This window comes from Hydrogenophaga sp., from assembly GCF_036675665.1.
Classification (GTDB): Bacteria; Pseudomonadota; Gammaproteobacteria; order Burkholderiales; family Burkholderiaceae_C; genus Hydrogenophaga.
In genome coordinates this window covers 54,390-165,279 of record NZ_JAKFEO010000037.1, presented here as the reverse complement: position 1 = coordinate 165,279, position 110,890 = coordinate 54,390, and the positions used below count along the sequence as shown (strand labels likewise).

The window sequence follows — 110,890 nt, the reverse complement described above, 5'->3', positions numbered from 1 at the left end:
TGGATGCGGACGACTTGTTCGCCTTGATGTCGGCGCTCGGTTGGCTTGTCGGTCAACACTCGTTCGCCTCGCGGGCCGACCATCTCTGTCGCATCGTTGCGAGCGCCATCCTGACAAATCGGTCGAGCAGCGGGCCTATCAGATGAGCGACGCAGCGTTGGGGCCGCACTTGGCCGACCAGTGGGCGCTGTCGCTGGCCCTTGCCGTGTGGAAGCGTCAACGCGAGGCGGCCTTCACCTGCACCGAACTGACCGCTCATGCGAAGACCAACTTCGAAGTGGTCAGTCGCATCAACTCTGACAAGGGTAGGTCCAGCCCTGTGGCACGAGGTCGCCTCGGTCATTGAGTTTGCAGACGCACCAGAGCAACCAATCTGGCGCCCTGCGGTTGTTGTTTCGTAGGCAGGGCGCCACATCCAATGGACCTGGCGCCAAGGCGCTGCGACTGAACGTCGCTGGTTGTTGCGACTGCCCTATTTCGCATCGCAGTGTCGTCAACTTCGGTGAACGTGGACCCCCCGCATCCACGCCATGAGGTCGATTGGGCTGGAGGTGCGGACCCCGACCACTTCGGCCTTGGCCAGGGATTTTTTGAGCTGAGGCTTTTGTTGGGGCCGATGCTGAGAAAGGCTGCCGCGCGAGAGTTTGTCCAGGATGGCGCAGTGAGGCTGGTCATTGCCGTGGCAGGCTTTCACCAACACCGCGAGACCCTCCATCATCTGCTCGATTTCGCGCCGCTTTTCTTCCAGGTCCGCCAGATGGCGTTGCGCCACCACCTTCACTTCGCGGCTCGTGCGCTGCGAATCGCTCCACAGGCCAATGAGTTCGGCGATCTGTGCCACCGAGAACCCCAGGTGGCGCGACTGCCGGACGAACCGCAACACCGAGACCTCCCGATCACCATAGAGCCGGTAGCCCGCCTCGCTGCGTTCTGCCTCGGGCAGCAGGCCGATCTGTTCATAGTGGCGGATCATCTTCGCGGAGACGCCTGCGGCAGCGGCCGCTTCGCCGATGTTCATGAGTGGGGTCATGTGGAACTCCATGGAATGAATGAGGGCATGGGCCGAGGATGTAGCTTGACATGGTGGGAAGGTCAAGGCCCTCACCGAGAGAGCCTTGACCAGTGGGATCAGAGAGTTGGGTAGCCCGCTTCAGCCAGCGCTTCGACCAAAGCATCGCGGTCTTCACCGCTTTTCACGGTGACCAGACGCCGTGGCAGATCGACCTGGATCTCGCAGGATGGATCAACCCGCTTGAGGGTGACATTCACCTTGGAGGCGCAATGGCCGCAGGTCATGTCGGGGAGGTGGAATTCGTGCATGGATGACTCCAATGAAAGTTGAGGGAGCCCTCACTCTGGGCATTGCCGCGGTGGCAATGTCAAGTTGCATCTGCCGTTGCGCTTGCCACCGCAGGAAGGCCAATCATTCGCTCCACCCCCAACCTTTGGAGTCCCTCATGAACACCGCCACCTTGTCGCTCATCGAGCATCAGTTTCCCATCGAAGGCATGACCTGCGCCTCGTGCGTTGGCCGCGTCGAGAAGGCCTTGAAGGCCGTTGCCGGCGTGAAGGAAGTCAGCGTCAATCTCGCCACCGAACGGGCCACCGTGAACGCTGCTGCTTTCACACTGCCCGCCAGTCTGGTGGCCGCGGTGCACAAGGCAGGCTACAGCGTGGGCAAGGAACCGACTGAGGATCAGGGAGCACAGCCCACAAGAAGCAAAGGCGAGCCCTGGTGGCCGGTGGCCCTCGCCGCCGTGCTGTCGCTCCCTCTCGTGCTGCCCATGTTTGCCATGATCTTCGGCGTCGATTGGACAATCAACGGTTGGCTGCAGCTGGCACTGGCCACACCGGTGCAGTTCTGGCTGGGCGCGCGCTTCTACCACGCGGGCTGGAAGGCGGCTCGCGCCGGTGCAGGCAACATGGACCTGTTGGTGGCACTGGGTACCAGCGCCGGATACGGTCTGAGTGTGTATCTGCTGTTCAAGCACCTCGAACACGGCACGCCGCACCTGTACTTCGAAGCCTCGGCCGTGATCATCACGCTGGTGTTGCTGGGCAAATGGCTGGAGTCGCGCGCCAAACGCCAGACCACCGCCGCCATTGCAGCCCTCAACGCCCTCAAGCCCGAGGTGGCGCGCGTGCGCATGTCCTATGGCGATGTGGACGTCACCATTGCCCAGGTGAAGGTGGGTGACACCGTGGTGATTCGCCCGGGTGAGCGCATTCCGGTGGATGGCGTGGTCACCATCGGGTCTAGCCAGGTGGACGAATCGTTGATCACGGGTGAGAGCCTGCCCGTGGCCAAACACGCGGGCGACAAGGTCACAGGCGGCGCCGTCAATGCCGAGGGACTGCTGTTGGTGGAGACCACGGCGGTGGGCGCCGAGTCCACGCTCTCGCGCATCGTGCGCATGGTCGAATCGGCTCAGGCAAAGAAGGCCCCGATCCAGCGCATCGTGGACCGCGTGAGTGCCGTCTTTGTTCCGGTCGTTCTGCTCATCGCCGCACTCACCCTGCTGGGCTGGGGCCTGGCCACCGGCAATTGGGAGCAAGCCATCCTGAATGCGGTGGCGGTGCTGGTGATTGCCTGTCCGTGTGCACTGGGCCTGGCGACCCCCACGGCCATCATGGCCGGCACCGGGGTGGCCGCTCGCCAGGGCATCCTGATCAAGGACGCCGAAGCGCTGGAGATCGCGCACCGCATCAACACCGTCGCGTTTGACAAGACGGGCACGCTCACCGAAGGCAGGCCAACCCTTGTCGCGGCGGCGGCAACCCCCGGCCACGATGACCATCTTCTGTCCTGGAGTGCGGCCATGCAGGCCGGCAGCGAGCACCCCTTGGCACGCGCCGTGATGAACGCCGCCGAAGCGGCGGGCCTTGCCCTGCTCTCCGCCGCCAAGGTGAGCGCCGTTCCCGGGCGCGGGATGTCGGCCGAGGTGCAGGGCCGTGCATTGCGCCTCGGCAGTCCGCGCTACATGCAGGAGCTGGGCGTGGACACTTCGGCACTTGCCGAGCCCGCCCGCCAGCTCGAAGACGACGGACGCGCGGTCTCATGGCTCGCCGACGTGACGGAAGCACCCGCTCTGGTGGGCATGCTGGCCTTTGGCGATGCGCCCAAGGCCAGCGCCATCACCGCCATTCGGAGCCTGCAGGCTTTGGGCATTCGCACGGTGATGATCACTGGTGACAACCTGGGCAGCGCCTCGACCGTTGGGAACGTCCTGGGCATTGACCACATCGAAGCCGAAGTGTTGCCCGCAGACAAAGCAGCCATCGTGAACCGGCTCAAGGAAGGTGGCCGAACGGTGGCCATGGTGGGGGACGGCATCAACGACGCACCGGCGTTGGCCTTGGCCGACGTGGGCATTGCCATGTCCACCGGCACCGACGTCGCCATGCACGCCGCCGGTATCACACTCATGCGTGGTGACCCCGCGCTGGTGGCCGATGCGATCGACATCTCGCGCCGCACCTACCGCAAGATCCGGCAAAACCTGTTCTGGGCCTTTGCCTACAACGTGATCGGCATCCCGCTTGCGGCAGCTGGTCTGCTGAACCCGGTGGTGGCAGGTGCTGCGATGGCATTGAGCAGTGTGAGCGTGGTGAGCAATGCGCTGCTGCTGCGGGGTTGGAAGCGCGGAGGTTGAAGGCACTGGTGCGTGTGCGAACCAGGCGCCGTGACAAGTCGCTGCGCCCAAGGCACAACGGTGAGTTTGCGATGCGATGCCGGCCCACCGCCATCAATTTCGCGTGTGCACTCATGGTTTCTACAATCGCGTGGCGCGCTTTGCGCATTTACATCCATCGAAAGTAGATACATCCATGGCAACTGCAAAGAAGACCATCGCTGCGAAGAAGGCAGCACCCGCCGTCAAAAAACCAGTCGCGGCCCCCAAGGCCGCGGTGACCAAGAAGCCGGCGGCAAGCTTGGCGACACTGAAGCCGATCAAGACGGCCTTCAACAAGACCACGCTCCAGGTTCACCTGGCTGAGGTCGCCGGTGTCGAGCCGAAGGCCGCCAAAGCTGTGTTGGCTGCGCTGGAAGCCACGATCGTGGCCTCCATGAGCAAGAAGGGCCTGGGCGAGTTCACGCTGCCAGGTCTGCTCAAGATCACCGCGCAGGCGATCCCCGCCAAGAAGAAACGCCGCGGCATCGACCCCTTCACCAAGGTTGAGCGCGAATTCGCAGCCAAGCCCGCCACCGTGCGTGTGAAGGTTCGCCCCCTGAAGAAGATCAAGGACGCCTCGCTGTAAGGTCTCCCCGGCGCTCGGCCGCAAGCTGAGCGCCCGGATCGGGGTCGGGTGGCACCTCAGGCGCTCGCCCGAACGATGTTTCAAGCGCGTTCGCGATAGGTGTGTGGCGTGACGCCATGCGCTCGCCGGAACGCGCGCTGAAACGCATCGACCGAGCGGAAGCCGCTGCTGCTCGCAATCTTGTCCTGCGTCCAGTGCGTCTGTCGCAACAGGCGCGTTGCGGCCTTCACTCGCGCCTGCTCGACGAAGCGCGCGGGTGTGGTGCCGGCTTCGGCTGCAAACGCGCGGGCGAACTGCCGTTCGCTCATGTGCGCCCGCTCGGCCAGTGCGCCCACCGAAAGGTCCTCGCCCGGATGCAGGTCGATCCAGGCAATGAGGTCGCGCAGGCGATGCCGCACCGCCGACTGCGCCAGCAATGTGTCGCTCAGTTGCGTCTGATGGCCAGCGCGAAGCAGTGGCAATGCCAGCGTGCGTGCGATGTCCATCGCCACGTCGCGCCCGACGTCGTCTTCCACCAAGGCCAGTGCCAACTCGATGCCCGTCGTGACGCCCGCCGATGTCCACACCGGACCATCGTGCACATAGACGAGGCCGCGCTCCACGCACACTTGCGGCCGCATCGTCTGCAGCTGATCGCACGCGCGCCAGTGCGTGGTGGCCCGGCGGCCGTCGAGCAGCCCGGCTGCGGCGAGCGCAAAGGCGCCGCTGCACACGCTGGCCACGCGCCGCACGCCAGGGGCGACTTTCGACAGCCAGGCGCTCACCTCATGGTCGACGATGGCGGCACGCACGCCCGTTTCCTCGCCGCCCGCAACGATGATCGTATCGATCCGGACCGGCAGCTCGTCGAGGCGGCAGAAACCGCTGAGACTCAGTCCGGCGTTCGTCAGGACCGTGCCACCGGTGGGTGACGCGGTGTGAAGGCGATACGTTCCGGGTCGAAGGTGCTCGGCCTTGCTGAACACGCTGGCCGGCCCGGCGACATCGATCGCTTCGGCGCCATCGAAAGCGACAAGCACCACGTCGATGGCAGAAAGTGCGGACTTTTCGTCATTGCCCGCTGGCGTGAGACTTCGTAAGGTCACAACATGGTCCCGAAAAGCGGAGTGGCTATGTTCAGGTCGACAGGAATGGTGATTTTGATGGTTGCAGCCCTGGCCGGTTGCGGTGCGGGCACGAAGATGCCGCCGGCACCCGCGGACCCGGCCCTGCGCGAACAGCAAACGCAGGCCTTCGTGCACGCCATGAAGCCACGCCACGCAGGCCGGCCCGTGGTGGCGATTGTTGCGCTCAACGAAGGCACCGAAACCACCGACTTCCTGCTGACGCACGCGGTGCTGAAGCGCGCCGACGTGGCCGACGTGACGGCGGTGGGGTCGCGACGCGGACGGGTCGAGCTGTTCCCCGCGCTTCAAGTGGAAGTGCCGCAGGACTTCGAAGGTTTCGACCGTGTTCACCCCTCGGGGGCCGACTATGTGATCGTGCCGGCGTTGATCGATGATGCCGATCCCGTCGTCACAGCCTGGCTGCGGCGCCAGGCCGAACGCGGCGCGCGCATCGTCGGTGTATGCAACGGCACCTTGGTGGTCGGCAGCGCCGGCCTGCTCGACGGCCGCCGCTTCGCTGGCCACTGGTCCTCGCGCAGCAAGGTGCTGGATCGCCATCCAGGCTCGACCCATGTGCCGCACCAGCGCTACCTGGTGGATCGGGACGTGGCGACCACGACCGGTATCACGGCATCGATCCCGGTCGCCCTGGCTCTCGTGGAGGCGATGGGTGGACGTGAAAAGGCCGCGGCGGTCGCGGCCGAACTGGGCGCCAACTCGTGGACGCCGGAGCACGACAGCACACCCTTTGCGCTCACCGTGCGCAGGGGTGCGAACTACCTGCTCAACAAGGCGGCCTTCTGGTCGCGCGAGGATTGGGGCGTGGATGTGCAAGAGGGCATGGACGACATCACCCTGGCGCTGACCGCGGACGCCTGGTCGCGCACCGGGCGCGTGAGCGTGCGGGCCGAATCGGCGTCGTCCGGCACCGTCCGGCTGCGCAGCGGCATGCCGATTGCCGTGGGCGCTGCGGCACCGGACACACCGCGCCTGCCCCTGACACCGGCCTTGAAGCCGCTGCAGCAGCTTGACCGAAGCCTGTGCGAGATCGAACATCGCTTCGGCGCCGCGCGGCGCGAGTGGGTGGCGCTCGAGATGGAGTACCCGGGCGCGCCCGCCTGTGTTTGAACAGCATGGCAGCGAACCCCTGCAAGGAGCCCTGTGATGTCGATTGACCTCAACCACACCATCGTTCACGCCCGCGATCCGCTCGTATCGGCCACCTTCCTCAGCGAGATGCTGGGCCGTGCGGCCCCGGTCCGGTTCGGTCCGTTCTGGGACGTCGAGCTCGACAACCACGTCACGCTGGCCTATATCCGGGCCGATCAGCACCTGACGATCGAGCACTACGCCTTCCTCGTGAGCGAGGACGAGTTTGACCAGATCTTCGGGCGCATCCAGGCCCGTGGGCTGCCGTACTGGGCCGACCCGGCGCACCAGCAACCGGGCAGCATCAACCACCACGACGGCGGACGCGGCGTCTACTGGAACGATCCAGACGGCCACTACCTCGAGATCATCACCCGGCCCTATGGCGGTGACGGCTGAGGCAACCCGATGGCCAGGAGAAGGACATGATCACGCTCTATGGTTTCGGGCGCATCTTTCCCGAAGGACGCGGACACACGAAAGACCTCTGGGTGCAGTGGGCGCTCGAAGAATCGGGCCTGCCGTACCGGGTCCACGCGCTCGACCACACCGGCGGTGAACTCGACGGCGAGGCCTTCAGCCGGATCAGCCCCTTTCACCAGGCCCCGCTCATCGACGACGACGGGTTCGTGGTGGCCGAGTCCGCCGCGATCGTGCTCTACCTGGCCGAGAAGGCCGGCCGGCTGATTCCAGGCGACACCCAGGGGCGCACCCGCGTCGTTCAGTGGTGTTTCGCTGCCGTCAGCACCGTCGGGTCGACCCTGGCCTGCATCGACACCATCGACATCTTTGACAGCGGCGCTCGCCAGCTTCGCTCGGCGGTGAGCAAGCTCGCCAGCCGCTGGCTCGGCGACGTCGAGCGGCACCTTGCGGACCGCGAGTGGATCGCGGGCGCCGAATTCACGGTGGCCGACATCATGATGGCCTGCGAGCTGCGCGAAATCCGCAAGACCGACCTGATGGCGCCCTTGCCCAGGGTCAGGGCCTACTGCGAGCGCTGCCTGGCCCGCCCGGCCTTTCAACGCGCTCTGGCCCTGTACGCCGGGCGCGTCGGCGTGAGCCTCGCTGAAATCCGTTGATCCCACCGGGCGCGGCTCTGACGCCGCAGTCGCCCACCCTGACGACAGGAGCTTCAACCATGAGCCGATTTGAAGTACGCAGCTTTTCACTCTCGCTCGACGGCTACGGCGCCGGACCCGACCAGCGCCGCGATCAAGGGCTGGGGCGGGGCGGCGAAAGCCTGCACGAATGGATGTTCGCCACCCGCACCTGGGAGCGCATGCAGGGCCGCGACGGCGGCGAGACCGGCGTCGACGACGACTACGCCGCGCGCGGCTTTGAGAACGTCGGCGCGTGGATCATGGGCCGCAACATGTTCGGCCCGATCCGCGGCCCCTGGCCCGACGAGACCTGGAAGGGCTGGTGGGGCGACGAGCCGCCCTACCACTGCCCGGTGTTCGTGCTGACACACCATGCGCGGGCGCCGCTGGTGATGGCGGGCGGCACCACCTTCCACTTCGTGACCGGCGGCATCGAAGCCGCGCTTGCGCTCGCACGCGAAGCCGCCGCGGGTGGCGACATCCGGCTGGGCGGCGGCGTCGAGACGATCCGCGAGTACCTGCGCGCGCGGCTGGTGGACGCCTTGCATCTCGCGATCGCGCCGGTGTTGCTCGGCTCGGGCGAAGCCCTGTTCGTCGACCTCGATCTGCCGGCACTCGGCTACCGCTGCACCGAACACGCCACGACGCCAAAGGCAACGCATGTGGTGCTGACGCGGGAGAACTGACACCGAGAGTTCTTGGTCAACAGGGCAAACCAGGTGCTCATTGCCACCAGCGAGACGACCACAGGCAAGCCCACGGTCTGCTGCGCGAGCCCCGTTCCGTCGGCGATCGCCCTGGATGGCACATACCCCGTTCGTTCAACAGGGCCGGCACCCTGGCGTCACGGTTCGCGCGGGCATCCGCTCTCGGGTCCACCGTCGAGGTGGGCCATCAACACCGGGGCCATGGAGCGCAAGATCTGGACTGGAAGCCCGGACGTGAAGCGGTGCTCGGCTGCGTTCGATGCCACAACGTAGGCTGTCACGCTGCCGAAGTGTCGCGGCCCCAGGTAGAACACAAAAGTGGCCGTGCGGTTCAGCGCCAGGCCGTCGCGCCCCTTCACGACCACGCGGTTGTCCCCGGTGCCGGTTTTGCCGCCGGGTGACAGGTCAGCCCCTGAGGCGGACTGGAAGCTGCCGGCGAGCCGCCGCGCGGTGCCGGCCTCCACCACCTCCGACAGGGCCTGCTTCAACGCCCGGGCCACCTCTGGCACCATGACCTGCTCGCCCGCTGCAGCCGTGGGCCACAGCGCGGTTTCCCAGGGCGTGCCCTGCGCGAAGCGCATGTCTGAAATGCGGTGGGTGGTCCGACGCACCCCGTCGTTGACGATGATGCCCATCAACTCGGCGAGCGCGGCGGGACGGTCCCCGGAGCTGCCCAGGGCGGTGGCCAGCGAGGGCACGAGGTGGCCGAAGGGATAGCCCAGGCGGGTCCAGCGGCGGTGAATCTCAAGGAAGGCCTCCACTTCCAGCATGGTGTAGATGCGTGTGTCCTGGACATCCTTGGCGCGCGTGCGAAACAACCAGCGGTAGACCGCCTGGCGCTCGGCGGCACTGGCGGCGAGCGCCTCGCTCAGGGTGGCGTCGGGGTGTTGCAGGCGGTAGGCAATCAGCCAGAGTTCCAGCGGGTGCACCCGCGCCACATAGCCGCGGTCCGGCAGGTCCATGGACTCGGGCGCGAAGCGCTCGTACAGCACGGCCACGCGGGATGCGGCGGGTGCCTGGGCGCCCAGGTACGCCGACAGGAAGACGCCCAGGGCTTCGGGCGATGCGGAGGGTTCCAGGTAACGGAATACCGCAGCCAGTCGGTCGGCGCCGGGGCGCAACCCGTCGAGCGGCATGGCGCGCAGTTCCTCCGGGGTGCGCGCGTCGGTCTTGCGCCAGAAGCGGCGCAGGAAGGCCTGGCCCTCGCGGTCGGCGAACTGGGCCAGGTAGGTTTCCCGGCGCGGATCGAACCGGTCTTCCAGCAGGCGCGCGGTGCGGCCCGGCCCCTGGGCCAGGGTATGGCGCACGACCTCCTGCAGCAGTCGCACGAAGGGCAGATTGATCGAGGCCTGCATGGCCTCGCGCAGAGTGGGCTGGCGCGTGTCGTCCTTGCGGTTGAAGTTGTGAAAGCGGTGAACGCCACCACCGGTGAAGAACGGCTCGTTCGGGCTGGCGGAAAAACGGCGCTCCATCGCGGCTTCCAGCATGGCCTCCAGGCTGTGGTCGTGGGGGCCAGACAGGTATTGAACCGCCCAGCGGCCCAGACTGTCCCGCGGGCTGACTTCGGTGGCCTTCAGCGCTGCGGGCTCCAGCGGCGCCAGTCGGCCGTGCAGCTCGGCGACCAGCTCCAGGTAGGTCGCCAGCACGCGCAGTTTGGCGGTGGAGCCCAACTCGAGCTTGCTGCCTTCGTTGATGTCCAGCGGCTGCTGGGTGGTGTCGGTCTGCACCCGCACAAGGTTGCCCTGCGTGGTGCTCTCCAGCAGAGTGAAGCTGTAGCGCACGTCGCCCAGGGTCGCGGTCTGCAACAGGCGCTCGCCCATCAGCTCCTGCGAACGGGCGAAGGCCGGATCGGTCAGTCGCCCGAGGTAGTCGCTCACGGCGTCTTGCAGCTTTCCGTCAAGGGTGGTGCTGGCCTCGGCGTCGAGCCGGTCCAGGCGATAGAGCGAGGTTCCGAGCAGACTGGCCAGTCGGGTACGCACGGCGGTGTTGCCCTTGTTCGCGGTGGCGGGCTGCAGCGGTGGGTCCTTCGCCATGTCTCGGAACACCAGTGTCTGGCGCAACGCGTTGTCACGCCAGCCGGCGTCGATGATGCCCGCTGCAGCCAGCAGCCGCAGGTGGGCGTCGGTGGCGCGTTCGAGCTCCTGGCGGCCCTGCGCCAGGTACCACGAGGGCCGGCGGTGGGCGATCATGAGCGCCACCGCCTGGCGCAACGCAATGGCCCGCGCCGTCGGGTCGTGCGCCTCAGCGCCGGTGCTCGAGAGTGCGGCCATGGCGCCCTCGAAGTCGGTGCCGAACCATACCCACAGCCCATCGCCCAGGCCGTGCACCTCGCCGTGATGCGGTGCGGCCGACAGCGGCACCGTGTTCAGGTAGTCGAGCACCAGCTGGCGGCGCGCCGGCAGCGTGTGGGCACCTTGCTGGTAGGCCCGCACCGAGGCCGAGGCCATCTGCCGCAACTTCTCGCGCGCGTCGTGCGTGATGCCTCCCGGCGAATGACGGAATTTTTCGATCTGCGTGGCCAGGGTGCTGCCGCCATGTGTATCGATGTCGGCGTCGATGCGGCTGCCCAATTGCCCGAGCACTGCACGCGTGAAGCGCAACCAGTCCACCGCCGGGTTCATCGCAGGGCGATCGGGGTCGAGCAGATCGCGGTTTTCGATGAAAAGCAGGGCCTGCACTACCACCGGCGGCACGCTTTCGAATCGCTCGAAGTGACGGTAGGGGTAACGAAAGGCGTGCAGCGACTGGCGGTTGCAATCGAACACGGTGAGTCCGGCTTGCGTTTTTTCGGCGTAAGGGGCAAACCAGCCCCGTGCTACGTGGGCTCTCAGGGCATCGTTCTGGCGGGACTGTTCGGCGATTTCGAAACCGCGCGCCCGCATGCGCTCGGCGAAGGCGGGAATGTCGGCATAGCCCAGGCGCTGGTCGAACGGGCCGTGGGCCGGGAACACGATGGGGTCTGCCGGTCCGGGGACGACGTGGTGCCTCAGCGTGGCAGCGTAAGCGCTCAACTCCCGGGCCTGCCAATGCGAGGTCTGCGCTTCTCGCCGCAGCAGTATCGCAGCCACAACCAACACGATCAGCAGGGCCACCTGCCACGGCAGGCGAAATCCGATCGAGCTTTGCTCACCCGGCGACATACCCAAGCGCGCCATGCGCGGACCCTCCCCGATGCGTTGTTCGATCATGGTGTGCCCCACTGCGGAAAAGCATCCATCCAGATATTCTGTGCGCGTTCCGGCGAAGTATCTTGAGGGCTGCCGATGCCGGTCTATGCGGTGCCGCACATTGGACATCGGTGGCCATCATCTGGTTCCAGCGCTGTCGCTCGGCAGGCACCAAAGACGGGTGGCGCGCGGGATCCCCGAGTTGTCGATTGTGTTTGTGGCCATGGCCATCACACTGGGGCATGGGGCTGACGACCCTTGTGGGCCTGGTGACGATCACGGTTTCAACTTGCTCCTGTACGCTCAGCCGCTTTGATGAACGCATTTTCACCGTGGCTGCGGGTGATCGGCGTGGACTTCGATCCCGAGGGGGTGCGCGACGCCGCCCACGCGGCGGTGCGTCTCGCCCGAGACATTCATGAGCAGGAGAAAACAACATGACTTCCATGACCTCGCCGGGTCCCATCCTCGCCGCAACGGATTTCTCAGCGCCGGCCCGCCATGCGGCCGAAAGGGCAGCCCACCTCGCGCACGAGACCGGTGCTCCGCTGACGCTGATGCATGTCCTGCCCGGCGCTGCGCTGCAGGAGCTTCGCGAATGGTTGGGCGCCGGCCACCCCATGGCGCAGCAACTGCGCGATGAAGCAGATCGGCATCTGGGGGCATTGGTTGCCGAACTGCAGACCCATCGCCATGTGACCATTCGCCCGGTGCAATCCACCGGGTCCCCGCTGGTGGAGATCGGCCGCGAGTGTGAGGACCAGGACGCCAGCCTGCTGGTGGTGGGTGCACGCGGTGCAGGATTCCTGCGCCAACTGGTGCTGGGCACGACCTCCGAGCGGCTTCTTCGCCGCACAAGGCGGCCCATCCTGGTCGTGCGACACAAGCCGCACGAGGCCTACCGGCGTGTTCTTGTGGCGCTGGACTTTTCACCCTGGTCGGCGCACGCCATCGCGCTGGCTCGGCGGGTGGCGCCACAGGCGCGGCTGTTGCTGTTCAACGCTTACCAGGTGCCGTTCGAATCGAAGCTGCGCTACGCGGGCGTCGATGCAGCCACCATGGATCACTACCGCCAGCAAGCCCGCGCGGACGCACTTCAGCGGGTGCTCTCGCTGGCCGCTTCGAGTGGTCTGAAAGCCGGCGAGTGGGCGCCCTGCATCGTCGAAGGCGATGCGTCCCAGTCCATCCTTGAACAGGAGCAAGAAGGAGATTGCGATCTGGTCGTGCTGGGAAAGCACGGCCGATCGGCCGTCGACGACATGCTGTTGGGCAGCGTCAGCAAACATGTGCTTGCTGAAGGCAGCACGGATGTACTGGTCTCCACCGCTCGCGAAGCATGAGCTTGCCCTCGACCCTGCGCGCACTCGCCTGCCTGGCGCTGGCGGCACTCGTTTACGGCAGTGCACCCCAGCCCGAGGCGCTGCGCCTCGGGCTGGCGCTGTTCGCGCTGATCGGCGGACTGTGGATGACGCAGGCCCTGCACCTGAGCGTCACCGCTCTGCTGGTGCCTTTGCTGGCCACACTCACGGGCCTGATGGACCTTCGCGCGGCACTCGCGTCGTTCTCACATCCCATCATCTTCCTGTTCCTCGGCGGCTTTGCGCTCGCGGCAGCTCTGCAACAGCAAGGCCTGGACCGTGCGCTGGCGCTGGCCGTGATGCGCCTGGCCTCGGGCAGGCGCTCAACTGCTGTGGCGATGCTCTTTGGCCTCACGGCACTGCTCTCGATGTGGATCAGCAACACGGCAACCGCCGCGATGATGCTGCCGCTGGCCCTGGGCCTGATGCGCGAGGGCGACGACTGGCGCGAGCGCAGTTTCGTGTTGCTGGGTGTGGCGTACAGCGCCAGCATTGGCGGCATCGGCACCCTGGTGGGCAGCCCGCCCAACGCCATCGCGGCAGCGCAGGCCGGCATCGGATTTGCCGAGTGGATGCGCATCGGGGTGCCGATGGTGGTGGTGCTGTTGCCGCTGATGGTGGCAGTGCTCTTTCTCGTGCTTCGCCCACGGTTGGGCGCGCGGGACCCAGCGCCTCTGGCGCGCACGTCTTCAGAGCCGTGGACCCGACCGCAGCACATCACCATGCTGGTGTTCGCCCTGACGGCCGCGGGCTGGATCGGCGCCGCACCGCTGGGCCGGGCGCTGGGCATCACAGCCGATGTTGACAGCGTCGTCTCGGTGGCGGCCATCATTGCCCTGGTGGCCAGTGGAGCCATCACCTGGCCGCAGATCGAGCGGCGCACGCAGTGGGGCGTGCTGCTGCTGTTTGGCGGCGGACTGGCACTGAGTGAGGTGATGGCAACGAGCGGTGCGAGCCAGTTTCTGGCTGGAGCCGTCACAGCAGTCTTGCAGGGTGCACCGACGGTGCTGCTGCTCCTGGGCGTGGTGGCCTTCGTCGTGTTTCTCACCGAGCTGGTCAGCAACACCGCCTCCGCGGCCTTGTTGGTGCCGATCTTCGTGGGTGTATCGGCAACGCTTGGCTTACCCCCGTCACTGTTCGCTGCGGCCATTGCGGTGTCGGCTTCCTGCGCGTTCATGCTGCCGGTGGCAACGCCACCCAACGCGCTTGTGTACGCCACTGAGCAGGTGTCGCAGACCACCATGATGCGTTGTGGTCTCGTGCTCAACCTGGTGTGCATTGCGATGATCGCCGCGCTGGCCAGCTGGGTTCTGACATGACCGATGTCCAGACACTGAGCCTGGTGGCGGGCGGGCTGGGGTTGTTCCTGCTCGGCATGGGCATGATGACGGACGGGCTGAAGCAGGCGGCCGGCCCTGCGTTGCATCGCATCCTGGCGGGTGCCACACGCACGCGGTTGCACGCGCTGGGCTCGGGCTTGCTGGTCACGGCAATGGTTCAGTCGTCGAGCGCGGTCACCGTGGCAGCCATCGGCTTCGTCAACGCAGGTCTGCTGGCGCTCGGTCCCGCCCTGTGGGTGCTGTTCGGTGCCAACGTCGGCACGTCGATGACCGGCTGGATCGTCGCGTTGGTCGGTCTGAAGTTCAAGGTCGAAGCGCTCGCGATGGCACTGGTCGGCCTGGGCGCGTTGATGCGCTTGACCGGCGAGGGTCGCCGCAGCGGTGCCATCGGCACTGCGCTTGCGGGCTTTGGCCTGCTGTTCATGGGCATTGCCCTGCTTCAACAGGCCTTTGCTGTCCTGGCCAGCCAGATCAGTCTGCCGCAAGGAAGCGGGCCGCTGGTGGTGTTGGCGCAGCTCGGGATCGGGCTGCTGATGACGGTGCTGATGCAGTCGTCCAGCGCGGCCATGGCCATCACCCTCACCGCCGCACAGGGTGGACTGATCGGCCTGCAAGGTGCGGCGGCCGTCGTCATCGGCGCGAATATCGGCACCACCGTGACGGCGCTGCTGGCCGCCATCGGTGCGACGCCGAACGCTCGGCGAGCAGCCTCCGCCCATGTGGTGTTCAACCTCCTCACGGGCGTCGTCGCGTTGCTTCTCCTGCCCTGGCTCATCGGCGCGCTGGGCGCGGCCCGCGAGGTGCTCGGCCTGTCGCCGGATCCTGCTACCGAGCTGGCTCTCTTCCACACCACATTCAACCTGATCGGTGTGCTGTTGATGTGGCCGTTGGCAGAGCGGCTCACACACTGGCTTCAACGTCGTTTCCGAGCCCGCGAGGAAGATGAGGCGCGGCCGCAGTTCCTTGACGACAACGTGCTCGCTGTGCCCACACTGGCGCTGGACGCGCTGACGCGCGAGGTGACCCGTGCAGGACAGGTGGCGGTTCGCATGACTCGCCGTGCGCTGACTGGCGCGGACGTGACCACGCTGAAGGCCGACCACACGATCTTCTTGAGCCTTGACACCGCGATCGAACGCTTCGTCGAGCGTTTGCGCAGCGCCTCGATGTCGCAGGTCGCCAGCGCGCGGCTGGCCGACCTGCTGCGCATCCAGCGCTACCACGAAGCCGGTGCCGAGCAGGCGGAAGTGGCTGCCGCGTTGCCCCTGGCGGGTCTGGCAGATGCACGTCTGGCCGCGGCCGCCAAGGCCTTTGTTGCTGCAGCCGACGCGTCGCTGGTGGATCGGGACAGGACCCAGTCGACCGACCTGGTTCGCCTGGAAGCAGACCTGAACGCGATGGAGGCGGGCTACGAGGACCTCAAGGCCGCCCTGCTGGCCGCCGGGGCCGACTCGCGTCTGGCCTTGACCGACATGGAGCGGGCCCTGCGTCGAATCAGCGCGCTGCGGCGCGCTGTTCAACAACTCCACAAGTCACGGCGACGACTCTCCGAAGGGCGGGCGTCATGAAATCTTTGGGCGCACGGCGCCCGGCGGGAGCCGTGGTGCCGCGCCTTGAGCATGCCTTCGTCACGACATGCACCTGCCCACATGCCCACATGCCGGGCCTCTCTGCAACGGCGGCTCAGGGTTCGTTCAGTCGAGCCAGCTCGGTCTGCAACTCCGCGACCAGGTCCATCAATGGCCCTGACAGTTGCCGCACGGCGTGGGCAATGGGCTCTTCGGTCGACACGCTGACATTCAGCACGTAGATGCCCTCAAAGGTGGGCAATGGCGAGGCCACCGCAACCACCTCGGGTTGCCAGGAAGCGGCGCAGAAGCCGTGTGCGTTGACCTGTTTGATGGCGGCGTTGATGTCCCCATGCACCTTGCTCCAATGGGATCCGCAACGCAGCGCGAACGACGCGTAGAGCAACTTCCTGCGTGCGGCCGAGAGGGTCGACAAATAGGCTCGACCGAGTGAGGTCAGTTCCATGGGGACGCGCTGTCCGGAGACCACGTTGCGCAAGGCCACCCGGCGGTTGTAGCGAATGGATTCGAGATACACCATCTCGTCCCTGTCGGGGGCGGCCAGGCCCACGTTGATGCGCTGACTCTCCGCCAGCGCGCGCATCCTGGGCGCCGCCATCGCGAGCACGGTCGACCCGGTCCGCATGGCGTGGGCAAAGCTCAGCACGGGCGGTGCCAGTCGGTACGCTCTGCGATGGTGATCGTGCTGGAGCATGCCCGTCATCACCAAGGTCTGGGTCAGACGGCTCACCGTGGAGGGCGACAGGCCCGTGCGCTCGGCCAGTTCACTGTTGCCCAGCCAGTTGGATCCGGGACGAAAGGCCCTGAGGATGTCGATGCCCCGCACCAGGGATCGGTTGGTGGGCGAGCGGCCGAGTCGTGCTTCGGCATCGGGGGTTTCGATCATCTTCATGGTGCTTGTCTCCATCGGTTCCACGGAAAGCCAGGGATCGGGCCGGTGTTGCGGCTCACTGCGGTGCCAGCGCCATCATGCACCCGAACATTCCATTCAGTGGAATCTGCTTCATCCAAAAACACTGGATTCAACCTAAGCTGCGCTCCGGCCTGCGGGTGTTTCGATGGCGTCCCGTCTGCTGCCGACTTCAGTTCACTTTCGCAATTGCAGCAACACAACAGGAGACAAGACATGGCCTTCGTCACATCCCGCACCGGGCTCGTCAGCACCGGCCTCTGTCTGGGCTTCGCGCTCCTGAGCACGTCGGTCCAGGCGCAGCCCACAGGCTTTCCCTCCAGGCCCATGCGGATGGTCGTCCCCTTTCCTGCCGGGGGTGGCACAGACACGATTGGCCGTTCCCTCGGCGAGGCCCTGACCCGCGAGCTGGGTCAGCCCACCGTGGTCGAAAACAAGGCCGGCGCCGGCACGGTGATCGGCAACGACTTTGTTGCCAAGAGCGCCCCCGACGGGCACACCATGTTGCTCAACACCAGTGCCGTGGCCATCGTGCCCAGCCTGCACGCCAGACTGCCCTACGCGCCGGAGGCCCTGACAGCGGTCACCCTGCTCGGCCGTGCGCCCAACGTGGCCGTCGTGCGTGCCGACAGCCCCATCAAATCCGCAGCCCAGTTGCTGGCGCTGGCCCGGGCGCAGCCCGGCAAGCTGAGCTACGGCTCGGCAGGCAATGGGACGACGACCCATCTGGCGGCTGAGCTGCTGAAGTTCACGGCGAAGATCTTCGTGACGCACGTGCCCTACCGCGGCGCGGCGCCCATGGTGACCGATGTTCTGGGTGGTTCGGTCGACGTGGGTTTTGGCACCATGCCCAGCGTGGCGCCACACCTGGCCAGCGGAATACTCCGCGCCCTGGCCGTGACCAGCGCAACGCGTTCACACCTTCTGCCCGACGTGCCGACCTTTGCCGAGGCTGGCGTGCCCGGCTACCAGGCGGACGTCTGGTACAGCGTGTTCGTGCCCACCGGCACCCCTGTGCCCGTGATCAAGCAGCTGCATGGGGTGTTCAAACGCGCCTCCGAGACGGAGGAATTCCGCAGGCGGGCGAGTGGCGAAGGCCTGACGCTCACGCTGGACTCCCCGGAGCACACCCATGCATTCGTGCAGTCCGAAATGCTCAAGTGGCGCAAGGTCGTGAAAGAACAATCCATCAAGGCGGATTGACGGCCATGCGGGGGCTGGCGATGTCAGTCAGCCTTCAACCACGGCACCATCAGCGCGGACACCGCTGCAGGATCTTCAAACATGGCCCAGTGGCCGACACCGGGAAGGGTGTGGGCAGTGCGGTGCGCGTGGCCCTCACACAACGTGTGTTGCAAGTGCGCGGGCTCCAGGGTCACGTCGTGTTCCCCGCAGATCAACAGCACGGGGACGTCGGCCCGATCCAGCGCAGCCGCGAGCAGCGGTGAGCGGGAGAACCGTTTGCTGTGGAACCGCGTTTGCAGCGCACCGCGGGTGTGTATCTCCACGGCCAGCTCGGACACGGATGCCTCGTCGTGCAGCATGTGGGCCAGCAGGTTGTGGCGCATGCGCTCCCGCCATTGCACAGCGTTGAGGACGGGGTCCAGATCGCTCCAGGGCAACAAGGTCTGGCGTGGCCGCCGTGGCCCCCCATGGCCCGCCGGCCCCACCAGCACCAGCCGCTTTGTCCCGGCGCGTCGCGCGGCCAGGCTGGCAGCCACCAGACCGCCGAAAGAAAACCCCGCCAGTTGCACGTCGGTACCGGCGCCGAACAGCTGGTCCACGCCCTGGTGCAAGGTGTCCACCAGGTCGTCGATCCCCCCCTGTGGCGTCGCCGTGCTCTCGCCGTAGCCGGGCATGTCGGGCAGCCACAGCGTGAAGTGCTGCGACAGGGCCGGCAGTGTCCTGGCCCAGTGCAGCCAGTTGCCATGTCCACCGTGCAGCAGCACCAGCGGCGGCCCGCTGCCCAAGCGGCGCCAGACGAGGCGGCCTGCGGGCAGGTGCTGCTCGACGCGCTCGCATCGAGCCTCCAGAGCTGACAGGCTGATAATCGGACACCTCATCGAAGGTCGACGGGCTGTGGACTGGCCCGCGAGCGCAGCGTTCGTGTTGCTGCCCCGGACCGCATCAAACGCGTTCCAGCACCACCGCGATGCCCTGGCCCACGCCGATGCACATGGTGCACAGCGCGTATCGCCCACCCGTGCGGTGCAACTGGTTGGTGGCGGTGGTGGCCAGGCGTGCGCCCGACGCGCCCAGGGGGTGACCCAACGCGATGGCGCCGCCGTTGGGGTTCACGCGGGCGTCGTCATCGGTCAGTCCCAGGTCGCGCAGCACGGCCAGGCCCTGTGCGGCGAAGGCTTCGTTGAGTTCGATCACGTCCATCTGCACCAGCGTGAGACCGGTGAGCGCCAGTACCTTGCGCGTGGCCGGCGCCGGGCCCATGCCCATGATGCGGGGCGGCACGCCGGCGGTGGCCATGCCCACCACACGGGCGCGGGGCACCAGGCCGTGGCGGGCGGCAGCGGCCTCGCTGGCCAGCAACAGCGCGACCGCGCCGTCGTTCACGCCCGAGGCGTTGCCCGCGGTCACCGAGCCATCGGGCCGCACCACGCCCTTGAGCCTGGCCAGCGCCTCCAGCGTGGTCGCGCGGGGATGCTCGTCGCGATCCACGACGAGGTCGTCGCCCTTCTTCTGCACGATGCGCACCGGCACGATCTCGGTGTCGAACACGCCAGCCTGTTGCGCAGCCAGGGCCCTGGTTTGTGAGGCCAGGGCCATGCGGTCCTGGTCGGCACGCGAGATGCCGAATTCGGCGGCCACGTTCTCGGCCGTCTCCGGCATGGAGTCCACGCCGTGCTGCGCCTTCATCAGCGGGTTGACGAAACGCCAGCCGATGGTGGTGTCTTCCACGCTGTTGGCGCGCGAGAAGGCCGCCATCGCCTTGGGCATCACGAAGGGCGCGCGGCTCATGCTCTCCACGCCGCCGGCGATCATCAGCTCGGCGTCACCGCTCCTGATGGCGCGCGCGGCGGTGCCCAGGGCGTCCAGGCCCGAACCACAGAGCCGGTTCACGGTGGAGCCCGGCAGCGCGACCGGCAGCCCGGCGAGCAGGGCGCTCATGCGCGCCACGTTGCGGTTGTCTTCACCGGCCTGGTTGGCGCAGCCGTAGATCACGTCGGCCACGGCTTCCCAGTCGAGTCGCGCATGGCGTTGCAGCAGGGCCCTGAGCGGCACCGCGCCCAGGTCGTCGGCGCGCACGCTGGAGAGGGCGCCACCGTAGCGGCCGAAGGGCGTGCGAACGGCGTCGCAGATGAAGGCGTGAGTCATGGGGTCTCCGTTCAGGGAAGCTCGGCGCTGTGGTGCAGTTGCCAGATGCGGGCGAGCAGCGCGCGCGACTGGGCTTCGCCGATCACCGGCGTGGCCAGCTCCATCAACTTGCCTTCGAGATCGGCATCGGACAGCGGCAGCTCGGGGTCGCCTTTGCGGTCCGGCTGCAGATGGGTGAGGCCGCGGCCGTCGCGCAGCGTCACCACCACGCGTGCACCCCGGCGGCCAGGGAAGGCGGCCTCCACCTCGGGGTCCAGCGCCTTGGTGATGCGTCGCATCAGCGCACGCGTCGCCGGGTCGTTCAGGCGCTCGGGTTCGAATGCCGCGAGGCGCACGCTGCCGTGCACCAGTGCCGTGGCCACCATGTAGTGCAGGCTGAAGCGCGCCTGGTCGGCACTGTGTGGATCGACGTGGGGCGCGATGTCCAGCGTGGGCTGGTACACGCCCAGGTCCACGCGCTCGATGTCGGCGTGGGTGAATCCGTGCAGGCGCTGCAATGCCAGCGCGCCGTCGATGGCGGCGAAGGTGTGGCCGCAGCCGATGTGGTTCTTGAACGTGAGGCGGGTGATGTGGAAATCCGTCCCCAGCGTGGCGCCCACGGCGGACCAGTCCGGCCCGGTGCTCATCGCTTGGCCCAGACCCGCTTCCCCTTCGAGCACGTCGAGCGAACTGCGCATGCCGCCGGCGGCCAGCTGGGCCGCCAGCACCCCGGCCTCGGCCGCGCGGCCCGCGTGCAGCGGTTTGGCCATGCTCTCCAGGCGAAAGGCCTGTTGCAGCCCGGCCGTGAAGGTGGCGGCGATGGCCAGCGCGTGCGCGAATGCGGGCTCGTCCAGCTGGAGCAGGCTGGCTGCAGCCGCGGCGGCACCGAAGCTGCCCATGGTGCCGGTGTTGTGCCAGTACTTGTAGTGCGGCCGGCCCATCACCACGCCGATGCGGGTGGAGATCTCGTAGCCCATCACCACCGCGCGCAGGAAGTCGGGGCCGCTGGCGCCCACGGCCTGCGCCATGGCCAGGGCGGCCGCGATGGTGGCGGCACCCGGGTGGTACATGGCGTCGCGGAAGCTGTCGTCCACCTCGGCGGCGTGTGCTGCCGTGCCCTGGATCAGGGCGGCTGCGCGTGCCGTGGCGGCGCGGCCGCGCACCAGGCGTGCCGGGCCGCGGTCGAGGTCGTCGGCCAGTGCCTGGGTGAGCACCTGCACCGATGGTGTGTCCAGACCCGGGTAGAGGGAGGCGTACCAGTCGATCACCGCGCGCTGTGCGTGGTGGGCCACCTCGGGTGGCAGCGGTGTGTTGGCAAGGCGCACCGCAAAGCGTGCAAAGGTTTCGGTGGCGTGCATGGGTCAGTTCCCGGTGGCCAGCAGGCGGTGCAGATCGTCGGGGCTGGCAGCCACGAAGCCGGGGCCGCTCAGCCGGGCCAGCCTGGCGAAGTCTTGCTGCAGCGCGACGGCACCGCGCTCGCGTGCCCAGAACACCGGGCCGCCTTCCCAGCGCGGGAATCCATAGCCGTTCACCAGCACCACGTCCACATCGGTCGCGCGCTCGGCCACGCCCTCGGCCAGCAGCCGTGCGGCCTCGTTGACGATGGCCAGCAGGGCGCGGCGCACGATCTCGTCATCGCCGAGGTGTCGGGGCGTCACTGCTGCCTCAAGCCGGCACTGCCGGATGACCTGGTGCACGGCTTCGTCGACCTGCGGGCCTTGGGCACCTTCGGTGTATCGGTAGTAGCCGGCACCGGTCTTGCGGCCGAGGCGCCCGGCCTCGCAGAGACGATCGGGGATGTGCACGTAGCGTGCCTGCGGGTCGCGCGTGGCGGCCTGTGCCTGGCGCATGCGCCAGGCGATGTCCAGCCCGGAGAGGTCGGCCACCGCGAACGGCCCCATGGCCAACCCGAAGGCCTGCAGGGCGGCGTCCACCTGCTCGGGCCAGGCACCTTCCTCGACCATGAATTCGCACTGGCGGCGGTAGGCTGCGTACAGGCGGTTGCCGATGAAGCCGAAGGCATTGCCGGTGAGCACGGGCCGCTTTTTCAGGCGCTTGCCCACCGCCAGACCGGTGGCCAGCGCATCGGGCGCGCTGGCCTTGCCGCGCACCACTTCCATCAGCCGCATCACGTTGGCCGGGCTGAAGAAGTGCAGGCCGATCACGTCCTGCGGGCGCGAGGTGGCCGCGGCGATGGCGTCCAGATCGAGGTAGGAGGTGTTGGAGGCCAGCACCGCGCCCGGGCGCGCCACGGCGTCGATGCGCTGGAACACCTGCTGTTTCACGCCCAGTGCTTCGAACACCGCTTCGATGACCAGGTCGGCCCGGGCCAGATCGCCCCAGTCCAGGCTGGTCTGCAGACGGCCCTCGCAGGCAGCCGCCTCGGTGGCGCTGAGCTTGCCGCCTTGCACGCGCGAAGCCAGGTGCGCGTGAATGCGCGCCGCGCCGCGTTCGAGCGCTGCGGCATCCTGCTCCAGCAACAGCAACGGGTACCCCGCTTCCAGCGCTGCGATGGCGATGCCCGAGCCCATGGTGCCGGCGCCGATCACGGCCACGCGCTCCACCGCGTGCGGCACAGCGCCGTCCAGCGAAGGGTGTCTGGCGCTGTCGCGCTCGGCAAAGAACTGGTGGCGAAGGGCGGACGCTTCGCGTGAAACGCGCAGTTGCTGGAACAGCGCGCGTTCGTCGGCCAAACCGTCGTCGATGTTGACGCGGGCCGTGGCCGTGATGGCGTCGATGGCCGCCTGAACCGCGGGCCGGCGTTGGCCGGCCTTGAGCGCGGCCGCACTGGCTTGGGCCACCGACGCATCGTCGGCGGTGGGCACGGCGCGGTCGCGCAGGCGCTGCTTGCGCCCGGCGAGACGCTGTGCGTGGGCCACGGCAGTGGCGCGCAGATCGCCGCTGGCGATCTCGTCCACCAGCCCGGCTTCCAGCGCTGCCTGGGCGCGCATGCGCTCACCGGCGCAGATCATGCGGATGGCGCGCGCAATGCCCACCACGCGAGGCAGGCGCTGCGTGCCCCCAGCGCCAGGGATGATGCCCAGCGTCACCTCGGGCAGGCCCACCATGGTGTGGGGCGCGGCCACGCGGGCGTCGCAGCCCAGCGCCAGTTCGAAGCCGCCACCGAGCGCGGCGCCATGCAATGCCGCCACCACCGGTTTGGCGCAGGACTCGATGGCGGCGATCACGGCCGGCAGCTGCGGCTCGCTCAGGGGTTGATCGAACTCGCGCAGGTCGGAGCCGGCGATGAAGGTGTTGCCTGCTCCGATGAGCACCGCGCCCTGGAGCGTGTCGTCGGTGCGCAGTGTCTCGATGGCGGCCATCAGGCCTTGCCGGACCGCCGTCGAGCCGGCGTTGATGGGCGGGTTGTCGATCACGATGACGGCGATGGTGCCGTCACGCTCCAGATGCACGCGTGCGGTCATGAGCGTGCTCTCAGGCGAGCACGACCACGCCGTCGGCAGCGCTGACACCTTCTCCCTGCGCACGCACGAACACGGGGTTGATCTCCGCCTCGACCAGGCGATCACCCAGCTGGGCGGTCATGCGCGAGAACGCGACGATGGCATCCACCAGGGCGTCCACATCGGCCTTGGGCCGGCCACGGAAGCCGTCCAGCAGCGGCCAGGTCTTGAGCTCCTTCGCCATGGACAGCGCGTCGGCGCGGCTCAGACCGGTGAGGCCCTGCGCGTCCTGCGGCAGCAGGCGCAGCGTCGTGTCCTTGAACAGTTCGGCGGTCACGCCGCCCATGCCCAGCATCACGGCCGTGCCCAGCGCATCGCGGTGCATGCCCAGGATCAACTCCGTGCCACCACCCACCATTTCCTGCACCAGGAAACGCGCCGGGCGAACGCCGGCCCTGGCCTGCACGTCGTCGGTCATGGTCGTCAGGCGAGCGCCCACCGTCTCGGCCGTGAGACCGACGGCCACGCCGCCCACATCGCTCTTGTGCGTGATCTGTGACGACAGGATCTTGAGCACCACGCGGCCACCGAGCTCGCGCGCGGCGGCTTCGGCTTCGGTGGGTGTGGACACGATGCGCTCGGCCGCGCAAGGCACGTTGAAGCGCGCGAACAGCTGCTTGGCCTGCGCTTCATCCAGCGATCCCGAGGGCAGGTCTCCGACCACCACGGCCGCCGGCGCGGCGGGCTCATCGACGGGCGCCACGAAGGCGCCCACCCGGTGCATCGCGTCCAGCGCGGCGGTGCAGTTTTCCGCCCCGGTGAACGCGGGCACGCCGTGGCGCGTGAGCAGGGCGCCCACCTCGGGCGCGTGCGGACTCACGTAGGCCATGATGGGTTTGTCGGAATCGGGCAGGCAGTCGCGGATGGCGTTGACCATCAACTCGGGCATGGCCAGGCTGGACGAGCCCACGATGATCACGAGCGCGTCGTAGCTCGGGCTGGCCAGCAGGGCGCGGATCGCGCCACGCAGCAAGTCGGGTCGCAGGCCGGCCAGGGTCACGTCGATCGGGTTGCGGTCCAGCACGGCTTCGCTGCCGGTCTGCAGCGCGCGCAGTGCGGCGGCGGTGGCCTCGTCGGGGGCGGGCGTCTCGAATCCCGCCACACCGAGGTCGTCGGACACCAGCGTGCCCGCACCACCGGTGCTGGTGAGGATGGCCACGCGCTGGCCCCGCAGGTGGCGTCCGGTGGCCAGGGCCACGGGGATGTCCAGCAGGTCGTTGAAGGTCTGCGCGCGAATCACGCCCACTTGCCTGAAGAGCGCGTCGTACATGCGGTCCGCGCCGGCCATGGCACCGGTGTGCGACACGGCGGCCTGCGCGCCCGCTTCCGAGCGGCCGATCTTGAAGGCCACCACCGGCTTGCCCGCGCGTGCGGCCTTGAGGCAGGCCGCGCGGAATCTGGCGGGGTCGCGCACCGTCTCGACGTACAGCGCGATCACCTGGGTGGCCGGGTCATCGGCCAGGTGGTCGATGAAGTCGGCCAGCTCCAGGTCCACCTCGTTGCTGGTGGAGATGAGCTTGCTCAGGCCGATGCCGCGTGCCGCAGCGCGCGAGAGCAACGAGCCCAGGATGCCGCCGCTTTGCGAGACCACGCCGATGCCGCCCACCGGGAACTCGTCCATCTCCAGCGCGCCGGTGGCCGAGAGCACGATCCTGTCGGTCAGGTTCACCAGGCCGATGGTGTTGGGGCCGAGGATGCGCATCGGGCCAGCCGCTTCGATCAGCTGCTTCTGGCGCCGCGCGCCCTCTTCGCCGGTTTCCGTGTAGCCGCTGGCCAGCACGATGGCCGCCGCACAGCCGCGCGCCGAGAGCTCCTTGACCGCGAGGTGGGCACGCTCGGCGCCCAGCAGCACGATGGCGACATCGGGCGTTTCCGGCAGCGAGGCGATGTCCGCGTAGCACGGCAGCTTGCCGATGCGGTCGGCCTTCGGGTTCACCGGCATGATGCGGCCCGAGAAGCCGTGCTTCTGCAGGTAGGCCACCGGACGGCCGGCGGTTTTGCCGGGGTCGGCCGAGGCGCCGATGATGGCAACGCTGCGTGGCTGGAGCAAGCGGTCGATGGCATTCATGGTGCTCACCCCTTGCTCGCGGCCTGGGCCAGGAAGGCCTCCACCGAAGCGCGGTGCTCGCTGCTGGTGTAGCAGATGCCCTGGGCCTGGCTGCCCTGCGCGAACACGTCGTGCGAGCTCAGCTCGAAGCTCTGGTTGAGGATGGTCTTGGTCAGGGCCAGGGCGGTGCCGGACGATTGGCTCAGCTCGGATGCCCAGGCCTGTGCGTCGGCCACGAGCGTGTCGGCGCTGGTCTTGCGGTCCACGATGCCCAGCGACACGGCCTCGTCCACCAAGACCCGCCGGCCGGTGAAGATGAGTTCCTTGGCCCTGGCCAGACCCACGCGGCGTGGCAGGAAGTACATGCCGCCGCCGTCGGGGATGATGCCGCGCAGCACATACGACCACGCAAAGCTCGCCCACTCGCTGGCGATGATGAAGTCGCAGGCCAGTGCCGTGTCGGCGCCCAGGCCCGAGGCCGCGCCATTGACGGCGGCGATCACCGGCTTGGGGCAGGTGTGCAGCAGGGCCTGTGCGGTGTGCACACGCTGCTGGCGGTGCCAGCCGTTGAAACCCACTTCGCCGGCCGGTGCGTTCATCCGTTTTTGCATCCCCGAGATGTCGCCCCCCGCGCAGAATCCCTTGCCGGCGCCGGTCAGCACCAGTGCACGGATCGCCTTGTCGGCGGTCACCGATTCCAGCGCATCGATGAACTCCGAACGCATGTCATCGCTCATGGCATTGCGCTTGTCGGGGCGGTTGAGCGTGAGGGTCGCAATGCGCTCGCTCACCTGAAGCTCGATCAGTGTGTAGTCCATGGTGATGCAACAACGTTCAGTTGGTTTTCAGGTTGTTTTCCTTGACCACCTTGCGCCAGCGGGCCTCTTCGGCTTTCACGTAGCGGTCGAACTCGGCGGGGTCGGAGGCGGTGATGACCAGGCCTTCCTGCTCCACCTTCTGCACGAATTCAGGACTTTGCGCAGCCTTCTTGATCGAAGCATTGAGCTTGGCGATCACAGGAGCAGGCGTGCCGGCCGGCACAAAGAAGCCGTACCAGCTTTCCACGGCATAGCCGGGCACGGTGGCGGCCACGGTCGGAACACCTTTGAAGGCGGGCGACGGCTCGGGCGTGGTGACAGCGATGGCGCGCAGCGTGCCCTGGTCGATGAACGAGGACACGGCGGCCGCGGTGCCGAAGAACAGATCCACCTGACCGCCGCGCAGGTCGGTCATGGCCGGGCCGGCACCTCGGTAGGGAATGTGCAGCAACTCGATCTTGGTCAGGTTGGTGAACATCTCGCCGGCCAGGTGAGCCGAGGTGCCATTGCCCTGCGATGCGTACGTGAGCTTTTTGCCACTCTTGACCGCATCCACAATGTCCTTGACCGTTTTGTAGGGACTGTCGGGGCGCACCACCAGCACGTTGGGTCCGCGACCCACCAGGCTCACCGCGGCGAAGGCGGTCTCGTTGGCGTACGGCAGCTTGGCAATCAGGCTCGGGTTCACCGCGTGTGCCAGGGTCGCAAGCACCAGGGTGTACCCGTCTGGCGGGCTCTTGGCCGCGATATCGGTACCGATCACGGTGCCGGCGCCAGGCTTGTTCTCGATGACCACTGGCTGGCCCAGTTCCTTGGCCATGCCCAGTCCGAGCGTGCGTGCAATGAGGTCGGTGCCGCCGCCGGGTGCGAACGGCACGATGATGCGCACCGCGCGCTCGGGAAACTCGGCGCGCGCCGCGCCCGCCATGGCGGCCAGACTCAGACACAAGCCACCGGCAAGCAGGCGCAGGGAAATGGGGAACGCTTTCATGTGTTGTCTCCTGGAAGGAAATGGATGGGAGCTCGAGTCCAGCGAGCGCTCTTTGGCGCCTTGGTGGCCGAGTCGGTAGCTTAGGCCGCCGCATCCGGTTTGGGATCCCTTCAATTCCACTGGATGGAATCAGGAAAGTCCCGAGGTGCCTGCGGCGCCCGCGCGGGCGGAATGGCCGCAACGGTTCGTGAGGACCCGTTCGCCTCAGCTTCAAGGTCTTGCAAGACCTTGATTTCTCGATGCGGGGATGGACCGGGTCAGGTCTGATCCCGCAACGTCAGGCCATGGGCGTCGACAACGGTGACCCGCACGGGCACGGCCTGGCGCACACTTTGCGTGACCGTACAGAACTCTTCGAATTGCGCCAGTGCGCGGTCCAGGTGCTCGAGCGAACTCGCCGCCACCCCGAGGGTGATGGTGGCGTGGATGCCCAGGATCCGCAGCCGGCCTTCCGGGTTGCGGCCCGTCTCGGCCCGCACCTCACACCGCAGCGGCTCCGGCGCCTGCTTGAACTTGCGCAGCGCGAACAGCAGCGAGTCGCTCAGGCAGTTGCCCACCGCGGCGGCCAGCAACTGTGCAGGGGCAGGGCCTTCGCCTTTGCCCAGCGGTGCTGGCTCGTCGGCGATCAGCCTCGGGATGTTCTCGCCGAAGTTGATCTCGAAGCGGTAGTCGGCTTGCTGCTGGAGCGATACGGAAACGGTGGTCATGGTGCTGCCCTGGGCGAGTGAGGTTGGAGGATCAGAGCGCGTTGAGCGGGATCTTCAGGTAGGCCACACCGTTGTCTTCCTTGGGTGGCAGTTCGCCCGCGCGGATGTTGACCTGGACCGAGGGCAGGATCAGCGTCGGCATCTCCAGGGTGGCGTCGCGCTGCGTGCGCATGGCCACGAACTCGTCTTCGCTCACGCCATCGTGCACGTGGATGTTCTTCGCACGCTGCTCGGCCACCGTGGTCTCGAAGGCCACCGGGCGGTCGTTGGGCGGGTAGTCGTGGCACATGAAGAGGCGCGTTTCCGGCGGCAGGCTCAGCAGCTTGCGGGTGGAGGCGTAGAGCGCGTGGGCATCGCCGCCGGGGAAGTCGCAGCGCGCGGTGCCCACGTCGGGCATGAACAGTGTGTCGCCCACGAACACCGCGTCGCCGAAGCGGTAGGCCGCGCAGGCCGGCGTGTGGCCGGGCACGTACATCACCTCACCAGCGAGGGCGCCCAACGGGATGGCTTCACCTTCCTGGAACAGGTGGTCGAACTGCGAGCCGTCGAGCTTGAACTCGGGCTCCAGGTTGAACACGCCCTTGAACACCTTCTGCACGCGGGTGATGTTGCCGCCAATGCCGATCTTTCCGCCCAGTTGGGCCCGCAGATAGGGCGCGGCCGAGAGGTGGTCGGCATGGGCGTGGGTCTCCAGGATCCATTGCACGTGCAGGTCGTTGGCGCGCACGTACTCGATCACCTTGTCGGCCGATGCGTGCTGCGTGCGGCCCGATTTGGGGTCGTAGTCGAGCACCGAATCGATGATCGCGCAGTCGCTGCCCGGGCCGTTGTGGACCACATAGGTCACGGTCCAGGTGGCGGGATCGAACATGCCATGGACCTGGGGTTGGGCGGGGGTGGTCGAAAGAGATGTCATGGAGGACTCCTTTAAATAAGCTGACAACAATATATTGACAAATAGAATGTTTGTCAATATATTCTCACCATGCTTCGAGGCAGCGCTGAGCAGCCTCAATGAACTGGAAGGAAACATCGATGAAAAGCGTCCTGATGGACCTGGAAGAAATGCAGTCGGCCGCAGGCCGGGCCTGCCGCCTGATGAAGGTGCTGGCCAACCCGGATCGGCTGTTGATCCTGTGTCAGCTCTCTCAGGGTGAGCGCCGCGTGGGGGAGCTTGAAGAGCTGCTCGGCATCGTGCAACCCACCTTGTCTCAGCAGCTCACCGTGCTGCGCGACGAGGACCTGGTGAGCACGCGCCGCGAGGGCAAGAACATCCACTACGCGCTGACCAGCCCGAAGGCGCTGGCCGTGATGCAGGTGCTCTACGAACAATTTTGTGTCTGTGAAAAGGAGTGAGTCATGACGATTGATTGGGTCAATTTCACGCCGTGGGCTTCGTTGTCCGGCGGCATCTTGCTGGGCGTGGCCTCGGCATTTTTCATTCTGGTGAACGGCCGCGTGCTGGGCATCAGCGGCATTCTGGGTGGCCTGTTGCCCCCGAAGATGGGCGACGCCGGCTGGCGCATCGCGTTCCTGCTGGGCATGCTGGCCGCGCCATTGGTGTACGGCCTGCTGGCGCCCGAAGGCTTCGCGCAGGCACCGCGCATTGACGCGGGCTTCGCCACCATCGTGGTCGCCGGCTTGCTGGTGGGCCTGGGCACGCGCTACGGCTCCGGTTGCACCAGCGGCCACGGCGTGTGCGGGCTCTCGCGCCTGTCGCCCCGGTCACTCGTTGCCACGCTCGCCTTCATGGGCGCGGGTTTCGTCATGGTCTTCGTGGTTCGCCACGTTCTGTAAGGAGCACACACATGCACCGCATCACCGAATTCTTCGTGGGCCTGCTGTTTGGCCTGGGCCTGCTGCTCTCCGGCATGACCGACCCGGCCAAGGTGCTCGGTTTCCTGGACCTGTTCGGCACCTGGGACCCGTCGCTCGCCTTTGTCATGGGCGGCGCCATCGCCGTGGGCTTCTTTGCCTTCGCGCTGGCCAGGAAGCGCACCACCAACTTCCTGGGGGGAGCGCTGCACCTGCCCAAGTCGAGCCAGATCGACAAGCGCCTGGTGATCGGCGGCCTGACCTTTGGCGCGGGCTGGGGCCTGGCGGGTTTCTGCCCGGGCCCGGGCATCGTGTCCATGGCCTCCGGCGAGGTGAAGGCCGCGGTGTTCGTGGCGGCCATGGTCGTCGGCATGGTGATCTTCGAGATCGCCGAGCGCACCGGCTTGCGCCAGCGCGTGGGAGCCTGACATGGGGCCGTTGAACGTGATCCCCCTGTCGGACGAGCTGTCGGTCGCGGGGCAGGTTTCTCCCGCCGACCTCCCGGGGATTGCGCGCGCCGGCTTCAAGTCCGTCATCTGCAACCGGCCGGACGGCGAGAGCCCGGGCCAGTCCAGCCACCTCGATCTGGCGGCTGCGGCCAGCCAGGCGGGCCTGGCGCTGGCCTACCTGCCGGTGGTCTCGGGTCGGGTCACCCCTGCAGACGGTCAGGCGTTCGCCGCTTTGCTCAACCAGCTGCCCACGCCCGCGCTCGCGTACTGCCGCAGCGGCATGCGGTCGGCGACGCTGTGGGCGCTGTCGCAAGCGGGTTCGCAACCCTGGCCCGAGCTCGTGCAACGCGCGGCCCAGGCCGGTTTCAACCTGAGCGGCGTGGCCCCGCCCCCGCAAACTTCGTCCCTGTGACGCCCGCTGCCTGAACACCCCCCAAGCATGAATCCATCGTCCTACTGGCGTCAGCTGTTGCCTTCCCTGCCCGTGCTGCACTGGGGTCGCGCGTACAACCGCGAGACGCTCGTCAGCGATGGCGTGGCGGCGCTGATCGTCACCATCATGTTGATCCCCCAGAGCCTGGCCTACGCCATGCTCGCGGGTCTGCCCCCCGAGGTGGGCCTGTACGCGAGCGTGGCGCCGCTGCTGCTCTACGCGGTGTTCGGCACCAGCCGCGTGCTGGCCGTGGGGCCGGTGGCGGTGGTGTCTCTCATGACGGCCGCGGCCATTGGCCAGCACGCGGTGGCGGGCACGCCCGAGTACTGGGCGGTGGCCATCACGCTGGCCTTTCTCTCGGGCCTGCTGCTGCTGGCCATGGGGCTGCTGCGCCTGGGCTTCCTCGCCAACTTCCTGAGCCACCCGGTGATCTCGGGTTTCATCTCGGCCTCGGGTCTGCTGATCGCGGCCAGCCAGCTCAAGACCTTGATGGGGGTGAAAGCCGAAGGGCACAACTTCGTCGATCTGAGCCTGTCGCTGCTGTCGCAGCTCGGTCAGGTGCACGCACTCACCCTCGTCATCGGCGCGGCCACGGTCGCCTTCCTGTTCTGGGTGCGCAGCGGCCTCAAGCCGCTGTTGCAGCGGGTCGGCATGCAGCCGCGAGCGGCCGACATGCTGGCCAAGACCGGACCGGTGGCGGCGATCGCGGTGACCACGCTGCTCACCTGGGGCCTGGACTGGCAGGCGCAGGGCGTGAAGATCGTGGGTGCCGTGCCCCAGGGCCTGCCGCCGTTCACGCTGCCCTTGTGGGACCTGGGCCTGTGGCAGCAACTGCTGGTGCCGGCGCTGCTCATCAGCGTGGTCGGATTTGTCGAGTCGGTGTCGGTCGGGCAGACCCTGGCCGCCAAGCGGCGCCAGCGCATCGAACCCGACCAGGAACTCGTGGCGCTCGGGTCGAGCAACCTCTCGGCCGCGTTCACCGGCGGCTTCCCGGTGACCGGGGGCTTCGCGCGCTCGGTGGTCAATTTCGACGCCGGTGCCCAGACCCCGGCGGCCGGCGTGTTCACCGCCGCCGGCATCACGCTGGCCTCGCTGTTCCTCACGCCCGCGCTGTTCTACCTGCCGCAGGCCACGCTGGCCGCCACCATCGTGGTGGCGGTGCTGTCGCTGGTGGACTTCAGCATCCTGCGCAAAACCTGGAACTACGCCAAATCGGACTTCCTGGCGGTTCTGGCCACGCTGGTGGCCACGCTCACGGTCGGGGTGGAGACGGGCCTGGTCGTGGGCGTTGGCGTTTCGCTGGCGCTGTACCTCTACCGCACGAGCCGCCCGCACATGGCCGAGGTGGGCCTGGTCGCGGGCACCGAACATTTCCGCAACGTGCAGCGCCATGCCGTGCTGGTGAGTCCGCGGGTGCTGAGCCTGCGGGTCGACGAAAGCCTGTACTTCGCCAACTCGCGCGCGCTGGAAGACCGCATCAACAACGCCGTGGCCCACCGCCCCGGCCTGGAGCACGTGGTGCTGCAGTGTTCGGCCATCAACGACATCGATGCCAGCGCTCTGGAGAGTCTGGAAGCCATCGACCTGCGTTTGCGCGGCGCCGGCCTGCGTCTGCACCTGTCCGAGGTCAAGGGGCCGGTGATGGACCGTTTGAAGAACACGGAATTCCTGCACGGCCTGAGCGGTCGGGTGTTTCTCACCCACTACCAGGCCGTCCACGAACTCGCGCCCGACGTTGGCTGAGCGGGCGTTTCCGGGGGCGGCCGCTCACGCCCGCCTGTGCATGCGTTACGCTGCCGCATGGACTACCCCCACTGGTTTCCACCCGCGCTCGTGACCTGGCTGCCCATGCTGGGCAGCATGTTGGTGGGCGTGCTCGCCGCCAGTCTCATTTTCAGGTTGGGCGAGCGCGTCGTGCGCCGCGCCACACGGGGGGCGCCCATTGCCGCCAGCGTGGCATCCGGCATCCGCGCACCCGCGTCATGGTTGTTGCCGATGCTGTTCGTCAACCTGGTGTTGCAAGGTGCGCCACAAGACGCTCCGGGGCTTGCGGGTGTTCAGCGTCTGATGGCCTTGCTGTTGATCGCGAGCCTGACATGGATGGTGTCCAACGCCATCCGGGGCCTGGCACAAGGCGTGATTGCCGCCAATCCGACGGGTGTGGCGAACAACCTGGAGGCTCGCCGGATCCAGACGCAGACGCGCGTGCTGGCGCGCTCGCTTCAAGGCCTGGTGGTGCTGATCGGGCTGGCCTTGATGTTGATGACCATTCCCGCGGCGCGTCAGATCGGCGCGAGTCTGCTGGCCTCGGCCGGGGTGGTCGGTATCGTGGCCGGCTTTGCGGCACGCCCTGTGCTGGGCAATCTGATCGCCGGGCTGCAGATCGGACTGAGCCAACCCATTCGCCTGGACGATGTGGTCATTGTCGAAAACGAATGGGGGGTGATCGAAGAGATCACGGGCACCTATGTGGTGGTTCGAATCTGGGACCAGCGCCGCCTCATCGTGCCCCTGCAATACTGGATCGAGAAGCCGTTCCAGAACTGGACGCGAAGCAGCTCGGAGCTCATCGGAACGGTGTTCCTGTGGGTGGACTACCGCATGCCCTTGGCACCGCTGCGAACCGAGCTGCAACGGCTTTGCGAAGCGTCGGTGCATTGGGACAAGCGCCTGGCCATGATCCAGGTGACGGAAGCCGGCCCGCATGCGATGCAGCTGCGTTGCCTGGTGACATCGGCGTCGGCTTCAGCGAGCTGGGACCTGCGCTGCGAGGTGCGCGAAGGCCTTCTCGATTTCATGCAGCGCGAATACGTCCACTTTCTCCCGCGCCAGCGGGCAGAGATCACGATCGATCCACCCGCCGATCCAACCGCGGGCAACCCGCTTCAGGCCGATCGGGCTTGACGACCGTCACCGGATGTCTTTAAGATGCATTCAAAATGAATGTTTATCCCGCTCCTGGGATATCCATCGCCCAGGAGCCTTGTGCCTCCCATGACAACGCCACCCGCCATGCTCGCAGTCCATGCGGCCACTCCCGTGCCATCGCCCCAGGGGTGGCCACTGCTGCGGCTCGGTTTCCGTCCGTTTTACCTGGGCGCCGCCGCCTACGGCATGCTGGCCATCCCGCTGTGGATCGCGCTCCTGCTGGGGCAGGTTTCCTTGAACCTGACGGTCTCGCCCGTGCTCTGGCACGCCCACGAAATGTTGTTCGGCTTCACGGTGGCCGTGATCGTGGGTTTTCTGCTGACGGCGGGCAAGGCATGGACCGGCCTGGACACGCCGCGCGGTGCCGTGCTGGCCGCTCTCGCCGCGCTGTGGCTGGCCGCCCGGCTCGCGGCCGTTTTTGCACCGTATGTGGTCTACGCGTTGCTGGACTTGCTGCTGTTGCCGCTGGTGGCCGGCATCTTCATCGCGGTGCTCCTGCGTGCGGGCGGCGGGCGAAACTTGCCATTGGGCGCCATCCTGTTGCTGCTCGCTCTGGCCAATGCTGCGTTTCACGGAGCGGTGAGCGGGGTCCTCGACATCGAACCGGTCCGTGCCCTGCATGCGGGGCTGGCGCTGATCGTGATGATCGAGTGCGTGATCGCCGGGCGGGTGATCCCGGCGTTCACCCAGTCGGCGTTGCCCGGCGTGAGGTTGAAGGTGCCTCCTGGGCTGGAGCAGGCCACACTCGGCACCACGGCCATCGCGCTGGCCTTGTGGGTGCTGGCTCCGGCCAACATCTTCAGCGCCACGGCGCTCGGTGCAGCGGCTTTGCTGCATGTGCTTCGCCTGTGGTGTTGGAAACCGCTTCGCACGCGATCACGCCCTATCCTGTGGGTGTTGCACCTCGCCTATGCCTGGTTGCCCGTCGGCCTTGTGCTGCTCGCGCTGTCGCAGCTCGGCGTGGTGGGCATTTCGTCCGGCATTCACGCGCTGGCGGTGGGTGCCACCGGCGGGCTCATCATCGGCATGATCACCCGCACCGCGCGCGGTCACACCGGGCGGCCGCTGCAGGTTTCGCGTCTTGAGGTCGCCGCCTACCTGCTGGTGGCCGGCGCTGCCGTGGCCCGGGTGCTGCTGCCGTTGCTGGCGCCGCAGCACCTCGCCATCTGGCTGGTGGCTGCGGCCCTGGCCTGGGGCATCGCATTCGCCCTGTATCTGTTTGTCTTTGCGCCCTGGCTGGTCGCGACCCGCCTCGACGGCAAGGACGGCTGAGCCGCCATGACCTTTGTCGTCACCGAAGCGTGCATACGCTGCAAGTACACCGACTGCGTTGACGTGTGCCCGGTCGACGCCTTTCGCGAAGGCCCGAACTTCCTCGTCATCGACCCCGACGACTGCATCGACTGCGCCGTGTGCGTTCCGGAATGCCCCGTCAATGCCATCTATGCCGAAGAGGATGTGCCGGGCCATCAGCTGCACTTCACGGCCCTGAATGCCGAGCTGGCGCGCGAATGGAAACCCATCGTCCGCACCAAGCTGCCACTGCCGGACGCCGACGAGTGGAGCCACATCGAATCGAAGCTCGGCGAGCTGAAGCGATGAGACACACCCACCCCGCCTCCGCGGGCTCGCGCAAGAACATGCTCGAACTCCAGGCCGTCCTGCGCGACCCGCGCGTGCAAGCCTTGATCCCGGGCATGTCTTTGGCCACCGTCCGTGGCGGCGCTGTTGACACGGTGCATGCGTGGGGCATGCGCGGTGCCCACGACCCCAGGCCGGTCGATCCTCACACGGTGTTCGAGGCGGCTTCCCTCACCAAACCGCTCGTGGCGTTCATCGCGCTGCAGCTCGCCGACGAGGGTCGCCTGGCGCTGGACGCGCCGCTGCAAGCCCTGTGTGGCGAGTACGTGCCCGGCGATGAGCGAGCACACGAAATCACCGGAATCCATGTCCTCACGCACACCAGCGGCCTGCCCAACATCGTGAGTGCGCAGACACCACTGAAAACGCACTTTCCGCCCGGGGAGCGTTTCAGCTACGGCAGCAGTGCCTTCGGCTGGTTGCAGCGGGCCATGGAGAAAGTGACGGGCCAGCCGCTGGAAACCTTGGCCCGCGAACGGGTGTTTGTGCCCTTCGACATGGCCGACTCCAGTCTGCAGTGGAGCGAGCGCTTCGAATCCAACCACGCGACGGGCCATGAGATGGACGGTGAGCCGGTGCCGAAACGCCGCCCCGCCACGGCGGCCGCGTCCTGGTCCCTCCTCACAACCGCCACCGACTACGCGCGCTTCGTGAGCGCCGTGCTGTGTGGCCATGGCCTCACGCCGGCGATGCATGGCCGCTGGTTCGTGCCCGCCGTGCCGGCCCGGGAGGGCGTGGACGCTGTGCTGACGCCAGACGCCCCGCAGACGCAGGGTGTTGCGTGGGGGCTCGGGTGGGGCCTGGAGCCCGACCAGGGCTGCTGCTTCCACTGGGGACACAACCCGGGTTTCCGCGCATTCGTCATGGCCGATCTGCAGACCCGCCATGCCGTGGTGTGGTTCGCCAATTCGGCGCGTGGGCTGCGGCTGGCGCGGCGCATCCTGCCCGTGACCGTGCCCGGAGACCACCGATCGCTGGACTGGCTGCAGATCGCCAGCAGCCTCGACGGCTGAGCGGTTGCGTCGAACTCAGAAGCCCAGGGTGTAGCCGGTGAAGACCGTGAGCACGCTTTGGCCGATGGCTTGCTCCTGCCAGACCAGGTTCAGGCCCAGGCGCTCGTTCTTCTTGAACAGGTGGGCCAGGCCGGCCGAGGCCGTGAGCCGGGTCCGCTGCGCGTGCGGCATCGCAACGCTGAAACTGCCCAGGCCGGGAATCTCGCTGCTGCCCGAGCGGTTGCCCATCGATCGGCTCAGGTCGTGTTGAACACCGGCCGTGGCGCTGAGGGAGAGTTGTTCGGCCAGCTGTGCCCGCACGCCCACGCCGACCAGGGCGACGACGGCGCGCTGGCTCTGTGCGTCGAAGCTCAGCGGACTGGCGACATCGCTGCTCACGGCTTCGGTGTAGCCGCGGGTGCGGATGCGGGCATGGCGCACGCCGACATGGGGAGCCACCGCGACCTGACCGGTCAGCGCACGGTTGTAGCTCGCCATCAGCTGATAGGCCCGGGCGGCGACGCGCGTGCTGCCCTGTCCGGCTTCGCTGTAATCGCCGCCGCTGCGGCCGATGGTCAGCGCGTTGTCGGAGAAAGCGGCCGAGGCCCGCACCGCCCAGCCGCTGCCGTCGGCGTTGTGGTTCCACTGACCAAACACGCCGACCATGGGGTTGGTGCCGCGCAGGCGGATCTGGTCGGACAGGTTCGCGCTGGTGGACCAGTCGGCGAATGCGCCGACCTGCAGGCCGGGGGCCGCGCGGTAGGCGACGACGACCTGCGCCGCCTGCACATGGCGCCCCTGGCTGCCAAGGGTCTGGCTGCGGCGGCCACCGAGGCCCACGCACATGCCGCGTCGGTCGTAGCGGCCGCAGTCGTACGAGAGGCCGGCCTGCAGCGCCGCCCCTTGCAGGCTGTAGAGCGTGGCCATCTGCCGGGCGTTGTCCTCCACGTCGTGCAGCGTGTGGGCTGCGGAGGGCGCCAGGGTCAGGTACACGTCGTTGGCGCCGTAGCTCAGGTAGTAGCCCAGCGGTGTGACCGAGCCCAGGTTGGTCGACAGCGTGGCGAACCGGCCGCCCACGCCGCTGGCGGTGAGCAGGGTGTAGCGGCCCATGCGGTAGGTGCCGGCGGCGGCGTTGAGCGTCAGGGTACCGGCGAGCGTGGCCGTGTTGGCCACGTCGATCCGCTGGAAGCTGGTGGGCTCGGCGCGCACGACCAGGTTGCCGGTCGGGGATTGGGTCAGGCTGCCACCCAGGTTGACCGTCTGGCTGGCGGCGGAAACGTCGAAGCTTCCGTTGTTGCTCACGGCCGACGTGGAGGTGATCGATCCGGCGCCCGCCAGCGCCAGCGTCGATCCGAAGTCGATGAGGGTCGGGCCGGTGTAGGTGTTGGCCGCGGTCAGCAGCAGCGTGCCGCCGCCCTCGATCTCGATGTCGCCCGGCGTGGCACCGTCGGCAATGACGCTGCTCACGGTCAGCGTCGTGCCGGGGGCCACGTTGACGACCGGATCACCGGCCACGGTGATGGCGTTGGTGATGGTCATGGTCTGGGTGGTGCCCAGTGCGGCGGGCACCGTGGCCGAGCCGACCAGGGCCAACGTGCCGGTGCCCAATGCCGAGGGCGCGGAGATCACCAGCATCGCGCCGGCCTGCACCTCGATGCCGCCGGTGTGGGTGTTGATGCCGGACAGGGTGATCGAGCCCTGGCGTGCGGTGCCGCTGTTGCTGATGATCAGCTTGCCGGCCACGCCTGCGGTCGCATCGGAAAAATTCCCGGAGAAGGTCGAGGCCAGGGCCTGCTGGTCGATGGTGCCGTCGTTCGCGCTGATGGTGAAATCGCCCGCGACGGTGGAGGCGCTGGACATCTCCAGCGTGCCGCCGTCGAAGCTGCTGTTCACCGAGGTACCCAACCCGGAGGACGCGAAGGTCTGCCCCGCCAGGATGTCGCTCGACAGCGTGTAGGAACAGGCCCCGCCACCGAAACACAGGTTCCAGATGTTGTCACTGCCCGAGGCCAGGCTCAGGTTCCAGGCGGTGCTGCCGTAGGTGCCCGAGGTGTTGGCCAGGTAGCTGCCCGTGACGCCGCTGAGAACGGCGCCGTAGTAGTAGCCCGAGGTGACCGACGAGCCCGTGTGGATGCCGAAGTTCATCGCGCCGTTGGCGCTGCGCACCGACAACTTGCCGTAGGCCGTCGGCGACTGGATGACGATGGAATAGTTGGTGGGCTGGATGGTGATGCTCAGGGGTGCGCCACCCCCTTGCGCGTTCACCAGGTTGACCACGGTCTGGTCGATGGCCGCCGCCGAGCCGGCGCCAGAAATGCTGCCGTGGTTGATCAAGGTGGTGATGCTGCCGCCGCCACCGATGGCGGCGAGCGGCACCCAGTGCCGGGACCACATGGAGCCGTGGTTGGTCAAGGTGGTGATGACGCCGTTGTTCTCCACCGCGTACAGCCCGCTGATCAGGCCGCCCGCGCCATTGGTGACCGAGACCAGCGTGCTGCCCGCCTGGTTCGCAATCGCCGAGAAGCTCTGCGTGAAGGCATTGAGGTAGGCGTTGTTGGTGATGCTCGAACCGGTGGCGGTGGCGTGGACCGTGATGCCGCGGTCGGTGCCCAGGATGGACCCGTTGTTGACGATCACTGCCGCCGAACGCAGCTGGATGCCGCCCTTGCTGCTCAACTGTCCGTTGTTGACGATGTTCGCCAGGCTGGCGGTGCTGTTGAAATACAGCCCCGTACCGCCGCTCGTGCTGCTGAGCAGGTTGCCGTGGTTGGTCAGGTTGCCGACGTCGACGCCGTCCACCACGATGGGCGTGGTGACGCCCGAGCCGCTGCCCACGGTGACACCGGCGTTGACCACGATGTCCCCGCCGGTGGCGGTGACGGTCGAGGTCGTGCTGGAAGAGATGGTCTGCTGGGCCTGCGCCAGTCCCGAACCACACAGCATCACCGCGGCCGCAACGAGGCTCAGGCGGGGCGGGGCGGATGCCGCCGATCGCTCCACTGGCCTGAAGCGCCTGCCGCGTTTTTCGAGGGTGGTCATGGGGTTTGCGCCGGGGGTGAGAAGCGACCAGTGTGTGCTTCTGACATCGCACGGAAGACTCGAAGTGCCGCACCATCCCCGGCCTTCTCGGGCCCTTCGTTTCTGCGTGGCGTGCAAAGCGGAACGCGGGTGAACGCGCAGCGGCGATGATGCCGACCTGATCTCCTCTGCCATTTCCCTCCATGCACCTCCCCACCCGCCCCACGTCCACCGGTGAGCGTTTGCCCTTCATCGACGCGCTCAAGGCCGTCGGTTCACAGCTCATCGTGCTGCACCACCTGGCGTTCTACGGCCCCATGTCGGACTGGACGCACCAGCTCGCCCCGGGCCTGGTGGGCTGGTTCAGCCAGCACGCGCGCATGGCGGTGCAGATCTTCCTGGTGGTGGCGGGCTTCCTGGCCGCGCGCAGCCTGGCGCCCGGCGGGCGCCTGCGCAGCGAGCGCCCGCCGGCCTTGTTGTGGCAGCGCTTCGTGCGGGTGAGCCTGCCGCTGCTGGCGGCGCTGCTGCTGGCCATGGTGTGCACCGAGATCGCACGCCACTGGATGACGCACGACTCGCTGCCCGCGCCACCCACGCTGTGGCAGCTGGTGGCGCATGCCCTGTTGATCCACAGCCTGCTCGGCGTGGATTCGCTGTCGGCGGGGGTCTGGTATGTGGCCATCGACGTTCAGCTGTACGCGCTGCTGCTTGGTCTGCTGTGGCTGGGTCGGCGGTCAGGCGCCGCCGTGCCGCTGCTGGTGGTGGCCGTGGTGCTCGCCTCGCTCTTTCACTTCAACCGCGACAGCCACTGGGACAACTGGGCGATCTACTTTTTCGGCGCCTACGGCCTGGGGGCGCTGGCCTTCTGGGTGAGCCGCGCGGACGCAGGACGCAGCGCGCCGGCGTGGCTGGCGGGCATGGTGTTGCTCACCGCCCTGGCGCTCGCCCTGGACTGGCGCACCCGCATCGCGCTGGCGCTGGGCGTGGCGCTGGCGCTGGCCTGGGCGCACCGCAGCGGCTGGCTGTTCACCTGGCCACGCAGCCGCGCGCTGGGCTACCTGGGCCGCATCTCATACGGGGTGTTCCTGCTGAACTTTCCGGTGGCGCTGGTGGTGAACGCCTGGTTCACGCGCTACGCCAGCCCCGACGCCTGGGTGCAGACGCTCGGGGTGGGCGTGGCCTGGCTGGCGTGCAACCTGGCCGGCGCGGCCTTCCACCACGGGGTGGAGCTTCGCCTGGGCCGGCTGGGCCGGGCGCGACCGATCGCCGCGCCCACTTGACTCAGGCCGTGGCGGCGGGAGCAGACTCGCAGCGCTCGCGCAGGTAGCGCAGCGAAGCCTCCACCTGGTCGATCAGCACCAGGCACAGGTCGCCGGGTTGCAGACGATCCAGCGCGGCGTCGATGGCCACGAACTCGCCCTGGATGGTGTCGATGCGGCGGGTGCGCGTGGCGCCTTCGAGTCCCTGGCGCAGCAGCTCCGTGACTTCGCCTTCGGTGCGGCCGCGCTGGCAGGCGTCCTCGTACAGGATCACCTCGTCAAACGCCGCACCCAGGATGCGCGTCTGCTCGCGGATGTCCTCGTCGCGCCGGTCGCCCGCGCCACTGATCACCACCAGGCGGCGCTGCGCGGGCATGGCATCGGCGGCCGCGACCAGGGCGCGCATGGCATCCGGGTTGTGGCCGTAGTCGGCGATCACGGTGGCGCCGCGCAGGCTCATCAGGTTGAAGCGGCCGGGCACGCTGCCGGCGTCGCTCTGGAACGTGGCCAGGCCCTGGCGGATGCGGGCCCACGGGATGCCCAGGCCCCAGGCCGCGGCCAGCGCCGCCATGGCGTTGTCCACCTGGAAGCCGATGCGCCCGTTCATGGTCATGGGGATGTCGGCCAGCGCCACCTCGTGGCGGCGTTCGCCCTGGGTGGCGACGATGTGGTCACCCTCCACCCAGACCGCGCGGCGCCCCTGCGCCCGGTGCGTGGCCAGCACCGGGTTGTTGCTGTCGCTGCAGAAGAAGATCACCTTGCCCGTGCACACCTCGGCCATGCGCACGCAGTGCGGATCGGCCGCATTGAGCACACCGTAGCCGGTGGGCGCCACGTTCTGGATGACCACGCGCTTGAGCACCGCGATGTCTTCCACCGTGGTGATGTAGTTCAGGCCCAGGTGGTCGCCCGAGCCGATGTTGGTGACCACCGCCACCTGGCAGCGGTCGAAGCCCAGGCCTTCGCGCAGCACACCGCCGCGCGCGGTCTCGAACACCGCCGCGTCCACCTCGGGGTGCATGAGCACATTGCGCGCGCTGCGCGGGCCGGCGCAGTCGCCGCTGTCGGTCTGGCGACCGTTCACGTACACGCCGTCGGTGTTGGTCATGCCCACGCGCATGCCCTGGGTGTGCAGCAGGTGCGCGATCAGGCGCGCGGTGGTGGTCTTGCCGTTGGTGCCGGTGACGGCCACCACCGGCACGCGGCCGTTCTGGTTGGGCGGAAACAGGTGGTCGACGATGGCTTCACCCACGGCGCGGCCCTTGCCGTACGAGGGGCTCAGGTGCATGCGCAGGCCGGGGGCGGCGTTCACTTCCACCACGCCGCCGCTCTGGTCTTCCAGCGGGGTGAGCACGGTCTCGCACACCACGTCCACGCCGCACACGTCCAGCCCCACCATGCGGGCCGCGGCCACGGCGCGCGCCGCCACCTCGGGGTGCACGTCGTCGGTCACGTCGGTGGCGGTGCCGCCGGTGGAGAGGTTGGCGTTGTTGCGCAGCACCACGCGCTGACCCTTGGCCGGCACGGTGTCGGGCGTGTGCCCCTGGATCTGCAGGCGGGCCAGGGCGATGTCGTCGATGCGCATGCGCGTGAGCGAGGTGGCGTGGCCATCGCCGCGCTGGGGATCGGCGTTGACCGCGTCCACCAGCTGGGCCACGGTGTGCACGCCGTCGCCGGTCACCTGCGGCGGATCGCGCCGCGCCGCGGCCACCAGCCGATCGCCCACCACCAGCAGTCGGTAGTCGCTGCCGGGCAGGTACTTCTCCACCATCGGCTGGCCGTGTTCGAGGGCCGCGCGGTAGGCCAGTTCGAGGTGGTCGCGCGAGACGATGTTCACCGTCACGCCCTTGCCCTGGTTGCCGTCGCGCGGCTTCACCACCACCGGCAGGCCGATGTATTGCGCTGCGACCCAGGCTTCTTCGGCGCTGTCCACCGGGCGGCCCAGGGGCACCGGCACGCCCGCGGCGCGCAGCAGGTTCTTGGTGAGGTCCTTGTCCTGCGCGATGCTTTCGGACACCGCGCTGGTGGTGTCGACCTCGGCGGCCCAGATGCGGCGCTGGTGCGCGCCCCAGCCCAGCTGCACCAGCGAGCCCTGCGTGAGGCGGCGGTACGGGATGCCACGGGCCACCGCCGCGTTGACGATGGCGCCGGTGGACGGGCCCAGGCGCACGTCTTCGTCGATCTCGCGCAGGCGGGCGATGACGGCCTCCACATCAAAAGCCTCGTCGCGCTGACCACGCACCACCGCGATGAGTTGCTCGGCCGCCTTGAGGGCCTCGCGCCCCACGGCCTCCTCGGTGTACTCGACCACCACCTGGTAGGTGCCCTGCACCACGGTTTCGGTGCAGCGCGAAAAACTCACCGGGCAGCCGGCCTGGGCCTGCAGGGCCAGCGCCACCAGCTTGAGCACATTGGCCAGTGAGAGGTCGCTGGCCGGACGCGGCCAACGACCGAGCTGCGGGAAGCGCGCGCGCAGCGCGGCCTCGAAGCCGGGCAGGGCGCTCAGGGAGCGCTCGTCGGGTGGGCAGTGGACGATGGCTTCGATGGCGGTCTGGCGGGTCCAGAGGTTGGGACCACGCAAGGCACGGATGCGGGAAATGTCCATGGCGGAGGGCGGAATTCGGTTGGGGTTCGGTCGGGAAACGGGGGTGGGGTGCTTCAGGCGCGCGGCAGGGTGTCAAAGCGCTGCAGGCCGGCGGCCACCAGCACCGGGCTCATGCCGGTGGCCCAGGCGGCTGCCGCGGCACCGCACAGAACGTGGGCCGTCGCCGGGTCGGCCATGCCGGTCAGCGGCGCGCGCGCGATCACCTCGCCGTTGTCGATGAGGCACACCGCCTCGTCTTGCCAGCGCACGGTGCGCGGCATCGTCACGTCGGCCGGCACCGGGCCGGCGCCGTACCCCAGGCTGCTCCCGTCGCAATGCCGCGCGAGATCGGCCACGCCGGGCTCGTCCAGGTTGAGCACGCAGGCCCCTTGCTCCAGCACCACATCGACCTGGGTGCGCAGCACCCGTGGCATGCCCGAGGCGTCAAAGATGTCGTGGTGCGTCAGGCCTTCCCAGCCGCCCAGGTCGGTCACCACGCCCACCAGGCAGCGGTCGTAGGGCAGGCCGTGGTCGAGGATGAGCGAGGGCGCGGTCTCCACCGCCAGGCCCTGGATCTCGCGGTTCATGAGCAGGCGCTGGCACTGCTCCCAGTAGTCGGCACCGGCGCGCTCGATGCGGCGGCGCCCGATGTGGATGCCTTCGCTCGATGCGAGGCCCGCCGGGGCTCCGGCCAGGTCGAGCAGGAAGGCCGCGGCGCGGGCCAGCAGGGCGGTGCCCCGGGTGCCGCTCACGCCGATGAGGGGCACGCGCCCGGCCATGGGTGTGCCCGGGTCGAACAGCTGGGCCACGATGGCTTCACCCACCGGGCGGGGCTGGCCGATGGCCGGGCGCAGGTGCATGAGCAGCCCGGGGCCGGCATTGACTTCCACGATGGCGCCGCCCACCTCGTGCAGCGGGCGGCCGATGTCCTGCGTGACCATGTCGATGCCGGCAATGTCCAGGCCCACGGCGCGTGCCGCCAGACTCGCCATGTAGGCCACCTCGGGGTGGACCTCGTCGGTGCAGTCGCAGGCCATGTTGCCGTTGCGCTGCACCAGCACGCGCTGATCCACAGCGGGCACGGCGTCGGGCCCCAGGCCCTGGCGCTCCAGCAGCAGGGCCATGGCCGGTTCACGCTCCAGCCGGATCGTCTCCAGCGGAAACTCTTCGGCCTCGCCACGGCGCGGGTCGCTGTTGAGCTGCAGGTCGATGAGGGTCTTCACGTCGGCCACGCCGTCGCCGGTGACCCACAGGCTCTCGCCCCGGTTGGCCGCCACCACGCGCCCGCCCACCACCAGCACGCGGTGCTCGTCGCCCAGGATGTAGCGCTCGACGATCACGTCGCTGCCTTCGGCATCGGCAATGGCGAAGGCGCGCTCGATGTCGGCCTGCTCGCTGAGTTCGAGCGAGACACCGCGGCCGTGGTTGGCGTCGCTGGGTTTGACCACCACCGGCAGCCCGATGTCCTGCGCCACGTCCCAGGCCTCTTGCGCGTTGGCCACGATGTGGCCCTCGGGCACCGGCACGCCGCAGCTCAGCAGCAGCGATTTGGTCAGGTCCTTGTCACCGGCGATGTTCTCGGCGATCGCGCTGGTGAGCTCGGTCTCTGCGGTCCAGATGCGGCGCTGGCGCGCGCCCTGGCCGAGTTGCACGAGGTTGCCATCGGTCAGGCGCAGGTGCGGGATGCCGCGCTCGGTGGCCGCGTTCACGATGGCCGCGGTGGAGGGGCCCAGCCAGGTCGCGTCGACCACCTCGTGCAAGGCCTTCACCGCCGCCGCCACGTCAAAGGCCTCGTTGTTCATCGCCGCCTGCAGCAGCGCATGCCCGTGGCTCAGGGCCGCCTCGGCGGTGGCGCGGTTGCGGGCGCGAAACACCATGCGGTAGACGCCGGGCTGGCTGGTGCTGCGCGTCTGGCCGAAGCCGGTGGGCATGCCCGACAGGTTGAGCAGCTCGATCACGCAGTGCTCCAGCACGTGGCCGGCCCAGGTGCCTTCACGCAGCCGTTGCAGGAAGCCCCCGGGCTCGCCCACGCCGCAATGGTGCGAGGCCAGGCCCGGCAACAGGACCAGCAAACGGTCGGTCAGGCCCTCGATGGTGTGGGAGGGGCGTTGCTCCAGCGCCCCCAGATCCAGCCAGACCTCCATCGCGGAACGGTAGGTCCAGATGTTGGGCCCACCCAGGAAACGGTGGCGAAGCACGGTCAGCGCAAAACGGTTTGAATCCATAAAACCCGGGATTGAACGCACAAAAGCCGGGCAGTGGGCCCGGCTGTCAACGGTGGGCGCACGCCCTCAAGCGCCGCCCGGTGCGGGTGCTTGATGCACCCGACCCCCGCATTCTGCGCTGTCCCGAGGCGGTGCGACTGAGCCGTGCACGACAAATTGTGGCTCTATGTCACGCCAGCAACGCCGGCGACTTGGCGCACAATTTCCGGTTCATGCAAACCACCGCTGCCACACCCCGTCCCACCCCCCTCGGCCCGTCTTCGGCCGACACCCCCCCACCGGACGTGCTGGCCCGCATGACCCTCGATCTGGACGAGCAGGGTCGCTTCACCGCCGGTGAACTGCTGCTCACCCCGACCGAACTGGTGCAGCTGCCCGCGCACGGCAGCCGGCAGGCCTGGCCCCTGCAGAGCGCGCTGCGCCTGCAGCACACCGATCTGGCCGGCGTCGCCACGCTGGACCTGCTGGACGACGGTGGTCTGCGCACGCGCTGGCGCTTCACCCTCGCCCAGAACCCCGCCGCGCTGCGGCTGGTGCGCCAGTTCGACCTGGCCATGGGCCGCCTGCAGGGCGGCGCGGCACCCACCCCCGAAGCGGGCCAGCGCTGCCCGTCGTGCCAGTCGCTGCTGAACCCCGACAGCGAGGAGTGCGAAGTCTGTGCGCGGCAACTCGCCGAGATTCCGTCGACGTGGGTGCTGCTGCGCCTGTGGCGTTTCGCGCGGCCCTACCGCTGGCAGCTGCTGGCGGGCTTCCTGCTCACGCTGGCCTCCACCGCCGCCACGCTGGTGCCGCCCTACCTGACCATCCCGCTCATGGACGACGTGCTGATCCCGTTCCAGAACGGACAGCAGATCGACACCGGCTACGTGGCCTTGCTGCTCTCGGGCCTGCTGGGCGCGGGTCTGGTGGCCTGGGGGCTGGGCTGGGCGCGCACCTGGTTGCTGGCGCTGGTGTCCGAGCGCATCGCGGCCGATCTGCGCACCAGCGCCTTCGACCACCTGCTGGGCCTCTCGCTCGACTACTTCGGCGCCAAGCGCACCGGCGACCTGATCGCCCGCATCGGTTCCGAGACCGACCGGCTCTCGGTGTTCCTCTCGCTGCACGCGCTCGATTTCGCCACCGACGTGCTGATGCTGCTCATGACATCGGCCATCCTGTTCTCCATCAACCCCTGGCTGGCGCTGGTCACGCTGCTGCCGCTGCCTTTCATTGCCTGGATGATCCACCGCGTGCGCGACCGCCTGCGCACCGGCTTCGAAAAAATCGACCGCGTGTGGGGCGACGTGACCAACGTGCTGGCCGACACCATTCCCGGCATCCGCGTGGTCAAGGCCTTCGCGCAGGAGCGGCGCGAGTCGGGCCGTTTTCACGAGGCCAATGCGCAGAACCTGGTGGTCAACGACCGCATCAACAAGACCTGGAGCCTGTTCACGCCCACCGTCACCCTGCTCACCGACGTGGGCCTGCTGGTGGTCTGGGCGTTCGGCATCTGGCAGATCGCCAAGGGCGACATCACGGTCGGTGTGCTGACCGCCTTCATCGCCTACATCGGTCGCTTCTACGGCCGGCTCGACTCCATGAGCCGCATCGTCTCGGTGACGCAGAAGGCCGCCGCCGGGGCCAAGCGCATCTTCGACATCCTGGACCACGTGTCCAACGTGCCCGAACCCACCGAGCCGGTGCAGGACGTGTCGGTGCGCGGCGGCCTGAGCATGCGCGGCATCGCATTCCGCTACGGCAACCGCTCGGTGATCCGCGACCTGAGCCTGGACATCCGGCCCGGCGAAATGATCGGCCTGGTGGGCCACAGCGGCTCGGGCAAGAGCACGCTGGTCAACCTGATCTGCCGCTTCTACGACGTGAGCGAAGGCCACATCGAACTCGACGGCACCGACATCCGGCGCTTTCGCGTGGCCGACTACCGCCGCCACATCGGCCTGGTGCTGCAGGAGCCTTTTCTGTTCTTCGGCACCGTGGCCGACAACATCGCCTACGGCAAGCCGGGCGCCACGCGCGAGGAGATCGTGGCCGCCGCGCGCGCGGCCCACGCGCACGATTTCATCCTGCGCCTGGCGCACGGCTACGACTCGCTGGTGGGCGAGCGCGGCCAGGGCCTCTCGGGCGGGGAACGCCAGCGCATCAGCATCGCGCGCGCGCTGCTGATCGACCCGCGCATCCTGATCCTGGACGAAGCCACCTCGGCCGTGGACACCGAGACAGAAAAAGAAATCCAGAAGGCGCTGGACAACCTGGTGCAGGGCCGCACGACGATTGCGATCGCGCACCGCCTGTCCACGCTGCGCAAGGCCGACCGGCTGGTGGTGATGGACCGCGGCGAGGTGGTGGAGGTGGGCCCACACGACGAGCTGATGGCGCGCCAGGGCCACTACTGGCGCCTGCACGAGGCCCAGGCCCGCCAGGCCGCCGCCGAAGACCCCGACCACATCGACAACGCCCTGGCCCACCACCTGCCGCAGCCCTCGGCGCACACCGGTGCCCTTCCACCATGAACACAACGACCGACTCCATGGACGACTTCGACCTGCAGCGCGACAGCCAGGGCCGATGGGTCTGCCGCCTGGCCGGCGGTGAGCCCCGGGTGGGCGTGCAGGTGGTGCGCTCCTTTCCGCTCAGCGCGCCCGACGAGGCCATTGCCATCGTCGACCCCGACGGCCATGAGATGGTGTTCGTGGCACGGCTGCACGCGCTCGACGAGCCGCGTCGCGCCGCGGTGGTGCAGGCGATGTCGGAGCGGGAGTTCTCGCCGGTGGTCCTGCGCATCCGCGAGGTGAGCACCTTCAGCACCCCCAGCACCTGGCAGGTCGACACCGACCGTGGCCCCACCGAGCTCGTGCTCAAGGTGGAGGAAGACATCCGCCGCCTGCCCGGCCAGCACCGCCTGCTGATCACCAGCGCGCACGGCGTGGTGTTCGACATTCCCGACCGCAACCAGCTCGACCGGGTGTCGCGCCGCTACCTGGAGCGTTTCCTGTGACCCGACTCGACACCGAGCAGCAGCGCCTCTATCCCGACGCCGCCGACGGACACACGCGGGCCCTGGTGCTGGGCCTGGCCCGGCCCGCCGACTGGACCGTGCTGCGCGCGGTCTGGCAAGGCGTGCAGGCCGACCTGGAACTGCCCGCCCCGGCCATCGCGGTCTCCGGCACCGACAGCTACCAGCTCTGGTTCTCGCTGGCGCAACCGGTGGCGCTGGAACAGGCGCAGCGCTTCCTGGAGCAGCTGCGCCAGCGTTACCTGCCCGACGTCGCACGCGCGCGCATCCGGATATGGCCGCCAGCCGACATGCCTGTGGCGGGGTCCGTGCACCACGTCCCCGCCGTGCCGGCGCGCCAGGAGGCCACGGGCAACTGGTCGGCCTTTGTCAGCCCGGACCTGCCCGCGGTGTTTGGCGAAGACCCGTGGCTGGACATGGCGCCGGGCCTGGACGCCCAAGCCGAACTGTTGTCGCGGTTGAAATGCATCCAGCCCGATGAATGGGCCCATGCCCTTGAGCGCCTGACACCGGCCGAAGCCCCCGCCACCCCGCCCACACGCGCGCCGGCACCAACAGAACCGCCCGGGCCCACCGGCGGTGCGCCGATGGAGCCCAGGCAGTTCCTGCTGTCGGTGATGAACGACCCCTCAGCGCCGCTGGCGCTGCGCATCGAGGCGGCCAAGGCCTTGTTGCCGCTCGCGCCTCGCGGCCCTGCCTGATCGCGAAGGCCGGTGGCTGCGGCCTCAGCGGCGACGCACGAGGTCGACCACGATGGTCACGATGGCCATCACGATGAAGATGGCGAAGAGCACCTTGCCGATGCCCGCGGCACCGGCGGCCAAACCCCCGAAGCCCAGCACGGCGGCGATCAGGGCGATGACGAAAAAGACCACGGCGTAATGCAGCATGACGGGCTCCTGGCTGTGCCTGGACGCTGAGCGCCTGGGCGGGTTGGGTCGCAACGACGGCCGTTGCGATGGCTCCAATGTAGGCAGGCCCACCCGGCATTTCTGCAAGCCGACGCCCTGACGGGCTGTAGGAAAAGGCCGACGCTCAGGGCTTGCGCGGGGCGACCGGAGCGGCCGGCTGGGTGGCGGCTTTGGCGGGCGCCGCGGCCACGGTGCAGGGGTCGACCGCGCTGGTCGATCCCTGTTCGATCAGGGGCAGCAAAGCCGCCGCCGGGCCCGCCGCGGCGCCCAGGGCGACGGCGCCGAGCACACGGCCCACCAGGCCACGCGCCTCCACACCGACGCGCGGCTGGCCCAGCGTGCCGGCAACGGTGACCGGCGTGCGCAAGGACAGCGGTGACCAGTCGTGCGAGCGGGTGACAACACGCAGCGCGAGCGACTCGTCGCGCAGGCTGACCTGGCCCGTGATGCGGATGGTGCTGTCGGCGCTGTCGATCACGGCCAGCGTGGGCGTGAGCACGCCGTCGCGTGCCGTCAGGTCGAAGCGCGCGCAGCGCAGGGGCAACGGCTGGTCGCCCCGGATGAGCACGCCCAGCGATTCGGCCACGTCCAGGCCCATGGCCTCGGTGGCCAGGTGCGACAGCGTGCCGTCGCGCAGGGACAGATGCACCGGGCCGTCCAGACTGGCCAGGATTTCGCCGGTGGATCGACCCGCGCCGCGCACGTTGACGCGACCGAACAGCTGCCCCGTGAGGTAGGACTGCACCGCCTGGTCGCCGCCCTGGCGGGCCTGGTTGCGCTCGCGCTTGAGCGTGGCCGCGCCCTTGGTCGCGGGCGGGGAGGCGGACGCATCGCGGGTGCGCATGCCGGGCAGCCAGCCGGCCATGTCGATGCCGTTGAAGTCGAGCTCGGCGGCCCAGGCGGCCGGGCTGGCGTTGGCGTCGAGCTGGGTGGCGCCTTGGATGGATCCCCCGGACACCGCGGCCTGCAACGCGCCCAGGCGCAGCACGCCGCCGTCCAGCTGCAAGCGGGTCTGCAGGGCCTTCATGGGCGCCATCGCGGGCGTGCCGAAGTCCACTTCGTCGATGTTCACCTGCACGTCGGCGTCCATGGCCTTGAGCGAGGGCAGGTCGAAGCGGCGCTGCGGCAACACGCGTCCCGGCGGGGTGGCCGCCGGTTCCGCGGCGCTCGACCCCCGGGCGCCGATCGCCGGACCCAGATCGGCAAACGCCAGCTTGGAGCCGGTGAGCCGGCCGCTGAGCTTGGCCGGTTTCACGCGCCGGTCAAACAGCAGGTCACCCGCGAGCCGGCTGCTGCCGATGGCGGCGCTGGAGGCTTGCAGCCGCCAGGCTCCGCCCTCGTGCGCCAGCGTGCCGCGCAGATCGAAGGGCGGTGTGTGCGGCAGGGTGACGCCCAGCGGCTTGCCCACATCGGCCAGCGAACGCCCCTTGAACTGCAGCTGGCCTTCCAGGCGCGGTGTGCCCAGCAGGGCGGCGGCCTGCCCGTCGAACAGCAGGCGAGACGAGCCCACGCTGCCTTGCACGCGCATGGGCACCCAGGGCGCCGTGGCGGTGGCGTCGGCATCCTGCAGCAAAGGCAAGGTGCTGCCGGCTTCAACCCGCAGCTTCAGCGGCAGGGCGTGGTAGCGGCCATTGAAAGTCGCCACATAACCCGACGCCGCGCCCTGCAGGGCTTCGCCTTCGCGCCCTTGCACCGCCACCTTCAGGTCCACGTCCTGCACCGCGTCGTTCCAGGTGATGCGGCCCTGGTCCGTGACCAGCGAGCCAAAGCGCGGCAGACCGAGCGGCGCATCCGGGTCTTTCGGTGCAGCGGGCGCGCCCAGTTGCCAGTTGGCGACGCCATCCTCCAGGCGCACCAGGTGCGCGTCGAGTTCGCCGGCGCGCAGGGCCTGCACCCGCAGCTGTTCACCCTGGCGCCAGCGCCAGACATCGCCCCAGGTCCACGCCAGCGAGACGCGCCGGGCGTCCAGCAGGTGCGGCACCTTGAAGCGATCGTCGGAGGCGATGCGCAAATGATCGACTTCCAGTCGCGGACGCCACAGCAGGTGCAGCTTCACGGCGCCCTCCAGTTGCACCGGCACCGCCGCACTGCGCGTCATGGCGCGCTCCATCGGTTGGCGCAACACGGGCCAGCCACTGACCTCACCCCACACCACGCCCAGCACCACCAGGCCCAGCAAGCCGCCCACCGCCCACGCCACGCGCGCACGGCGTGTCAGGCGGGTAGAAGCAGGGGGCGCGACGGGGTTTGCATTCATCTCCCATTGGAACCCGTCACGACCGCGGTGTTCCATTTTTGGCGTGGCCATATTTCATGCGAAGTGTGTGACAACGAACGGACCGTGCCGCGTGCATGCGGCTAGGATATGGCGATGAACGAGTTGCTGTCCGCGTGCGCGGCATCCCCACGCTGTCCCTCAGATCGCATCGGATGCCATGGTGCGGCCTGAGCCCACGCACGCCGCCAGCGCGCAGTGGCTGCAGCAGGACAACGTCTGGGTGCTCGGCATCGGCGGCGAATGGCGCGGGTACCAGGGCGCCCTGCCCGACGTGCCCGCCGCGCTCCGTCAGGGCGAGGTTCGCTTCGACACCGCCGCGCTGCGCTCGTGGGACACGGCGCTGGCGGCCACCCTGTGGCAGCGCCTGAACACGCTGGCCCGCCCGCCGGTGGAGCTTGATCTGGGCGGCCTGCCGGCGGGCCTGCGCGAGATCGTTTCGCTGGCGCTGTCCGACGCGCCGCCGGCCGAGGTGCCGCGTGCCGATGTGGGTCGCATCGCGGCGCTGGGCGCGGCCACCCAGGCCTGGTGGGCCGACGGACACCGCTCACTCACCTTCGTTGGCGAGGTGCTGCTGTCGACCGGGCGCCTGCTGCGCGGTCAGAGCGCCATGCGCTGGGGCGATCTGGCGTGGCAGGTCGAACAGACCGGGCCGCGCAGCCTGCCCATCGTGGCGCTGGTGAGTTTTCTGGTGAGCCTGATCGTGGCCTACATGGGTGCGGCGCAGCTGCAGCGCTTCGGTGCGCAAAACTACATTGCCGATCTGGTGACCGTGGGCGTCGTGCGCGAAGTGGCGGCGCTGCTGGTGGGCATCGTGCTCGCGGGCCGCGTGGGCGCGGCCTTCGCGGCGCAGATCGGCAGCATGCGGGCCAACGAAGAAGTGGACGCACTGGCCACGATGGGGGTGGACCCGGTCGATTTCCTGGTGTTGCCGCGCGTGCTGGCGCTGCTGTGTGTGGGACCGCTGCTCACGGCGTTCGCCGCCCTGGTGGGCATGGCCGTGGGCTGGCTGGTGGCCGTGGGCATCTATGGCGTGACCTCGCTGGAATACGTGTACGCCAGCGTGCAGGCCCTGACCTTGCCGCATGTGCTGGTGGGTTTGCTCAAGGGCACCGTGTACGCCGTGCTGGTGGCCCTGGCCGGCTGCCGGCAGGGCATGTCGGCGGGGCGCAGCGCGCAGGCCGTGGGCGACGCCACCACCGCCGCCGTGGTGCAGGCCATCGTGTGGATCGTGGTGGCGGCCTCGGTGCTCACCGTGGTCTTTCAACGGCTGGATTGGTGACGCGATGGACGCTCCCTTGATCCGCGTGCAGGACCTGACCATGGCCTTCGGCGAGGTGATCGTGCAGCGCGACCTCACGTTCGACATCCTGCCCGGCGAAGTGCTGGCGATCGCGGGCGGCAGCGGCTGTGGCAAGAGCACCTTGCTGCGCCACCTCATCGGCCTGCACAAGCCCGCCGCCGGCCAGGTGCTGCACGGCACGCAAGACCTCTACACCGCCGACGCCAGCACCCTGGGCGCGCTGCGGCAAGGCTTTGGCGTGGCGTTTCAGGCCGGTGCGCTGTGGAGCAGCATGACGGTGGGCGAGAACGTGATGCTGCCGCTGCAACTGTTCACGCCCATGAGCGCGCAGGCCTGCGAACAGGCCGCGCGCTTCAAGCTCGCGCTGGTGGGGCTGGGCGAGAGCTTCGAAGCCGAGCCCGCGCGCCTGAGCGGCGGCATGCGCAAGCGCGCGGCCATCGCCCGCGCGCTGGCACTGGACCCGCCGCTGCTGTTTCTGGACGAGCCGTCGGCCGGCCTCGACCCCCTGACCTCGGCCCACCTCGATGAACTCATCCGCCACCTCCGCGACGACCTGGGCACCGCCGTGGTGATGGTCAGCCACGAGCTGGGCAGCATCTTCGCGCTGGCCAACCGCGTGCTGTTCCTCGACGCACAGAGCAAGACCATGACCGCGCTCGGTCCACCCGAGGAGCTGTTGCACCACGGCCCGCCCGGCGTGCAGGCCTTTCTGCGCCGCGGCGCGGTGCCACAAGAGGCGCAGCCGGCATGAAGCGCCAGCTCAGCCCCACCTTGATCGGCACCTTCGTGGTGGCCGGTCTGTCGCTGATCGCGGCCACCATCATCGCGCTGGCGGGCAACGACCTGTTCACCCGCAAGGAGAAAGCCGTCATGTTTTTCAGTGGCTCGGTCTACGGACTGCAGGTGGGGGCGCCGGTGGTGTTTCGCGGCGTGCGCGTGGGCAGCGTGGAGTCGATCGCAGTCTTCTATGACCGCAGGTCCGACGACTTCTCCATCCCGGTGATGGTGACGCTCGATGGCGATGCCGTCAGCGGGCTCGATGGCCGCCGGTCCGAGGGCGTGGAGCTGGCGCTGCCCGCCCTGGTGGAGCGCGGGCTCAGTGCCCAGCTCTCCATGCAGAGCCTGCTGACCGGCCAGCTGTACGTGGACCTGGACCTGCGCCCCGAGCGCCCGGGCAAGCTGCGCGGAACCTACCGCGCCATCACCGAGATTCCCACCACCGCCACGGCCATCCAGGCGCTGAAGAACCAGCTCGAAGGCATGGATTTCCGCAAGATCGCCGAAGACGTCTCGGCCATCGCGGCATCTGCCCGCGCCCTGGTCTCGGGTCCGGAGCTCAAGCAGGCGCTGGCCGACCTGGCCGAGATCACGGCCACCATCAACCGCGTCTCCACGCGGCTGGACAAACGCATCGACCCGCTGGCCAACGAACTGCAGCGCTCGCTCTCTGCAACGCGCACCGCGATGGACGACCTGAGCCGCGCGGCAGGTTCGGTCAACGACACCTCCAATCGGGTGTCGTCCGTGTTGGCACCGGACGCGCCGCTGGTGCAGAACCTGCAGCGCGCGGCCGACGAGGTGGCCCGCAGCGCCGCTTCGCTGCGTGAGGCCACCGCGAACGACTCCAGCCTGCGGCTGGGCGCCGACCGCGCACTGGAAGACCTTTCGCGCGCCGCACGCGCCATGCGCGATCTGGCCGAGACGCTGGAGCAACAACCCGACGCCGTGCTGCGCGGCCGCAAGGGAACACCATGAAGCGCCGCGACACGCTGATCCTCGTGGGCCTGGTGCCCGTGCTGCTGGCGGGTTGCGTGTCGACGCCGGCGCCCATGCATTGGTACGAACTCAAGAGCGCGCCGCCCGAAGCCCCGTCCGCAGTCCGTGCTGGCGACGGGACGGTGTGGGAACTGTCGGGGCGCATGCGACTGCCCGGCCCGCTGGAGCGGGACACGCTGGTGGTCGCCAGCGGTGCGGCGGGTGTGCTGCCCCTGGAGGGTCATCGCTGGGTCGAACCGCTTCGCGACAGCATTCCCGTGCGGCTCGCGGCCGACCTCGCGCTGCTGCGCGGCGAAGGTCTGGTGTGGTTGTCGCCCGCGCCCGCGGGCGTGAGCGTGGCGCGCCGCCTGCGGGTGGAGATCGACACGCTGGTGGCCGACGAGGCGCGCCAGGCGCTGCGCCTGCGGGCACATTGGTGGTTCGCCGACGCCACCCCCACCGCACCCCCCACCATGGAGATGGCGGACATCCGGATCGAACTGCCCGACCGCTCGGTTGACGCGCTGGCCGCGGCCCACCGCCTGGCCATCTGGCGCCTGGCCCAGCGCATCGCCGCCGTTCCGTGAACCATGAACGCGCGGGGCATCGCTGTCAGAGGTCTCCGACAGTCGCGCAGAGTCCCCGCCGACACACCCCGGTGATCGCTGCGAGCACACTCGCCTGTATACCCACGCATCGGGGTTTCCCCATCACCGGTTGACGCCATGAACTCACCACGTTCCTCGAACACCACCGGGCTGCGCCGGCTGTGCGGCCTTGCGCTTTCGGGGTTGCTGCTGGTGGCGGCGGGATGCTCCAGCCTGCCGCCGAAAACAAGGGACATGCCGGCCGCGCAAGCGGGCAAGGTCAACGTCAGCGGCGCCGCCGGGCAGGTGTCGGCTGCGGCCGAGCGCAAGGCGCTGCAGGGCCTGGCCAACGAGGGCAAGAAGGATCTGCTGATCCACCACCTGAAAACACTCACCGCCACCGGCGACGCCGACCTGTACCGCGGCAACCGCACGCGCCTGCTGATCGACGGACCGGCCACCTTCGGCGCCATGAAGGCGGCCATCGCGCAGGCGCGGGGCCGTGTGCTGCTGCAGAGCTACATCGTCGAAGACCAGGGTGTGGCGGCCGATGTGGCCGATCTCCTCATTGCGCGCGCAGCGCAGGGCGTGACGGTGGCCATGATTTACGACGCGGTGGGCTCGATCGCCACCCCCGACGCATTCTTCAAGCGCCTGGTCGACGGTGGTGTCTCGGTCTGTGCCTTCAATCCGATCAACCCGACCAAGCGCCCGGGCTACTGGGGCCTGACCCACCGCGACCACCGCAAGCTGCTGGTGGTGGACGAGGAGGTGGCCTTCACCGGTGGCATCAACATCAGCCGCGTCTACGGTTCCAGCTCGTTCGGCCGCAGCGGCAAGCCCCGGGCCGGCGCCGCGCTCGACGACGGCTGGCGCGACACGCAGATCGAGCTGCGCGGCCCGGTGGTGCCGGCGCTGGCCCGGGTGTTCGAGGCCGCCTGGCAGGAACAGGGGTGCAAGGGTTCGCTCGGCCAGAATGTCGCGAACAAGGCCGCGGGCGAGCCCGGTCAGCGTGTGGTGAAGGTGATTGCCAGCGATCCGCGCGACAAGGAAAACCGCATCTACAGCGCCCTGCTCGCCGCGGTGGACGCCGCCCAGGTCGACGTGCGTTTCACGATGGCGTATTTCGCGCCCGGCGCCGATTTCGTCAACGCCCTGCGCAACGCCGCCACACGCGGTGTGGTGGTGGAACTGGTGTTGCCCGGGCGCAGCGACTCGTCGCTGGCGCTTCACGCCGGTCGCTCGTACTACGACGAGCTGCTGGCGTCCGGTGTGCGCATCTACGAAATGGAGCACGCCCTGATGCACGCCAAGACGGCGGTGATCGATGGCGTGTTCTCCACCGTGGGTTCGAGCAATCTGGACTGGCTGAGCTTCGTGGCCAACAGCGAGCTCAACGTCATCGTGCTGGGCGACGACTTTGGCGCCGAGATGAACGCGCTGTTCGAACGCGACCGGGCAGCCTCCAGGGCCATCACGCTGGAGGCCTGGCGTCGGCGCGGCCTGAGCGACCGAGCGATGGAAACGCTGGGCCGGCTGATGGAGCGCTTCCTCTGAGGCGCTCAGGCCCCGGTCACTGGATCAGGCCGTTCTTGAGCGCGTAGTAGGTGAGGTCGCTGTTGCTGGTGAGCTTGAGCTTCTCCAGCACGCGCGAGCGGTAGGTGCTCACGGTCTTGACACTCAGGAACATCTGTTCGGCCATGTGACCGATGGTCTCGCCCTGGGCCAGCCGCAGGAAGACCTGCAGCTCACGCTCCGAGAGCAGTTCGTGCGGCGCCTGTTCGGTCGCGCCGGCCGCGCCATCGGCCAGCAACTCGGCCACCGCCGGGCTCACATAGCGCCGGCCGCGCGCCACGGTGCGGATGGCATTGACGATGTCTTCGGGCGCGCAATCCTTGTTGAGGTAACCACTGGCGCCATAGCGCAGCAGGGTGGTGGCGTACTGCGCTTCGGGGAAACCGCTGAGGATGAGCACCGCCAGGTCGGGGAAGCGCGCCTTGATCGCCTGCAGCGCATCGACGCCGCCCTGCTCGGGCATGGAGATGTCCATCAGCAGCACATCCACCTCACCGCCGCGCGCCAGTTCCAGCGCTTCGCGCCCGTTGTTGGCTTCGCCGGTGACGCGCAGGTCCACATGCTCGGCAAGAAACTGCCGCAGGCCGGTGCGCACGATGGCGTGGTCGTCGACGATGCCGATTCTGATCATGGGTATCTCGGTGGGTTGAGCCCGTGGGCAGATGCGGAAATCTAACAGCCCCCCGTCCGGGGCGACGTCAGACAACGCCTACACACAGCCGTCCGGGCGTGGGGCGTTGTCCTACATGGCAACGGCGCGCAGCCCGACACACCGGTCGCATCCCCCCACCTACAGTGAAAACACGGCTTGACGCTGACCTCAGCACCGAGTCGGGGGCGGTACGACACCGACCCAGACCGCAGCAACCTCATCTCAACAGGAGAAACACATGAATTGGGACCGAATCGAAGGCAACTGGAAACAACTCAAAGGCCGCGTGACCGAGCAGTGGGGCAAGCTCACTGACGACGACTTCGACGTTGTGGATGGCCGCCGCGAACAGCTCGCCGGCAAGATCCAGGAGCGCTATGGCGTGGCCAAGGACGAAGCCGAACGCCAGGTGGCCGCTTGGGAACGCCAGGCTGGCGACGACTGGTTTGACACCCCCAGAAAGCGACCGACCGACAGGGTCTGAGCCCACCCGCTCACTCCCTGCCATTCGCCGGATGCGTCCGGCCCCTCTGAAAGGAATCGACATGAAGACCACACACCGCTATTCCGCCTTGTTCGCCGCCGCGGCGGCCACCGTGCTCATTGCAGCCTGTGGCGAGAGGGTTGACGACCCCACCGTTGGTCAGAGGATCGACAACTCCGCGGCCACGGTTCAGTCCGCCGGCACCGAATTGAAGAACGACGCCAAGGAGGCCGCACGCGACGCGCAGGTTGCCGGTTCGAAAGCCACCGACACCGTGGCCGGCAACGCCGCCGACATGGCGATCACCACGAAGGTGAACGCCGCCCTGGCCGCCGACGACAAGCTCAGTGCGTTGAAGATCGACGTCGACACCGAAGCCGGCAACGTCGCCCTGATCGGCACCGCTCCCGACGAAGCCTCCCGCCAGCGCGCCACCACCCTGGCCGCGGCCGTTGACGGTGTGATCACCGTGGACAACCGCCTGGTCATCGAGAAGAACAGCTGAGCGTCACAACACCAACCGTTCGAACCGGAGGACACCATGAAACTCACACACGCCGTGCTGGCCGCGGCAGCCGCCCTCACCCTCGTTCAACTCACCGGCTGCGCGGTCGCCCGCGATCAGCAGACCGTGGGCTCCTACATCGACGATGCCGCCATCACCACCCGCGTGAAGGCCCGCATGGCCGAGGACAAGACGGTCAGCGCCATGTCCATCAATGTGGAAACGCTCAAGGGCACGGTGCAGCTCTCGGGCTTCGCGAAGTCGGGCGAAGAACGCTCGGCTGCCGAGCGGCTGGCCCGGTCCACCCCGGGTGTGCAAGCGGTGCGCAACGACATCGTGGTGCGCTGAACAGCACCCCCGCCTCGAGCGGTGTAGGACGCCGCCTACAGACGCCAGGGGCATATTCAACGACGCTCGACGGGGCGCACGACGCAGCGATGCATCGGCGCCCCGGCTTCGTTTTCACACCACACACACCATGGCAGCGCTGAAGACCTTCATCGTCGAAGACAACAAAGTCATCTTCGAGAACCTGGTGTCCACGCTGCAGGAGCTCACCGCCGTCGAGGTGGTCGGGCATGCGGTCGACGAGCACAGCGCCGTGCGCTGGTTGCACAGCGAGGGCGCCTCGCTGGATCTGCTGATCGTCGATATATTCCTGATGTCCGGCTCGGGTCTGGGTGTGCTCAAGGCGGCGCAAGATGCGCACCTGCCGTCCAGGACCGTGGTGCTGACCAACTACGCCACCGCCGACATCCGCAAGCGCTGCGCCGTGCTGGGGGCCGACCGGGTGTTCGACAAGTCGTGTGAACTTGACGACCTGATTGCCTACTGCACCCGGGTGTCGGACGGCTTGGCCACACGGCCGGGCGAGCTGCGTTAGCAACTGACAACAACATGGCTTGCGCCACGCGCAGCCACCGGGAGCCTGGATGATCAAGTCGTCGATCGAGCGCGTGGCGCGCACGCGGTACGTGATGCCGGTGGTGCTGGCCCTGGCGGTGGTCGCCGTCGTGGTCATCGAAGGCGCCTACCAGCACTCACGCTCCACGCTGGCGCAAGGCGTCGCGCTGACCGATGCGCGTCTTCAGGCCGGGCGCGTCCTGCAAAACCTCACCGATGCTGAACTGGCGGCCCGCGCCTTCCTCATCAACGGTCAGGCGGCCGACCGTGCGGCGTATCGCGAATCCATCACCGCCCTGGCCGAAGCGCAACGCGGCGCTTTCCAGCTGATCGCCGACCTGGACCCCCAGCGCACCGTGTCGGTGGAGGCCGTGCGCATGCGCATCCAGGCGCGCGTGAGCGCCATGGAGGAATGGATGGACACGACCGAGCGAGGCCGGCGCACCCAGGCCCGCCTGATGGCCAGCAGCGACCGCGGCCGCACCAGCTACGCCGAGCTGCGCAACGAATTCGATCTGGTGCTGGGGCGGGCGTCCGCGTTGCAAGACAGCGCGCGCGGGTCGCTTCTGGACGCCATCATGATCAACCGGGTGGCGCTGCACCTGCTGGTGCTGATCTCGGTCCTGGGTCTGGTGCTGTTCACTCGGCAGCTGCGCTACAGCGACGAGCAGAAGGCGCGCGAGAGCCAATACCTTGCGTCGCAGGTGGCCCTGCGCACCGCCGAGTTGCGCGAACTGGCCGGCCACCTGGTCAACACACGCGAAGACGAGCGCGGCCGGCTGGCGCGCGAACTGCACGACGAACTCGGTGGTCTGTTCACCGCCATGAAGCTCGAGCTCGCGCGTCTGCGGCGCGTGACCGACATGCCCACCTCCGCCCTGGAGCGCATGAGCGGCATCGAGGAACGCCTGAACGAAGGCATTGCCGTGAAGCGCCGCATCATCGAAAACCTGCGGCCTTCATCGCTCGACCAGCTCGGCCTGGCCTCGGCCCTGGAAGTGCTGTGCCAGGAAGCGGCCAGCAGCCTGGGCATTCCCGTCAGCGCCCAGCTGGAGACCGTGAGCCTGGACAAGGAGTGCGAGCTCACCGTCTTCCGCCTGGTGCAGGAGTCCCTCACCAACATCAGCAAATACGCACGAGCCCGGCAGGTGATGGTGCAGATGGAGGCCAAGGGCGACTGGGTGCGGGTGAGTGTGAAGGACGACGGCTGCGGCTTTCAGACCCAGAACGTGCCCGCCAGCCACCACGGCCTGATCGGCATGCGGGTGCGTGTGGAATCCCACAACGGCCACCTGAGCATCACCAGCAGCCCCGGGCAGGGCACGCACATCGTCGCGGAGCTGCCTTGCAGGGCGCAAACCACGGCGGACCCATGCGAGCCGCAGGAGCCGGTGCTGCGCTAAGCTCGTTGCCTCCCCTGATGCACCCGTTCAGCCCCGTCTTCCATGTCCTCTCCGATCGCCGTCATCGATTTCGAAACCACCGGCATCTCGCCCGCCATGGGCGACCGGGCCACAGAGGTGGCCATCGTCATCACCGAACAGGGCCGGGTGGTGGACCGGTTTCAGAGCCTCATGAACGCGGGCGTCCGCATCCCGGCGTTCATCACGCAACTCACCGGCATCACCAACGAGATGGTGGCCAGCGCGCCACCGGCGGCCACCGTGATGCGCGACGCGGCGCGGTTCGTGGGTCAGGTGCCCATGGTCGCCCACAACGCGTCGTTTGACCGCCGCTACTGGCAGGCCGAGCTGGCGCTGGTCGGTGAGCCCGCATCGCACGCCTTTGCCTGCACCGTGCTGCTCTCGCGCCGGCTCTACCCGCACGCGCCCAACCACAAGCTGGGTTCGCTGGTGGATTTCTTCCGCTTGCCGCGAACGGGTCAGGCCCACCGCGCCATGGCCGATGCCGAAATGGCGGCCGAACTGCTGGCGCGCATCCAGCACGACCTGCGCACGCAGCACGGCGTGGGTTGGCCGGATCACGGTTTCCTGATGGGGTTGCAGCGCTGCGCACGCAACCAGCTGCCGCGCTTCTTCAGCGCACAGCGATCGCCTGTGGCGCTCAGTTGACGCGCACTTTGAACTGCACGATCACGGCACCATCCACGTTCTTGATCGACGGGATCAGGCCGACGTTGATGCCGAAGCGCCGCCCCTCGTAGCTGGCCATGGGCAGGGCCGCAAAGAAGTTGCCGCCGCGGTTCATGGAGGGGTAGCCATCCATCAAACCGACCGCCGCACCGATCTTGAACGGCCCCAGGGTCCATGGTTGCCAGTTCACCGCGGCGTAGGTGGTGTTCTTGTGCACGCTGTTGTAGTAGCTGCCGGCCATGAACGAGACCTCGGGGCTGGTGCGGTACTCCAGACCCAGACCGAGGTTGTTTTCGTTGTAGCCGTTTTGCCGCTTGAAATGCCGCGAGAAGCCGCCCACGTTGAGCCAGAGTTGCGAGCTGGACTCAGGCTCCAGATCCAGCGTGCTGGCCGTCGACTCGGCAAAGGCCGCGGGTGCGGCGAAGCCGAGCACAGCACACAGGGCGCAGGCGATGGGCGTTTTGGTCATGGCGATCTTTCCGTCATTGCGCTGACAACAGCGTGTGTTAGGTGTTTCGGTGCTCGCCGGGTGCTTCTTGAATCCGGCAAGCCGCAAAATGGGTGCTCATTGCCACGCAATTGCGGCCTTTGCCGCTCTTCCTCTTCTCCCGCCCTCCTGTCCCCATGAAAACCCACGTCACACCGCCCACCACGCTGGACACCACCCGCATCGACGACCTGCGCATCGGTGCGGTTCGCCCGCTGATCACGCCCGCCCTGCTGCAGGAATGGCAGCCCGCCTTGGATGCCGCCCAGGCCCTGGTGCAGCACAGCCGGGAAACCATCTCCCGCGTGCTGCACGGGCAGGACGACCGCCTGGTGGTCGTGGTCGGCCCGTGCTCCATCCACGACCACGCACAGGCCATCGACTACGCCCGCCTGCTCAAGGAACAGGCCGACGCACTGCAGGAGGACCTGATGGTGGTGATGCGCGTGTACTTTGAGAAGCCGCGCACCACCGTAGGCTGGAAGGGCTATATCAACGACCCGCACCTGGATGGCAGCTTCGCGATCAACGAAGGTCTGGAGATGGCGCGCGCGCTGTTGCTCGACGTGTTGGCGCTCGGCCTGCCGGTGGGCACCGAGTTTCTCGATCTGCTGAGCCCGCAGTTCATCAGCGATCTGGTGAGCTGGGGCGCGATCGGCGCGCGCACCACCGAGAGCCAGAGCCACCGCCAGCTGGCCAGCGGCCTCTCTTGCCCGGTGGGCTTCAAGAACGGCACCGACGGCGGGGTGAAGGTCGCGTCCGACGCGATCCAGGCGGCGGGCGCCTCACACGCCTTCATGGGCATGACCAAGATGGGGCAGGCCGCGGTCTTCGAGACGCGCGGCAACGACGACTGCCACGTGATCCTGCGCGGCGGCGCGCAGCCCAACTACAGCGCGGGCGACGTCAGCGCGGCCTGTGCGCTGCTGAAAAAGGCGGGCCTGCGCGAGCAGGTCATGGTGGACGTGTCACACGCCAACAGCAGCAAGCAGCACCGAAAACAGATCGAGGTGGCGGCCGACGTGGCCGCGCAGGTGGCAGCGGGCGACAGCCGCATCATGGGCGTGATGATCGAGAGTCACCTGCACGAGGGCCGGCAGGACATCGTGCCTGGCCAGCCGCTGACCACCGGCGTGAGCGTGACCGATGCCTGCATCTCCTTCGAGCAGACGGTTCCCGTGCTGCAAAGCCTCGCGGCCGCGGTGCGCGCGCGGCGTTTGCGCAGCCCGACCACATGAACCTGCCCTGGCGCGGCCCGCCGGCCATCAACCTCGCACTGCAAGGCGGTGGCGCGCACGGTGCCTTCACCTGGGGCGTGCTCGATGCCCTGCTGGAAGACGGTCGCCTGCGCTTCGATGGCGTGAGCGGCACCAGCGCGGGCGCCATGAATGCCGTGATGCTGGCGCAGGGCCTGATGGCGGGAGGCCGGAAGGGTGCGCGCGCCGCCTTGCGCGAGTTCTGGCGCGCCGTGGCAGCCAGCATGCCGTTCGAAGTGGCGCTGCCCACCGCCGACGGCAAGGACATGCGGTTGGCTCCGGGGATGCAGCTGATGCTGCAGTGGACGCACTACTTCTCACCCGAACAGCTCAACCCGTTCGACCTCAACCCGCTGCGCGACATCCTGTCGGCCCAGGTTGATTTTGAGCGCCTGCGCGCGCAGAGCCCGGTCAAGCTGTTCGTGGCCGCGACCAACGTCAACACCGGCAAGCTGCGGCTGTTCCGCGCGCCCGAGCTCACGCCCGACGCGGTGCTGGCTTCGGCCTGTCTGCCCACCATGCACCGCAGCGTGGTGATCGATGGCGAGGCCTATTGGGATGGGGGTTATGCGGCGAATCCGGCGGTGTTTCCGCTGTTCCACGAGTGCAGCGCGCGCGACATCATGCTGGTGATGCTGGCGCCCCTGAAGCACAGCGCCACGCCGCAGTCGGCGGTGGACATCAAGAGCCGGATGATGGAGCTGGCGTTCAACGCCACGTTTCTGCGTGAGATGCGCATGTTTGCCCACCTGCGCGAGCGCGCGGCGCGCAGCGCGTGGTGGCAGCGCGGCGAGCTCGACCGGCGCCTGGCCGGCACGCACTTCCACGTGATCGAGGCGAGCGAAGTGCTGGGCGCACTGAGTGCCGAGAGCAAGGCCGCGGCGAACATGCGCTTCTTCGAGATGCTGTTCACGCTGGGCCGCGAGCACGGCAACGCATGGCTGTCGGCGCACCACGCCGACGTGGGCCAACGCAGCAGCGTCGACCTCGAAGCCTTGTTCTATTGAAGACTCAACGCGGCTTGCGCGGCACCATCGGGCCGCGGCCTTCGATGTGGCGGAAGTTGATGCGGCCCTTGGTCAGGTCGTAGGGCGAGAGTTCGAGCGAGACACGGTCACCCGCGAGGATGCGGATGTGGTTCTTCTTCATCTTGCCGGCGGAATAGGCAATCAGCTGGTGACCGTTGTCCAGCGTCACACGGAAGCGCGTGTCGGGCAGCACCTCGTTGACGATGCCCATCATGTCGATCAGTTCTTCTTTGGCCATGGTGTTTCCTTTGCTTGAAGTGTATCGGTCAGTTCGGGCGGGCCGCCAGCCGGGTGGTGTCGTGCACCCAGTCGATGCCCTGCGCCAGGCCGTAGTCGGCCGCGGCGGCGTGTGTGGGGAAGGCACTGTCAAAACGCATCACGCGGGCGGTGCAGGCGCTGCCAAATCCACTGGCGATGGACACCTGCGCAGCGAACTGGCCGCCCGGCAAGGGGCGAGGCGATGCCGCAATGCGGTATTTGCCCAAGGTGAGGGGAGAAGGATTCGTGGTTGGAATCGTGGAAATCGTGTGAATCATCAAAAACATCGGTGGGCCGGGGCGCGCGGCGTTCGCCGCAGCGTCGGAAAGACCCGAATCAAATATCAAAAACCATTGGCAGCCCCAGCGCCGGGGTGTCTCACCGCTTGATCCGGCCATTGGTTGTTGCGCACAGCAAACGACCAAGACCAGCGCACGAACCACGGCAGGGGTTCAGGCAAAGCAGGGAGGGAAAGGCCACGGTGCTGTGAGAAAGCGGGGTGGCGCACCTTGGAGGGGCTGGACCAGCAGCCCCTCTGCCGGGGGCGGTGCGCTTGGGCTGAGGGCCCGGGCGCGGCTGGTCGCTCAAGGCGACCGCGCATGATAGCACGGAACACCGAAACGCGATGGATCGGCCTCCTTCAACAGACGCCGGCACACCGATTGCTCCTCGCGCGCAGAGCAACATCTGAAACACGCCCTTGAAGAATTCCGATCTCCGCTACGTGCAGTACATCGATGAGGCCGGCCGGAGCCGGCCGGTGAGTTCCCATCACGTGAACGCCTACCTGCGCGCAGTCAGCGGTGCGGATTTCACCGCCAAGGATTTCCGCACCTGGCATGCCAGCGTGCACGCGCTCGAGGTGGTGCGCCAGATTGCGCAACAGATCGGCAACACCGAGGCCGTGTGCCGCAAGTTCTACATCCACCCCGCTGTGCAGCGCTGCTTCGAAGAGGGGTGGGCCGCGCCAGGCGGCGGCCCGCTGAGACACCGTCGTCTTTATTTCCGGTCGGGCAGTTCGATCTTGACCTCGAGCACGTCCAGGTTGTCCTGGCGGTCGAGCTGGACCTTGATGTCGTCCGGATTGATCCTGATGTATTTGCTGATCACGGCGACCAGCTCACGCTGCAGCGCAGGCAAATAGTCGGGCTCGGAGGCGCTGCGGCCATTGCGCTCGTGCGCCAGGATGATCTGCAGCCGCTCCTTGGCCACGCTGGCGGTTTTTTTCTTCTCGCCGAGCAGAAAGGAAAAGATCGACATGCGTCATTTCCCCCCGAACAGGCGTTTGAAGAAGCCGGCGTTTTTGGCCTCGATGAAGCGCAGCGGCTTGTCGGCGCCCAGGAAACGGTCGATCACGTCGCTGTAGGCCTCGGCCACGTCGGTGCCCTTGAGGTGGATGGCCGGTGTGCCCTGGTTGGACGCGGTCAGCACGTTTTCGCTCTCCGGAATCACGCCGATGAGCTTGATGCGCAGGATGTCCTGGATGTCTTCGAGCGACAGCATCTGGCCGTCGGCCACGCGCGTGGGGTTGTAACGCGTGATCAACAGGTGTTCCTTGATGGGGTCCTTGCCGTCGATGGCGCGCTGGGTCTTGCTGCCCAGCATGCCCAGGATGCGGTCGGAGTCGCGCACGCTGGAGACCTCGGGGTTGGTCACGATCAGCGCTTCGTCGGCGTAGTGCATGGCCATGAGCGCACCGGTCTCGATGCCGGCGGGCGAGTCGCACACGATGTACTCGAAACCCATGGCGGCGAGGTCGGTCAGCACCTTGTGCACGCCTTCCTGGCTCAGCGCGTCCTTGTCGCGCGTCTGGCTGGCGGCCAGCACGAACAGGTTGTCGCACTGCTTGTCCTTGATCAGCGCCTGGTTCAGGTTGGCTTCGCCCTGGATCACATTGATCAGGTCGTACACCACGCGCCGCTCGCAACCCATGATCAGGTCCAGGTTGCGCAGGCCGACGTCGAAATCGATGACGGCGGTCTTGTGGCCCCGCAAGGCCAGGCCCGATGCGAAGCTGGCGCTGGTGGTGGTCTTGCCCACACCGCCCTTGCCGGAGGTGACGACAACGATTTTGGTCATGGTGAAGGTCCTTCTGTTCTGAAAATGGGGGCGGATCAGGCGCCGATGGCGTCGATCACCAGCTTGTCGCCGTCGGGGCCAGGCACCAGGCGCACCTGCGCCGGCTTGCCCAGGATCGACTCGGGCAGGGCGACTTCGCTGGTGCGGTAGATGCCGGCGATCGAGATCAGCTCGGGCGCCATGCTGAGCGCGAAGATGCGTGCGTCGGCGTTGCCGCGGGCACCGGCAATGGCCTTGCCGCGCAGCGGTGCGTACACGTGGATGTGACCGTCGGCAATGACCTCGGCACCCGGGTTGACCATGGCCATGACGACCAGATCACGCCCACGCGCATAGACCTGCTGACCGGAGCGCAGTGGCTTGTCGATGACGAGGGCGCCCGGTGCTGGCGCGGGTGCCGATGGCGCCACGGGTTCCGGGGTGGTGGTGATCTCGGTGGGCACCACGGCAGGAGCGGCACGCTGCACCGATGCGTCAGGCGCATTCGTGAGGCCGGCGGCCAGCGCCAGTCGGGTCTGTTCGATGGTGCCGCCTCGCACGGCCAGCGGCACCAACCGGTACTGGCGCAAGAGGGTTTGCAAGGCGCCGAAATCGGGCAGGGCGTTGGCCTCGGCCACATTGAGCGGGTGCAGGTCGATGACCAGTGGGTCGTTGTCGAAAAAATCGGGCATGTCGCCGAACCGCTGGGTCAACTCCTGGGCCAGACGGTCCAGATCGGACGACTTGAGCATGAGCGCCACCAGGGGCAGGTGCGCGCTCTTGATTTCGAAGGTGGTGGGCGCGCTTCCCGCGAGGGCAACAGACATGGGCGAAACAGGCTCACAAAAAAACTGCCGACGCTGGCGATGCACGGCATCGGGTCGGTCATGAAGCGGCGCAGTTTAACAGCCGGGAACGTCACGGCCGGCAAGCGGTTGTGCCCAGCTGTCAGGGCATGTTTCCGTGCCCGACATGACAACTCTGTGTATATCTTTTGAACAAACCCTCACTTATCCACAGGCTCAGTGGATTTTGGGCAGTTATCCTTTTTTCGGCCGATCGGGTCCAGGGGGCTTCACACAGCGTTTGAACGGGTGCAAGTCCTTGATCGGACAAGAGAAAGGGCGCTTGTCCACAGCGGACAGCGCCCTCTACTACTACTGCTATCTTGTATTAAAGGAATCTATAAGAACAAGACGCAGAGAAGGCCATCGGCTTGGGAGCCGATCAGATCGTGCCGCCCATGCGGTGGTGGCCACCGCCGTGGTGATGGTGTTTGCCGTGGCCTTTCATGCCGGCGCGTTGAAAACCCTGCATCTGTTTTGCATCGAACACCTTCTGCTGTTCGGCGCTGAGAACCGCATAGAAGCTCTTGATGGCGTCATGGCGCTTGTCCATGCGGGCGTCGCGTTCGGCTTTCATGGCCGCCATCTTGTCCAGGCGCTGGGGCGTGGTCAGCTTGGACCAGTCTTCGCGGGGGCCCTGGCGGGCTGGGCGAGCGTCTGGCTGGGTGCGTGCCACGAAGGCATTCCAGGCGGGTTCCTGTTCGGCGGTGATCTTCAGTTCGGCTTTCAGGGCCGCCTGGCGCTCGGCCATGTGTTTCTGCATCCTGGCCATGCGCTCGGCTCGTTTGGCGTCGCGCTGGTCGTCCTTGGTGGCTTCCTGGGCCTGCGTGGTGGCCGGTGCCGTGGGGGTTGCCGTGCCTTGGGCGATGGCGGTGGCCGAGAGGCCGGCAAAAGCCGCTGCCAGGGCGGCGGCCATCAGGGCGCGTTTGGGAATCGATGTCATGTTCACTCCTTGTGACCGTTGAGGAAGATTCACCACAGCTTGGGTCGGTGGGCTGTGGAATGGCTTCAGTGTGGTCGGGGGCTGTTTCTGCGCGGTGGGGCCGATGTGGCTGGTCTGTAAAGTTTTGTGCCGGTTTTCGACACGGCGGCTGGGTGGGCGAGGTCGTCCAGGATCGGGCAGTCCGGCCGGCCATCGCCCGGGCACAGGTGCATCAGTTCGCCCAGCGTGCGCTGCATGGCTTGCAAGGCCTCGATGCGCTGGGCGAGTTCGTCCAGGTGTTTCTGGGTGATGCGCTTGACGGTGGCGCTGCTGCGCTTGCGGTTGTGCCAGAGGCTCACCAGCTCGGCGATGGCGTCCAGGCCAAAACCCATGTCGCGTGCGCGGCGGATGAAGCGCAGCGAATGCACGTCGGCCAGGCTGTACTGGCGGTAGTTGCTGTCGGTGCGCACCACATCGCCCAGCAGACCGAGGGTTTCGTAGTGGCGCAGCATCTTGGGCGAGATGCCGCTGAGTTCGGCGGCCTTGCCGATGTTCACCGGCCAGGCGGTGAGCCGGTCGATGTCGGTGTCGCTGCTGGGGTTGTTGTGGGCCATGGCGTCAGGCAGCGACCTGGTAGCCCTCTTCGCGAATGGCCGCGGCCAATGTGTCGCGAGGCTGTGTGCTGTTCACTTCGACGCGGTTCTGGACCCGGTCGATGGTGACCTGGGCCTGCGGGTCGACCAGCTTGATGGCGGTGGTCACGGCTTTTTCGCAATGGCCGCAGGTCATGCCCTGCACGGTGAAGACTTCGTTCATGGAAACTCCTTGTGGGATGAATGAAAAGAAACCATTGTCATCCTTGACACGGTGTGAAGGTCAAGGATGTTTGGCGCTTGACCTTCCCATGGTGGTAAAGCCTATGCTGTGCTCATGAACACGATCACCACAGCCACTGTTTCCCTTCCGCCTGCCCAGATCGACCTGGGCATTGGCGGCATGACCTGCGCTTCCTGCGTGTCGCGGGTCGAGAAGGCCTTGAAAAAACAAACCGGTGTGTCGGAAGCCACGGTGAACCTGGCGACCGAATCGGCGCGGGTGCTGATCGCCGGGGGCGACACGCCCGAGGCGCTGGCGCGCATCAAGCGTGCGGTGCGCGACGCCGGGTACGAGCCGCGTTCGATGGAGGCCATGGATGTCTCTGCCGACAAACGCTGGATGGGCGTGCCGGTCGACTTTTTGCCGGTGCTCATCGGCATCGTGCTGTCGGCACCGCTGGTGTTGCCCATGGTGGGCGATCTGTTCGGCAAGCACTGGATGTTGTCGGCCTGGATGCAGTTCGTGCTGGCCACACCGGTGCAATTCATTCTGGGTGCGCGCTTCTACCGCGCTGGATGGCATGCGCTCAAGGCCTTCACCGGCAACATGGAGCTGCTCGTGTCCATCGGCACCACGGCGGCCTGGGCCTTGTCCACCTGGTTGTGGTGGCGCTCCGAGCCGGGCGAGATGCTGCACTTGTATTTCGAAGCCTCGGCGGTGGTGATCACGCTGGTGCTGCTGGGCAAGTGGCTGGAAGCGCGTGCCAAGCGCCAGACCACCACCGCCATCCGCGCGCTGCATGCCTTGCGACCCGAGCGCGCCCACCTGCTGCCCGACGGCATCCGCCGCACCGAGATCACCGAGGTGGCGGTGGACGAGCTGTTGCCGGGTGATGTGGTTCGTGTGTTGCCGGGCGAGCGCTTCGCGGCCGACGGCACGGTGGTGCAAGGCAGCACGCAGGCCGACGAATCCATGCTCACGGGTGAGGCCATGCCGGTGCCCAAGGCCGTGGGTGACGGCGTGACCGGCGGTTCGCTCAACGGCGACGGCGCGGTCGAAGTGTCGGTGCGCGCGATCGGTGCGCAAAGCGTGCTGGCGCAGATCATTGCGCTGGTGCAGGACGCGCAGGCCGGCAAGGCGCCGGTGCAGCGCATGGTCGACCAGGTGGCGGCCGTGTTCGTGCCGGTGGTGCTGGTGATCGCGCTCGTCACGATGCTGGGCTGGCTGTGGACCGGCGCGGCGATGGAAGTGGCCCTGATCCACGCGGTGGCGGTGCTGGTTATCGCCTGCCCGTGTGCGTTGGGTCTGGCCACGCCGGCGGCCATCATGGCGGGCACGGGCGTGGCCGCGCAGCACGGCATTTTGATCAAGGACGCGCAGGCGCTGGAGATCGCGCACAAGGTGGACACGGTGGCGTTCGACAAGACCGGCACGCTGACCGAAGGCCACCCGCGGCTGCTGGTGATCGAAGCCGCGGCTGGTGTGGACGAACTGGCGGTGCTGCAGGCTGCTGCGGCCCTGCAGGCGCAGAGCGCGCACCCGCTGGCGCGTGCGGTGGTCGAGGCGGCCACGGCGCGTTCGCTGGTGGTGCTGCCCGATGCGGCCAGTGATGTGCAGGCGGTGTCGGGTCGGGGCAGCCAGGGCACGGTTCAAGGGACGTTGTTGTCGCTGGGCAGCCTGCGCTGGATGGACGAACTCGGTGTGAATCTGGGACCACTGTCCGAACGTGCGCAGGCCTTGCAACAACAGGGATCGACTGTCTCGGTGCTCGTCAGCCAGACCGCTGGTGCGCCCGACTGGTCGCCGTTGGCTTTGCTGGCATTTGGTGACGAGCCCAAGGCCGGCGCCGCTGCTGCCATCGCTGAATTGCGCGCGGCCGGCATGCGGCTGTTCATGGTGTCCGGCGACAACCGGGGCGCCGCGATGGCCATGGCGGCGCGCCTGGGTTTGCGTGCAAACGAGGGTGAAGTGATTGCCGAGGTGTTGCCGGGCGACAAGGCGGCGGTGGTGCGGCGTTTGAAGGAAGGTGGCGTTTTTCCGCCGGGCCGCCCCAAGGAAATACAGCCCCCTCGGGGGGCAGCGACCCGCGAAGCGGTGGAGCGTGGGGGCCACGTGGTCGCCATGGTCGGGGATGGCGTGAACGATGCGCCTGCGCTCGCGGCGGCCGATGTCGGCATGGCCATGAGCCACAGCCAGGGCGGCAGCTCGGACGTGGCCATGCACGCGGCCGGCATCACGCTGATGCGGGGCGATCCCTTGATGGTGGCGGCCGCGCTCGACATCTCGCGCCGCACGGTGAGCAAGATCCGGCAGAACCTGTTCTGGGCCTTCGCCTACAACGTGGCGGGCATTCCGCTGGCGGCCCTCGGCTTCCTGAGCCCGGTGGTGGCGGGCGCGGCCATGGCGCTGAGTTCGGTGAGCGTGGTGAGCAACGCCTTGCTGCTCAAGCGCTGGAAACCCCCACAGCGCTGAACGCGCGCGGCCGCTTGTTGATGCAGGTCAATGCCCCTGTCGCGGTCTTGCGCGAAGCTTGAGCGACCCGAACGAGGCCCGAGGAGACACCCCATGCACCACTCAGCCCTGCGCGTGATCCGCGACGAACACGCCAGCCTGGCCGCCATGTTGCAGTCGATGCTGCAGATGATCAAACGCGGGCCGGACGCCGACGGCAAACACGCGCCCGAGCAGTATTTCGACGTGCTGCGCGCCATGCTGTTCTACATCGACGAGTTTCCCGAGAAGCTGCACCACCCCAAGGAATCGGACCTGCTGTTTCCGCGCCTGGCGCGCGTGGCTCCACACGTGATGGCGACCATCGAGCGGCTGGAGAGCGACCACATGACCGGTGAGGTGCGGGTGCGTGAGCTCATGCACCTCCTGATGGCCTGGGAATACCTGGGCGAGACACGGCGCGCGACGTTCGAAGCGGAGGCCGCGCGCTACGTGCAGTTCTACCTGGATCACATGCGGCTGGAGGAAACGGTGTTGTTGCCCGAGGCCGAGAAGAGCCTGACGGATGCCGACTGGCATGCGCTCAACGTGGCCTTTGCCACCCACCGCGATCCCCTCAACGAGAAGGGCGCGCGCGACCCGCAGTTCGACCGGCTGTTCACGCGGATCGTGATGCGGGCGCCGGCTCCCGTGGGTCTTGGGGAGTAAGGAGGACCCCCCGCGTCGCCTTCGGCGCCACCCCCCTGAGAGGGGGGCGACACCTGAGGCCCGGCAAAGCCGGTTCCTCGGTGTCCCTTGCTTGCGCCCTCTCTTTGGTGTTGCCTCTTCAGCGGGATCAGGCCAGTGCGCTGAGCAATTCGTCGAACACCGCCAGCAGCCGCGCCACGTCATCCCGCGTGGTGGCGGGTGACACCAGCATCATGCTGTGAAAGGGCGTGAGCAGCACGCCGCGGTTGAGCATGAAGAGGTGGGTGAGCGCTTCCAGATCGCCTTGTGCGTGGTCGCGCACGTCCTGCGCGTTGCGCGGCGTGTGCGGCATGAACTGCAATTCCATGCGGGCGCCCAGTCGGGTGACGGTCCAGGGTCGGCCCGCGGCTTCGATGCGCTCGCGCAAGCCGAGCTCCAGGGCCGAAGCCACATCCAGCATGTGCGTGTAGTTGGCGGCGGTGTGCAGGTGTCGCAGCGACGCCTGCAGCGCGGCCAACGTGAGCGCATTGCCCGCCAGCGTGGTGCCGATGCCGCTGTGGCCCTCGGGGGCGGCGTTCTTGGCCTGTACCATGCGCTCGGCCATGGCCCGCGTGAAGCCGTACACAGCGCACGGCAGGCCACCGGCCACCGCCTTGCCCACCACCATGAAGTCCGGCTCGAGCCCATGGGCTTGCGCGTAGCCGCCCAGCGCGGTGGAGATGGTGTGGGTCTCGTCACACACGAAGAGCACGCCGTGCTCGCGGCAGAGCGCCCGGGCGGCCTCCCAGAAGCCGGGCGCGGGTGGCACCAGGCCGAAGTTGGTGAGGGCGGGCTCGGCCAAGAGGCAGGCCACATCGCCGGCTGTCAGTGCCGCTTGCAGGGCGGGCAGGTCGTTGAACGGCACCACGCGCGTGAACGCGGCGTGGTTGTGCACCTGGCCCAGCACCGAAGCGCGCGGCAAGGTGGCGCCGCTGGCCAGATCGAGATCGACCAGCGTGTCGTCCACCGCGCCGTGGTAGCAGCCGTCGAACACCAGCAGCTGCGCCCGGCCGGTGATGGCACGTGCCCAGCGCAGCACGAAGCGGTTGGCATCGCTGGCCGACAAGGCCATCTGCCACATCGGCAGGCCGAAGGTGGTTGAAAGGGCCTCGCCCACGGCCACCGCGTGGGTGGCCGGCAGCATGCAGGTGAGGCTCTGTGCCGCCTGTTCGGCAATGGCGCGCGCCAGCGGTGCCGGGCTGTGGCCGAACATCGCGCCGGTGTCGCCCAGGCAGAAGTCTTTGTACCGAACACCGTCGGCGCAGGTGAGCGTGGCGCCCTCTGCCTGCGCCACGAACAGCGTGGCGGGGCTGGGCCAGTCGCGCATCCAGTGCAGCGGCACGCCAAAGAGGTAGTGCTGCTCTGCGGCTCGGGCCAGCGCCATCGATTGCGGGTGGCTGGCAATGAAGCGCTCGCGCTCGGTGAGCTGGATCGAGCGGAGGATGTCGGGGCCAAGGGTGGTCATGCCGGCAGCTTAAGCCTGCAGGACTGCCGGGTGTCGCCACGGGCGCAGTGGTTGGCTCGTCGCCCGGCAAATTGGCACCGACAATGGCCCGGCCATGAACCGCCCTGACACCTCCGTCGACCACACGCCCTACATCCGCCTGGCACTCGCCTTGTCGCTCGGCGCGGCCGTGTCGCTGGGCATCACACGTTTTGCATACGGCCTGCTGCTGCCGCCCATGCGCGAGGACCTGGGCTGGAGCTACACGCTGGCCGGCGCCATGAACACGTTCAACGCGGTGGGTTACCTCATCGGCGCGCTGGCCACGCCCTGGTTGATGCGGCGCTTCTCGCCCACCGGCCTGTTGATCGCAGGCTCGCTGGGGGCTTCGCTGTTCATGGGCTTGAGCGGCTTCTTCACGGCGGCGGCGCCCTTGCTGGCGCAGCGCCTGCTGGCCGGCGTGGCCAGTGCGCTGGTGTTCATCGCGGGCGGTCTGCTGGCGGCGCGGCTGGGCGCGCGGCAGCCCGAGCGCAGCGGCTTCCTGCTCGGCATCTACTACGGCGGCACCGGCCTGGGCATCGTGATCTCGGCACTGGGCGTGCCACCGGTGCTGGCGGCCGCAGCGCAACCGCACGGCTGGGCCTGGGCCTGGTGGGCGCTGGCGGGGGTGTGCCTGCTGGCCACCGCGCTCATGGCCTGGCCCGCGCGCGTGCTGGCGAACCTGCCTGCGCCTGCGGCCAGCACGGCCGCAGGCAGTGCCCGCGTGTTCCGGCTGCGCGATTTTGGCTATGCGCTCGCGGGCTACACCGGTTTCGGTGTGGGCTACATCGGCTACATGACCTTCGTGATCGCGCTGCTGCGCGAGCAGGGCAGCGCGTCCGGCGCCATCACCGGCTTCTATGCGCTGCTGGGCTTGGCGGTGATCGCGTCCTCGCGCATCTGGGCGGGCCTCTTGGACCAGCACCGCGATGGCCAGGCGCTGGCGCGGCTCACCGCGCTGCTCGGGGTGGCGGCCATCGTGCCCGCGCTCACCGCGAGCTGGCCGCTGGTGCTGGCCTCCGGTCTGGTGTTCGGCGGCGTGTTCCTGTCGGTGGTGGCGTCGACCACCGCGCTGGTGCGGCACAACCTGCCACCCGCGCAGTGGGCCGCGGGCATCAGCGCCTTCACCATCGTGTTCGCGGCCGGCCAGATCGTCGGCCCCACGGTGGTGGGCTTCATCGCCGACGGCCCCGGGGGCCTGGCGCGCGGCCTGGTGTTCTCGGCCATTGCGCTGTGGGTGGGCGCGGCGCTGGCATGGCGCCAGCGCGCGCTCTGAAGGTCAGATCATCCGGGTGGGGCGCCGAGGCCGATGCTACCGGCGGCGTGGCTTCCCTGCCTGACGGGGGGGCATCGCGTCGACAGCGTCGGCACAATGCCGCCATGCGACGTTTTCTTCGACCCTTGGGCATCCTGGCCGCCTTGTTCCTGCTGCTGGGCGTGGCCGTGGTGGTTGTCCTGCACCAGTGGACCGGCAGTGAGGGTTTTCGCCAGCGCCTGGAGCGCGAAGCCTCGGCGGCGCTCGGTGTACCGGTGAGCCTGTCGCGCGTGACGGTGGATGTGTTTCCGTTGCCCGCGGTGGCGCTGGAGGGACTGCACATCCAGGCCCGACCGCCCCTCACGCTGGAGCGTGTGGAGGCGCGCCCGGCGTGGTCGGCGCTGCTGCGGGGCCGGCTGGTGGTCTCCACCCTCGTCGTCCGCCAGGCGGTGTTGCCGCAGGCCACCATCGTGCTGCTGGGCGCGCGTGTGCAGGACCCGGCCACGCAACCCACCGAGTCCGGCGCCACTGGCGAGGCTGTCGACCTGAGCTGGCTGCCGCGCCGCGTGGTGCTGGACGACGTGACCTGGGTCGGCGTGCAGGGCCGCAGCAGCACGGTGCAAGCCGAGCTCGCCCTGGACGAGGACGGCTGGCCTGCCAACGCCACGGTGGCGGTGATCCGCGGCGCGCTGGAGGGCACCAAGGCGTTGCTCCAACGCGAGGCGGACCACCAGACCGCGTGGACCCTGAAGGTGGACGTGGGCGGCGGCACGCTGCAGGGGCCGCTGACGGTGAAGCTCCCCGCGGCCTCGGCCCCGGTGCGCGACCTGGTGTTTGAAGCCTCGCTGGAAACGCGCGGCGTGGAGGTCTCGGCCCTCACCGCGCCCAGCCGCACGCTCACCGGTCGACTCGACGCGAGCACCACCTTGTCGGCCCGCATCAACCCGCGTGCCGGCACCGCCAGCGTGGCCGACGCACTGCGCAGCCAGACCCGCTTCACGGTGAACAACGCGGTGCTCCACGGCGTGGACCTGGCCAGGGCGGTGGCCACGGTGGGCCTGTCGCGCGGCGGCAGCACCGCACTGGACACGCTGGCCGGTCAGGTGCGCACGCGCGGGCAGCGGATCGAACTGACGAACCTGGTGGCCAGCTCGGGTGTGCTGGCCGCCACCGGCGAGGTGACGGTGGCACCGTCCAGGGCCTTGTCGGGCCGGGTGCGCGTGGACGTGACGCGCGGCGCGGGCGGGGACGTGGTGGGTGTGCCGCTGGTCGTGGGCGGCACGCTGGACGAGCCCTCGGTGAGCCTGAGCCGCTCGGCCCTGCTGGGCGCGGCCATCGGCACCGCGCTCATGCCGGGTGTGGGCACGGGCGCGGGCGCCAACCTGGGTGAGCGCCTCGGTGAAGGCATCAAGGGCCTGTTCGGCCAGTGACGCCAAGGTGGGGGTGGACGCCGGTTGCCGAGCGGAATTGGACTCACGCTCCCGGCCCCTCGGGGGTATCTTCTGGCTCCACTTCGCCCCACCCCACCGAGGACCTGCCATGGCCATGGGTCAGTTCGCTTACGCCAACAACAGCAACCGTTTTCTGGGCTGCGCGCCGCTGGCCGATCAGCCGTTTGCGGTGGCCGGTGTGCCGTTCGACGGCGTGGTGACCAACCGACCCGGCGCGCGTTTCGGCCCGCAGGCGATCCGCTCGGCCAGCCTGATGCTGTGCGACGGCATCCACCCGGTGTTCAACGTCTCGCCGCTGGCCCACCTGGGCGACGCGCTCGACATGCGCCTGCCCAACGCCTCCCCGCTGCCCGAGGTGCGTCACCACATCGAGGCGCAGGCCGCTGCGTTGATGGCGCAGCACCACTGTGTGTTTCTGGGCGGTGACCATTCGGTGACGCTCTCGCTGTTGCGCGCGGCGAAAGCCCGGCATGGGGGCGAGCCGTTGGCGCTGGTGCATTTCGATGCGCACTGCGACACCTGGAGCGACCACTTCGGCGAGCCCTCGGGCCACGGCACCTGGACCTATGAAGCACTGCAGGAAGGCCTGGTGAGCGCGGCGCACACGGTGCAGATCGGCATCCGCTCCAGCGGTGAGCGGGCGGCGCGCGAGTACGTGGCCGACCAGGGCGGGCAGATCTTCACGGCGCGCGCGCTGCGTGGGCTGGACGGCGCGGGGCTGCAACCCGCCATCGACGCGATCCGTGCGCGCATTGGCCAGCGCCCGGTCTACCTCACGCTGGACATCGACTGCCTGGACCCCGCCTTCGCCCCGGGCACCGGCACGCCCGAGCCCGGTGGCATGACGAGCTCGCAGGTGTTGACCCTGCTGGAAGAACTGGCCGACCTGAACTGGGTGGGCATGGACTGCGTGGAAGTGGCGCCGGCCTACGACCACGCCGAACTCACCAGCAACGCGGCGGCCACCTTCGTGTGGACCTACCTGAGCGGGCAAGTCGCGAAACAGAAGAGGGTTTGAGCATGGCCTCGCTTGTGCGCTCCGACACCCAGCTCAACCAGAAGAGCTACTACGAGGCCAGCGTGACGCGCCCGGCGGCGTGCCCCGCGCTGGCCGAATCGCTGAGCGTGGACGTGGTGGTGGTGGGCGCAGGCTTCAGTGGCCTGAGCGCTGCGCTGGAGCTGGCGCAGCGCGGCCTCTCGGTGGTGGTGCTGGAGGCCGAGCGCATCGGCAGTGGCGCCAGCGGACGCAATGGCGGCCAGGCCATCGTCGGTTTTGCCAGCGGTCAGAGCCCGTTTGAAGACCAGCTCGGTGCGGCCGACGCGCAGCGCGCGTGGGACATGTCGCTGGAAGCCATCGACCTGATCGATGCGCGCATCGCACAGCACGGCATCGATTGCGACCGGGTGAATGGCTACGTGTACGTGGCCGACTCGGCGCGCAAGCGGCATGCCCTGCATGAGGAGATGGAAGGCCTGCAGCGGCGCGGCATCGAGGTGGACTGGGCCGAAGGCGCCGACCTGCCGCGCCTGATCAACAGCCCGCGCTATGTGGCCGCCGCGCGTGAGCAGCGCTCGGGCCACCTGCACCCGCTGAAGTACGCACTGGGCCTGGCGCGCGCCGCGCAGGCCGCCGGTGTGCGCATCTTCGAACACGCCCCGGTGACCAGTCTGCAGCGCGGTGCCACGCTGGTGGCGAGCACCGCACAGGGCCAGGTGAGGGCGCGCTTTGGCGTGCTGGCAGGCAACTGCATGCTGGCCGAGTACGGCCCGGCGGTGGCGCCCGAGATCGCGCCGCGCATCATGCCGGTGGGCACCTACATCGTGGGCACGGCGCCGCTGGACCCCGAGCTCTGCGCGCGCCTGATCCCGCGCAACGCGGCGGTGTGCGACAACAACTTCGTGCTGGACTACTTCCGCTTCAGCGCCGATCACCGGATGTTGTTTGGGGGGCGCGTGAGCTACACCACGCGCACGCCGGCGAACCTGTCGACCTTGATGGCGCGGCGCATGGCCGAGGTGTTCCCGGCGCTGGCTCAGGTGCCGATCGAATTCGTGTGGGGCGGGTTTGTCGACATCAGCATGAACCGCGCGCCCGACTTCGGGCGGCTGGGCGACAACGTCTACTACCTGCAGGGCTTCAGCGGCCACGGCGTGGCGCTCACTGGCCTCGCGGGGCAACTGGTGGCCGAGGCGGTGGCCGGGCAGGCCGGCCGCTTCGATGTGTTTGCGCGGCTGCAGCACCACCGGTTTCCCGGCGGGCCGCTGCTGCGCATGCCCAGCCTGGCGCTGGGCATGCTCTGGCACCGCTTGCGCGACGCGCTCTGAGCCGGCTTCAGCGCTGCTGGTCTTGCTCGCGCGGTTCGCCGCGTTCGTTGACCGTGATGCGGTTGCCGGGCGCCGATGCCGTCTGGATGCGGTGGTCGGTGCCGCGGAAGTTGTAGGTCACGTCCCAGTAGGCGGGTTGTGCGCCGCCGGGCACGTTTTCACAGCGCTGCACGTCCTGCGTCGTGGGCTTGCCGTCGCGACCGAACTGCGCGCCGATGGCGCCGCCCGCCACCACACCACCGACGGTGGCGATGTCCTGGCCCGAGCCGTTGCCCACCTGGTGGCCCAGGATGCCGCCGAGCAAGGCGCCCACCACGGCGCCCGGGATGTTGGCACCGCTGCGCTCGGCCGGCACCTGCGTGCTCTCGACCCAGCAGCGTTGGCCCGAGGTGGCCAGCACGGCGCGCGAGGAGGTGATGTCGGCTTCATACAGGCGCTCGCCATTGCGGCGGCGGCCGTCGTAGGCCGGCATGGGGGCGGGCGCGTAGCGGTTGTCGGACACGCGGGTGTTGCGTGGCAACACGCGCACCGAGGTGATCTCGTCGTTCAGGCCCATCGCGGCCAGCGACGGGTATTGGCCCGGGCGCAGCACCATGCACTGACCCCGGTAGCGGTTGTTTTCACAGACCTCCCAGCGCTCACCCGAGACCACGGCCGAGGAGGCGCGTTCGTTGAACCCGGTGCGGCGCAGGTTGGGCACCTGACCCGTGGCGGTGTAGGAGCGGCCCTGGAAACGCTCGTCGTCGAAAAAGGTGATGTTCACCGCGGCCGGTGTGGTGCCCGGCAGCGGTGCGTAGCGGTTGTCGGCCACCCGCTCGTTGGCGGCGATCATGCGCGCCGAAGAAATGCCGTCTTCCAGGCCGATGTCGTAGAGCGCGGGGTAGCGGCCCGGGCGCAGCACGGTGCAACGACCCCGGAAGCCATCGTCTTCACACACCTCCCAGCGGTTGCCGACCACCACGACCGACGAGGCCCGGTCGTTGAATTTGTGGCGCTGCAGGCTGGGGATCCGGCTGGTCATGCGCAGCGACTCCCCTGTGAAGCCGTCGTTGGCGTAGAGGGTGGCCTGGGCAGCGACTTGCGTGCTGAATGCCAGGGTGGTGGTGGTGAGCAAAAGGCCGAAAAAGTGTTTCATGTCAACGTCTCCTGTGGGGGTGACGTCGAGATTGAGGTCCGGCCAGGGGGCGGTCTGTGCGTTGGCGCACCGCCGAGTGTTGCAAAACCTCGGGTATGAGAGGCCTTTACCCGACAGATACAGGAAGCGTGATTTCCGACCGCTTCGATCAGGCCTGCAGCGCCTGCCCCACCATGCCGGCCAGCACCGGCCCGCAGCGCGCAATGTCGGCCAGCGGCGCGTAGCCGTAGCCGATCACCAGGCCCTTGAGGTCCTTGCGTTGCAGGCAATAGGCCGAGAGCGGGCGCACCGTCATGCCTTGCTGGGCCACGCGCTGGGCCAGGGCCCTGTCGTCGATGTCGCCGGGCAGGCGCAGGCACAGGTGCAGGCCTTGCTCGGCGCCGCTGATGTAGGGGCCGCCGGCGGTGAGCACCGGCTTGAGGGCTTCGAGCAGGCACTGGCGGCGTTCGGCGTAGTTCTGCCGCGCGCGGCGCAAGGCGCTGGCGAAATGGCCCATTTCAATGAACTCGGCGAGCGCGGCCTGCACCGGCATCTGGCCGGGGCGGTTGAGGTCGTAGTGGGCCTGCTTGAACGCGACCACCAGCGGTTTGGGCACCACCAGGTAACCGAGCTTCAGGCCGGGGTAGAGCACCTTGGAGAAGGTGCCCATGTAGAGCACGCGGCCATCGGTGTCCAGGCCTTCCAGGCTGGAGATGGGCGGGCCGCTGAAGCGGTATTCGCTGTCGTAGTCGTCTTCGAGCACCCAGGCGTCGTGCGCGCGCGCCGTGGCCAGCAGCTGGTGGCGCCGTGGCAGCGTCATCACCGCGCCGGTGGGGTATTGGTGCGACGGTGTCACGTAGATCAGCCGCGGTGGGTGGGTGCTGTCGCCGGCGCTCGGGCTGATGCCCTGCTCGTCCACCGGCACCGGGTGGATGGCCAGACCCGTGGCCATGAAGGCCTTGACCGCGCCCCAGTAGGCCGGGTCTTCCACCCACACGGTGTCGCCATGGTCGGCCAGCAGGCGCGCGCAGAGTTCGAGCGACTGCTGCGTGCCGCTGGTGATCACGACCTGGTCGGCCTCCAGCTGCACGCTGCGGAACACGCGCAGGTAGTCGGCCACCGCGCGGCGCAGCGGCGCGTAGCCGCCCGAGGTGTTGTAGTCGAGCATGTCCGGGTAGGTCATGCGCCAGTGCTTGTTTTGCAGCCGCTGCCACAGCGCGACGGGAAAGGCACTGAAGTCGACCATGCCCGGGGTGAAGGGCTGCACCTCGAGCTCGGTGGCGCAGAAGGTGCTGGAGAGCGCGATGCCGCGCGTGGACAGGCGCCCGGCCTGCAGGGTGGCGGGCTGACCGCCGTTGCGGGCGCCCCGGTTGGGCGCGGCACGCGGCACGTTGTCGTTCACGTAGGTGCCACTGCCCACGCGGCTGGCCAGGTAACCCTCGACGCTGAGCTGGTTGATCGCGGCCACCACGGTGTTGCGCGAGAGCGAGAGGTCTTCGGCCAGGTCGCGGCTGGAGGGCAGGCGTTCACCGGCGCCGAGCTTGCCGTCGAGCATGGCGCGGCGCAGCGCCTCGTAGAGCTGGCGATGCAAGGGCAGCGCGTCTTGCGTGCCCAAGCGGTTCATTTCGGCGAGCAGAAATTCGGACAGCATGGTGGTTCAAGGCAAAGTGGCACCACGGTGTGGGCTCAACTGGCTCTGATTGTGATCCACTTCAATGGCCACAATGCCATCCATTGCCTGGAGAGAACATGAACAAGCCGCCGTGCATGGTCTGGCTGCCCGCCGACCACCGCTTGATGGGTGACCACGGTCATCAGATGCCCTTTCTGCTGCTGGGCGACAAATACGCCCGGGCGGTGAAGGTGGGGGCACAGGCCCAGCCGGTGATGTTTCCACTGGCCGACACCGACCAGATCAACGACCTGCTCTCGCTGGTGGACGGCGTGATGCTGACCGGCTCGCCTTCCAACGTGCACCCTTCCCATTTCGCCGAGGACGTGGCGGACCCCAGCCTGCCGCTGGACGCCGACCGCGACCTGCTCACGCTGGCGCTGGTGAAGGCCTGCGTGTTCGAGGGCGTGCCGCTGCTGGGCATCTGCCGCGGCTTTCAGGAGATCAACGTCGCCCTGGGCGGCACGCTGCACCAGCGGGTGCAGGAGGTGCCCGGCCTGAGGGACCACCGCGAGCCCAAGGGCGCGCCGCCCGACGAGCAGTACGCGCCGAGCCACAGCGTGCACTTTGCCCCCGGCAGCGTGTTCGAAGAATGGGCCGGCGGCCCCGAGGCGCAAGTCAACTCGCTGCACGGCCAGGGCGTCAACCGCCTGGCCGACAGCCTGGAGGCGCTGGCCCATGCGCCCGACGGCGTGGTGGAGGCCTTTGGCGTGCGCGGCGCGCGCACCTTCGCCTACGCGGTGCAGTTCCACCCCGAATGGCGCTGCTGGGAGACGCCGTTCTACGCCGCCATCTTCGAGGCCTTCGGCCGTGCCTGCCGCTCGCGCCACAGCCTGCGCCTGCAGGCGGCCGACCTCGCACGAGCATGACATGAACACCCCCCTGCGCCGCTGCGCGGCTTCCCCCCTCTCTGGCGCGCCTTTGGCGCTGGGAGGGAGGACGGCATCTCGGGCCGGCGGAGCCGGACCCTTGGTGCCTCCGGAGGACGCGGGCATCACCCCACACAACCACAACGGAGATGGCACATGACAGCCCCCGAAAAGAAAATGACCTTCAACGATCTGGAGAACTGGCTCAACCAGAACCGCGTGACCGAGGTCGAGTGCCTGGTGCCCGACCTAACCGGTGTGGCGCGCGGCAAGATCCTGCCGCGTGAGAAGTTCACCGAGGACCGCGGCATGCGTCTGCCGCAGGCGATCGTGGCGATGGGGGTGACGGGGGAGTTTCCGGCCAGCGGGCCGTACTACGACGTGATCGAGCCGACCGACCGCGACATGCAGCTGCGCCCGGACCCGACCACCGCGCGCATCGTGCCCTGGGCCACCGACCCCACCGCGCAGGTGATCCACGACTGCTTCGACCACGACGGCAAGCTCGTGCCCTTCGCGCCGCGCAGCGTGCTGCGCCACGTGTGTGAACTCTTCGACGCCGAGGGCCTGGACCCGGTGGTCGCGCCCGAGCTGGAGTTCTACCTGACCGCGCGCAACACCGACCCGAACACGCTGCTCAAACCCCCGATCGGGCGCAGTGGCCGCGCCGAGACCTCGCGCCAGTCGTACAGCATCGACGCGGTCAACGAGTTCGACCCGCTGTTCGAGGAGATCTACGACTACTGCGACAAGATGAAGCTCAACGTGGACACGCTGATCCACGAGGCCGGCGCGGGACAGATGGAAATCAACTTCTTCCACGCCCACCCGCTGGGTCTGGCCGACGAGGTGTTCTTCTTCAAGCGCACGGTGCGCGAGTCGGCGCTGCGCCACGACATGTACGCCACCTTCATGGCCAAGCCGATCGCGGGCGAGCCCGGCTCGGCGATGCACGTGCACCAGAGCATCCTGAACAAGAAGACCGGCAAGAACATCTTCAGCAACGACGACGGTACGCCCTCCGAATCGTTCTACCACTACATCGGCGGTCTGCAGCGTTACATCCCGGCGGCCATGGTGCTGGTGGCGCCGTATGTGAACAGCTACCGCCGCCTCTCGCGCCACACCGCCGCGCCCATCAACATCGAGTGGGGCCACGACAACCGCACGGTGGGCATCCGCTCGCCGATCTCCAGCCCCGAGGCGCGCCGCGTGGAGAACCGCGTGATCGGTGCCGACGCGAACCCGTACGTGGCGATGGCCATGACGCTGGCCTGCGGTTACCTGGGCCTGAAGAACAAGATCAAGCCCAAGCCCGAGATGAAGGGCGACGCCTACCTCTCGCCCTATGCGCTGCCGCGCAGCCTGGGCGAGGCACTCGACTGGCTGCGCCGCGAGACCGACCTGCACGACGTGCTGGGCAAGGAATTCATCACCATCTACACCGAGATCAAGGAGCTCGAGTTCGACGAGTTCATGAAGGTGATCTCACCGTGGGAACGCGAGCATCTGCTGCTGCATGTCTGATTGAAAGAGTGAAAGAGAAGCCCGAATGAACACCTCGACCCTCATCGCCCCGCCCGCCCTGGTGCGACGCGCCGAACAGCACGACACCCAGGCCATCCAGGCGCTGGACAGCGCCCACTTCATCCACCCGTTCACCGACCACGGCGACCTGGCCACGCGCGGCTCGCGCGTGATCACGCGGGCCGACAACATCTACGTGTGGGATTCCGAGGGCCACAAGATCCTCGACGGCATGAGTGGGCTGTGGTGCGTGAACGCGGGCTACGGGCGCAAGGAACTGGCCGACGCCGCCTACCAGCAGATGATGACGCTGCCGTTCTACAACAGCTTCTTCCAGACCACCAACGTGCCGGCGGTGCAGCTGGCCAGCAAGCTGGCCGCGCTCGCGCCCAGGGTCGGCGGTTGGGGTTTTGAGCACGTGTTCTTCAGCTCCAGTGGCAGCGAGAGCAACGACACCAACGTGCGCATGGTGCGCCGCTACTGGGACCTGTTGGGCCAGCCGCAGCGCAAGGTGATCATCAGCCGCATGAACGCCTACCACGGCAGCACCATGGCCGGCGCTTCGCTGGGCGGCATGAGCGGCATGCACGCGCAGGGCGATCTGCCCATCCCCAACATCACGCACATCGGCCAGCCCTACTTCTTCGAGAACGCGCTGCCGGGTGAGAGCCAGGACGCGTTCGGCATCCGCGCGGCCGGTTGGCTGGAGGAGAAGATCCTCGAACTCGGCGCCGACAAGGTGGCCGCCTTCATCGCCGAGCCGGTGCAGGGCGCCGGCGGCGTGATCATCCCGCCGGCCACCTACTGGCCTGAGATCCAGCGCATCGTGGACAAGCACGGCATCCTGCTCATTAGCGACGAGGTGATCTGCGCCTTCGGCCGCCTGGGCCACTGGTTCGCCTACGAGAAGTTCGGCATCCGGCCCGACCTCATCACCTTCGCCAAGGGCGTGACCAGTGGCTACATCCCGCTGGGCGGTGTGATGGTGGGTGACCGCGTGGCCAAGGTGCTGATCGAGCAGGGCGGCGAGTTCAACCACGGCTACACCTACAGTGGCCATCCGGTGGCTTGCGCGGTGGCGCTGGCCAACATCGAACTGATGGAGCGCGAGAACCTGGTGGGCCGGGTGCGCGAGGACACCGGCCCGTATCTCGCCGAGCGTTTTGCCGAACTCAATGACCACCCACTGGTGGGTGTGGCCGAGACCTGCGGTTTCGTGGCCGGGCTGGTGCTGGTGAAGGACAAGAGCACGCGCGCCACCTTCGACCCGGACCTGGGCGTGGGCATGATGTGCCGCGCCCACTGCTTCAAGAACGGCCTGATCATGCGCGCCGTGGGCGACCGCATGATCATCGCGCCGCCGCTGGTGATGACACGCGCCCAGATCGACGAGATGATGGCGTTGATCCACACCTGCCTGGATGCCACCCTGGCCCAACTGCGTGCCGCTGGCCAGCATGCGTGAATAGAATGCCCTCTGCAGTAGGCCAGAACACACCGATGGGGTGTGTTTTTGGCGGCGGCGGGTCTGGAACTTGCTAGATTGTTGTCCAGTCTTTCCATGCCTTTCGGTTCGAGTTGTCATTGATCAACCCCTCTCAGGAGCGAGCACCACCATGAAGAAACACGTTTTGGTTATTGCAATGTCGGCGATCCTGCTGGCGTCGTGCGGCAAGAAGGAAGAGCCCGTGGCCGCTCCGGCCGAGCCGGCTCCGGTGGCTGCCGCCCCTGCCGCTCCGGCGGCCCCTGCCGGCCCGGTGTACGACGATGAGAAAGTCCTCAACATCTACAACTGGCCCGACTACATCCCCGAAGGCATGATCGCCAACTTCGAGAAGGAAAGCGGCATCAAGGTCAACTACGACACCTTCGAGACCAACGAAGCCCTGCACGCCAAGCTGGTGGCGGGCAACACCGGCTACGACATCGTCGTGCCCGGCACCGTGTTCGCCAAGGGCCAGATCGAAGGCGGCCTGCTGCAGCCGCTCAAGAAGGACCAGATCCCCAACCTGGCCAACCTGGATGCGGCGATCATGAGCACGCTGACCAAGGCCGATCCCGAGAACAAGCACCTGGTGCCGTGGGCCTGGGGCTTCACCACCGTGGGCATCAACAAGACCAAGGTCGAGAAGGCCCTGGGTGGCATGGCCATGCCCGAGAACGCCTGGGACCTGGTGTTCAAGCCCGAGTACACGAGCAAGCTCAAGTCGTGCGGCATCGCCTACCTGGACTCGCCCACCGAGATCATCCCGGTGGCGCTGCACTACATCGGCAAGGACGCTTACTCGAACGACCCGGCCGACTACAAGCTGGCCAACGAGATGCTCATGAAGGTGCGCAAGGACGTGCGCCTGTTCAGCTCCACCATGATCGACGACATTGCTGGTGGCAAGGCCTGCGTGGCCATCGGCTGGTCGGGCGACGTGAACATTGCTGCCGGCCGCGCCAAGGAGAACGGTTCCAAGGACGTGATCGAAGCCCTGCTGCCGAGCACCGGCGCGTTGATCTTCTTTGACACCATGGCCGTGACCAAGGACGCCAAGCACCCGAACAACGCGATGGCCTTCATCGATTTCTACCTGCGCCCGGAAAACGCCGCGGCCATGGCCAACGAGATGAACTACCCCACCGGCAACAAGGCGGCCACCGACAAGATCAACCCCGAGATTGCCGGCAACAAGACGATCTTTGTCGAGTCCGACTACTTCGCCAAGATGATCCCGCCCAGCAGCTTCACCAACGAAGCGCGCGAAGCCATGGCCAACGCCTACAACAGCTTCAAGAAGGGCAAGTAAGGCGACCCGGTTTTCATCAGACCTGACCCAGGGCTGTTCGTACGCACCGTATGAACAGCCCTTTTTCTTATCTGCACATCAAGACTTCAAGGACTGAACATGGCTGAGACGGGCACCCAGACGGGTTATCTGGTCACCGAAAAACTGGTCAAGCGCTTCGACGAGGCGGTGGCTGTGGACGAGGTGTCCCTCTCCATCGGCAAGGGCGAGATCTTCGCGCTGCTGGGCAGCTCGGGCTGCGGCAAGTCGACGTTGCTGCGCATGCTCGCCGGCTTCGAGAAGCCGACTTCCGGGCGCATCCTGCTGGGTGGCCAGGACGTGGCGGCCATGCCGCCCTACGAGCGCCCGGTCAACATGATGTTCCAGTCGTACGCGCTGTTTCCCCACCTCAACATCTGGGAGAACGTCGCCTTTGGCTTGAAGCGCGAAGGCCTGCCCAAGGCCGAGGTGCAGCAGCGCACCGACGAGATGCTGGGCCTGGTGCAGCTCACGCCCTACGCCCAGCGCAAGCCGCACCAGCTCTCGGGCGGCCAGCAGCAGCGCGTGGCGCTGGCGCGCAGCCTGGCCAAGCGGCCCAAGCTGCTGCTGCTCGACGAGCCCCTGGGCGCGCTCGACAAGAAGCTGCGCGAGCAGACCCAGTTCGAACTGGTGAACATCATCGAAAAAGTGGGCGTGACGGTGGTGATGGTCACGCACGACCAGGAAGAGGCCATGACCATGGCCAGCCGCATCGCCATCATGAGCAAGGGCCGCGTGCTGCAGGTGGGCAGCCCCGAAGAGATCTACGAACACCCGGCCAACCGCTTCGTGGCCGACTTCATCGGCAACGTCAACCTGTTCGAAGGCAAGCTCAGCGTGGACGAGCCCAACCGCTGCGCGGCAACCACCGTCGTCGGCGAGATTCATGTGGGCCACGGCGTGAGCGGCACGCTCCACATGCCGGTGACGATCGCCGTGCGGCCCGAGAAGATCGAGATCAGCAAGCAGCGCCCCGAGGGCGTCGGCCCCAACCTGTTCAGCGGCAAGGTCAAGGAGATCGCCTACTTCGGTTCCTACAACACCTACATCGTGCAGGCCGCCGAAGGCCTGCGCGTGAAGATCACCGAAGCCAACACCTCGCGCCAGGACCTGTCCGACATCACCTGGGAAGACAACGTCTTCTTCTGGTGGAGTGACATTGCCGGCGTGGTGCTGCGGGATTGAGCGGGAGGCCACCATGAGCACCTCACCCTTCATGCCCGGCAAACGCTTCGTCATCGGCGTGCCTTACGTCTGGCTGTTTGTCTTCTTCCTCCTGCCCTTCCTGATCCTGCTCTACATCAGCTTTGTGGACATGGGCGAGAGCATCAACCCGTTCAAGCCGATCTGGGACAGCCAGACCGGCCTGCTCAGCCTGAAGTACGAGAACTACTGGACCATCTTCCGCGACGAAGGCGGTGAGCTCTTCAAGACCATCTACATCGAGGCCTACCTGCGTTCGATCTGGTATGCGCTGTGGACGGCCATGCTGTGCCTGGTGATCGGCTACCCGTTCGCCTACTTCATCGCGCGTTCGCCGGCCAGCGTGCGCCCCGCGCTGCTGATGATGGTGATGCTGCCGTTCTGGACCTCGTTCCTGCTGCGCGTGTACGCATGGAAAGGCATCCTGGCCGACCAGGGCGTGCTCAACCAGCTGCTGATGGCCGTGGGCATCACGAGTGAGCCCATCCTGATGCTCTACACCAACGTGTCCATGCTGGTGGGCATGACCTATGTGTACCTGCCCTTCATGGTGCTGCCGCTGTACGCCACGCTGGTGAAGATGGACTTTCGCCTGCTCGAGGCTGCCTACGACCTGGGCACCACGCCGTTCAAGGCCTTCTGGCTGATCACCGTGCCGCTGTCCAAGGCCGGCATCGTGGCCGGCTTCATGCTGGTGTTCATTCCCTCGGTGGGCGAGTTCGTGATTCCCTCGCTGCTCGGCGGGCCGGAGAACATCATGATCGGCCGCGTCGTGTGGGACGAGATGTTCACCAGCAACAACTGGCCGCGCGCCACGGCGCTGGCGGTGGTGATGATCGCGCTGATCGTCGTGCCGCTGGCGATCTATTACCACTACACCAGCGACGAGGCGAAGTGACATGAAACAGATCCTCGAAAAACACTTCGGCAAATTCTGGCTTGCTGCGGTCTACCTGTTCCTGTACCTGCCGCTGTTCTTCATGATCGTGTTCAGCTTCAACAGCACACGGCAGGACGCCAACTTCACCGGCTTCTCGCTGCGCTGGTACGAGGCGCTCACGCGCGACACCAAGATCGTCGAGGGCTTCTGGCTCTCGCTCAAGATCGCCGCAGTCACCGGCGTGCTCTCGGCCGTGCTCGGCACCTTTGCCGCCTTCGTGCTGGTGCGCTACCGGCGCTTCGTCGGCCGCACCATCTTCTCGGGCATGGTCAACGCGCCGCTGGTGATGCCCGAGGTGGTGATCGGCCTGTCGCTGCTGCTGCTGATGGTGGGCGCGCAGAACGCCTTCGGCTGGCCCGAGCGCGGCATGCTCACCATCATCTTCGGCCACACACTGCTGGGCATGGCCTACGGCATGGTGGTGATCCAGTCGCGCCTGATGGAGATGAACCGCTCGATCGAGGAGGCCGCCATGGACCTCGGGGCGCGGCCGCTGCAGGTGTTTTTCCTGATCACCCTGCCCAACATCTTCCAGGGCATCCTGGCCGCCTTCCTGCTGTCGTTCACGTTGTCGTTCGACGACGTGGTGATCTCCGAATTCCTCTCCGGCCCGGGCGTGAACACGCTGCCACAGGTGATCTTCGGCTACGCGCGGCGCGGCATCAACCCGACCATCTACGCCGCGGCCACGCTGCTGATCGTGACGGTGACCATCGGCATCGTGGGCTACGCGGTGTGGGTGGCGCGCGCCACGCGCCGCCGCGAGCGTGAGATCGCCGCGGCGACGCGGGCCGAGCTGGTGGCCCTCAACCCGGGCTGAAGCCACCCGTGGCAGTGGCCCACTGGGCCGCTGCCGGCCGGCCAAAGTGGACTGGCGCGGGCCCGGGTTTCGGGCGTAGCATGGAACCAATCTCCCGTTCGCCCTGAGCCTGTCGAAGGGCTTCGACAGGCTCAGCCTGAACGGAATGGCAGTTCAACCCCCGGGACCCGATTCCATGACCGACCTGACTTTCGACGGCCGCGCATTCATCAACGGCGAACGCGTCGCCGCGCGCGATGGCCAGACCTTTGACTGCATCTCGCCGGTGGACGGCCGTGTGCTCACCGCCGTGGCGCGTTGCGGCGAGGCCGACATTGACGCCGCCGTGGCCGCCGGTCGCGCCGCCTTTGAAGACCGCCGCTGGAGCGGCCTGGCGCCAGCCCAACGCAAGCGCATCATGATCAAGTTCGCCGAGCAGTTGGGTGCGCACGCCGACGAACTGGCGCTGACCGAAACGCTGGACATGGGCAAGCCCATCAAGTACGCCAAGAGCGTGGACGTGAACAGCGCGGCCAGCTGCATCCGCTGGTACGGCGAGGCGGTGGACAAGGTGTACGACGAGATCGCACCCACGGGGCGCACTGCGCTGGCGCTGATCACGCGCGAGCCGGTGGGTGTGGTGGGCGTGATCGTGCCCTGGAATTACCCCCTGATCATGGCGGCGTGGAAGATCGCGCCCGCGCTGGCCGCCGGCAATTCGGTGGTCTTGAAACCCAGCGAAAAGAGCCCGCTCACAGCGCTGCGCCTGGCCGAGCTGGCGCTGGCCGCCGGCATCCCGCCCGGCGTGTTCAACGTGGTGCCGGGCTACGGCCCCGAGGCCGGCAGCCCGCTGGCCCTGCACATGGACGTGGACTGCATCGCCTTCACCGGCAGCACCCGCGTGGGCAAGCAGATCCACGTGATGGCCGGACAGAGCAACCTCAAGCGCGCCTGGACCGAGCTCGGCGGCAAGTCGCCCAACATCGTGTTCGCCGACTGCCCGAACCTGGACAAGGCGGTGGACGCGGCGGTGAGCAGCATCTTCTTCAACCAGGGCGAGAGTTGCAACGCGCCCTCGCGCCTGTTCGTGGAGGCGTCGATCAAGGACGCCTTCCTGGAGAAAGCCTTGAAGCTGGTGCCCGACTACCAACCCGGCAACCCGCTGGACAAGTCCACCACCATGGGTGCCATCGTCGACAAGGTTCAGATGGACACGGTGCTGCGCTACATCGAGTCGGGCAAATCCGAGGGCGCGAAGCTGCTGACCGGCGGCGAGTCGGCCATGCCGGTGGCCGGCGGCAACTACGTGCTGCCCACCATCTTCGACGGCGTGACGCCGCAGATGACGATCGCGCGTGAGGAGATCTTTGGCCCGGTGCTCTCGGTGCTCTCGTTCACAGACGCGGCCGAGGTGGTGCGCGAGGCCAACAACAGCGTGTACGGCCTGCAGGCCGCCGTGTGGACCCGCGACATCAACAAGGCGCACGGCGTGGCGCGTGCGCTGCGCGCGGGCACGGTGCACGTGAACTCGTACGACGAGGACGACATCACCGTGCCGTTTGGCGGCTTCAAGCAGAGTGGCGTGGGGCGCGACAAGTCGCTGCATGCGTTCGACAAGTACACCGAGACGAAAACCACCTGGATCAGGATCGACAGCCCCGTTTGAAGGAGACCACGATGAACGCCATGAACGACATCAAGACCGACAGCACCAACGCCGCCTGGCACGCGCGCCGCCAGGCTGCCACGCCGCGCGGCGTGGGGGTGTATGGCGACTTCTTCATCGACCGGGCCTTGAACGCCGAGTTCTGGGACATCGAGGGCCGCCGCTTCATCGACTTCGCGGGCGGCATCGCGGTGCTCAACACCGGCCACGTGCACCCCAAGGTGCAGGCCGCCATTGCGGCGCAGCTGCAGCGCTTCACCCACAGCTGTTACCAGGTTGTCCCCTACACCGAGTACGTGGCGCTGGCCGAGCGCATCAACGCCATCGTGCCGATCGACGGTCCGGTGAAGACCGCGTTTTTCTCCACCGGCGCGGAGGCGATCGAGAACGCGATGAAGATCGCGCGCTACAGCACCGGGCGCACCGGCGTCATCGCCTTTGGCGGTGCCTTCCACGGCCGCAGCATGTTCGCGGTGGCGCTCACCGGCAAGGTGCAGCCCTACAAGGCCGGCTTCGGCCCGTTTCCGCCCGAGATCTACCACGTGCCGTTTCCGTGCCAGGGTGTGTCGCTCGATGACACGAAGCACGCGATGGAGCAACTGTTCAAGTGCGACATCGAGCCTTCGCGTGTGGCGGCCATCGTGTTCGAGCCGGTGCAGGGCGAGGGCGGTTTCAACGTGATCCAGCCGGCGGCCGTGAAGTGGTTGCGCGAGCTGTGTGACCAGCACGGCATCCTGCTGGTGGCCGACGAGGTGCAGACCGGCTTTGCGCGCACCGGCAAGATGTTTGCCATGGAGCATTTCGGTGTGAGCCCCGACCTCATGACCATGGCCAAGAGCATGGCTGGCGGCACCACGCTCTCCGCCGTGTCGGGCAAGGCCGCCATCATGGACGGCCCGGCCCCGGGCGGCCTGGGCGGCACCTACGCCGGCAACCCACTGGCCATCGCGGCGTCGCATGCGGTGCTCGACGTGATGGCCGAGGAAAAGCTGCCCGAGCGCGCGCAGAAGCTGGGTGACCAGCTCATCGGCCACCTGACGACCCAGAGCGCCATGTACCCCAAGCGCATGGGCGACGTGCGCGGCCTGGGCGCCATGGTGGCTTGCGAATTCATCGACCCCGCCGGCGCGCCCGATGCCGACACCACGAAGCAGGTGCAAGCCGCCGCACTCAAGCGTGGCCTGCTGCTGCTGACCTGCGGCGTCCACGGCAACGTGATCCGTTTCCTCTTTCCGTTGACCATCGAAGACAGCGTGTTTGCCGAAGGCCTGGCCGCGTTCGATGCCGCGCTGGCCGAGGTGCTCGCTTGAGCTTGTCATTGGACGAACGTATCTACGCCCTGCGCGCGCAGGGCATCCACTCGGTGCTCACCACCTTCACCGACCTGCCCGGCGGTCCCAAGGGCAAGCTGGTGCCGCTCGAAGGCCTGCCCGGTGCGGTGGCCAGCGGCGCCGGCTTCTCCGGCCCGAGCATCAGCGGCACCGGCCTGCCGCGCATGGGCGCGCGCAGCGAGTACATGGGCCGGGTGGTGCCCGAGAGCTTGCGGCCCCTGCCCTTCATGCCCGGCGTGGCACACGCGGTGTGCGACGGTTTTGCCGGCGGCGAGCCATTGGATACCTGCTCGCGCCAGGTGCTCAAGCGCCAGGTCGAGCGCCTGAACGCGCGCGGCTGGACGCTGTGGGTCGGCATCGAGCCCGAGTTTTTCCTGCTCAAGCGCGACGCGCAGGGCCGCTGGCAGGTGGCCGATGCCTTGGACGGTCTCTCCAAACCCTCGTACGACCTGCAGGCCATCGGCCGCAACTTCGCCTTTCTCGATGCCATGCGCCAGACGCTCACCGCGCTGGGCTTCGGGTTGCAGCAGATCGACCACGAAGACGCGTGTGGCCAGTACGAGATCAACTACCAGCACGACGACGCGCTGGCCGCCGCCGACCGTTACCAGCTCTTCAAACTGGCCGCGCAGGCGGTGGCGGCGCAACACGGCGCGGTGTTCTCCACCATGCCCAAGCCGCTGGCGCACGCGCCGGGCAGTGGGCTGCATTTCCACCTGAGCCTCACCGATGCGGACGGTCGGGCGGTGATGGCCGACCCGGCCGGCGCGCTGGGCCTGAGCACCACTGGCCACCAGTTCGCCGCCGGCCTGCTGCACCACGCCGACGCATTGGCCGCCCTGTGCGCGCCCACCGTCAACAGCTACAAGCGCCTGGCGGCCAGCCGCAGCGCATCCGGCACGACCTGGTCGCCGGTGTGGAAGGCCATGGGCGACAACAACCGCACCTGCCTTGTGCGCACCGTGGCCGGGCGCATCGAGTGGCGCCTGCCCGACCCGTCGTGCAACGTGTACGCCGCCATCGCCGCCACGCTGGCCGCCGGCCTCTCGGGCATCGAGCAGGCCTTGCCCGCCACCACGCCCTGCGCCGACGATCTGTATGAATTGCACGCGCGTGGCGAAGCCTTGCCCGAACGCCTGCCGCGCGACCTGTTCGCCGCGCTGCAGGCGCTCGAGCAGGACGCACCGTTGCGTGCCGCCGTGGGCGATGCGTTCTGTGCCGAGTTCCTCGCGCTCAAGCGCGCCGAATGGGCCAGCTACAGCCAGCAGGTGAGCGACTGGGAGTTGGATCGCTACGGCAACGCCGCCTGATCGAAAGCACCCCCGCGCCGCCTGCGGCCTCACCCCCTCAAGGGGGCGCACCCCGCGGCCTGGCAGAGCCAGTTCCGCGGGGTGCCCCGGGTTTCGGGATAATCCGGCTGCTTGAACACCCCCACCGCCCCTGCCGCCCCCACCGCGTCCGCCAAGACCTGGACCAAGACCGCCGACCGGCCGCTGCGCAGCTGGCGCAAGTCCGCCAGCATCTGGGTGTTCGCGCATTTCGTCGGTGTGCCGGTGCCGTGGCACGCGGTGCGCCAGACCGATGGCGCCGAGCTGCTCGCCTTTGAGCACCAGCGCCTGCTGACCCTGGCGGCCGCCGGCGAGCACGTGCCCACCGTGCTGGCTTTCGACGGCTTTTCACTGACCACCAGCGACATCGGCGACACGCTGGACCATGTGCTGCACCGCCTGCCCGAAGGTGAACACCTGGCGCTGATGTGCGCCGCCAGCGCCGACCTGGCGGGCTTTCACACCCGCGGCCACTGGCACGGCGGCGCCCAGACCCGCAACCTCACCTGGAACGGCGAACACTTCGCCCGGCTCGACTTCGAAGAGCGCCTGCAACCCGGCATGGCGCTGGCCACGGTGCAGGTGTACGACGCGCTGCAGCTGTTGCTGTCATTGGCGCGCTACCTGCAGCCGCAGGGGCCGGACGCGGTGCGCGCGGTGCTGCAGGCCTACGCCGACGCGGGTACCGGCGGCCCCGCCCTGCGCGACTTCATTGCGCACCTGTTGCCGCGCCTGGGCTGGGTGTCGAAGCTGGCATCGTTGTCCCCTCGACTGGACGGCTCGCGAGAACTCATGCGGTTGCGCACTGTGCTGGAAGGCATGACGGCGTTCGTGGCGCGGGCTGGCTAGCCGTTGCATCTCGGGTGGCTGGCATTCGAGAACACCGGCAGCCAGGGCAGATCGAGTGACATTGACCAACGTTCAGTTGCGCACCCGCTTTGAGCAAAATTGCATTCGGTTCAGGTCGCGGATGGTTCGTTCTCTCGCACGCCTGACCCTTCGCTGGAGCGGATGCGCGGAAGATGAAGTGCCAAGCTCAAACTGCGGCGCGCTCGCCGCTCAGCTCAGCCGTTAGACCACAACTGGAGCCTCCATGCAGCGCTATGTAGCCTTCCTTCGGGGCGTCAGCCCGATGAACTGCAAGATGCCAGAGCTAAAACGCTGCTTCGAAGCTGCGGGCTTCGGTGATGTCAAGACTCTCCTGTCCAGTGGAAACGTGGCGTTTTCAGCGAACCCGGCAATCGTTCCCATCCTGGAAAAAATGGCAGAGGCGGCAATGGAAAAACACCTTGGAAGGACGTTCCAGACCATTGTCAGACCTTCCCCCTTTCTTCAGTTGCTTGTCGAACGAGCGCCATTCGGTGAGTTCAACTTGCCTGCCAACGCAAAACCAGTCATCACTTTCCTGCGCAAGCCACACGAAGAGCCGATCAAGCTGCCAATAGAGAAGTCGCAAGCCTCCATCCTCAGGCTGGAGCGCACAGAAGTGTTCTCGGCCTATGTGCCCAACGAGAAAGGCCCTGCCTTCATGGTGTTGCTCGAAAAGACATTCGGCAAAGAGATCACAACAAGAACACTTGAAACTGTTCGAAGGTGTTCGGCCGCGTAGCGTTGTGTGGCGAGAATGCGGCCCTTCTGAGGTTCAAACAAGGCACCCTGACATGCAAGGCATCCCATCCGTGAGCAAGGTGTTCGTCGCAATCTACGTCGCAGCAGTTCTGGCTCTGGCCGTAACTGCAGTGCTTGTTTGGCGGCTCAGGTGCGAGAGCTTCGGGTGCATGGGCGTCGGGGTTGCCTGGTTCGCCTGGGTTGTTTCGTTCTTCCCTGTCTTGGCCATCGGTGCCGTTCTACGGTCAAGCCAAGCCGTAGGTGCCAGACTTCTTCAGGTCACACGTGCAGTGGTGTGGGTTCAGGTGGCACTCGGAGCCGCATTGCTGGTGGTCTGGGTGAGCAAGAATGCAGCCTGACCCTTCCATCGAGCGGGGCGCACAAAGGCCGCAGTGCGCATTCCCTTCGGGTCTTCGGAGACGCTCAAGTCCTGTACCCCGCATCCAGCTTCTCCACCTTGCGCAGCAGCGCCGGCCAGGCCAGCTGTGAGCCCAGCCCGGCGGTGGCCACGCGCATCACGTCGGCCATGCCGGCGAGGATGGCGGGGTCGACCTGGGTGAGTTCGGTGCCGCCGGCCAGGGCGTCGATCTGGATGCGGCAGGTGTTCTCCAGCGTGTACATGGCCAGGAAGGCGTCGGGGATGGTCTTGCCCACGGTGAGCAGGCCGTGGTTGCGCAGCACCAGGTGGTTGGCTTTGCCCAGGTCGGCCTGCAGGCGCACCTTTTCCTCGGACCGCAAGGCCACGCCTTCGTAGGCGTGGTATGCGAGAGAAGCGAGTACAAACGTACTTTGCTGGCTGATGGGCAGAATGCCGGCCTTCTGCGCGCTCACCGCCACGCCGGCGCGCGAGTGGGTGTGCATCACGCAGCCGGCTTCGGGGCGCGCTTCGTGCACGGCGCTGTGGATCACGAAGCCGGCGGGGTTCACCGGAAAGGGCGAGTCCAGCAGCTTGTTGCAGCCCATGTCGACCTTGACCAGGCTGCTCGCCGTGATCTCGTCGAACATCAGGCCGTAGGGGTTGATGAGGAAGTGGTGCTCCCCGCCGGTGACCGAGTCGGGCAGCTTGGCGCTGATGTGGGTGAAGACCAGATCGCTCCAGCCGTAGGCCGCGACGAGGCGGTAGCAGGCGGCAAGGTCACAACGCAGCGCCCATTCTTCGGCGCTGACGACTTCTCTGAGGGACGGGATGTGCATGGGGTGTCTCCTGGCGCGCCTCGACCGGACGCGAGCCCTGCACTTTATGCCGCTTGGGCACGTCTGTCGTGTCCCAGCAAGGACAGACGCGCCCGATGGGTCACTTCTTCATGGAGCAGGTGTTGAAGCCCAGCATGGCGTAGGGCGGGCACCAGCCCACCAGGCCGGTGAGCAGGGGCACCACGCCGATGTAACCCCACAGGCCGACGGTGCCGGTGGCGGCCGCGGCGATGAGGGCCAGGCCGATGGCGATGCGAAGGGCGCGGTCGATGCCGCCGACGTTTTTGGTCATGGTGTTTCTCCGTTGACTGGGCCGCCCCGGAGTGGGGTGGTGTGCAGCCATTGGGCCCGCAGGCGCACGCCGGGTATGTGACCTGGGTCACAGAGGTCTGGCGGCAGTGTCAACGGGGCTGCAGGGCGGCGAGTGCACGCAGGGCGGCACTGTCGCGCACGGTGATGCACTCGCGCGAGAGCTCCACCCAGCCGTCGCGCTCGAAGCGGTGCAGCAGGCGGGTGACGATTTCGCGCACCGTGCCCAGCTCGTCGGCCAGCGCCTGGTGGGTGGCGTGCACCTGGGTGCCGTGGCCGAGCAGGGCGGCGGCCAGGCGGCTGTCGAGCCGCTGGAAGGCAATGGCCTCGATCAGGCCGGTGAGGTCGGCCAGGCGCGCGGCGAACAGGCCGAGCACGAAGTCCCGAAAGTCGGTGTGGGCCAGCGCGGCGCGGAACGCCGCAGGCGCCAGCAGCGCCAGCCGGGTGGGCTTGACCGTGACCCCGTGTGCGCTCAGCGGCTGCTCCACGAACAGGCACGACGAGGACACCAGGCACATCTCGCCCGGCACCACGCGGTAGAGCTCCAGCTCGCGCCCGCTGCTGGCCGAGCGCGAGACCCGCACCTCGCCGCTGAGCAGCAGCGGAAAGCCGCCGCAGCGCTCCTGTTCACGAAACAGGGTGGTGCCGGCGGGCACGTCCATCACGGCCAGGGCTTCGGCGTCGGTGGCCGACACGGCCGACTGGAGCGCCGGGTAGAGGTGGCTGAGGCTGCGCCAGTCGGTGGTGTTCATGGGGGTTGGGGTTGGGTGTCGCGTTCCAGCTGGCTCAGCCAGGCCATGGCGTGTTCGCGGTTGTTGCCGCACATCTCGGGCCCGGGGGCGAGTGAGCTGCACACCGCCGGGCGCTCGGGCTGGCCGAACAGCCGGCAACGCAATTCGGCGTCAAGCTGCGGGCAGGCCATGCCGGCGGGTTTGCCCATCGGCAGGCCGGGCAAGGGGCTGCTGATGGACGGCGCGGTGCAGCAGGCCGCACAGCCGGGGCGGCAAGTCAGGGGCGGCGGGACAGCCAAGACCATGGGTTGTGAAACTCAGGGCTGCAGCCGCTGACCAGCCCACAGAACCTGGTCGACCACGCCGTGCACGGCGTTGCGCGCGGCTTCGGTGGCCAGTTGGCCGTCGGGGTCGAAGGCTTCACCCGCCCGAGAGAGCGCAAACTGCCTGGGCGCCACCCAGCACTCCAGATTCAGGAGCAGTGGCGTGAGGTGCGACAGGCTCCGCAGGCCCCCCAGGGCGCCGGGCGAGGCGCTCAGCAGGCCCACCACCTTGCCGGTGAACGGCTTGGTGCCGTTGGACCAGAGCGGGTCGCCCTTGATGGGGCTGGAGACCCAGTCGATGGTGTTCTTCAGCAGCGCGGTGTAGCTGCCGTTGTACTCGGGCGAAACGATGATCCAGGCCGGGTGGGCGTGGAAGAGTTCCTTGAGCTTGACGGCGGCCGCGGGCGTGCCGCGCGCTTCCAGGTCGGCGTTGTAGATCGGCAGATCGAAATCGGCCAGTTCGATGTGGGTGACCTGGGCGCCTTCGGCCTGGGCGCGTCTGGCGGCGACCGTGGCCAGCTGTCGGTTGAAGGATTGGCGGCGGGTGCTGCCTGCAAAAACGAGGAGGGGAAGGGGTGTGCTCATCCTCCCATTGTCGTGTCCTTCGCTCAGAAGACGCTGTTGAAGAAACCGCCGTCCTCGGGTTCAGGGGGTGGTGCTGGCGGCGGAGGTGGAGACGGGGGTGCCACCGGTGCCGGTGCCGGTACCGGGGAAGGGGCGGGTGCGGGCGGGCAGCGGGTGCTCGACAGCCCCCACGCGACCTGGAAGTGCTCCATGACCAGGTCGCGGCTGAAGGTGACGGTGGTGCGCCGGAAGCTGTAGCCCACACCCACGTCCAGGCCGATCCGGCGGCCGTCGCCGGGGAAGAAGCTCACGCCCGCGGCCAGCACCGGCTGGTTGCGGCGGTCGGACGACAGGATCTTGAAGGTGACGCCGGTGTCGCCGCCAAAGTTGTGGCTGATGCCGAACATGAAGCCGGCGCTGGCTTGAGCGTTGAAGCAGGCGAGCGCAGCGGAGGCCGCGAGCCAGTGTGTTTTCATGCGAATCCTTCCTGTGGTCTGCCCGGGAATGGGCCGGCGCTCAGGTTAGGAATTCGCTGGCGTGCCCGCCATCCGGGCATCGCGCTGGGGCCGACGCCCCTCCTGCGTCGGCCGGATGGCGGGGGTGGGGCAGAAAAGGCGCAACGGTGGGACAATCCCGGGTTGCCCGGGGCGCCGGGCTGGCAGCACCCCGGAAGCGATCACCACCATGTTGTACCCCCAGGAATTTGACGTCATCGTCGTTGGCGGCGGCCACGCCGGCACCGAAGCCGCGCTCGCGGCTGCGCGGATGGGCAGCAAGACGCTGCTGCTGACCCACAACATCGAGACCCTGGGCCAGATGAGCTGCAACCCCAGCATCGGCGGCATTGGCAAGGGCCACCTGGTCAAAGAGGTGGACGCCATGGGCGGCGCCATGGCGCTGGCCACCGACGAAGGCGGCATCCAGTTCCGCATCCTCAACAGCTCCAAGGGTCCGGCCGTGCGCGCCACCCGCGCCCAGGCCGACCGCGTGCTCTACAAGGCCGCGATCCGCCGCATGCTGGAGAACCAGCCCAACCTCTGGTTGTTCCAGCAGGCGGTGGACGACCTGATGGTCGAAGGTGACCGCGTGGTGGGTGCCGTGACGCAGGTGGGCATCCGCTTTCGCAGCCGCACCGTGGTGTTGACCGCCGGCACCTTCCTCGACGGCAAGATCCATGTGGGCTTGAACAACTACGCGGCCGGCCGCGCGGGTGACCCGCCCGCGGTGTCGCTCTCGGCGCGCCTGAAAGAGCTCAAGCTGCCGCAGGGGCGCCTGAAAACCGGCACGCCGCCGCGCCTGGACGGCCGCAGCATCGACTACAGCCAGTGCACCGAGCAGCCCGGCGACGGCGTGCCCGGCGGCATGAACGCCGACAAACCCGTGCCCGTGTTCAGCTTCTTGGGCAACACAGCCATGCACCCGCAGCAGGTGCCGTGCTGGATCACGCACACCAACGAGCGCACGCACGACATCATCCGCAGCGGCTTCGACCGCAGCCCCATGTTCACCGGCAAGATCGAGGGCGTGGGCCCGCGTTACTGCCCGAGCGTGGAAGACAAGATCAACCGCTTTGCCGACAAGGACAGCCACCAGATCTTTCTGGAGCCCGAAGGCCTGACCACCCACGAGGTCTACCCCAACGGCATCTCCACCAGCCTGCCGTTCGACATCCAGTACCAGCTGGTGCGCAGCATGAAGGGTCTGGAGAACGCCCACATCCTTCGGCCGGGCTACGCCATCGAGTACGACTACTTCGACCCGCGTTCGCTCAAGAGCAGTTTCGAAACCAGGCAGATCCAGGGCCTGTTCTTCGCGGGCCAGATCAATGGCACCACGGGCTACGAAGAGGCGGCGGCGCAGGGCATGTTCGCCGGCATCAACGCCGCGCTGCAGTGCCGGGGTGAAGACGCCTGGTTGCCGCGCCGCGACGAGGCCTACCTCGGCGTGCTGGTGGACGACCTCATCACCCAGGGCGTGACCGAGCCCTACCGCATGTTCACCAGCCGGGCCGAGTTCCGCCTGCAGCTGCGCGAGGACAACGCCGACATGCGCCTGACCGAAGCGGGTCGTCGCATGGGCCTGGTGGGCGATGCCCAATGGGGCGCCTTCTGCCGCAAGCGCGACGCTGTTTCACGTGAAACAGAGCGCCTCAAAGCCACCTGGGTGAACCCGCGCAGTTTGCCCGCGGCCGAATCGGAGCGGGTGCTGGGCAAGGCCATCGAACACGAACACAACCTGTTCGACCTGCTGCGCCGGCCCGGCGTGGCTTATGCCGAACTGGTGGGGCTCGACGCCGGAAAGTACGCGGGGCCCGATGTTTCACGTGAAACACTGGGCGACCTGCTGGAGCCGGTGGTGGAGCAGGTGGAAATTGCGGCCAAGTACTCGGGCTACATCGACCGCCAGAAGAACGAAGTGGAGCGGGCCTCGCACTTCGAGGGCCTCAAGCTGCCGACCGATCTGGACTACTTGCAGGTGACGGCCTTGTCGTTCGAGGCGCGGCAAAAGCTGGCCAAACACCGGCCCGAGACGCTGGGCCAGGCTTCGCGCATCTCGGGCATCACGCCCGCGAGCATCTCGCTGCTGCTGATCCATTTGAAGAAGGGTGGCTTCAAGGGCTTTGCCACCTTGCCAGTGGCGGCGGATCTGGAAGCATGAGCGATTTGAGGACCACCCTGCAGGCCGGCCTGCAGTCGCTGCAGCTCGCGCTCGACGCACGCCAGGTCGATCTGTTGCTCGACTACCTGGGCCTGCTTCAGAAGTGGAACAAGGTCTACAACCTCACGGCCGTGCGCTTGCCCGAAGAGATGATGACCCACCACCTGCTGGACAGCCTGGCGGCCATCAAGCCCTTGCTTCAACAAGTGGGCGATCGGCCGGCCAAGCTGCTCGACGTGGGTTCCGGCGGCGGCTTGCCCGGCGTGGTGATCGCCATCGCCTGCCCACAGATCGACGTGACCTGCGTGGACACCGTGGCCAAGAAGGCAGCCTTTATCCAGCAGGCGGCCGCCACCCTGAAGCTGCCCAACCTGCGCGGGCTGCACGCTCGGGTGGAGAGTCTCAACGCCCTGTCGGGGCAGGGCTTTGACGTGGTGTGCTCGCGCGCCTTCGCCTCGCTGGTGGACTTCACCAACTGGTCGCAAGGCGCGCTGATGCCCGGTGGCGTCTGGATGGCCATGAAGGGCAAACACCCCGGCGACGAGCTGGCCACGTTGGCGTCCGAGGCCGGTGCGGTGGATGTGTTTCACGTGGAACAGCTCCAGGTGCCCGGGCTGGACGCCGAGCGTTGCATTGTCTGGATGCGCCCAGGGCCCGCGGCTGTGGCCTGAGCAACACGGCGCATCGATCGCCGCCGTGACGCCAAAACCCTTCACGTAAACTCGACCCTCCACTTCCCGGGGGATCTCCATGTTCGGCATTGCAGACTACGGCGCTTTTGTCGCCGCCATCGTCGTGTTCCTGCTCATTCCCGGACCGGGCAATCTGGCGCTGGTCACCTCCACCGGCAAGGGTGGCATTTCGGGCGGGCTGGCCGCCACTCTGGGCGTGATCGCCGGTGACCAGGTGCTGATGTGGCTGGCCGTGGCCGGTGTGGCGGCCTTGCTCGCGGCTTACCCGGCGGCCTTCAGCGCCGTGCAGTGGCTGGGTGCGGCCTACCTGGCCTGGTTGGGCTTCAAGATGCTCGCCGCCAAGCCCGGCGGTGCGCCCATCCTCAACATCCGCCCGCGCCAGTATTTTCAGCAGGCCCTCGTCATCACCCTGCTCAACCCCAAGGCCATCGTGTTCTACATGGCCTTCTTTCCCCTGTTTGTGGACCCGGCCCGCCACCAGGGCCTGGTCACCTTCGGCGCCATGGCCGCCACCATCGCGGTGCTCACCTTCGCCTACGGTCTGACCGTGACCCTGCTCACCCACTTTCTGGCCGAGCGCATGCGCGCCAACCCGGTGATTGGCCGTGTGCTGGAGAAGGTCGCCGGCGTCTTCCTCATCGGCTTCGGCATCAAGCTGGCCATCTCCAAATAAGAAGAGCACATGGCGAAAATTTTCTGTGTGGCGAATCAGAAGGGCGGCGTCGGCAAGACCACCACCACGGTGAATCTGGCCGCCGGACTGGCCAAAGTGGGCCAGCGTGTGCTGATGGTCGACCTCGACCCGCAGGGCAACGCCACCATGGGCTCGGGTGTGGACAAGCGGCAAATGGCGCTCTCGGTGTACGACGTGCTCCTGGAGTCGGCCTCGGTGGCCGAGGCGGCGGTGTACTCGGAGAAGTGCGGCTACCACGTGCTCGGCGCCAACCGCGAGCTGGCCGGCGCCGAGGTCGAGCTGGTGGAGGTGGAGCGGCGCGAGAAGCGCCTGAAGACCGCGCTGGCCGAGGTGCTGGACAGCTACGACTTCGTGCTGATCGATTGCCCGCCATCCTTGAGCATGCTCACGCTCAACGGCCTGTGCGCCGCCCATGGCGTGATCGTGCCCATGCAGTGCGAGTACTTCGCGCTCGAGGGCTTGACCGACCTGGTCAACACCATCAAGCAGGTGCACGCCAATCTCAACAAGGACCTGGCCATCATCGGCCTGCTGCGCGTCATGTTCGACCCGCGCATCACCCTGCAGCAACAGGTGAGCGACCAGCTCAAGGCCCACTTCGGCGACAAGGTGTTCGACACCGTGATCCCGCGCAACGTGCGCCTGGCCGAAGCGCCGAGCTATGGCCTGCCCGGCGTCATCTTTGACCCAGGCGCCCGGGGCAGCCAGGCCTTTGTGGCCTTCGCGTCCGAGATGGTGGCGCGCATCGGCAAACTCTGAACCTCAGCTTGTTTCACGTGAAACCTCAGAACATCCTCATCCTTCCTGGCTGGCAGAACAGCGGCCCCGACCACTGGCAAAGCCTTTGGGAAAACAGCCATGGTTACCGACGGGTGGACCAGCACGACTGGATGCAGCCTCGCCGCGGTGACTGGATCGCGCGGCTCGAAGACGTGCTGTTCACCTGCGACGAACCCGCCGTGCTCGTGGCGCACAGCCTGGGCTGTCTGCATGCCGCGGCGTGGGCCGCGCATTCGCAGAACACGGCGCGCGTGAAAGCGGCGCTGCTGGTCGCGCCAGGGGACGCCGAGCGGGAGGAAATGCGCCCCGTGCTGCCCAGCTGGTCGCCCATTGCCATGCGGCGTCTGCCGTTTCCCAGCGTGCTGGTGGGCAGCCGCAACGATCCCTACTGCAGTTTCGAGCGTGCGCAGACCTTGGCCATGGCTTGGGGTTCGCGCTTTGTGGACCTGGGCGAAGCCGGCCACATCAATGCCGAGTCCGGCCTGGGCGACTGGCCTGCCGGTCACGCGGTGCTCGCCGAACTCATGAACCTCTGACTTTCGAAAGACGACCCATGGTCACCAAAAAACCCAAGGGCCTCGGCCGTGGACTCGAAGCACTGCTGGGCCCCAAGGTGGTGGACAGCGCGCCGGTGGATCCCGGCAGCCTGCCGTCAAGCCTGCTTCTCACCGAGCTGGTGGCGGGCCAGTACCAGCCGCGCACACGCATGGACGAGGGCGCGCTGTACGAACTGGCCGAGAGCATCAAGGTCCAGGGCGTGATGCAACCCATCCTGGTGCGCCAGCTGGCCGCCGGCCCGAACGCCGGCAAATACGAGATCATCGCCGGCGAGCGCCGCTTCCGCGCCTCGAAGCTGGCCGGGCTGGACAGCGTGCCGGTGTTGGTGCGCGACGTGCCCGACGAGTCGGCCGCCGCCATGGCGCTGATCGAGAACATCCAGCGCGAAGACCTGAACCCGCTGGAGGAAGCGCAAGGCCTGCAACGCCTGGTGAAGGAGTTTGGGCTCACTCACGAGCAAGCTGCCCAGGCCGTGGGCCGCTCGCGCAGCGCTGCCAGCAACCTGCTGCGCCTGCTGCAACTGGCCGAGCCGGTGCAGACCATGCTGATGGCCGGCGACCTGGACATGGGCCACGCGCGCGCCTTGCTGGCGCTGGACAAAGCCACCCAGATCACCGCCGGCAACCAGATCGCGGCGAAAAAGATGTCGGTGCGCGAGGCCGAGAGCCTGGTGAAGAAGCTGGGCGCCGAATTCGCGCTGTCGCCGCAAAAGCTCAAGAAAGACAAGTCGCGCGACATCCGCCGCGTGGAAGAAGAGCTGGCCGACCTGCTGATGGCCGAGGTGGAGGTGCGTGTGAAAAAGCGCGTCAAGCGCCACGGCCGCATCGAAGAGATGGGCGAGATCGCCATCCAGTTCGGCTCGCTGGACGCCCTCAACGGGCTGATCGACAAGCTGCGCGGCGGACATTGAGCGATCGGTCGGTCACCCGATCGGCCCCCTCTCAAGCCACGTTCTTCACCACGGTGGTCGGCCCGTTCGTGCGCACCGACTCCATGCCGGCGCGGCGCGCGGCCGCTGTCTTGTACATCTGGCTGGTGCCGATGATCTGGTGGTTGGCGGCCTTGAGGTTGAAATAGAACCGGCCATCCGACGCATCGCTGTGCGTGTAGGCGGATTCAACAGGGCTGTTCTTCTGGACCGAGGCGATCCCGTTGTCCGCGGCCGCGCGCGACGCGTAGAGCTCGCTGCGCAGAATCACCTCGCCGTTTGCCGCCTTCAGAACAAACGACAACTGGCCCTTGTCGTTCTTTTTCAATTCGTACCAACCCGCCATGTGACCTCCGTGCCGTGGTGAAAAGAGAGGTCCATCGTACGCAGGCCAGGGCGGCTGTGCGGCCTTTGATGCCGCAGGCGCGGCACCGCAGGCGGTGCCCGTTCACATCGAGAAGATCTTCCCCGGATTCATGATGTTGTCCGGGTCGAGGGCGCGCTTGATGGTGCGCATCATGTCCACCGCGCCGCTGCCGGCCTCGGTGAGCAGAAACGCCATCTTGTGCAGGCCCACGCCGTGCTCGCCGGTGCAGGTGCCCTCCAGGCTCAGCGCGCGCGCCACCAGCTTGTGGTTGAGTTCCTCGGCCAGCGTGTGTTCTTCGGGTTTGGTCGGGTCGATCAAATAACCGAAGTGGAAGTTGCCGTCGCCCACGTGGCCGACCAGGAAGTAGGGCAGTCCGGCCGCGTCGGCCTCGGTCACCGAGTCCAGCAGGCAGTCGGCCAGGCGGCTGATGGGCACACAGGTGTCGGTGCTGATCGCGCGGCAGCCGGGCTTGCTCTGGATGGCGGCGAAATACGCGTTGTGCCGCGCGGTCCACAGGCGGGTGCGCTCCTCGGGCGTCACGGCCCATTCAAAGGCCTGGCCACCGAAGTCGGCCGCGATCTCCTGCACCGTCTCGGCCTGCTCCTTCACGCTCGCGGGTGAGCCGTGGAACTCCATGAGCAGCATGTTTTCTTCACGCAGGCCGAGCTTGCTGTGCGCGTTGACCATGCGCACGGTGTTGTGGTCGATCAGCTCGCAGCGCGCGATCGGCACGCCGAGCTGGATCACCTGGATCACGGTGCGCACGGCGGCCTCGATGGTGGGGAAGGAGCAGGTCGCGGCCGAGATCGCCTCGGGCAGCGGGTAGAGCTTGAGCGTGACCTCCGTGATCACGCCCAGCGTGCCTTCGCTGCCCACCATCAGGCGCGTGAGGTCGTAGCCGGCGCTGCTCTTCCTGGCGCGCGTGCCGGTGCGGATCACTTCACCGCTGGCGGTGACCACCTCAAGCGCCAGCACGTTCTCGCGCATGGTGCCGTAGCGCACCGCGTTCGTGCCGCTGGCGCGCGTGGCCGCCATGCCGCCGATGGACGCGTCGGCACCGGGGTCGATTGGAAAGAACAGGCCTTCACTCTTCACCGCTTCGTTGACCGCCTTGCGCGTCACGCCCGGCTGCACCGTCACGGTAAGGTCTTCGGCGTTGATGGCGAGCACCTCGTTCATGCGGCTCACGTCGATGCTGATGCCGCCCTGCACCGCGAGCAGGTGCCCTTCGAGCGACGAACCCACGCCGAACGGAATCACCGGTACGCGGTGCGCCGCGGCCAGCTTCACCGCATCGGCCACGTCTTGTGTGCTCTGGGCAAACACCACCGCGGCCGGCGGCGGCACCTCGTACACCGACTCGTCGCGACCGTGCTGCTCGCGCACCACCAGGGCGGTCGAACACTGCGCGCCAAAGCGCGCCTGCAGGGCCGCGAGCAGTTCGGGTGGCACCACGCGCTGGTGGACTTGCGGGGCCAGGTGGCTGTGGGCGGTGGGGGCGTTCATGGGCAGTCTCCGGGCTGTTTTGTGCAGCCGGCCAGTTTAAGCCCGCAGCCCCCGGGCGTGGTGTATTGCGCGCGTGCTCAACTGCGGGCGTTCCCGGCCTGCAGCAGGGCCGGTGGGGTGCGATGGACCCGCGTGGAACCGTCGGAGGTGGTGTTGCCCGAGGCGCCCGTCTGGCTGCTGGTTTGCCCGGTGATGCGGGCTGCGTGGGCCGGCGGCACGCTCGCCATGCCGGCCAACCCCAGGGTGCAGGCGGCAATCAGTTGCACGCTGCGGGCTTCAAAGTCGGCGAGTCGTTGTCGGCGTTGCGTCATCGGTGTCTCCTGAGAGGTGGAACAAGGTGCCCATTACCGCCTGCCTGCGCGCTGCGCGCCAGCGCTTTTGCCCGCTGTTGCCTGACGGACAACTCGCTTGCCTCAGACACATTTCCGTGCACCGCGTTACGGGTGCCCTGCGCTGCGGCCGCGCATCCAGCACAATTCAACTCCCCGTTCAAAGCAAGGACCTCCCATGGGCAACCGCCTCACCCAGATCGCCACCCGCACCGGCGACGCCGGCACCACCGGACTGGGCGACAACACCCGCGTTTCCAAGAACAGCCTGCGCGTGCACGCCATGGGCGACGTGGACGAACTCAACTCCCACATCGGCGTGCTGCTCTGCGAAGAGATGGCGCCCGACGTGCGCACCCTGCTGGTGGAGATCCAGCACCAGCTCTTCAACCTGGGCGGCGAGCTGTCCATCCCCGGCTACGAGCTGCTCAAGCCCGAGGCCGTGCTCGCGCTCGACGAAGCCCTGGCCACCTACAACGAAACCTTGCCGCGCCTGCAGGAGTTCATCCTGCCCGCCGGCACCCGCGCGGCCAGCCAGGCCCACGTGTGCCGCACCGTGGCGCGCCGCGCCGAGCGCGCGGTGGTGGCCCTGGGCAACGAAGAAACCTTGAAGGACACACCGCGTCAGTACCTCAACCGCCTGAGCGATTTGATGTTCGTGCTGGCCCGCGTGCTCAACCGCATGAACGGCGGCGACGACGTGTACTGGAAGAGCGAGCGCATGGCCCAGGGCGCAGCCGAATGAAAGCGGCGTTGATGTCGGTGGCCTGCGTGGCCACCGCGCTGTCGTCCACCGCCTCGGCGCAAACCAAGGCGCCGGCCAAGCCAACGGCCAAGGGCAACGAAGTGACGCTGGTCTGCGAAGCGGTCTACATGCCCGCGCGCACCACCTGGACACGCACGGTGAACATCGGCTACGACAAGAAGCGTGTGCGCTCGGTGCAGATCGACGGCGTGCCGGTCTACACCTTCGCGATCCAGGAGACTGTGATCCTCACGGCGGTGGACAACGAGCGCATCCAGATCGACACGGCGGCGCAGACCTGGAGCAGCGATTTCCGGGGGCAGGCCACGGCGATGGGGCGGTGCGAGCGGAGTGAGTGAAACTCAAGGAGGCACAAGATGAAAGCACAGGAACGGGACCACCTGATGGCGCTGCTCAAGAGTCGCTTCGAGCAGAACGCGGATCGCCACAAAGGGATCACCTGGGCGAACGTGCTCACCCGGATCGACGCGTCTTCCGCGGCGTTGAAGGCGCTGGCCCGGATGGAAGCCTCGGGCGGTGAGCCCGACGTGATCGGTCACGACAACGCCACGGGGCAGATCATCTTCTGCGATTGCGCCGCCGAGAGCCCTCTGGGGCGCCGGAGTCTTTGTTACGACGGCGAGGCGTTGAACGCACGAAAAGAGAACAAGCCGTCCGGCAGCGCGATCCAGATGGCCGCGGACATGGGCGTCGAACTGCTGTCGGAAGAACAGTACCGGATGCTGCAGCAGCTGGGCGAGTTCGACACCAAGACCTCCAGCTGGATAGCGACGCCCGAGGAGGTCCGTTCACTGGGCGGCGCACTCTTCAGCGATCGACGCTATGGCCGGGTGTTCACGTACCACAACGGGGCCCAGTCGTATTACGCGGCGCGGGGCTTTCGCGCGCTGCTTCGCGTGTGACGCCCGGGTTGCTCGATCCTCACCTCGGCCCCAACACCGCCATCGTGATCCGCGACACGCAGGTCAGTTCGCCCGCGTCGTTCGTCATGTCGATCTGCCACACCTGCGTGGTGCGGCCGATGTGCACCGCTCGGGTGACGCCGGTCACCCAGCCGCTGGTGGCGCCCTTCAGGTGGTTGGCGTTGATGTCCAGGCCCACGGCGCGGTGGCCCTCCGGGCAGCTGTAGGCCGCGCCGCACGAGCCCAGGGTTTCGGCCAGCACCACGCTCACGCCGCCGTGCAGCAGGCCGTAGGGTTGTTTGGTGCGTGTGTCCACCGGCACGCGGGCGCGGATGAAATCGTCGCCGACCTCCAGGAACTCCACGCCGAGGTGCTGCACGGCGGTGTCCTTGTGAATGGCGGTGAGTTCTTCGATGGAGATGGGTTTTTTCCAGATGGGCAAGGTCGGACTCCGGTCGTTGTAGGCGCCACTATACGGAGACACCGGAGACCCGCGCGCCAGGTGCCGTCATGCAGGTGCGGCAAATGCTGACAGACGGGAGCGCGCCTTGCCCCCAAGATGGGTTGTGGAGCACACGCAACCATGACACACACACGCCGCTGGGCCGTTGCATCAGCCGCCATGGCGGGGCTGTTGGCCGCCGCATGGCTGGTGGTGTGGGCGCTCGTGCCCAGCGACGATGAGCTCGCGCGACGTGTGGAGGCGGAGTTCGAGGCGCGCCTCGGCCAGAAACTCGTGGTCGGCGCCGTGCACTGGCGGGTGCTGGGCCTGCCGATGGTCGAGGTGCTGGACGCGCACACCGAGCAGCCCGAAGCCATTCGCGTTCGCCGCGTCGCGATCTACCCCGAACTCCTGCCCTTGCTGGGCAAGCGCTTCGTCATCAACCGCTTGCAGGTGGAGGGCGCCGTGGTGCCGCGCAGTGCCCTGGCGGCCTACCGCGACAAGGTGGAGGACGGGTTGGACTCGTTGGTCCTGCGCGCCTTGGCGTTCACGGACACGACCTACATCTCCTACAGCGGCATACCGGTGGTCTATGAGGGCGAGGTCCGGTTTGACGAGGATCGCCTGCCGCAACGGGTGCAGCTGCGCCGCCCCGGCGTGAAACCGCCCGCCTCGCTGGACGCCACGCGCGACGGCAAGACCGAGAGCGGCGCCGACCTGTACCAGGTGCGCCTGCAGGGCGCCGGCGGATCGGCGAACGGGCAGGCGCGGTTGGCCACGTCGGCCGGGGGCCGCATGGTGCTCACGGGCGAACTCGCACCGCGCGACGTGGAGGTGAATGCGCTGCTGGAGGCCTTCCATCGCCGCTCGCCCATCAGCGGGCTGGCGTCCGGCCAGACCGAGCTGCGCGCGCAAGGCGACAGCGTGAGTGAGCTGTTCCGCTCCCTGCGCACGCACAGCGTGTTCCAGGTGGAGCGCGCAAAGATCCTGCGCTTCGATTTGGAGAAGGCGGTCAAGTCCGTCGGCAAGGAGCGCGAGGGAGAGACCCCACTGGACAGCCTCTCCGGCGTCCTGGAGACGCAGAACACCGAGCATGGCCTGAAGGCCGAGTTCACCGGCGTCAAAGCCGTGGCGGGCCCTTACGCCGGCACCGGCCGGGCCACGGTGCACCGCCGGCAGATCAACGCCCAGGGCACGCTGGAGGTGGGCGGCGGGGTGCTCGAGGTGCCGTTCTCGCTGCACGGGCCAACCCGCAAGCCCGAGTTTGAAATGGCCTGGGGCACCCTGGCGGGCGCCGCCGTCGGCACGGCGGTGTTGCCGGGCATCGGCACGGTGTTGGGCGCCAAGATCGGCGGCATGCTCAGCGCGCCGCCGGAGCCACCCGACAAGCCCGCGCCGGTCCGGCCGCCCCGGCGGTGAACGCGGGCGCCTTGTCCGTCAGGCGGCGGGGCGGGTTGACGGCGCCGCGCCGCGGTTGAGCAACCAATAGAGAAA

At 67.7% G+C, this 110,890-nt stretch carries 109 protein-coding genes and 1 pseudogene (2 of these 110 only partly in view); 67 read left to right on the top strand and 43 right to left on the bottom strand.

Annotated features, from left to right (window positions below):
• Nucleotides 1-146, top strand: partial view of a TetR/AcrR family transcriptional regulator gene (locus V6M63_RS15450; RefSeq protein WP_332743296.1) — the final stretch only. It extends 424 nt beyond the left edge of the window; 146 of the gene's 570 nt are visible here — the last part of the coding sequence; its start codon lies off the left edge, out of view; the stop codon is at nt 144-146.
• A 347-nt stretch (nt 147-493) separates the two neighbouring features.
• Here V6M63_RS15450 and cueR (V6M63_RS15445) read toward each other — a convergent pair whose 3' ends face one another.
• Both cueR (V6M63_RS15445) and V6M63_RS15440 read right to left on the bottom strand, forming a co-directional pair.
• Nucleotides 494-1,030 carry a Cu(I)-responsive transcriptional regulator gene (cueR, locus tag V6M63_RS15445; protein ID WP_332743294.1) on the bottom strand — a complete coding sequence of 179 codons (537 nt, stop codon included), beginning with the start codon at nt 1,028-1,030 and terminating at the stop codon, nt 494-496.
• 98 nt (nt 1,031-1,128) lie between these two features.
• Nucleotides 1,129-1,320, bottom strand: a complete 192-nt coding sequence (locus V6M63_RS15440) for a heavy-metal-associated domain-containing protein (RefSeq protein WP_332743292.1) — start codon at nt 1,318-1,320, stop codon at nt 1,129-1,131.
• A 137-nt stretch (nt 1,321-1,457) separates the two neighbouring features.
• Here V6M63_RS15440 and V6M63_RS15435 point away from each other — a divergent pair, with 137 nt between their 5' ends.
• Both V6M63_RS15435 and V6M63_RS15430 read left to right on the top strand, forming a co-directional pair.
• The gene (locus V6M63_RS15435; protein ID WP_332743290.1) at nt 1,458-3,653 is read left to right on the top strand and encodes a heavy metal translocating P-type ATPase; all 2,196 of its coding nucleotides are present in this window, start codon (nt 1,458-1,460) and stop codon (nt 3,651-3,653) included.
• Nucleotides 3,654-3,828: 175 nt separating this feature from the next.
• Complete coding sequence (locus V6M63_RS15430) at nt 3,829-4,260, top strand: HU family DNA-binding protein (protein WP_332743362.1); 432 nt, start codon at nt 3,829-3,831, stop codon at nt 4,258-4,260.
• Nucleotides 4,261-4,340: 80 nt separating this feature from the next.
• On the opposite strand, the gene V6M63_RS15425 is transcribed toward V6M63_RS15430, so the two are convergent.
• A complete protein-coding gene (locus V6M63_RS15425; RefSeq protein ID WP_332743288.1) occupies nt 4,341-5,279 on the bottom strand; it encodes a GlxA family transcriptional regulator in 939 nt (312 codons plus the stop codon).
• A gap of 93 nt (nt 5,280-5,372) precedes the next feature.
• Here V6M63_RS15425 and V6M63_RS15420 point away from each other — a divergent pair, with 93 nt between their 5' ends.
• Genes V6M63_RS15420 through V6M63_RS15405 form a run of 4 tightly spaced genes read left to right on the top strand, consistent with a single transcriptional unit; the run spans nt 5,373 to nt 8,301 of the window.
• Nucleotides 5,373-6,494 carry a DJ-1/PfpI family protein gene (locus V6M63_RS15420; protein WP_442909600.1) on the top strand — a complete coding sequence of 374 codons (1,122 nt, stop codon included), beginning with the start codon at nt 5,373-5,375 and terminating at the stop codon, nt 6,492-6,494.
• A 36-nt stretch (nt 6,495-6,530) separates the two neighbouring features.
• Nucleotides 6,531-6,914 (top strand): VOC family protein, encoded by a 384-nt coding sequence (locus tag V6M63_RS15415; protein ID WP_332743285.1) that lies wholly within the window; start codon nt 6,531-6,533, stop codon nt 6,912-6,914.
• 26 nt (nt 6,915-6,940) lie between these two features.
• Nucleotides 6,941-7,594 carry a glutathione S-transferase family protein gene (locus V6M63_RS15410; protein ID WP_332743283.1) on the top strand — a complete coding sequence of 218 codons (654 nt, stop codon included), beginning with the start codon at nt 6,941-6,943 and terminating at the stop codon, nt 7,592-7,594.
• A gap of 59 nt (nt 7,595-7,653) precedes the next feature.
• Nucleotides 7,654-8,301, top strand: a complete 648-nt coding sequence (locus tag V6M63_RS15405; RefSeq protein ID WP_332743281.1) for a dihydrofolate reductase family protein — start codon at nt 7,654-7,656, stop codon at nt 8,299-8,301.
• A gap of 158 nt (nt 8,302-8,459) precedes the next feature.
• Here V6M63_RS15405 and V6M63_RS15400 read toward each other — a convergent pair whose 3' ends face one another.
• On the bottom strand, nt 8,460-11,510 hold the full coding sequence (locus tag V6M63_RS15400) for a transglycosylase domain-containing protein (protein WP_332743279.1): 3,051 nt from the start codon (nt 11,508-11,510) through the stop codon (nt 8,460-8,462).
• Between the two features lie 294 nt (nt 11,511-11,804).
• On the opposite strand from V6M63_RS15400, the gene V6M63_RS15395 reads away from it, so the two are divergent.
• From V6M63_RS15395 to V6M63_RS15380, 4 genes are read left to right on the top strand one after another with little or no spacing between them, the layout of a single operon-like run.
• Nucleotides 11,805-11,930 (top strand): hypothetical protein, encoded by a 126-nt coding sequence (locus tag V6M63_RS15395; protein ID WP_332743277.1) that lies wholly within the window; start codon nt 11,805-11,807, stop codon nt 11,928-11,930.
• Nucleotides 11,927-12,829 (top strand): universal stress protein, encoded by a 903-nt coding sequence (locus V6M63_RS15390; protein WP_332743276.1) that lies wholly within the window; start codon nt 11,927-11,929, stop codon nt 12,827-12,829. The genes V6M63_RS15395 and V6M63_RS15390 overlap by 4 nt, the downstream gene beginning before the upstream one ends.
• Entirely contained in the window at nt 12,826-14,166 is a 1,341-nt protein-coding gene (locus V6M63_RS15385; protein ID WP_332743275.1) for an SLC13 family permease, read from the top strand. The genes V6M63_RS15390 and V6M63_RS15385 overlap by 4 nt, the downstream gene beginning before the upstream one ends.
• Nucleotides 14,163-15,755 carry a Na/Pi cotransporter family protein gene (locus V6M63_RS15380; RefSeq protein ID WP_332743273.1) on the top strand — a complete coding sequence of 531 codons (1,593 nt, stop codon included), beginning with the start codon at nt 14,163-14,165 and terminating at the stop codon, nt 15,753-15,755. The genes V6M63_RS15385 and V6M63_RS15380 overlap by 4 nt, the downstream gene beginning before the upstream one ends.
• Nucleotides 15,756-15,870: 115 nt before the next feature.
• Here V6M63_RS15380 and V6M63_RS15375 read toward each other — a convergent pair whose 3' ends face one another.
• Nucleotides 15,871-16,668, bottom strand: coding sequence for an IclR family transcriptional regulator (locus tag V6M63_RS15375; RefSeq protein WP_332743271.1), 798 nt, complete (start codon nt 16,666-16,668; stop codon nt 15,871-15,873).
• A 234-nt stretch (nt 16,669-16,902) separates the two neighbouring features.
• On the opposite strand from V6M63_RS15375, the gene V6M63_RS15370 reads away from it, so the two are divergent.
• Entirely contained in the window at nt 16,903-17,889 is a 987-nt protein-coding gene (locus V6M63_RS15370; protein ID WP_332743269.1) for a tripartite tricarboxylate transporter substrate binding protein, read from the top strand.
• 23 nt (nt 17,890-17,912) lie between these two features.
• Here the strand turns inward: V6M63_RS15370 and V6M63_RS15365 are convergent, their stop codons facing one another.
• The 9 genes from V6M63_RS15365 to V6M63_RS15325 all read right to left on the bottom strand — a co-directional run bounded on the left by V6M63_RS15365 (nt 17,913) and on the right by V6M63_RS15325 (nt 28,938).
• Nucleotides 17,913-18,749, bottom strand: coding sequence for an alpha/beta fold hydrolase (locus V6M63_RS15365; RefSeq protein WP_332743267.1), 837 nt, complete (start codon nt 18,747-18,749; stop codon nt 17,913-17,915).
• 64 nt (nt 18,750-18,813) lie between these two features.
• Complete coding sequence (pcaF, locus tag V6M63_RS15360; RefSeq protein ID WP_332743265.1) at nt 18,814-20,016, bottom strand: 3-oxoadipyl-CoA thiolase; 1,203 nt, start codon at nt 20,014-20,016, stop codon at nt 18,814-18,816.
• Between the two features lie 11 nt (nt 20,017-20,027).
• Nucleotides 20,028-21,353, bottom strand: a complete 1,326-nt coding sequence (locus V6M63_RS15355) for an MmgE/PrpD family protein (protein WP_332743264.1) — start codon at nt 21,351-21,353, stop codon at nt 20,028-20,030.
• A gap of 3 nt (nt 21,354-21,356) precedes the next feature.
• Nucleotides 21,357-23,420 carry a 3-hydroxyacyl-CoA dehydrogenase NAD-binding domain-containing protein gene (locus V6M63_RS15350; RefSeq protein WP_332743263.1) on the bottom strand — a complete coding sequence of 688 codons (2,064 nt, stop codon included), beginning with the start codon at nt 23,418-23,420 and terminating at the stop codon, nt 21,357-21,359.
• A gap of 10 nt (nt 23,421-23,430) precedes the next feature.
• Entirely contained in the window at nt 23,431-25,527 is a 2,097-nt protein-coding gene (locus V6M63_RS15345) for an acetate--CoA ligase family protein (protein WP_332743261.1), read from the bottom strand.
• A gap of 5 nt (nt 25,528-25,532) precedes the next feature.
• Nucleotides 25,533-26,324 carry an enoyl-CoA hydratase/isomerase family protein gene (locus tag V6M63_RS15340; RefSeq protein ID WP_332743259.1) on the bottom strand — a complete coding sequence of 264 codons (792 nt, stop codon included), beginning with the start codon at nt 26,322-26,324 and terminating at the stop codon, nt 25,533-25,535.
• A 16-nt stretch (nt 26,325-26,340) separates the two neighbouring features.
• Nucleotides 26,341-27,315, bottom strand: a complete 975-nt coding sequence (locus tag V6M63_RS15335) for a tripartite tricarboxylate transporter substrate binding protein (RefSeq protein ID WP_442909599.1) — start codon at nt 27,313-27,315, stop codon at nt 26,341-26,343.
• A 257-nt stretch (nt 27,316-27,572) separates the two neighbouring features.
• Nucleotides 27,573-28,022: an OsmC family protein gene (locus V6M63_RS15330; RefSeq protein WP_332743257.1), complete on the bottom strand. Its 450-nt coding sequence runs from the start codon at nt 28,020-28,022 to the stop codon at nt 27,573-27,575.
• A 31-nt stretch (nt 28,023-28,053) separates the two neighbouring features.
• Complete coding sequence (locus V6M63_RS15325; RefSeq protein WP_332743255.1) at nt 28,054-28,938, bottom strand: MBL fold metallo-hydrolase; 885 nt, start codon at nt 28,936-28,938, stop codon at nt 28,054-28,056.
• A 119-nt stretch (nt 28,939-29,057) separates the two neighbouring features.
• On the opposite strand from V6M63_RS15325, the gene V6M63_RS15320 reads away from it, so the two are divergent.
• The 9 genes from V6M63_RS15320 (at nt 29,058) to V6M63_RS15280 (ending at nt 36,301) form a co-directional block, all read left to right on the top strand.
• The gene (locus tag V6M63_RS15320; RefSeq protein ID WP_056265242.1) at nt 29,058-29,378 is read left to right on the top strand and encodes an ArsR/SmtB family transcription factor; all 321 of its coding nucleotides are present in this window, start codon (nt 29,058-29,060) and stop codon (nt 29,376-29,378) included.
• A gap of 3 nt (nt 29,379-29,381) precedes the next feature.
• Nucleotides 29,382-29,819, top strand: coding sequence for a YeeE/YedE family protein (locus tag V6M63_RS15315; RefSeq protein ID WP_332743252.1), 438 nt, complete (start codon nt 29,382-29,384; stop codon nt 29,817-29,819).
• An 11-nt stretch (nt 29,820-29,830) separates the two neighbouring features.
• Entirely contained in the window at nt 29,831-30,265 is a 435-nt protein-coding gene (locus tag V6M63_RS15310; RefSeq protein ID WP_332743250.1) for a DUF6691 family protein, read from the top strand.
• Between the two features lies 1 nt (nt 30,266).
• Complete coding sequence (locus V6M63_RS15305) at nt 30,267-30,698, top strand: TIGR01244 family sulfur transferase (protein WP_332743248.1); 432 nt, start codon at nt 30,267-30,269, stop codon at nt 30,696-30,698.
• Nucleotides 30,699-30,725: 27 nt separating this feature from the next.
• A complete protein-coding gene (locus V6M63_RS15300) occupies nt 30,726-32,462 on the top strand; it encodes a SulP family inorganic anion transporter (protein ID WP_332743246.1) in 1,737 nt (578 codons plus the stop codon).
• Nucleotides 32,463-32,519: 57 nt separating this feature from the next.
• Nucleotides 32,520-33,623: a mechanosensitive ion channel family protein gene (locus V6M63_RS15295; protein ID WP_332743244.1), complete on the top strand. Its 1,104-nt coding sequence runs from the start codon at nt 32,520-32,522 to the stop codon at nt 33,621-33,623.
• A gap of 90 nt (nt 33,624-33,713) precedes the next feature.
• Complete coding sequence (locus tag V6M63_RS15290; RefSeq protein ID WP_332743242.1) at nt 33,714-34,919, top strand: NnrS family protein; 1,206 nt, start codon at nt 33,714-33,716, stop codon at nt 34,917-34,919.
• A gap of 6 nt (nt 34,920-34,925) precedes the next feature.
• A complete protein-coding gene (fdxA, locus tag V6M63_RS15285) occupies nt 34,926-35,249 on the top strand; it encodes a ferredoxin FdxA (protein WP_291083170.1) in 324 nt (107 codons plus the stop codon).
• Nucleotides 35,246-36,301 carry a serine hydrolase domain-containing protein gene (locus V6M63_RS15280; protein WP_332743237.1) on the top strand — a complete coding sequence of 352 codons (1,056 nt, stop codon included), beginning with the start codon at nt 35,246-35,248 and terminating at the stop codon, nt 36,299-36,301. Before fdxA ends, V6M63_RS15280 begins: the two co-directional genes overlap by 4 nt.
• A 15-nt stretch (nt 36,302-36,316) precedes the next feature.
• Here V6M63_RS15280 and V6M63_RS15275 read toward each other — a convergent pair whose 3' ends face one another.
• A complete protein-coding gene (locus tag V6M63_RS15275) occupies nt 36,317-39,319 on the bottom strand; it encodes an autotransporter outer membrane beta-barrel domain-containing protein (protein ID WP_332743235.1) in 3,003 nt (1,000 codons plus the stop codon).
• Between the two features lie 182 nt (nt 39,320-39,501).
• Here V6M63_RS15275 and V6M63_RS15270 point away from each other — a divergent pair, with 182 nt between their 5' ends.
• Entirely contained in the window at nt 39,502-40,578 is a 1,077-nt protein-coding gene (locus V6M63_RS15270; RefSeq protein WP_332743234.1) for an acyltransferase family protein, read from the top strand.
• A 1-nt stretch (nt 40,579) separates the two neighbouring features.
• On the opposite strand, the gene cphA is transcribed toward V6M63_RS15270, so the two are convergent.
• Nucleotides 40,580-43,162 carry a cyanophycin synthetase gene (cphA, locus tag V6M63_RS15265; protein ID WP_332743232.1) on the bottom strand — a complete coding sequence of 861 codons (2,583 nt, stop codon included), beginning with the start codon at nt 43,160-43,162 and terminating at the stop codon, nt 40,580-40,582.
• 53 nt (nt 43,163-43,215) lie between these two features.
• On the bottom strand, nt 43,216-45,366 hold the full coding sequence (locus V6M63_RS15260) for a cyanophycin synthetase family protein (RefSeq protein ID WP_332743230.1): 2,151 nt from the start codon (nt 45,364-45,366) through the stop codon (nt 43,216-43,218).
• A gap of 212 nt (nt 45,367-45,578) precedes the next feature.
• On the opposite strand from V6M63_RS15260, the gene V6M63_RS15255 reads away from it, so the two are divergent.
• From V6M63_RS15255 to V6M63_RS15245, 3 genes are read left to right on the top strand one after another with little or no spacing between them, the layout of a single operon-like run.
• On the top strand, nt 45,579-47,876 hold the full coding sequence (locus tag V6M63_RS15255) for a cyanophycin metabolism-associated ABC transporter (RefSeq protein ID WP_442909598.1): 2,298 nt from the start codon (nt 45,579-45,581) through the stop codon (nt 47,874-47,876).
• Nucleotides 47,873-48,361: a cyanophycin metabolism-associated DUF1854 family protein gene (locus V6M63_RS15250; RefSeq protein WP_332743228.1), complete on the top strand. Its 489-nt coding sequence runs from the start codon at nt 47,873-47,875 to the stop codon at nt 48,359-48,361. Before V6M63_RS15255 ends, V6M63_RS15250 begins: the two co-directional genes overlap by 4 nt.
• Entirely contained in the window at nt 48,358-49,080 is a 723-nt protein-coding gene (locus tag V6M63_RS15245) for a hypothetical protein (protein ID WP_332743226.1), read from the top strand. The genes V6M63_RS15250 and V6M63_RS15245 overlap by 4 nt, the downstream gene beginning before the upstream one ends.
• Before the next feature lie 24 nt (nt 49,081-49,104).
• Here V6M63_RS15245 and V6M63_RS15240 read toward each other — a convergent pair whose 3' ends face one another.
• Both V6M63_RS15240 and V6M63_RS15235 read right to left on the bottom strand, forming a co-directional pair.
• The gene (locus V6M63_RS15240) at nt 49,105-49,269 is read right to left on the bottom strand and encodes a DUF1328 domain-containing protein (protein ID WP_332743224.1); all 165 of its coding nucleotides are present in this window, start codon (nt 49,267-49,269) and stop codon (nt 49,105-49,107) included.
• Between the two features lie 145 nt (nt 49,270-49,414).
• Complete coding sequence (locus V6M63_RS15235) at nt 49,415-51,547, bottom strand: AsmA family protein (RefSeq protein ID WP_332743222.1); 2,133 nt, start codon at nt 51,545-51,547, stop codon at nt 49,415-49,417.
• Between the two features lie 178 nt (nt 51,548-51,725).
• Here V6M63_RS15235 and V6M63_RS15230 point away from each other — a divergent pair, with 178 nt between their 5' ends.
• The 5 genes from V6M63_RS15230 (at nt 51,726) to V6M63_RS15210 (ending at nt 56,767) form a co-directional block, all read left to right on the top strand.
• The gene (locus V6M63_RS15230; RefSeq protein WP_332743220.1) at nt 51,726-52,847 is read left to right on the top strand and encodes an MlaE family ABC transporter permease; all 1,122 of its coding nucleotides are present in this window, start codon (nt 51,726-51,728) and stop codon (nt 52,845-52,847) included.
• Nucleotides 52,848-52,851: 4 nt separating this feature from the next.
• Entirely contained in the window at nt 52,852-53,619 is a 768-nt protein-coding gene (locus V6M63_RS15225; protein ID WP_332743219.1) for an ABC transporter ATP-binding protein, read from the top strand.
• Nucleotides 53,616-54,623, top strand: a complete 1,008-nt coding sequence (locus V6M63_RS15220) for an MlaD family protein (protein WP_332743218.1) — start codon at nt 53,616-53,618, stop codon at nt 54,621-54,623. Before V6M63_RS15225 ends, V6M63_RS15220 begins: the two co-directional genes overlap by 4 nt.
• Complete coding sequence (locus V6M63_RS15215; protein ID WP_332743216.1) at nt 54,620-55,210, top strand: PqiC family protein; 591 nt, start codon at nt 54,620-54,622, stop codon at nt 55,208-55,210. Before V6M63_RS15220 ends, V6M63_RS15215 begins: the two co-directional genes overlap by 4 nt.
• 138 nt (nt 55,211-55,348) lie before the next feature.
• Entirely contained in the window at nt 55,349-56,767 is a 1,419-nt protein-coding gene (locus tag V6M63_RS15210) for a phospholipase D-like domain-containing protein (protein WP_332743214.1), read from the top strand.
• Nucleotides 56,768-56,783: 16 nt separating this feature from the next.
• Here V6M63_RS15210 and V6M63_RS15205 read toward each other — a convergent pair whose 3' ends face one another.
• Nucleotides 56,784-57,416, bottom strand: a complete 633-nt coding sequence (locus V6M63_RS15205; protein ID WP_056265168.1) for a response regulator — start codon at nt 57,414-57,416, stop codon at nt 56,784-56,786.
• A 259-nt stretch (nt 57,417-57,675) separates the two neighbouring features.
• Between V6M63_RS15205 and V6M63_RS15200 the strand changes: the two genes are divergently transcribed.
• The 6 genes from V6M63_RS15200 (at nt 57,676) to V6M63_RS15175 (ending at nt 61,401) form a co-directional block, all read left to right on the top strand.
• Nucleotides 57,676-57,921, top strand: a complete 246-nt coding sequence (locus V6M63_RS15200) for a CsbD family protein (RefSeq protein WP_332743212.1) — start codon at nt 57,676-57,678, stop codon at nt 57,919-57,921.
• A gap of 61 nt (nt 57,922-57,982) precedes the next feature.
• Complete coding sequence (locus V6M63_RS15195) at nt 57,983-58,426, top strand: BON domain-containing protein (RefSeq protein WP_332743210.1); 444 nt, start codon at nt 57,983-57,985, stop codon at nt 58,424-58,426.
• Nucleotides 58,427-58,462: 36 nt separating this feature from the next.
• Nucleotides 58,463-58,774 carry a BON domain-containing protein gene (locus V6M63_RS15190; RefSeq protein WP_332743208.1) on the top strand — a complete coding sequence of 104 codons (312 nt, stop codon included), beginning with the start codon at nt 58,463-58,465 and terminating at the stop codon, nt 58,772-58,774.
• Between the two features lie 130 nt (nt 58,775-58,904).
• Complete coding sequence (locus V6M63_RS15185) at nt 58,905-59,309, top strand: response regulator (RefSeq protein WP_332743206.1); 405 nt, start codon at nt 58,905-58,907, stop codon at nt 59,307-59,309.
• 49 nt (nt 59,310-59,358) lie between these two features.
• Nucleotides 59,359-60,732 (top strand): sensor histidine kinase, encoded by a 1,374-nt coding sequence (locus V6M63_RS15180; RefSeq protein WP_332743204.1) that lies wholly within the window; start codon nt 59,359-59,361, stop codon nt 60,730-60,732.
• A gap of 42 nt (nt 60,733-60,774) precedes the next feature.
• On the top strand, nt 60,775-61,401 hold the full coding sequence (locus V6M63_RS15175; RefSeq protein WP_332743202.1) for a 3'-5' exonuclease: 627 nt from the start codon (nt 60,775-60,777) through the stop codon (nt 61,399-61,401).
• Here V6M63_RS15175 and V6M63_RS15170 read toward each other — a convergent pair.
• A complete protein-coding gene (locus tag V6M63_RS15170; protein WP_332743200.1) occupies nt 61,394-61,891 on the bottom strand; it encodes a hypothetical protein in 498 nt (165 codons plus the stop codon). The two genes, V6M63_RS15175 and V6M63_RS15170, sit on opposite strands and share 8 nt — an antisense overlap.
• Nucleotides 61,892-62,046: 155 nt before the next feature.
• Between V6M63_RS15170 and V6M63_RS15165 the strand changes: the two genes are divergently transcribed.
• Together V6M63_RS15165 and V6M63_RS15160 are read left to right on the top strand one after the other, a co-directional pair.
• Nucleotides 62,047-63,147, top strand: coding sequence for a 3-deoxy-7-phosphoheptulonate synthase (locus tag V6M63_RS15165; RefSeq protein ID WP_332743198.1), 1,101 nt, complete (start codon nt 62,047-62,049; stop codon nt 63,145-63,147).
• Nucleotides 63,144-64,172, top strand: coding sequence for a patatin-like phospholipase family protein (locus tag V6M63_RS15160; RefSeq protein ID WP_332743196.1), 1,029 nt, complete (start codon nt 63,144-63,146; stop codon nt 64,170-64,172). The genes V6M63_RS15165 and V6M63_RS15160 overlap by 4 nt, the downstream gene beginning before the upstream one ends.
• Nucleotides 64,173-64,176: 4 nt before the next feature.
• Here V6M63_RS15160 and infA read toward each other — a convergent pair whose 3' ends face one another.
• Nucleotides 64,177-64,431, bottom strand: coding sequence for a translation initiation factor IF-1 (infA, locus tag V6M63_RS15155; protein ID WP_056265133.1), 255 nt, complete (start codon nt 64,429-64,431; stop codon nt 64,177-64,179).
• A 28-nt stretch (nt 64,432-64,459) separates the two neighbouring features.
• Complete coding sequence (locus tag V6M63_RS15150) at nt 64,460-64,729, bottom strand: hypothetical protein (protein ID WP_332743184.1); 270 nt, start codon at nt 64,727-64,729, stop codon at nt 64,460-64,462.
• A 446-nt stretch (nt 64,730-65,175) separates the two neighbouring features.
• Here V6M63_RS15150 and V6M63_RS15145 point away from each other — a divergent pair.
• Nucleotides 65,176-65,340, top strand: a pseudogene (locus V6M63_RS15145) (DNA topoisomerase IB); the annotation flags it as partial.
• A 110-nt stretch (nt 65,341-65,450) separates the two neighbouring features.
• Here V6M63_RS15145 and minE read toward each other — a convergent pair.
• From minE to V6M63_RS15115, 6 genes are all read right to left on the bottom strand, one after another.
• Nucleotides 65,451-65,711 (bottom strand): cell division topological specificity factor MinE, encoded by a 261-nt coding sequence (gene minE / locus V6M63_RS15140; protein ID WP_332743182.1) that lies wholly within the window; start codon nt 65,709-65,711, stop codon nt 65,451-65,453.
• 3 nt (nt 65,712-65,714) lie between these two features.
• A complete protein-coding gene (gene minD / locus V6M63_RS15135) occupies nt 65,715-66,530 on the bottom strand; it encodes a septum site-determining protein MinD (protein ID WP_056265118.1) in 816 nt (271 codons plus the stop codon).
• A 35-nt stretch (nt 66,531-66,565) separates the two neighbouring features.
• Nucleotides 66,566-67,336, bottom strand: coding sequence for a septum site-determining protein MinC (gene minC / locus V6M63_RS15130; protein WP_056265660.1), 771 nt, complete (start codon nt 67,334-67,336; stop codon nt 66,566-66,568).
• A 400-nt stretch (nt 67,337-67,736) separates the two neighbouring features.
• The gene (locus V6M63_RS15125; RefSeq protein ID WP_332743176.1) at nt 67,737-68,297 is read right to left on the bottom strand and encodes a Spy/CpxP family protein refolding chaperone; all 561 of its coding nucleotides are present in this window, start codon (nt 68,295-68,297) and stop codon (nt 67,737-67,739) included.
• A 65-nt stretch (nt 68,298-68,362) separates the two neighbouring features.
• The gene (gene cueR, locus V6M63_RS15120) at nt 68,363-68,890 is read right to left on the bottom strand and encodes a Cu(I)-responsive transcriptional regulator (RefSeq protein WP_332743174.1); all 528 of its coding nucleotides are present in this window, start codon (nt 68,888-68,890) and stop codon (nt 68,363-68,365) included.
• A gap of 4 nt (nt 68,891-68,894) precedes the next feature.
• The gene (locus V6M63_RS15115; protein ID WP_332743172.1) at nt 68,895-69,092 is read right to left on the bottom strand and encodes a heavy-metal-associated domain-containing protein; all 198 of its coding nucleotides are present in this window, start codon (nt 69,090-69,092) and stop codon (nt 68,895-68,897) included.
• A gap of 114 nt (nt 69,093-69,206) precedes the next feature.
• On the opposite strand from V6M63_RS15115, the gene V6M63_RS15110 reads away from it, so the two are divergent.
• Both V6M63_RS15110 and V6M63_RS15105 read left to right on the top strand, forming a co-directional pair.
• Nucleotides 69,207-71,564 carry a heavy metal translocating P-type ATPase gene (locus V6M63_RS15110; protein ID WP_332743170.1) on the top strand — a complete coding sequence of 786 codons (2,358 nt, stop codon included), beginning with the start codon at nt 69,207-69,209 and terminating at the stop codon, nt 71,562-71,564.
• 93 nt (nt 71,565-71,657) lie between these two features.
• Nucleotides 71,658-72,251 carry a hemerythrin domain-containing protein gene (locus V6M63_RS15105; RefSeq protein WP_332743168.1) on the top strand — a complete coding sequence of 198 codons (594 nt, stop codon included), beginning with the start codon at nt 71,658-71,660 and terminating at the stop codon, nt 72,249-72,251.
• Between the two features lie 127 nt (nt 72,252-72,378).
• On the opposite strand, the gene V6M63_RS15100 is transcribed toward V6M63_RS15105, so the two are convergent.
• A complete protein-coding gene (locus V6M63_RS15100) occupies nt 72,379-73,734 on the bottom strand; it encodes an aspartate aminotransferase family protein (protein WP_332743166.1) in 1,356 nt (451 codons plus the stop codon).
• Between the two features lie 94 nt (nt 73,735-73,828).
• Here V6M63_RS15100 and V6M63_RS15095 point away from each other — a divergent pair, with 94 nt between their 5' ends.
• From V6M63_RS15095 to V6M63_RS15080, 4 genes are all read left to right on the top strand, one after another.
• The gene (locus V6M63_RS15095) at nt 73,829-75,028 is read left to right on the top strand and encodes a YbfB/YjiJ family MFS transporter (RefSeq protein WP_332743164.1); all 1,200 of its coding nucleotides are present in this window, start codon (nt 73,829-73,831) and stop codon (nt 75,026-75,028) included.
• Between the two features lie 104 nt (nt 75,029-75,132).
• Nucleotides 75,133-76,437, top strand: a complete 1,305-nt coding sequence (locus V6M63_RS15090; RefSeq protein WP_332743162.1) for a hypothetical protein — start codon at nt 75,133-75,135, stop codon at nt 76,435-76,437.
• Between the two features lie 109 nt (nt 76,438-76,546).
• A complete protein-coding gene (gene speB / locus V6M63_RS15085; protein ID WP_332743160.1) occupies nt 76,547-77,476 on the top strand; it encodes an agmatinase in 930 nt (309 codons plus the stop codon).
• A 2-nt stretch (nt 77,477-77,478) separates the two neighbouring features.
• Entirely contained in the window at nt 77,479-78,783 is a 1,305-nt protein-coding gene (locus tag V6M63_RS15080) for an NAD(P)/FAD-dependent oxidoreductase (RefSeq protein ID WP_332743158.1), read from the top strand.
• A gap of 7 nt (nt 78,784-78,790) precedes the next feature.
• Here the strand turns inward: V6M63_RS15080 and V6M63_RS15075 are convergent, their stop codons facing one another.
• A complete protein-coding gene (locus V6M63_RS15075) occupies nt 78,791-79,918 on the bottom strand; it encodes a beta/gamma crystallin-related protein (protein WP_332743157.1) in 1,128 nt (375 codons plus the stop codon).
• A gap of 148 nt (nt 79,919-80,066) precedes the next feature.
• Complete coding sequence (gene pdxR, locus V6M63_RS15070) at nt 80,067-81,548, bottom strand: MocR-like pyridoxine biosynthesis transcription factor PdxR (RefSeq protein WP_332743155.1); 1,482 nt, start codon at nt 81,546-81,548, stop codon at nt 80,067-80,069.
• A gap of 98 nt (nt 81,549-81,646) precedes the next feature.
• On the opposite strand from pdxR, the gene V6M63_RS15065 reads away from it, so the two are divergent.
• From V6M63_RS15065 to V6M63_RS15010, 12 genes are all read left to right on the top strand, one after another.
• On the top strand, nt 81,647-82,438 hold the full coding sequence (locus V6M63_RS15065) for a gamma-glutamyl-gamma-aminobutyrate hydrolase family protein (protein ID WP_332743153.1): 792 nt from the start codon (nt 81,647-81,649) through the stop codon (nt 82,436-82,438).
• 156 nt (nt 82,439-82,594) lie between these two features.
• Nucleotides 82,595-83,965: a glutamine synthetase family protein gene (locus tag V6M63_RS15060; RefSeq protein WP_332743151.1), complete on the top strand. Its 1,371-nt coding sequence runs from the start codon at nt 82,595-82,597 to the stop codon at nt 83,963-83,965.
• Between the two features lie 25 nt (nt 83,966-83,990).
• Nucleotides 83,991-85,430, top strand: a complete 1,440-nt coding sequence (locus V6M63_RS15055) for an aspartate aminotransferase family protein (RefSeq protein ID WP_332743149.1) — start codon at nt 83,991-83,993, stop codon at nt 85,428-85,430.
• Between the two features lie 151 nt (nt 85,431-85,581).
• Nucleotides 85,582-86,760 carry an extracellular solute-binding protein gene (locus tag V6M63_RS15050; RefSeq protein WP_332743147.1) on the top strand — a complete coding sequence of 393 codons (1,179 nt, stop codon included), beginning with the start codon at nt 85,582-85,584 and terminating at the stop codon, nt 86,758-86,760.
• A 99-nt stretch (nt 86,761-86,859) separates the two neighbouring features.
• Nucleotides 86,860-87,963 (top strand): ABC transporter ATP-binding protein, encoded by a 1,104-nt coding sequence (locus V6M63_RS15045; protein ID WP_332743145.1) that lies wholly within the window; start codon nt 86,860-86,862, stop codon nt 87,961-87,963.
• Nucleotides 87,964-87,976: 13 nt separating this feature from the next.
• Complete coding sequence (locus V6M63_RS15040) at nt 87,977-88,879, top strand: ABC transporter permease (protein ID WP_332743143.1); 903 nt, start codon at nt 87,977-87,979, stop codon at nt 88,877-88,879.
• Nucleotide 88,880: 1 nt separating this feature from the next.
• The gene (locus V6M63_RS15035) at nt 88,881-89,741 is read left to right on the top strand and encodes an ABC transporter permease (RefSeq protein ID WP_332743141.1); all 861 of its coding nucleotides are present in this window, start codon (nt 88,881-88,883) and stop codon (nt 89,739-89,741) included.
• A 175-nt stretch (nt 89,742-89,916) separates the two neighbouring features.
• The gene (locus V6M63_RS15030) at nt 89,917-91,386 is read left to right on the top strand and encodes an aldehyde dehydrogenase (RefSeq protein ID WP_332743140.1); all 1,470 of its coding nucleotides are present in this window, start codon (nt 89,917-89,919) and stop codon (nt 91,384-91,386) included.
• A 20-nt stretch (nt 91,387-91,406) separates the two neighbouring features.
• The gene (gene gabT, locus V6M63_RS15025; protein WP_332743357.1) at nt 91,407-92,696 is read left to right on the top strand and encodes a 4-aminobutyrate--2-oxoglutarate transaminase; all 1,290 of its coding nucleotides are present in this window, start codon (nt 91,407-91,409) and stop codon (nt 92,694-92,696) included.
• Nucleotides 92,693-94,027, top strand: coding sequence for a type III glutamate--ammonia ligase (locus V6M63_RS15020; protein WP_332743138.1), 1,335 nt, complete (start codon nt 92,693-92,695; stop codon nt 94,025-94,027). Before gabT ends, V6M63_RS15020 begins: the two co-directional genes overlap by 4 nt.
• 111 nt (nt 94,028-94,138) lie before the next feature.
• The gene (locus V6M63_RS15015) at nt 94,139-94,894 is read left to right on the top strand and encodes a hypothetical protein (RefSeq protein ID WP_332743136.1); all 756 of its coding nucleotides are present in this window, start codon (nt 94,139-94,141) and stop codon (nt 94,892-94,894) included.
• A 244-nt stretch (nt 94,895-95,138) separates the two neighbouring features.
• A complete protein-coding gene (locus V6M63_RS15010) occupies nt 95,139-95,654 on the top strand; it encodes a DUF1697 domain-containing protein (RefSeq protein WP_332743134.1) in 516 nt (171 codons plus the stop codon).
• Nucleotides 95,655-96,076: 422 nt separating this feature from the next.
• Here V6M63_RS15010 and V6M63_RS15005 read toward each other — a convergent pair whose 3' ends face one another.
• The 6 genes from V6M63_RS15005 to V6M63_RS14980 form a co-directional block, all read right to left on the bottom strand.
• On the bottom strand, nt 96,077-96,847 hold the full coding sequence (locus tag V6M63_RS15005; RefSeq protein WP_332743132.1) for a class II aldolase/adducin family protein: 771 nt from the start codon (nt 96,845-96,847) through the stop codon (nt 96,077-96,079).
• A gap of 100 nt (nt 96,848-96,947) precedes the next feature.
• Nucleotides 96,948-97,139 carry a YgaP family membrane protein gene (locus V6M63_RS15000; protein WP_332743130.1) on the bottom strand — a complete coding sequence of 64 codons (192 nt, stop codon included), beginning with the start codon at nt 97,137-97,139 and terminating at the stop codon, nt 96,948-96,950.
• Between the two features lie 109 nt (nt 97,140-97,248).
• The gene (locus tag V6M63_RS14995; protein WP_332743128.1) at nt 97,249-97,908 is read right to left on the bottom strand and encodes a Crp/Fnr family transcriptional regulator; all 660 of its coding nucleotides are present in this window, start codon (nt 97,906-97,908) and stop codon (nt 97,249-97,251) included.
• Complete coding sequence (locus V6M63_RS14990; protein WP_332743126.1) at nt 97,905-98,192, bottom strand: YkgJ family cysteine cluster protein; 288 nt, start codon at nt 98,190-98,192, stop codon at nt 97,905-97,907. The genes V6M63_RS14995 and V6M63_RS14990 overlap by 4 nt, the downstream gene beginning before the upstream one ends.
• 12 nt (nt 98,193-98,204) lie before the next feature.
• Nucleotides 98,205-98,795, bottom strand: coding sequence for an NADPH-dependent FMN reductase (locus V6M63_RS14985; protein ID WP_332743124.1), 591 nt, complete (start codon nt 98,793-98,795; stop codon nt 98,205-98,207).
• A 23-nt stretch (nt 98,796-98,818) separates the two neighbouring features.
• Nucleotides 98,819-99,250, bottom strand: a complete 432-nt coding sequence (locus V6M63_RS14980) for a hypothetical protein (protein ID WP_332743122.1) — start codon at nt 99,248-99,250, stop codon at nt 98,819-98,821.
• 208 nt (nt 99,251-99,458) lie between these two features.
• Here V6M63_RS14980 and mnmG point away from each other — a divergent pair, with 208 nt between their 5' ends.
• The 6 genes from mnmG to V6M63_RS14950 all read left to right on the top strand — a co-directional run bounded on the left by mnmG (nt 99,459) and on the right by V6M63_RS14950 (nt 105,066).
• Nucleotides 99,459-101,432: a tRNA uridine-5-carboxymethylaminomethyl(34) synthesis enzyme MnmG gene (gene mnmG / locus V6M63_RS14975; protein WP_332743120.1), complete on the top strand. Its 1,974-nt coding sequence runs from the start codon at nt 99,459-99,461 to the stop codon at nt 101,430-101,432.
• Complete coding sequence (gene rsmG, locus V6M63_RS14970) at nt 101,429-102,103, top strand: 16S rRNA (guanine(527)-N(7))-methyltransferase RsmG (protein ID WP_332743118.1); 675 nt, start codon at nt 101,429-101,431, stop codon at nt 102,101-102,103. The genes mnmG and rsmG overlap by 4 nt, the downstream gene beginning before the upstream one ends.
• A 79-nt stretch (nt 102,104-102,182) precedes the next feature.
• Nucleotides 102,183-102,797 (top strand): LysE family transporter, encoded by a 615-nt coding sequence (locus V6M63_RS14965; RefSeq protein ID WP_332743116.1) that lies wholly within the window; start codon nt 102,183-102,185, stop codon nt 102,795-102,797.
• Nucleotides 102,798-102,806: 9 nt separating this feature from the next.
• Nucleotides 102,807-103,577 carry a ParA family protein gene (locus V6M63_RS14960; RefSeq protein WP_332743114.1) on the top strand — a complete coding sequence of 257 codons (771 nt, stop codon included), beginning with the start codon at nt 102,807-102,809 and terminating at the stop codon, nt 103,575-103,577.
• A gap of 17 nt (nt 103,578-103,594) precedes the next feature.
• On the top strand, nt 103,595-104,134 hold the full coding sequence (locus V6M63_RS14955) for an RBBP9/YdeN family alpha/beta hydrolase (protein WP_332743112.1): 540 nt from the start codon (nt 103,595-103,597) through the stop codon (nt 104,132-104,134).
• A gap of 17 nt (nt 104,135-104,151) precedes the next feature.
• Entirely contained in the window at nt 104,152-105,066 is a 915-nt protein-coding gene (locus tag V6M63_RS14950) for a ParB/RepB/Spo0J family partition protein (RefSeq protein WP_332743110.1), read from the top strand.
• 31 nt (nt 105,067-105,097) lie between these two features.
• On the opposite strand, the gene V6M63_RS14945 is transcribed toward V6M63_RS14950, so the two are convergent.
• From V6M63_RS14945 to V6M63_RS14935, 3 genes are all read right to left on the bottom strand, one after another.
• Nucleotides 105,098-105,430 carry a YegP family protein gene (locus V6M63_RS14945; RefSeq protein ID WP_332743108.1) on the bottom strand — a complete coding sequence of 111 codons (333 nt, stop codon included), beginning with the start codon at nt 105,428-105,430 and terminating at the stop codon, nt 105,098-105,100.
• A 102-nt stretch (nt 105,431-105,532) separates the two neighbouring features.
• Entirely contained in the window at nt 105,533-106,957 is a 1,425-nt protein-coding gene (locus V6M63_RS14940; RefSeq protein WP_332743106.1) for an FAD-binding oxidoreductase, read from the bottom strand.
• A 77-nt stretch (nt 106,958-107,034) separates the two neighbouring features.
• Nucleotides 107,035-107,268, bottom strand: coding sequence for a hypothetical protein (locus V6M63_RS14935; protein WP_332743104.1), 234 nt, complete (start codon nt 107,266-107,268; stop codon nt 107,035-107,037).
• Between the two features lie 196 nt (nt 107,269-107,464).
• Here V6M63_RS14935 and V6M63_RS14930 point away from each other — a divergent pair, with 196 nt between their 5' ends.
• From V6M63_RS14930 to V6M63_RS14920, 3 genes are read left to right on the top strand one after another with little or no spacing between them, the layout of a single operon-like run.
• Nucleotides 107,465-108,031, top strand: a complete 567-nt coding sequence (locus tag V6M63_RS14930) for a cob(I)yrinic acid a,c-diamide adenosyltransferase (RefSeq protein WP_332743102.1) — start codon at nt 107,465-107,467, stop codon at nt 108,029-108,031.
• Nucleotides 108,028-108,390 carry a hypothetical protein gene (locus tag V6M63_RS14925; protein ID WP_332743101.1) on the top strand — a complete coding sequence of 121 codons (363 nt, stop codon included), beginning with the start codon at nt 108,028-108,030 and terminating at the stop codon, nt 108,388-108,390. The genes V6M63_RS14930 and V6M63_RS14925 overlap by 4 nt, the downstream gene beginning before the upstream one ends.
• An 18-nt stretch (nt 108,391-108,408) precedes the next feature.
• Nucleotides 108,409-108,954, top strand: a complete 546-nt coding sequence (locus V6M63_RS14920) for a DUF4256 domain-containing protein (RefSeq protein ID WP_332743100.1) — start codon at nt 108,409-108,411, stop codon at nt 108,952-108,954.
• Nucleotides 108,955-108,973: 19 nt separating this feature from the next.
• Here the strand turns inward: V6M63_RS14920 and V6M63_RS14915 are convergent, their stop codons facing one another.
• Nucleotides 108,974-109,396 carry a hotdog fold thioesterase gene (locus V6M63_RS14915; RefSeq protein ID WP_332743098.1) on the bottom strand — a complete coding sequence of 141 codons (423 nt, stop codon included), beginning with the start codon at nt 109,394-109,396 and terminating at the stop codon, nt 108,974-108,976.
• 141 nt (nt 109,397-109,537) lie between these two features.
• On the opposite strand from V6M63_RS14915, the gene V6M63_RS14910 reads away from it, so the two are divergent.
• Nucleotides 109,538-110,815, top strand: coding sequence for a hypothetical protein (locus V6M63_RS14910; protein ID WP_332743096.1), 1,278 nt, complete (start codon nt 109,538-109,540; stop codon nt 110,813-110,815).
• Between the two features lie 18 nt (nt 110,816-110,833).
• On the opposite strand, the gene V6M63_RS14905 is transcribed toward V6M63_RS14910, so the two are convergent.
• A protein-coding gene (locus V6M63_RS14905; RefSeq protein WP_332743094.1) for a solute carrier family 23 protein crosses the window boundary here: on the bottom strand, nt 110,834-110,890 show its 3' end. It continues 1,320 nt past the right edge of the window; the window shows 57 of its 1,377 coding nt (coding positions 1,321-1,377); the start codon falls outside the window, past its right edge — the gene reads right to left on this strand; the stop codon is at nt 110,834-110,836.

Bases quoted from the DNA above. Each gene is read 5' to 3' on its own strand.
- cueR (WP_332743294.1), bottom strand. From the start codon at position 1,030: ATGACCCCACTCATGAACATCGGCGAAGCGGCCGCTGCCGCAGGCGTC.
- V6M63_RS15440 (WP_332743292.1), bottom strand. From the start codon at position 1,320: ATGCACGAATTCCACCTCCCCGACATGACCTGCGGCCATTGCGCCTCC.
- V6M63_RS15435 (WP_332743290.1), top strand. From the start codon at position 1,458: ATGAACACCGCCACCTTGTCGCTCATCGAGCATCAGTTTCCCATCGAA.
- V6M63_RS15430 (WP_332743362.1), top strand. From the start codon at position 3,829: ATGGCAACTGCAAAGAAGACCATCGCTGCGAAGAAGGCAGCACCCGCC.
- V6M63_RS15420 (WP_442909600.1), top strand. From the start codon at position 5,373: ATGTTCAGGTCGACAGGAATGGTGATTTTGATGGTTGCAGCCCTGGCC.
- V6M63_RS15415 (WP_332743285.1), top strand. From the start codon at position 6,531: ATGTCGATTGACCTCAACCACACCATCGTTCACGCCCGCGATCCGCTC.
- V6M63_RS15410 (WP_332743283.1), top strand. From the start codon at position 6,941: ATGATCACGCTCTATGGTTTCGGGCGCATCTTTCCCGAAGGACGCGGA.
- V6M63_RS15405 (WP_332743281.1), top strand. From the start codon at position 7,654: ATGAGCCGATTTGAAGTACGCAGCTTTTCACTCTCGCTCGACGGCTAC.
- V6M63_RS15400 (WP_332743279.1), bottom strand. From the start codon at position 11,510: ATGATCGAACAACGCATCGGGGAGGGTCCGCGCATGGCGCGCTTGGGT.
- V6M63_RS15395 (WP_332743277.1), top strand. From the start codon at position 11,805: ATGAACGCATTTTCACCGTGGCTGCGGGTGATCGGCGTGGACTTCGAT.
- V6M63_RS15390 (WP_332743276.1), top strand. From the start codon at position 11,927: ATGACTTCCATGACCTCGCCGGGTCCCATCCTCGCCGCAACGGATTTC.
- V6M63_RS15385 (WP_332743275.1), top strand. From the start codon at position 12,826: ATGAGCTTGCCCTCGACCCTGCGCGCACTCGCCTGCCTGGCGCTGGCG.
- V6M63_RS15380 (WP_332743273.1), top strand. From the start codon at position 14,163: ATGACCGATGTCCAGACACTGAGCCTGGTGGCGGGCGGGCTGGGGTTG.
- V6M63_RS15375 (WP_332743271.1), bottom strand. From the start codon at position 16,668: ATGAAGATGATCGAAACCCCCGATGCCGAAGCACGACTCGGCCGCTCG.
- V6M63_RS15370 (WP_332743269.1), top strand. From the start codon at position 16,903: ATGGCCTTCGTCACATCCCGCACCGGGCTCGTCAGCACCGGCCTCTGT.
- V6M63_RS15365 (WP_332743267.1), bottom strand. From the start codon at position 18,749: ATGAGGTGTCCGATTATCAGCCTGTCAGCTCTGGAGGCTCGATGCGAG.
- pcaF (WP_332743265.1), bottom strand. From the start codon at position 20,016: ATGACTCACGCCTTCATCTGCGACGCCGTTCGCACGCCCTTCGGCCGC.
- V6M63_RS15355 (WP_332743264.1), bottom strand. From the start codon at position 21,353: ATGCACGCCACCGAAACCTTTGCACGCTTTGCGGTGCGCCTTGCCAAC.
- V6M63_RS15350 (WP_332743263.1), bottom strand. From the start codon at position 23,420: ATGACCGCACGCGTGCATCTGGAGCGTGACGGCACCATCGCCGTCATC.
- V6M63_RS15345 (WP_332743261.1), bottom strand. From the start codon at position 25,527: ATGAATGCCATCGACCGCTTGCTCCAGCCACGCAGCGTTGCCATCATC.
- V6M63_RS15340 (WP_332743259.1), bottom strand. From the start codon at position 26,324: ATGGACTACACACTGATCGAGCTTCAGGTGAGCGAGCGCATTGCGACC.
- V6M63_RS15335 (WP_442909599.1), bottom strand. From the start codon at position 27,315: ATGAAAGCGTTCCCCATTTCCCTGCGCCTGCTTGCCGGTGGCTTGTGT.
- V6M63_RS15330 (WP_332743257.1), bottom strand. From the start codon at position 28,022: ATGACCACCGTTTCCGTATCGCTCCAGCAGCAAGCCGACTACCGCTTC.
- V6M63_RS15325 (WP_332743255.1), bottom strand. From the start codon at position 28,938: ATGACATCTCTTTCGACCACCCCCGCCCAACCCCAGGTCCATGGCATG.
- V6M63_RS15320 (WP_056265242.1), top strand. From the start codon at position 29,058: ATGAAAAGCGTCCTGATGGACCTGGAAGAAATGCAGTCGGCCGCAGGC.
- V6M63_RS15315 (WP_332743252.1), top strand. From the start codon at position 29,382: ATGACGATTGATTGGGTCAATTTCACGCCGTGGGCTTCGTTGTCCGGC.
- V6M63_RS15310 (WP_332743250.1), top strand. From the start codon at position 29,831: ATGCACCGCATCACCGAATTCTTCGTGGGCCTGCTGTTTGGCCTGGGC.
- V6M63_RS15305 (WP_332743248.1), top strand. From the start codon at position 30,267: ATGGGGCCGTTGAACGTGATCCCCCTGTCGGACGAGCTGTCGGTCGCG.
- V6M63_RS15300 (WP_332743246.1), top strand. From the start codon at position 30,726: ATGAATCCATCGTCCTACTGGCGTCAGCTGTTGCCTTCCCTGCCCGTG.
- V6M63_RS15295 (WP_332743244.1), top strand. From the start codon at position 32,520: ATGGACTACCCCCACTGGTTTCCACCCGCGCTCGTGACCTGGCTGCCC.
- V6M63_RS15290 (WP_332743242.1), top strand. From the start codon at position 33,714: ATGACAACGCCACCCGCCATGCTCGCAGTCCATGCGGCCACTCCCGTG.
- fdxA (WP_291083170.1), top strand. From the start codon at position 34,926: ATGACCTTTGTCGTCACCGAAGCGTGCATACGCTGCAAGTACACCGAC.
- V6M63_RS15280 (WP_332743237.1), top strand. From the start codon at position 35,246: ATGAGACACACCCACCCCGCCTCCGCGGGCTCGCGCAAGAACATGCTC.
- V6M63_RS15275 (WP_332743235.1), bottom strand. From the start codon at position 39,319: ATGACCACCCTCGAAAAACGCGGCAGGCGCTTCAGGCCAGTGGAGCGA.
- V6M63_RS15270 (WP_332743234.1), top strand. From the start codon at position 39,502: ATGCACCTCCCCACCCGCCCCACGTCCACCGGTGAGCGTTTGCCCTTC.
- cphA (WP_332743232.1), bottom strand. From the start codon at position 43,162: ATGGACATTTCCCGCATCCGTGCCTTGCGTGGTCCCAACCTCTGGACC.
- V6M63_RS15260 (WP_332743230.1), bottom strand. From the start codon at position 45,366: ATGGATTCAAACCGTTTTGCGCTGACCGTGCTTCGCCACCGTTTCCTG.
- V6M63_RS15255 (WP_442909598.1), top strand. From the start codon at position 45,579: ATGCAAACCACCGCTGCCACACCCCGTCCCACCCCCCTCGGCCCGTCT.
- V6M63_RS15250 (WP_332743228.1), top strand. From the start codon at position 47,873: ATGAACACAACGACCGACTCCATGGACGACTTCGACCTGCAGCGCGAC.
- V6M63_RS15240 (WP_332743224.1), bottom strand. From the start codon at position 49,269: ATGCTGCATTACGCCGTGGTCTTTTTCGTCATCGCCCTGATCGCCGCC.
- V6M63_RS15235 (WP_332743222.1), bottom strand. From the start codon at position 51,547: ATGAATGCAAACCCCGTCGCGCCCCCTGCTTCTACCCGCCTGACACGC.
- V6M63_RS15230 (WP_332743220.1), top strand. From the start codon at position 51,726: ATGGTGCGGCCTGAGCCCACGCACGCCGCCAGCGCGCAGTGGCTGCAG.
- V6M63_RS15225 (WP_332743219.1), top strand. From the start codon at position 52,852: ATGGACGCTCCCTTGATCCGCGTGCAGGACCTGACCATGGCCTTCGGC.
- V6M63_RS15220 (WP_332743218.1), top strand. From the start codon at position 53,616: ATGAAGCGCCAGCTCAGCCCCACCTTGATCGGCACCTTCGTGGTGGCC.
- V6M63_RS15215 (WP_332743216.1), top strand. From the start codon at position 54,620: ATGAAGCGCCGCGACACGCTGATCCTCGTGGGCCTGGTGCCCGTGCTG.
- V6M63_RS15210 (WP_332743214.1), top strand. From the start codon at position 55,349: ATGAACTCACCACGTTCCTCGAACACCACCGGGCTGCGCCGGCTGTGC.
- V6M63_RS15205 (WP_056265168.1), bottom strand. From the start codon at position 57,416: ATGATCAGAATCGGCATCGTCGACGACCACGCCATCGTGCGCACCGGC.
- V6M63_RS15200 (WP_332743212.1), top strand. From the start codon at position 57,676: ATGAATTGGGACCGAATCGAAGGCAACTGGAAACAACTCAAAGGCCGC.
- V6M63_RS15195 (WP_332743210.1), top strand. From the start codon at position 57,983: ATGAAGACCACACACCGCTATTCCGCCTTGTTCGCCGCCGCGGCGGCC.
- V6M63_RS15190 (WP_332743208.1), top strand. From the start codon at position 58,463: ATGAAACTCACACACGCCGTGCTGGCCGCGGCAGCCGCCCTCACCCTC.
- V6M63_RS15185 (WP_332743206.1), top strand. From the start codon at position 58,905: ATGGCAGCGCTGAAGACCTTCATCGTCGAAGACAACAAAGTCATCTTC.
- V6M63_RS15180 (WP_332743204.1), top strand. From the start codon at position 59,359: ATGATCAAGTCGTCGATCGAGCGCGTGGCGCGCACGCGGTACGTGATG.
- V6M63_RS15175 (WP_332743202.1), top strand. From the start codon at position 60,775: ATGTCCTCTCCGATCGCCGTCATCGATTTCGAAACCACCGGCATCTCG.
- V6M63_RS15170 (WP_332743200.1), bottom strand. From the start codon at position 61,891: ATGACCAAAACGCCCATCGCCTGCGCCCTGTGTGCTGTGCTCGGCTTC.
- V6M63_RS15165 (WP_332743198.1), top strand. From the start codon at position 62,047: ATGAAAACCCACGTCACACCGCCCACCACGCTGGACACCACCCGCATC.
- V6M63_RS15160 (WP_332743196.1), top strand. From the start codon at position 63,144: ATGAACCTGCCCTGGCGCGGCCCGCCGGCCATCAACCTCGCACTGCAA.
- infA (WP_056265133.1), bottom strand. From the start codon at position 64,431: ATGGCCAAAGAAGAACTGATCGACATGATGGGCATCGTCAACGAGGTG.
- V6M63_RS15150 (WP_332743184.1), bottom strand. From the start codon at position 64,729: ATGATTCACACGATTTCCACGATTCCAACCACGAATCCTTCTCCCCTC.
- minE (WP_332743182.1), bottom strand. From the start codon at position 65,711: ATGTCGATCTTTTCCTTTCTGCTCGGCGAGAAGAAAAAAACCGCCAGC.
- minD (WP_056265118.1), bottom strand. From the start codon at position 66,530: ATGACCAAAATCGTTGTCGTCACCTCCGGCAAGGGCGGTGTGGGCAAG.
- minC (WP_056265660.1), bottom strand. From the start codon at position 67,336: ATGTCTGTTGCCCTCGCGGGAAGCGCGCCCACCACCTTCGAAATCAAG.
- V6M63_RS15125 (WP_332743176.1), bottom strand. From the start codon at position 68,297: ATGACATCGATTCCCAAACGCGCCCTGATGGCCGCCGCCCTGGCAGCG.
- cueR (WP_332743174.1), bottom strand. From the start codon at position 68,890: ATGGCCCACAACAACCCCAGCAGCGACACCGACATCGACCGGCTCACC.
- V6M63_RS15115 (WP_332743172.1), bottom strand. From the start codon at position 69,092: ATGAACGAAGTCTTCACCGTGCAGGGCATGACCTGCGGCCATTGCGAA.
- V6M63_RS15110 (WP_332743170.1), top strand. From the start codon at position 69,207: ATGAACACGATCACCACAGCCACTGTTTCCCTTCCGCCTGCCCAGATC.
- V6M63_RS15105 (WP_332743168.1), top strand. From the start codon at position 71,658: ATGCACCACTCAGCCCTGCGCGTGATCCGCGACGAACACGCCAGCCTG.
- V6M63_RS15100 (WP_332743166.1), bottom strand. From the start codon at position 73,734: ATGACCACCCTTGGCCCCGACATCCTCCGCTCGATCCAGCTCACCGAG.
- V6M63_RS15095 (WP_332743164.1), top strand. From the start codon at position 73,829: ATGAACCGCCCTGACACCTCCGTCGACCACACGCCCTACATCCGCCTG.
- V6M63_RS15090 (WP_332743162.1), top strand. From the start codon at position 75,133: ATGCGACGTTTTCTTCGACCCTTGGGCATCCTGGCCGCCTTGTTCCTG.
- speB (WP_332743160.1), top strand. From the start codon at position 76,547: ATGGCCATGGGTCAGTTCGCTTACGCCAACAACAGCAACCGTTTTCTG.
- V6M63_RS15080 (WP_332743158.1), top strand. From the start codon at position 77,479: ATGGCCTCGCTTGTGCGCTCCGACACCCAGCTCAACCAGAAGAGCTAC.
- V6M63_RS15075 (WP_332743157.1), bottom strand. From the start codon at position 79,918: ATGAAACACTTTTTCGGCCTTTTGCTCACCACCACCACCCTGGCATTC.
- pdxR (WP_332743155.1), bottom strand. From the start codon at position 81,548: ATGCTGTCCGAATTTCTGCTCGCCGAAATGAACCGCTTGGGCACGCAA.
- V6M63_RS15065 (WP_332743153.1), top strand. From the start codon at position 81,647: ATGAACAAGCCGCCGTGCATGGTCTGGCTGCCCGCCGACCACCGCTTG.
- V6M63_RS15060 (WP_332743151.1), top strand. From the start codon at position 82,595: ATGACAGCCCCCGAAAAGAAAATGACCTTCAACGATCTGGAGAACTGG.
- V6M63_RS15055 (WP_332743149.1), top strand. From the start codon at position 83,991: ATGAACACCTCGACCCTCATCGCCCCGCCCGCCCTGGTGCGACGCGCC.
- V6M63_RS15050 (WP_332743147.1), top strand. From the start codon at position 85,582: ATGAAGAAACACGTTTTGGTTATTGCAATGTCGGCGATCCTGCTGGCG.
- V6M63_RS15045 (WP_332743145.1), top strand. From the start codon at position 86,860: ATGGCTGAGACGGGCACCCAGACGGGTTATCTGGTCACCGAAAAACTG.
- V6M63_RS15040 (WP_332743143.1), top strand. From the start codon at position 87,977: ATGAGCACCTCACCCTTCATGCCCGGCAAACGCTTCGTCATCGGCGTG.
- V6M63_RS15035 (WP_332743141.1), top strand. From the start codon at position 88,881: ATGAAACAGATCCTCGAAAAACACTTCGGCAAATTCTGGCTTGCTGCG.
- V6M63_RS15030 (WP_332743140.1), top strand. From the start codon at position 89,917: ATGACCGACCTGACTTTCGACGGCCGCGCATTCATCAACGGCGAACGC.
- gabT (WP_332743357.1), top strand. From the start codon at position 91,407: ATGAACGACATCAAGACCGACAGCACCAACGCCGCCTGGCACGCGCGC.
- V6M63_RS15010 (WP_332743134.1), top strand. From the start codon at position 95,139: ATGCAGCGCTATGTAGCCTTCCTTCGGGGCGTCAGCCCGATGAACTGC.
- V6M63_RS15005 (WP_332743132.1), bottom strand. From the start codon at position 96,847: ATGCACATCCCGTCCCTCAGAGAAGTCGTCAGCGCCGAAGAATGGGCG.
- V6M63_RS15000 (WP_332743130.1), bottom strand. From the start codon at position 97,139: ATGACCAAAAACGTCGGCGGCATCGACCGCGCCCTTCGCATCGCCATC.
- V6M63_RS14995 (WP_332743128.1), bottom strand. From the start codon at position 97,908: ATGAACACCACCGACTGGCGCAGCCTCAGCCACCTCTACCCGGCGCTC.
- V6M63_RS14990 (WP_332743126.1), bottom strand. From the start codon at position 98,192: ATGGTCTTGGCTGTCCCGCCGCCCCTGACTTGCCGCCCCGGCTGTGCG.
- V6M63_RS14985 (WP_332743124.1), bottom strand. From the start codon at position 98,795: ATGAGCACACCCCTTCCCCTCCTCGTTTTTGCAGGCAGCACCCGCCGC.
- V6M63_RS14980 (WP_332743122.1), bottom strand. From the start codon at position 99,250: ATGAAAACACACTGGCTCGCGGCCTCCGCTGCGCTCGCCTGCTTCAAC.
- mnmG (WP_332743120.1), top strand. From the start codon at position 99,459: ATGTTGTACCCCCAGGAATTTGACGTCATCGTCGTTGGCGGCGGCCAC.
- rsmG (WP_332743118.1), top strand. From the start codon at position 101,429: ATGAGCGATTTGAGGACCACCCTGCAGGCCGGCCTGCAGTCGCTGCAG.
- V6M63_RS14965 (WP_332743116.1), top strand. From the start codon at position 102,183: ATGTTCGGCATTGCAGACTACGGCGCTTTTGTCGCCGCCATCGTCGTG.
- V6M63_RS14960 (WP_332743114.1), top strand. From the start codon at position 102,807: ATGGCGAAAATTTTCTGTGTGGCGAATCAGAAGGGCGGCGTCGGCAAG.
- V6M63_RS14950 (WP_332743110.1), top strand. From the start codon at position 104,152: ATGGTCACCAAAAAACCCAAGGGCCTCGGCCGTGGACTCGAAGCACTG.
- V6M63_RS14945 (WP_332743108.1), bottom strand. From the start codon at position 105,430: ATGGCGGGTTGGTACGAATTGAAAAAGAACGACAAGGGCCAGTTGTCG.
- V6M63_RS14940 (WP_332743106.1), bottom strand. From the start codon at position 106,957: ATGAACGCCCCCACCGCCCACAGCCACCTGGCCCCGCAAGTCCACCAG.
- V6M63_RS14935 (WP_332743104.1), bottom strand. From the start codon at position 107,268: ATGACGCAACGCCGACAACGACTCGCCGACTTTGAAGCCCGCAGCGTG.
- V6M63_RS14930 (WP_332743102.1), top strand. From the start codon at position 107,465: ATGGGCAACCGCCTCACCCAGATCGCCACCCGCACCGGCGACGCCGGC.
- V6M63_RS14925 (WP_332743101.1), top strand. From the start codon at position 108,028: ATGAAAGCGGCGTTGATGTCGGTGGCCTGCGTGGCCACCGCGCTGTCG.
- V6M63_RS14920 (WP_332743100.1), top strand. From the start codon at position 108,409: ATGAAAGCACAGGAACGGGACCACCTGATGGCGCTGCTCAAGAGTCGC.
- V6M63_RS14910 (WP_332743096.1), top strand. From the start codon at position 109,538: ATGACACACACACGCCGCTGGGCCGTTGCATCAGCCGCCATGGCGGGG.